Genomic DNA, 115343 nt, shown 5'->3' with positions numbered 1-115343 from the left:
ATAAGGAAAAAAGGCAAAAGCTGTCCGAGTTAAGCTTGCCGACGGCGTTGACCCTCCGAAACAGCGTTGGACACCTGTCCAAAAAGCGATTCCGCGAGGTTGCTGACGAGTGAGGCGCCTTTCGGACCCCGCGGCTTACGCAACAAGGCCAAGGCCGTAAGGCTCGGCAGTCGCAAGTGCAACAGTGAAACGAAGATGCACGTGATGCGCTTCTCGAGCGGCTGGACAGCTCCCGCTCATTGATTGGCGAGCCGGATCCTCTGGGACGCTGCTTGGCTGGAAAACGCCTGAAATGCGATAGATGCGCGTCGTGCAGCGCTTGTGGCTGTACTGCGTCGACGGCTGCGGAGGTCTTTATCGGTACTATAGTGCCTGTTATTGTTCGGTTTCGGCTTCTTTAGGTATTTTAATGCTGACTAATCGGCTTGTCTGCGGTAGATTCGGAACTACAGTACCGATTAGGTCATTAGGCTGGCTATGGTTGGAGAACTCACGATACAGACCCATGTCGAGGGACGCTGGCGAGATGCACAGGTGCTCTCGATTACAGACATCCAACACGTGGGGGAGGCGAGATGCACAACGTCCTACTTGCAGCCGTATCTAGTCGACTTCATCGGAGAACTGGACTCGCTTCTCGAGCCGGCCATCAGCGTGAACCTGCCGGTTAATTGGAATCTGGTCGAGACCAAGGGTTATCCTGCCTTCGTCTACGACCTGATGCCAGCCGGGGCCGCTCGAAAATCGCTGGAAAAGCGCTTCGGCGGTGAGAAGCCCGACGGAGTCGATCTCGATTTCTTTCTGCTAAGCCGCTGTACCCCTTCGTCGATCGGTCATCTGCGGGTCAAAGAGTCCTTCGAACACGTTGACCAGACGCGCCGGGAAGCATTCCCTCGCCGCGAAGTCGTCGATAGGACCAACGATTTCCTCGAGTACGCCTACGAATCAGGGGCTGCGCTGGGTGGTGCTACCGGTGCACAGGGCGAAGCGCCGAAGCTGCTGATGGTCGAAGGCCAAGATGGCGCGCTGTATGCAGACGCGATGCTAGCCGACGACCAGGCCAGGCGTCATTGGCTGGTCAAGTTCGCCCGCAACCAGGTGACCGAGCGGGACAAGAATATCTTGCGCGCCGAGTACCATTACTACAGGGCCGTTGCTGCCCTTGGCTTGAACACGGTGTCGACCGACGGCCTGGTGCTTGAAGAAGCCGAGAAGCCAAGCCTGTGGATGCCACGCTTTGATCGGCGAGTCGATCGAGGCGGCGTCACAAGGATTCCGGTCGAGTCGATCTACTCAATCTGCGGGAACACCGTTCCGGGGTCGAGGATGAACCATGAGGACGTGCTGGGCCGGTTGATCGGACTGTGGACCACCAACAACCAGGTTGGCGAACTCGAGGAACTCGTGTTCGAGTATTTGCGGCGCGACCTATTGAATCGGATCCTCGGCAACTCCGACAACCACGGCCGCAACATGGCGATCTTCCGATATGGCGGCAAGTTTGAACTGGCGCCGATCTATGACCTTGCGCCGATGGTCCTGGACCCCGAAGGCGTCACGCGAGTGACGAAGTGGCGGCCAGAACACAGGGGGAGCCCGGACTGGCGAGCGATCTGCGACTATTTCCCCGCCATTACCGATCCAGCGACACTGTTCGAGCGCCTCCGTGGGGCCGCGCAGACGTTCAGGGCATTACCCGATCTGTTGGCCGATTTGCCCGCGGAGGTGCGCGAGGCCCAGGCCATCCCCTTGAACAACTTGGACACGCGTCTGGCGGAATGGGGGTTGAAATGAGCACGCCCAGCAATGCGCAACGCAAGCAGATCATCGACGACATCATGCATGCTCATGCGTCGGGAAGGGAGACGCTGGGGACCTCGATCCGCCGGTTGCGCCTCGAGGTGACCGGTTTCGACCAGGCCACCTTCGCCTCGATGTGCAATCTGTCTACCAAAGCCCTGTACCAGATAGAGACCGATAAAGGTAACCCGACCCTCGGCACCATCGAGACGATCCTGAGGAAATTCGGGCTTCGCCTGGGGCTCGTAGCGGGTATACCTGTCTCTTCAGTTGCTCTGCGTGAACCGCAGCGCGATGCGACCCGCCCGGCCCGCGGAGCCAACCCGCGGCGCCAATATGTCGAACGGCGAGGAGGGGCAACGCCCACTCCGCCGGATAAGAACGACGAGCGAAAGTAAGCAGAACTAGAGCAGGGCTGGTTTGTTGGGTGCGTGAAGTCTTCATTGGCTCGCCTTTCATTTCAGCTCGCCCTTTTCGACCTGATCGACCAGCGCCAATTTAAAAAGTCGGCGAATAATCACGCTGCGTTCGCTTAACACCTTGCTCCTTCGAGTCCTCCAAAGGCTCGCGGGAAAGGTGTAAACCTTATTCAGGACGGGACAGCTCTCCCATGAAGGCCCCGTAACAGGGGCTTTTTTGTGCCCGGCGATTCGCCGTTCAGGCACGTTCGTACCGATCCAGCGACGGCCTATCGCATCGCCCAATCACTCATCGCAGGCTCGAGGCACGCTTCAGTGTGTTTAGCGGGCCTGATCGATCGCCGGGATTGCAAACGTTGCGATCTGTCCGATTCGGCGACGCAGCCAAGCGCGCTGCCGCAATAGGTGGTCAGCGTCTGATCGCTGCATCGCTCCGCCAGCGGCAAACCTCGCAGGACATCTGATCGATCACAGACCTAGCTGCTAAACGGATGTCGCTAATGCGACATGTGTGGACGCCTGACAGGGTTAAGGTTGCACGACCGGCCAAAGGCAGCGTCGCGGCGAACGGGTACGGCTGTGACGCGCGTGCTGCTGACTCGGGTCGTGGTCCGTCTCGACGTGGGCGGTTGGCCGTGACGTTTAGATAGCCGATTTAAGCGTGTCGCTTGAGAGTTGTCAGATGAGATCTTCGTTCGAAAGCGTGCTGAAAAACAAAAACCTTGCCCACCTCGACAGGGTGTCTCGCGACGGGGGCGTGATGCCGCGGCGTCGAGTGGCCTTTGTCCTGCGCGAGAATTTCTCGATGATGGCGTTCACGGGCGCCGTGGATGCGCTGATCACGGCCAATCTGATGAGCGCAGAGCCGCTGTATGACGTGCTGGTGGTCGGTGGCGCCGAGGAGATGGTCGTCAGCGACCTGGGCATTGCAATCTCGGCGGACTGCCGCCTCGCCGAGCTGAAAGAGAAGGAGCAGCAGCTGATCGTCGTCTGCGGCGGTTTTCGCGTACGCCTGCAGGCCGATCCGCTGCTCAGGGCCAAGCTGCGTTCGGCCGATGCGGCCGGGGCCAATCTCGGTGGTCTCTGGAACGGCGCCTATTTCCTCGCCGAGGCGGGCTTGCTGAACGGTTACGATTGCGCGTTCCACCCGGACGGCCGGGCGATGATGGCCGAGCTATTCCCCAAGGTGCGGCTGTCCAATCGTGCGTTCGTGCTGGACCGTGAGCGTATCGGCTGCGCTGGCGCCAACAGTTCGCTGGGGATGATGCTGGAGGTGCTCAAGCGTGACGGTGGCGAGAGCCTGGTCAATGCGGTGGACGAGGTGCTCAGTTGCGACAAGATGAAAGACGTCATGGACGTGTCGGTGGTCGCGGTCGACTACAACCCGACTTTACCGCAGCATCTCAAGCTGGCATTGGAGCTGATGCACAACAATATCGAAGAGCCTCTGACCGTGAGCGAAATCGCCGACTGCGTAAAGCTCTCTCGCCGCCAGCTAGAGCGCCTGTTCTACCGCCACGTTAACGCCACACCCTCTCGCTATTACCTGGAACTGCGCCTGACCCGAGCGCGACAGCTGTTGCAGCAGACGAACAAGTCGCTCACAGATATCGCCGTCGCCAGCGGTTTCGTCAGCAGCTCGCATTTCCGTCGTTGCTTTCGCGAGTTCTTCGATGTGGCGCCAGGGCGCTTCCGCGCCGGCACGCAGGTAGCCCGGTGATCAGGCAAACCGCGGGTTTCGATTGAAGAGCCGTTAGACGCGGCGTTGCCGTGCGGGAACCGACTCGTGCTGTGCGGTCCCGGTACCTTCCCTTGCGCCACGCCTGGGCGGTAGCCAATGGCGAAGTCCGGGCGACTGGAGTCGCCCATCATCATGGAGACCGATGAGCTCATCGGGATGGCCTTAGCCGTTACCGGTATTGGGCCGGCTTGGTCTGGACAGGGGCGTACAACGTTCCGCTTCTTTTCTACTGGCTAGAACATCTCGTTCGATATTTGTCGTCTATTTAGTTAAGTGCTCTGAGGGCATGATTTCCTCACTGCGGCTCACCAAGGTGGTGACCCCTTAAGAGGAAACAATCATGACTCAGTCGGCAGCTCTCTCCGCTACCACCAACAACGTCACATTCGCAGCGTCCTCCTCAGCCTCGCTGGCCGGACGCGTACTGCTCAGCGCGATCTTCATCCTCTCGGGAATTTCGAAGGTCAGCGCCCCGGCCGGCATGATTGGCTACATCGAGTCGGTCGGTCTGCCATTCCCAACCCTGGCCCTCGCAATAGCCGTGCTCGTGGAATTGGGGGGCGGCATTGCGCTGATTCTCGGCTACCGCACTCGCCTCGTTGCGGCTGCACTGGCCGCGTTCAGCGTCGCCACGGCATTGGCCTTCCATAACCAGCTGGGCGACCAGAACCAGTTCATTCACTTCTTCAAGAACATCGCCATGGCAGGTGGGCTGCTGCAGGTCGTGGCGTTCGGCGCCGGCCGGTTCAGCCTGGATGCGCGTCGCGCCTGATTTCGGAATACAGGAGGAATAACCGATGAAAGCGATTCGCGTAGCGCAATACGGCCAACCCGAAGGGCTTAGCCTGCAAGAACGTCCGACTCTCGCCCCGGGGCCAGGCGAAGTACTGATCGAGGTGGCCGGAAGTGGGGTAAACCCGATCGACTGGAAAATCCTGTCCGGAGCCATGCAAGCCTTCATTCCGTTGGAGCTGCCTTACACGCCAGGCGTCGAAGTGGCGGGGCGGGTCACTGAGGTTGGCGAGGGCGTTGAAAACTTTGCCGTGGGTGATGAGGTGTTCGGCTTTATCGGGATCGTTGGCGGCTATGCCACGCAGGTTGCGGCGGCTGCCAGTCGACTGGCGCACCGCCCGGGACGGTTGTCCGCGCTGGAAGCCAGCGGCGTCCCGGCCGCCGCGCTCACCGCCTGGCAGGCATTGCATGAGCATGCACAGGTCAGGGACGGACAGACGGTGCTGATTCACGGTGCTGCTGGTGGCGTTGGCAGCATGGCGGTGCAGATGGCTCGGGTTGCCGGTGCGACTGTGATCGCCACGGCATCGGCGCGCAACCACGACTATCTGAAGTCGCTGGGTGCCGATCAGGTCATCGACTACACCCAAACCCGGTTCGAAACCGTGACGACAAGGTCGATGTGGTACTGGATCTGGTCGGTGGTGATACGCAGGACCGTTCCTGGGCCGTGCTGAAAGTCGGCGGTGTTCTGGTATCGCCAGTGAGCCCCCCCGATGCAGGTCGAGCGGCGGAGGTCGGTGCGACGGGCAAGCATTTCGCGACGCGCTCCGACGGCGTTCAGTTGGCCGAGATCGCGGCGTTGTTCGACGCTGGCGATCTGACGATCGACGTGGAGGTATTGCCCCTGTCCCGGGCTGAAGGCGCCCTGCGTAAGAGCTGGGGCCGGCACACACGCGGCAAGCTGGTGCTCGATGCCAGTCGATGATCTACAGCGATGAAAGAGCCGGGCCTAGCCCGGCTTTTCTTTGTGCGCGTCAACCCGGTGCCTGAGCAGCGCTCCGTCAGACCCGGCGCACCTAGGCTCTTCTCGATGTGAGATCTGCTGCTGCTAGAAACGCTAGGTAAACGTCTTCAAGCCGACGCCGCGACGTGACCGAGACAAGGCGGTGTCGAGTTGCCGATCGGGGCCTGATATCCGAGTCCTCTAATCGTGTCCCGGGTTGCGGTAGGCACTGGGCGTCACGCCTACTTCACGACGAAATACCTGGGAAAAATGACTGGGGCTCGAGTAACCCACCTCCATGCCAATGTCGATCACGCTGTGGTCGGTTTCGAGCAACAGCTGGCGGGCCCGCGCCATGCGCAGGCGGATGAAGTACTGCGACGGGGACAGGCCGGTGGCGCGCTTGAACAGGCGACTGAAGTGGTACTCGCTCAGTTGCGCCGCTTCAGCCAGGTCGGCGAGGGAAAAGTCCTCGGCCAAGTGCTGATTCATGTGGTCGATGACGCGGCGTAGTTTGTAGGCCTGCAACGCATTGCTGCGCCGAGTATTAGCTTGCGGGTCGCGGTAGGTCCGGATCAGGTGGACCGTCAGCGCCTGGGCCAGGCTCCGGACAAACAGGGGGCTGGGCTCGCGCCGTTCCATCAGTTCCAGGCGCAGTTGCTCGGCCAGTATCCGTACCAGTTCGTCGCGCTCACCGGAAACGTCCAGGAAGCTGACCGGTGCCGGCTGGCCTCCCAGCACGTCTTGGCATGCCAGTTCGACCAGCGAGTGGGCCAGATACAGGTGCATCACCTCGAAGCTGTTGCCACCGCAGGTTTGCCAGCGCATTTCATAGGGCAGGGCAGTGCTGGTGAGGTAGAAGTCGCCCGCTTGCACTTCGGTGGATACCCATTCCCCGCCCGGCGAACGTTCATCAACGATAGCCGAACCTGCCATCACGATAACCAGCAGCGGTTCGGCAACGGCGGGAATCAGAACGGGCTCGGTGATGCTGTGGTGCTTGAAGAATTGCACGACCACGTCGTGCAAACCTGGCCACAGGGGCAGGGCGAGATGCTCGCTCGGCAGGTAGTGCAGCATGGACTCGGCTGAAATGCGCTCAGCAGTCAGATGCGTGGCCTGCGCAGGGGAAGGGGTGGTTTCGGGCGGATTCAGAGGGCTTATCCAACGACAATGCCCTCGGTTGAGGGCGGCGTTCGATAGCGTAGCGCGCGGGCGCAGGTGCATCCAGAAGGTTCAGCCTGCCAGCGCCGGGATGGGGGCGTTCAGCGCGATGGCTGCGCGTACCGGGTCGAAGTACTCGCGGATGAAAGTGAGTTTGTCATTTTCGACACGCACGAACAGCACGTAGTCCTGTTGATAGCGTCGGCCGGTCGGCTTGATCAGCCCCTCGGCCTTCACCTCTGCGCTAGCCTCGGATGGGGTGGCGCCGGGATGGATTTTCAGATCGTAGAAACGGAAGTCCTCGACTGCCCCAACGAACCAGCCTACGTGCGCTAATACCGCATCGCGTCCTATCAGGCAGGCCGGGTGTCCTAGCGTTGGCGCGAAAGGCAATTCCCAGCGCAGATCGTCAGCGATCAGCGTCTGCCAACGCTCTGGCTCATCGACAAAGGTATCGAAATGCAGTTGCAGCAGTTCTGCGGCCGTTGCCATGGTGTGTGCTCCTATGGGGGGAGGGCCCGCGGTGTGCGAGCCTCTTGCAGATCAGCCGAATAGCTTGGTGGCGGTACGGGCGATCAGTTCGCCCTGGTGCTGTGCACCGGCCAGTTCCGTTTCGCTGGGCTGGCGTGAACCGTCGCCGTCGGTAATGGTGGTAGCGCCATAGGGTGCGCCGCCCACCACTTCGGCTACGCCCATCTGGCCCTGGTGGCTATAGGGCAAGCCGACGATGGTCATGCCGAAGTGCAGCAGGTTGGTGATGATGGAGAACAGGGTGGTCTCCTGGCCGCCGTGCTGGGTAGCGGACGCGGTGAAGGCGCCACCGACCTTGCCATTCAATGCGCCACGGGCCCACAGACCGCCGGCCTGATCGAGGAATGCGGCCAACTGGCTGCTGATCCGCCCGAAGCGAGTACCGGTGCCGACGATGATCGCGTCGTAGTGTTCGAGCTCGGCGACGGTTGCCACCGGAGCGGACTGATCGAGCTTGAAGTGGGCGTTACGGGCGATTTCTTCGGGCACCGTTTCAGGCACGCGCTTGACGTCGACCTGTGCGCCAGCGGCACGCGCGCCTTCGGCCACGGCGTGGGCCATCGTTTCCAGGTGACCGTAGGACGAGTAGTACAGAACCAGAACCTTTGCCATGTGATGTCTTCTCAACGTAGTGGCTGACGATGTGTCGCCGTGATGGAGAGCACTTTCTCATGGAGGATCGTTCGGAAATAGCCGCCTAATATCGACCGTTACGTTCGATTTTATAGAACGCTAATGAGTGTGTGCCTGCTCGCGGAATCGCTCGATCAGCCACTTCGCTGCCGGCCCAGGCGGCGTATCGGTGCGGTAGATGACGTCGAACTGATAATCGCCGCCAGCGCAGTCGGGTAAGTCCAGTGGTACCAGCCGGTTCGCAGCCACGTCATCGCGCACCATGGGCTCTGGCATGTTGCCCCAGCCGATGCCCTCGCGAAGCAGCATGTGCTTGGCACCCAGATCCGCCAGGCGCCAGGTTCGTGTGCCGACCACCGCGAACTCCTGGTCCGCGGTCAGCGTCGAGCGGTCGCTCAATACCAATTGCACATGGTCGCGGCCGGCACCGGGCAGGTGAGGGCCATCGGCGGCCAATGGATGGTTCGGTGCAGCCACTGGGATCAAGGCAACCTTGCCGATGCCGATGCGCTCGATACCATCGATGCTCGTCGTCAGCGGGCCGCTGACACCCAAGGTGGCACTGCGGTCGAGTACGCGCTGTGTCACGGCGCCCAGGGCCTCCATATGCAGATGCAGAGACACGGTGGGGAACTGCTCTCGGAATGTCTTGAGTGCATCGACGATCCGCTCGCTCGGCAACATGACATCGAGCACCAGATGGACCTCGGCCTCCAGGCCATGCAGCAGGCCGCGGACCTTGGCGCGCAGGCCGTCGATACCGTTGTAGATCGTCCTGGCCTCGGCCAGCACGGTGCGGCCGGCGTCGGTCAGTTGTGGTTTGCGTGTGGTCTTGCGGTCGAACAGGCTGACGCCCAGTTGCATCTCCAGATTGGCGATCGAGTAGCTCACCACGGACGTAGCGCGGTGCAGTTTGCGGGCGGCTCCGGCGAAACTGCCGACTTCCACGACGGCTAGAAACACACGCAGCTGGTCGAGCGTAGGGGTACCGGGATCGGAGACCATTTCTAATTCCTCGAACGTTTCGATGCATATTACCTGGCTATTGCTGAAAAGCACGGCGGCCTAGAGTGAGCTCATCCAATCAGCCGCTCAGCGAGACCCACCATGACCCTCCAGACCGCAAACGCTCCGATCGAACAGATCATCCTGCCCAACGTGCGTGACATCGGCGGATTCGACGTGCGCCGTGCGCTGCCGTCGGCGCAACGGCGCATGGTTGGCCCCTTCGTGTTTCTCGACAGCTTCGGCCCTGTCGTATTTGGTGCAGGTGAGGGCATCGATACCCGCCCGCATCCACACATTGGCTTGGCCACCATCAGCTACCTGCTCGAGGGTGAGATGCTGCACCGCGACAGCGCCGGTCATACCCAACAGCTGCAAGCGGGCGAGCTCAACCTGATGATTGCCGGTCGCGGTATCGTCCATTCCGAGCGCTCCAGCGATCCGGTGCGGGCCAGCGGTGGCACGCTCATGGGGTTGCAGGCGTGGGTGGCGTTGCCCCAGGCACATGAAGAAACCGAGCCAGGCTTTCAGCACCTGAGCGCACCTGCGCTCCCGACCGTCGAGGGCGAGGGCGTGACGCTTAAGCTGCTGGCGGGTTCTCTCGAAGGCCAGCGTGCATCGACTCGGACTTTCTCCGACCTGTTCTATGCCGATCTGCAACTGGACGCCGGTTCCCGCTATCACATCTCGGCCGAGCACATCGAGCGCGCGCTGTATGTGGTTAGCGGGGAGGTCGAGGTGGTGGGGCAAGCCGGGCGTTTCGGCGCGGATCAATTGGTTGTCCTGCGGCCCGGGAGCCATGTTGTTATCCGCGCACTGGGCGGCGCTCGCCTGATGCTGCTTGGCGGGGAGCCGCTGGACGGGCCCCGTCATATCTATTGGAACTTCGTTTCCAGTCGGCAGGACCGCATTCTGCAAGCGGCTGACGATTGGCGTGCGCGCCGGTTTGCGGAAGTGCCGGGCGATGACGACTACATACCGTTGCCCGATTCCGGAGCGCGCTGGCGCTTCAAGTGATCAGGGTTCGACAGCAGATGCAGCGTTTGCATGTTTAGCTTCTAGAGCTCCCATCATGAACAATTCGTATCGCTTCTACGCTATCGCCGTTGCGGCATTGCTCACCAATGGTATGTCGCTGCTGGGTTTCGCTGACGAGTCGGCGGGGGCCATCGCTCGGGCGCTGGAGTGCAAAAGCTGCCTCAGCCGAAGCTCGGAAATCGTCGCGGCGACGGGGCTTGTCAGCGAGCCGCGTTCGTCGGGCCTCCCGCCGGCAGCAGTTGCTGTTGCGCTGCAATCCGATCAGCTTGGCGCAAAACCCCGACAGCCTAGGCAAACGTCCGAAAGCCGCGCTCGGCCGGCTGCGAGACAGTAGCGCCGTCACCAACGACGGCACCCCGAAGGGTGCAGGCCGGCGACTGTTCGCCTGGCCCCGACTCTGGAGGAAATACCATGGCTGATATCAAGAACACCGTCCCGCAGGAAGTCGAAGGCAAGGTTGCCCTGGTCACCGGCGCTGCCAGTGGGATCGGTAAAGCCATTGCGCTGATGCTGCATGCACGTGGCGCAAAGGTCATTGCCGAGGATCTCAACCCCGCGGTGGAAGAGCTGGCGCGGCCAGATCTGGTACCGCTGGTGGCCGACATCAGCGAAGACGGCGCCGCTGAGCGTGCCGTTGGCCTGGCCGTCGAGCGGTTTGGTCAGCTGGACATCCTGGTCAACAACGCTGGGATCATCATCAATAAGCGCGTCGTGGACATGACTCGGCAGGATTGGGAGCGTATCCAGGCGGTCAATGCCACCGCAGCCTTCCTGCACTGTCGCGAAGCCGTAAAGGCCATGATGCCCAACAGGTCCGGCGCCATCGTCAACATCGCGTCTTACGCCTCTTACTTCGCCTTCCCAACCATCGCGGCGTACACGGCATCGAAAGGTGCACTGGCTCAGCTGACCCGCACACTGGCGCTCGAAGCCATCGAGCATGGGATCCGCGTGAATGCCATTGGCGCAGGCGATGTGGTCACCAACATCCTCAATGACGTGGTCGATGACGGCCCCGGCTTTCTGGCGCAGCACGGGGAGGGTGCGCCGATTGGCCGTGCAGCACAGCCTGAGGAAATCGCCGAGATTGTTGCCTTCCTGGCCTCCGATCGTGCGAGCTTCATGGTTGGGTCGGTGGTCATGGCCGACGGCGGCATGACGGTCGCGGTGGGCTGACCTGGCGCGATGCGCTTGCGCCAACCCGCACCGGCGCAAGCGCATCGGTTGCGAAATCGCGACCGCACCTGCTCGGTTCTACCGCCAGGCGTCAGCCCTCGACGGGTTCAGTGCAAAAATTTTGCGCTCAACAACCAGCGGATTTCATTTTCGATAACCGTTGGGACGCCCTAGGATGCCGGCACGCCATATCGCGCCCGTGGCGTGCATGGCCCGACGAGCAAGGTGTTTCGATCAAGGGAGGCTGGAGATGGCTGAGATGGCTGAGGGCAGCGTGGCAAGAGAACGTCAGGCGCTGATCGAAGCGCTTGGCGAGTTGCTGAGCGCAGAGCGGGCAGGGGTCCAGGTCGCTACGGCCAGTCTCGCCGAAGCGCAAACCGATCTGCAGCGCAGCGTGCTGGAGAGGGTCCGCCAGGGCGAGGCGGATAGCTGCAAGCGGTTGCGTGAATGCCTGGCTCTGCTGGGTGTCGAGCCGGGGCACGAACGAGGCGCGTTCTACGAAAAATGCATGGCGATTTCGGACCTTGGCGACCGTCTCGAATTGGTCGACCGCGGCCAGCGCTGGGTCATCCGAAAGCTCGAGGCGCTACTCACATCGGTCGACCATCCCGAGATTCGCCAGCAGTTGGAGGCCGTGTTGCGAACGCACGAGATCAACAGCGACGACTACTGCGCTCACGCCGACTCGCTGCGTCAATCCGTGTGAACGAGTCGAAGCTTGAACGGCGCGCTGACTGAAAGCCTCTTTGGAACCACAAACCTTGATTGAATCCGTGGCAGCCCCCCAATGCCTGCGCTGTGTGAGAGCCAACCAGTGCTTGCCGGCCGTACTGAGTCGCGTCGACCTGGTCGCTCTGGATCGACTGATCACGCAGGAGCCCGTGTTGAACAAAGGCGATGTGCTGTTCCAGGCGGGTCAGCCGGCCCGTTCTCTTTACATGATCCGCACCGGCGCGGTGCGTAATTCGCAAGTGGACGACGAGGGTGAAGAGCGCATCTTCGGCTTCGTGCTGGCGGGCGAGTTCGTCGGCGTCAGTGCGCTGTACGACGGTACGTACAGCGGCACACTGACGGCGCTGCAAACCACGGCAATCTGCGCGATATCCGTCGATGCGCTGAAACAGATGAGCGTTAGCAGTCCGGGGCTGAACCGCTTACTGCTGCGGCACCTCAGCCGGGAGTTGCGGCATAACCGGCAGGCGCGACTGCGGCTGGCAGCCCCGCGATCGAGGACGCGCGTGGCTCGGTTCATCGTGCAGCTCATGACGCAGCTGGCTGTCCGGAATCTATCGGCGACGCGCATACGCTTGCCCATGGCCCGCTGGGAGCTGGCCAATCACCTGGGCCTGGCCATCGAGTCCGTCTCGCGCGTGTTTTCAGGCTTGCGTGCTGACGGGATTCTCGAGGTTCGCGGACGGGAAATGGTCATTCACGCGCCCGAACAGCTTTACCGTATCGCGCAGGAGACCCTTTTCAAGCGGGCCGTCGACGGCGATGAGTGCCCGGCGGGGCCAGCCTTGTCCGACATGCTTCATCCAAGCGACTGCGAAATCCCCAGCGCCCGGATGGTGGCCAACGGCTGACCACCGGGCCCGTTACCCGCTCTGCATGCGAGTCTTCACGCCATTGCCGTCCGGCTACACGGGCGTTGATCAGTTGGGCTCGTTACGCTCATGCCGATAGGCACTGATGGCCTCGTAGACGGCCCGGCGCAGGCGGTTTATTCCGCCGATCGGGCGATGTTCTGGCAGGGCGTGCCATGGGTTGAACGACAGGTTGTCGCACGCCAGATTCTGCTCGGGGCTATCGAAATCCTGGGCTGGGACCCGGATATCCGCAACCGCTTCGAAGGGCGAAATGGCTTCGTCCCACTCGATGCTCGTATCTTCGATAGGCATGTAATGGTCCGTGTTCTGCCTCTGGACCTGAAGTTGAAAGCAGGCCGGAGCGCGATCCAGCGAAAGCTGCCGATAGAGCGCGCTGCGCAGGAAATTGGGCAGGTCGCGGTTCTGCTCGGGCAGCTGGTAGTCCGGACATTGACTGGGCGCTGGTACGACCCGGTACTTCACGTTGTGCGGCCCGAACTTGTACGGCGCCACGGAGCTGTACGTCGTTGCCACGGGGCTTTCAGGGGCAGGGGCGAGTGTCTGCAGCGCTATGAACAGGTGACGAACCTCCCAGCTACGCGGATCGAGGTGCGGAAAGAAGGCCAGTATCCGCTTGCCTTCGGCTTGGGCAGCGAAGTTGGTGCGGTACTCGGCCACGTCGCGAACGAAGAACACCGGATGGTTGAACATCACGAAGTCCTGCTCACTGGCATGACGGGGGTCGTGGGTGAGCTTGTCGCCGGGTACGTCGAGCAGCTTGATGGCCATGCCGCGCGCATCCCTGATGCGGTCGAACTGCGGATAGGCATTGCCGTTCGAAAGCCGCATCCAGGCCTGCCAGGTGCGACCGGGCTCGGCGAACACACCTTGGCGCAGCGCCACATCGAGATCGTCTCGGACCCGGACCTGCGCCCTCACGCAGCCATGCGCCTTGGCATGGGCGTCGCGAAGCACGCGCGTGTTTTCGCTATGCTGGGCGACGACCGCAATCGCGTTGTCGATGATTGCCTGGGTATCGGCCGCCTCGCTCGGGGCGATCTGTTCTTCGGCCGACACGGGCCCGCTGTGCTTGAAGTGGTACACCAGCATGCTGATCGCCCAGCCGGCCAGGCCAACGACGGCCACGACGAGGAGCAGGCGGCCAAGCAGGCGTCCGAACGCCAGCCAGAGTTTGGTGAGCATACGCATATCCTTTGCAGAGTCAGTTGCAGGTTGGCGGTGTGGTGCGAGGACGGGCCGCCGTGTCCGTCAAGCGGGGCTCGAACCGGGCGTCGCCGAGCACTTTCAGGTATTCCACCAGCGCCCAGCGCTCGTCAGGTGACAGGGCTCTGCCAATGACGCCGCCGCCCCGGCAGCCCGCGCGGAACTCATGGCCGCGGTTGGCATTGCCGGTGATCGCTGTGTCGAGCAGGAACCCGCCATCGAAACGCTCGGTGCGGATGCCGACCTGGCGCGGGTCGTATTCGCGATTGCCTACCCAGAAGCGCTTCTGGCGTTCGGCCAGCGGCGACAGCAGCTGGAACAGGGTCGGTACCGAGCCGTTATGCAAGAAGGGGGGCGTCGCCCAGATGCCGTCGAGCGGTCGCGCCTTGTATCCGCGCAGCTCCTGCACCCCGATCGGCAGGGCAAAACCGTCGAACTCAGCGCGCTCCTGGGCGGTGATGCCCGCATCCTGGTAGGCACGGTTTTCGACGTAGGCGGTGATATACGCCAGGCCCTTCGCGCTGGAGACGCTACCGAGATCCAACGTGCCAGCGGGCTCGCCGTAGAGGCGTACGTCCAGCCGCGCCAGTTCCTCTGGCGTCCAGCCGAGCCGTGAAAGGTCGAAACGGTGATCGGCAATGTTGTCGGCCGCGGTTGGATCCGTTCCGACAAACGCCGTTGGAATCACTCGCATGCGCCATTCCGGGTCCCGATCGGGCGCGAAGCGCTTGTCGACCGGCTTGGGCTTGGGGTCATGGCACCCCGCGCAATTCTCCCGGTAGAGCGTGCGCCCCAGGCTTGCCTGCTGCAGATCGATCTTGCCCAGGATGTCCTCCGGCCAGCGCGGCGGGGTGAGGCGGGCGAGGGTGGTCTCCAGGGTGTGCAGATCACGGACGCGAACGCCGGAGGCATAGCGCTCGGCTTCCGGAATCGGTTGGCCATTCTCACGTAACAGCTGCAGCCGCGCCCCGACGCCCAGTGCCTCGCCGATGTTGCGGGCCATTGGTTGCATTGCCGAGCCGTTCCACTGCACCCAGTCGAACTTCCAGATGTCCCACAGCTGTGGATAGCTCACGGGCGCGTTGGCGATACGGTAGTTGGACGGGTCGATCGCATCGCCGAAGGCGGTATTGGCAATACGCCCAAAGGCATCGGTTCGACCAAAGCCTTCCTCGGTGGGATAGAGGCCGCGGTGCCAGTCGTTGAGTGCGGTGCCGAGCAGCCGGTCGAGCACTTGCTTGAAGTCTCGGCGCAGTTGCTGATGGTCGTGTTCGCCATCGCCCAGCACCTCGTTCGCGAAGCGTCGGAACTTGATGGGGTTGTAGTAGGTGAACGCCATGCTCATGCCGAGCGCCTGCCCGAAAGCACCGCCGCGCAACGTGGGCACAGTGGAGGCCAGCGAATGCATCGCCGCGCCGCCGTCGATGCGGATGGCCTGCCCGTTGTAGCGCAGCTCTCCGGTGTGGCAGGCAGCGCACGTCACATCGAGGTAGGCGCGCCCGGTTTCATCATCCTCATGGCGGGCAAAGCCGACCGGCAGATTCGCCGGGTTGGCGGGGGTGGGTTGCTGCTTCGGGTCGACCAGAAATCCGAAGCGGGCCAGGTAGCCCGGCGCCGCGAACTTGTCCCGGCTGAACGGCAGTTCCAGCGCCTTGAACCAGTCGTACTCGAGGCCCTTGACCTGTGTGCCCTGCGGGGTGAAGTAGAACGTTTGGCGGTCGGCCTCGCTCCACTGATCGAGATAGACAAGCGCCGAGGGCGGCTCGTAATCCGGCAGGTTCGGATTGGCCACGAAGTACAGCCCCACGCCGGCAACAAGCACGGCGATCGACAACAATCCGAACAGCGCACGTCGCAGCAATCGCATCGGTACGTCCTTGTAATGATGAAAAGTGCTGCTTTATGGCAGGCTGCGTGGCTAATAGCAATATGATGTTGTGCCAATCGGTCACCGACCTGCGCCAGCGGTGCCTTGCCGTACGTGTGCTCCAGCTACGACGCCTGCCGAGCGCGAGTCGCCTGGTTACCGCCAGCCTGTACAGCGCAGAAAACTTTTCACGTAAGCGGCCGCCGATTGCGTAGCATGATGGACGGCATATGAACGGTGGAGGCGCCCATGCGTTATTCGGAAGATCACAAGGCCAAGACTCGCCAACGCATCGTCGAAGAGGCCGCGCGGCGTTTTCGCCGTGACGGGGTGAGCGCGACCGGGCTGCAGGCCCTCATGAAGGCGTTGGACCTGACCCATGGTGGCTTCTACGCGCACTTCAAATCCAAGGACGAACTGGTCGAGGAGGCGCTGCGTCATAGCCTGAGCGAGCTCGACGAGGTCACTGTCGGCAGCCTGTCTGGTGACCAGCCCTTGGCGTCGTTCATCGCCTTGTACCTGTCCAAGGGGCACCGTGCCGAGCCGGCGAAGGGCTGCCCGTTGCCGACGGTGTCTGCAGAGTTGGGCCAGCGTGGGCAAGCCAGCGCGGTCACTGACGAGGGGGTGCGCAGGCGGCTGGACCAGCTGGGCGCGCATCTTGATGAGCGTCAGGATGCCGCCATGGTGCTCAGCGCAATGGTCGGCGCCTTGATGCTGTCGCGTAGCGTCACGGACCCGCAACTGGCCGATCAGCTGCTCGACGAAACCCGCGCTAGTTTGCTGAAGCACACCGGCGCGAATCTGCCCGAATCCTAGCCACGCCAGGCACCATCGCTTTGCCTCGCGCATCCAGCGGCAACGGCTGCACCAATGGCAATGCGCACATATCGCCTAAGGCCTGCCGCCGGACAGGGCGGCTCGCGTATCGGGCAGACCAAGCTCCGGTCAGTGATTGCACTGGATGTGGATCAACCCGCTTGAACTCCACTACCAAGCCTGCGCTTGGCCAGCCTTGCCAACCGCTGAGCAGTTCGCTACCGCGCGCAGCTTGCAGAACGGTGAATAGCGGACTCGGCAGCACGAGTGGCAGCGTCACCCAGGTGGCACGCGCCTTATAGCGAATGCGATCAGTACTCGGACCTTTCAGACACTCGTTGCGCTCTTTACATGATGACCATCATATGCTTTATATGTCGCGTGTCATTCAATGCGTGTGCAAGCGCGAGATCGCCGAGGAAGGCCCATGAACTATGCAGAACGAGAACAGCGTTTGGCCGAATGGCTGAACGCGGAAGAAACCATGCGAGCCCGGCTGGGGCCGATCGGTAGCGTTCCGCTCGCCACCGTGACAGCGATGTCTGCCCAGGAATTCTTCGACGCGATCGGCCGGGGCGAACTGCCAAGCCCTCCCATGGGCGAGCTGATGGGCTTCGTGCCGGTGGAATGGGCGCCTGGTTATTTCGTCTTCCAGGGCACACCGAGCGAGCGCCACTACAACCCGCTGGGAAGCGTGCACGGTGGTTACGCAGCCACGTTGCTGGATTCCTGCATGGGCTGCGCGGTGCACACCCGGCTGGCAACGGGGCAGGGATACACGACTACTGACCTGCGTATCAGCTACGTGCGCGCGTTACGCGCCGGCGTCGGGCCGGTACGTGCCGAGGGACGGGTGATCCATGTCGGTCGATCGACCGCTGTGGCCGAAGGGCGTCTTTACGATGTGGAAGACCGTCTCTATGCCATCGGCTCGACCAGTTGCCTGATTCTTACGCCGGACGCCTGACACGAGTTCAGTGCGGTCGGCTGATCCAGCCGTTCGTGGTGTAAGGCTGGCCTTTGACCCTAAGGAATAAAATGATCAATCAACATGCTGTTCGTATCGTCGTGACGGGCGTCGGGATCGTGGGTCCGCTGGGCTGCGGCGCGGAGATCGTCTGGTCGCGCCTGCTTGCTGGTGAGTCGGGTATCCGAGTGCTGCCTGACAAGGTGACAGCCGGTACCGGTTGCGCCATCGCGGGACGCGTACCGAGCGTAGCCGAGGACAGCGAGGCGGGCTACGACCCGGACCGGCATGTCCCCGCCAAGGATCGCAAGAAGATGGACCGCTTCATCGAGTTTGCGCTCGTCGCGGCCAAGGAAGCCCTGGCCCAAGCCAAGTGGCAGCCGGCCAACGAAGCCGCCCGGCAACGCACCGCCACGCTCATTGCCTCGGGCGTCGGAGGGTTCGACGCGATCACCGAGGCCGTGCGCACCACCGACCAACGCGGTCCGCGTCGGCTCTCGCCATTCACCGTGCCGTCGTTCCTCGCCAACATGGCGGCTGGGCACGTTTCCATCCAGCACGGCTTCAGGGGGCCACTCGGCGCACCAGTCACCGCTTGCGCTGCTGGGGTACAAGCCATCGGGGACGCGGCACGTCTGATTCGCAGCGGCGAGGCGGATATCGCTGTCTGTGGCGGGACCGAGGCCGCCATCCATCGCGTCACCCTGGGCAGTTTCGCGGCAGCGCGCGCCTTGGCGACCGGACTCAACGATCGCCCGCAGGAGGCGTCCCGCCCGTTCGATCGCAACCGCGAAGGCTTTGTCATGGCCGAAGGCGCCGGCCTGCTGGTAATCGAATCGCTGGACCACGCCCTGGCGCGCGGCGCCCAGCCCCTGGCCGAACTGGTCGGCTACGGCACCAGCGCCGATGCGTACCACCTGACCGCTGGCCCGGCCGATGGCAGCGGTGCGCGTCGAGCCATGGAGCTGGCGCTGCAACAGGCAGGGGTGGCGCCGAGCGACGTTGATCACATCAACGCGCATGCGACGTCCACCCAGGTCGGTGACCGGGGTGAACTGGCTGCCATTCGATCCCTGTTCGGCACGGGGTCGGGGGCGGCAATCACCTCGACGAAGTCCAGCACAGGGCATCTGTTGGGCGCCGCGGGCGGCATCGAAGCCATCTTCACGGTGCTTGCGCTTCGTGATCAGATCGTCCCGCCCACGCTGAACCTGACCGAGCCCGACGAGGATGCTGCGGGACTCGATCTGGTTGGCTTGACGGCCAGGAAAATGCCCATCGAATACGCGCTGTCGAACGGCTTCGGATTTGGCGGCGTCAATGCCAGCGTACTGTTCCGTCGCTGGCAGCCGTCCCCGCCGACGTCGTGATCGTTTGATTCGACTGCCCGTCATGCAGCCGAAAGGCTGAACGCTGTGGCTGGACCTGCCAGGCAGGCCCAGCTCCCAGCGCACCTGGCCCGCGCTGGCTAGCGATACCCCTGCAGCCGCGCGGCTCGTTGCACTCATCGAGTCCAACCGCGTCGCGTCGACGGCCTAGTTGCCGGTAGCTGCAAACGCTTGGGCAATGGTTGGCGGAGCCGCGGGACGGTCGTACATGGCCTTCAAGTAGCCGCTCAACCTCGGTGTGTTCTCGAGCAGCTTTTCTTCGTCGGCCCAGTCCAGCGTATACGCCGCGTTGAAGTCGGCCACGCTGATCCGATCGCCCACCAGGAACTCGCGTTCCTCCATATGTCGCTCCAGCACGGCCAGCATGTCCATGCATTCCTGCCGCGCCAGTTCCACATCCTGTGGTATTCGCTGGTTTTCCGGATAGATGAACGTATGCCGCGCGATACGCCAGAGCGGTTGCTCGATCTCGGTCACCAGAAAGAAAATCCAGCGATACATCTGGGCTCGATCCTCGACCGTCTCTGGTATGTACCCCGCTTGAGGATTCTTCTCGGCGAGATAGAGCTGAATCGCTGCCGATTCGGTTATGACCCGATCGCCGTCGACCAGCACCGGGACCTTGGCCGCGGGGTTGAGGGCGAGAAAGTCGCGTTCCCGCTGCTCACCGCGTAACAGGTCTACCGGGACCATCTCATATTCCAGACCCAGTTCGTTGAGCAGCCAGATGACGCGCAGGGCTCGGGTTGGCGGCGTTCCATATAGTTTCAACATGTTCGGCTCCAGTGATTTCAGGCGATTGTCGTGGGTTGCCTGATTAATCGAACGGCAGCGCGCCGAATCGACATCCCAAGCACAAAACACCATGAGCAGAATGGCTGCACGACACGCAGGGTTTGCCTGGCAACAAAAAAGGCCCCGAGGGGCCTTTTCTGCTGATCCGTGCCGATATCAGCGCACCTTGAAGCGGCTCACGACGGCGGACAGGCGCCCGTTGCTGGTGAGCAGCGACTCGGTGCTGCGGTCCACACTCACCCCGCTTTCAACCAGCTCGTCGACGACATGTCGCACCGCGACCATGTTCCGGTTGATCTCCTCGGCGACGGCGCTCTGTTCTTCTGCCGCGGTGGCGATCTGGGTGCTCAGGTCGTTGATATGAACCACCGAGTCGGCCATTTCATCCAGGCCGACAGTGACCTGGGCGGTCTTGTCCGCCGTGGTTTGGCAACTGATCTTGGTCTGTTCCATGGCCTGGACCGCCGAGCCGACGGCCTGCTGCAAGCGTTGCAGCGTCTCGTTGATCTCCGAGGTGCTCTGTTGGGTACGTGCGGCGAGCGCCCTGACCTCATCGGCGACCACCGCGAAGCCGCGCCCTTGCTCGCCGGCACGTGCCGCCTCGATGGCCGCGTTCAAGGCCAGCAGATTGGTCTGTCCGGCAATGTCGCCAATGACGCCGAGTACGTCGTTGATCCGTTGAGCATCAACCTCCATCGCCTGCACTTTGGCCGTCGCGCCTTCCACCTCGCTGACCAGGGCGCGCACGCTGCTGGAGGCATCGTCAACGACCCGCTTCGAGGCGTTGGCGTTGTGGTTGGCGGTTTGCGTGAACGTGGCGGTATCGCTGGCACTTTGCGCAACGGACTCAGCGGTCGAGCTCATCTCGTTGATCGCGGTGACAGCCTGATCGGTTTCCGATGCGTGTCTGGCCAAGGCCTCGTTGGTCGTGCGCGAGAGCTGCTTGAGCTGCCCGATTTCGGCCTGGATCTGGGTAGTGGCGTCGCTTACGTCAATCATCATGGTCTGCAGGTAACCAATGAATCCGTTCACCGAGCGGCCCACCCGATCGACTTCGTCTTCGCCCTTGATGTCGATTCGCTTGGTCAAATCGGCGTCGCCCGCCGACAACGCGTCGATGTTCGATCGCAGCACGTCCAGGCGCTTCATCAGCTGGTTCAGCGCGACGATCATCAAAGCCAGAAGAATCAGGACCATGGGGATCTGCAGCGAAGCGAGCGTCTTGAGCATGGCATCGCTGCGGGCCTCGAGCTGGGCAGTAGGCAGCGCCGCGGCGAGCCACCATGGGGTTCCTTCGATAGGGGTCAGGAAGAAGCTGAAGTCTTCGCCGTTCCTGCTGTAGGACCCGCGATGCAGTTGCTGCGGCTTCTCGGCCAGCGCCTTCTGCACCGTAGCGATGAAGGGCGATTGGCTGGACAGCTCCGATACGTTACGCAACACCATGTCAGCGCTGAGTTGCGGCTGGTTGCTGAGGATCTTGCCGTCCGCTTCGACGATCATCACCTCGCCGTTGATCTGTTTCTGCTTTTCCGCAACCAGGCGGTTGAAGAAACCAAGGGTCAGGTCGATCGTCGAGACACCCCAGGCCGAACCATCCTTGTAGATGGTCATGGCGCAGTTGGTGCGCGGCTCGGCGCTGGCGTCGTCCTTGTATGCCGCAGCCCAGACGCATTTGCCACGAGGCGCCTGCATGCCGCCGCGATGCCAGGGCTCGTCGAAGTAATTCTTCGACTCAGCCGAGTTCCAATGCGTATTGACGATCAGCTTTCCTGTCGCGTCGCGATGGTAGAAGGTGCTGTGCTTCGCACGTCCCGGCGTGCGCAGATTGGGCAGCGGCCAGATTCCGCCGCCGAATACCTTCGCATCGCCGTACTGATCGACCAGACCGGGCAACACCCGATCGATCTCATCGCTTTCCAGCATGGGTACGGTCTGGGTGATGCTGCGTGCCTGGGCTTCGACCCGCGCCAGCTCGACGCCGATGTGCTCGCCGATTTCAGCGACCTGCGACAGCACGATGGTTTCACCGGCTGCGATGAGCTGCGGGGTGACGAACCGCTTGATGCCCAGCATCGTGAGAAGCATCACCAGCAGAACGAAGCCGACGAAGGTGAGGGTGTAACGGGCCTTAATGGTGCTCAGAACTGACATCTTTTCGGAACCTGTGGACAGCCTGCCCATCAGCGGGCTTGGCGATCGCGCTGTATCGGCGATCGTCTGGCGCGCTTGAGGCTCCCCTGATCAACGGTTCGTCCACTGCACGACAGTCGTTCGATGCGTCGAGCGGCTTGGGGTGACGGTGCTGCCTGGGAGCGGCCAGGGACGATCACGAGGAAACGAAAACGCCCTCCAGGCCACGGGGGCGAGGAGGGCGTCTGGACGGCGCTGGGGAGCGGTCAGAGGCGGTGGTTGTACTTGCCCAGGTCCATGTGACGGTTCACATCCTTGTACAGCAGGTAGCGGAACTTGCCGGGGCCGCCTGAATAGCAGGCCTGCGGGCAGAACGCGCGCAGCCACATGTAGTCGCCGGCCTCCACTTCGACCCAGTCCTGGTTCAGGCGGTAAACGGCCTTGCCTTCGAGCACATACAGGCCGTGCTCCATCACGTGGGTTTCCGCGAAGGGAATGACGGCACCGGGTTCGAAGGTCACGATATTCACGTGCATGTCGTGGCGCATGTCACTCATGTCGACGAAACGGGTCGTGACCCACTTGCCGTCGGTACCCGGCATCGGGATCGGTTCGATGTCCTGCTCATTGGCGACGAAAGCTTCCGGACGCGCCAGGCCGTCGACTGCCTGGTAGTACTTGCGCACCCAATGGAAGCGCGCCGGAGCGGCATTGGTGTTGCGCAGCGACCAGTTGGACGCTGGCGGAATGAACGCATAGCTGCCCGGACGCATCGCGTGCGTGGTGCCTTCGAGCGTCAGTGTGAATTCGCCGTCGACCACGAACAGCACGCCTTCGGCATTCGGATCCTGCTCAGGACGGTCGCTGCCACCGCCTTCAGCCAATTCGACGATGTATTGGGAGAAGGTTTCGGCAAAGCCGGACAGCGGACGGGACAGTACCCACATGCGCATGTTGTCCCAGAACGGCAGATGGCTCGTGACGATGTCACGCATCACGCCCTTCGGGATGATGGCGTAGGCCTCGGTGAACATCGCGCGATCGGTCAGCAGCTCGGTCTGGGCTGGATGCCCGCCAGTGGGGGCATAATATTTGGTGTTTGCCATAAAACTCCCGTCATGGTTGTTGGTACCTGCTGGCGAGGCCGCAGGCTGGGGAAGGAGCAGGTTTTGTATACACATTGAACATCTTTCTGAAGACAATGTATACAATAATTCCTGTCCCGGGCCAAACCTGTTCTTTCGCGCCGTCGCGCCGTCGCGCCCTCGAGTGCCGGCGTGCGTCAGAATCTGTTTACCTACTTATAGGCCGTGTACGTCTAGGTTCACACACGCAGCGAGCCGCGAAAGCCTCTGGCGGCGTAATACGACTGTGCCCCGTTGTGATAGGTGAACACCTTGCCGTAGCGACGGTCGCAAAAGAGTGCCCCACCCAGCGCCCGAACGTCCGACGGTGTGCTGACCCAGCTGGACGTTTTGCTATCGAACTCGCCGAGTGTCTGCAGCGTCCGGTACTGCTGTTCGGTCAGCAGTTCGATACCCATCTCATGAGCCATTGCAACCGCACTGGCCAGTGGCTTGTTCTCCTTTCGGTCGTTCAGCGCCTGATCGTCGTAACACAGGCTTCGGCGGCCTGATGGGCTCTCCCTGGAGCAATCGCAGAAGGTGAATTGTCCCGTCTCTGGATCGTGCGCTATCACGTCGGGTTCTCCTCCGCTGCGCTCCATCGCGTGCAGGGCGTTTAGTGCGCTGGCGTTGCGTTCCAGCCTCGCCAGCACATCGCTCCATTCAAGGCCTTCATGCCGATGAGCATGCTGCTCGAAGCGATCTTTCAACAGGTGGAGCAAGGCTTCTCGTTCGGTTTTATTCATGGTTGACGGTCGTCGGCGATGGGTTGCTGGGCGGTATGGTGCTGGCGCTATACCTCGTCTGCGGGCGCCTTCGCTTGTTCCTACGGAGGTGGCTGCGCATGCCGTTGCGCGCGTCGCTGAACTGAACAGCGTTGCGGCAAGCGACCATTAGCGTAGCCGGTGAACAGGGCGGATGCAGGGCAGTGCCGATGCGCCGCGACGAGGCAAAAGGGGAGGGGCAGCACATGGCGTTACGCGGCAGGCAGAGGGCTTAATCCTTCTGGTGCCAATTGCGCTCGGTCCTGTTCTGCGGCAGCCATCCGGCGCGACCTCGTATCGCGTTAGCTGGCCCGTTGGCTAGGAGGCCTCGTTCGTCTCGCGCTGGTTTTCCGCGCGGGCGCAGTCTTATACACATCGAGATAAAGGCTTAATCCACAGAAACTGTGGATAACCACGTGGATATCGTCGTACAAGCGTCGCTCGAGGTCGCTGTTATCGGGCCTGCGCTCAGACTGGTCGAAAATCGTTCAGACCGACGAGGCTATTCGTGTCATTTGGAAGGCTTATGCACAACGGCCGCCTACGTTCGTCCGCTCCGGTGTGTCGCCTCCGGCCAAGGCCCTGGCATGCCAGGGCTGTGACCTTGAATCGGCGTGTGGGAAATGCCGGCCCTTCGGTGAAGGTCGAGGCTTGCCGAGCACGCGGATGCCACGTTCACGCAGGAAGACTACCGCGGCATCCCTGTCATCGACATCGGCATGCTGGCTTGGTCGGGCGCGGAATACTGGAACACGTTCGGGATTGGCCCCTAGGTCTGGTTAGCGGCAGCAGCATTATCAGAAGCTGACCACCGTCTTCAGCCCCACAACCACCACATCTTGCGCACTGTCGAAGCCGCCGGGGCGGTGGAAGTACTGGACGTTCGGCGTCAGCGAGACGGCCGGCGTCAGGGCGACGCGGTAGTAGAGCTCAGCGGGGTATTCCACATCCGGCACGGGCTCGCCTTGTTTGTGCAGGTGCTTGCGGGCATCGTCATTGATTTCCAGGCGGCCGAGACCCAGCCCGATCTCGTCATTGGGGCGCGAGGCGAATGGCGCGGAGAGGATGCCACCAACTTGCCAGATCCGCTCGATGTAGGTCACGTCCGGGTCGGACTGGATCAGATTGGCGAACAGCTTCAGCCGTCGCGCCGGCAACGCAGCGCTCTGCCAAAGCTGTTGTTCGGCCATCAGGTAGCCGCCAGTAGCCTTGTCGTGTTCGGCGGCTGGCGCGCCGGATAGCGCCATCGGCCGACCGGCCGCGTCATGGTAGACATCCTCGAAGTCGCCGGTGTTGCGCCAGAGGCCCAGGCGATAGGCTCCAGGTTGGCCGGAGAAGGTCGGCGTCCAGCCCAGTTCCGCCACCGCGTGGTAGCCGGTGGTGCCCGACGGGCTGCCGAAGTTCAGACCCTGCTCGCGCTCGGTGAAACGCGGGTTGACCTGATAAAGCGCAGTCTGCAGCGACCACTCTTCGTCCAGCTGGTAACGCGCGGTGGCGCCCCATTGGCTGATTGGCCAGGTGTACCAGTTCGGCGTGATGTAGCCGGGCACCGTGCCGCAGAAGCCGAGGTTCTGGAATGGACAGGCGAAGGGATAGATCTCGCCGCTCATGGGCAGGCGACCAAGCTTGAGCAGCAGGCGGTCATCGAGAAGCGCCTGTTGGTAATAGAACTGCACCAGCCGGGTGGTGCTGCCATAGCCGTAGATTTCCTGCGGCTGCAGCAGCACGCCGAGGTCCGCCTCGCCGTTGAGGTTCTCGCCGTTGCGGTTGACTACCGTGAAATGAAAGCCGGCGCCGGCCCAGCCCAGCAGTTTGTCCAGGTCCAGCACGGCGTCGAACATCAGTTGGTCGGCGTAGGCGCCGGTGCGGTCATTGCCGCCCTGGGTATTCCAGGCCAGCTCGTTGACGTAGGTGATCTGCAGGTCGACGCCGGCCTCATGCAGGCGGGTGCGGCTGCCGTTCCAGTCGCCGAACAGAAACTGGTCGGGCGAATACTCGGCCGCGTGGGCAGAAGTGATCAGGCAGGCGGCGAGAATGCCGCTGCCGAAGCTCAGGCTTGTTGTCATTGTTCTGATCCTTCGGATGTGACGATGCGGAGCGCCGCGAATATCGTTAGGTGGAAGGCCTATGGCATGAAGGGTATTCGCAAGCGCTTGTGCTCATGGTTCATTACCTGTGGCTCGGTAACGGTGGCTGCGTTGTCGGTGTGTTGAAAGCCCGAACCGGTCGCGAATGAGCGCTGTGGCACGCTCGTTCCTTCACTTGGATTCGGGCTTGTCTAGCGTTGAAGGACTAATGCCCTCCGCCCGACTTCACGCCGTCGTGCGCTTGCCGGCGAACGAAGTGACGAATGCTTTCCAGCTCGGCATCCGTCAAATCCGGGAACTTGGGCATGCCGTTGGCTAACAGCGCGCCCCCGCGCACCACATGCTCAAAGGCTTTTTCGTTGCCAGAGAGCAGGATTGGCGACTCCCGCAGATCGGGCGCTTTCATCCCCGCGACCGCTCCGGCGCCATGGCAGCCAACACAGAGGTTTTCCGCAAAAGCACCGGCACCGGCTTCCGCTTTCTTGGCGTCGACCTTGAACTTCTCGTCGATGATTGGCTTGGCCAGCTGCGGTGCAGGCTGTTTGGGAACGACCGCTTTTCCGTCGAGTGAGAAGGTCATGATGCGGCGCTCGTGCACACCGTATTTCCAGCCATGGCTTTCGAAACCCAGCTCGCCGTTGCCGCCGAAGTTGGAGGCCAGGGCCCCACCCGGGCCGACCAGCAGGGAAACCATCTGCTTGCCATCCAGTTTGTAGGTAATCGGTGGCGCGGAAATGCCAAGGCCTACGTCATAGGACCAGAGCTCGTCGCCGGTACGCGCATCGTAGGCCTTGAACAGGCCGTCAGGCTGGCCTTGGAAAACCAGGTTGCCGGCGGTGGTCAGGGTTCCGCCACCCCATGGGCTCTTCTGGTTGACTTGCCATACACGTTTGTTCTTGACCGGATCCCAGGCCTGCAAGGAGCCGCGCGATTCATGCGGATCTTTGGTCAACTCCCATCCGGTCAGGCCCAGATAGAGTTTGTGGCTCGCCATCTTGTGCCCGGGCTTCGTGTTCTTGCCATCGTCCTTGAAGGTATTGCCCAGATGGTTGGTGGGGATAAACGCAAGATTCAACTCGGGGTTATAGGACATCGCGTGCCACGAGTGAGCGCCGAATGCCGAAGGGTAGATATTCTTCTCGCCATCGGGATATCTGGCGTCTTCCGCAACAATATGGCGCTGTTCTTTCAGGTCGTACTTGGGTGACCAGTTGGCATCAGCAAATTTTTCAGCCGACAGTACCTTGCCGTTCGAGCGGTCGATCGTATAGAAGAATCCGTTTTTTGGTGCGTGCAAGAGCGCATCGACATCCTTGCCATCGATATTCAGGTCGGCCAGCACGATGTCCATGTTCGAGTTGTAGTCCCAGGTGTCACCGGGGGCCGTTTGGACGTGCCATTTGTACTCGCCTGTATCCGCATCTACTGCTACGAGAGAGCACAGGAACAGGTTATCGCCGCCCTCCGGGCTACGTACCTTGATGTTCCATGGGCCACCGTTACCTGTGCCAAAGATGAGCTGGTTGTATTTCGCATCGTACGTCCAGCCATGCCAGGCATTACCGCCGCCGCCGTTTTCCCACCACCGGCCACTCCAGGTTTTGGCCGCCATTTCCTGAGCGGCGTCCTCGAACCCATCGGCAGGGTTGCCAGGCACGATATAGAAACGCCAGATCTGTTTGCCGGTTTCGGCATCATAGGCGGTCACATAACCGCGCATCGGGCCAAGCTCTGTTCCGCCGTTACCAACAAATACTTTGCCGTCGAAGGCCTTGGGATGGCCGGTAATATTCAATGGCTGGTCGTGGTCAAATGTTCGGGTCTGCCAGACTTCCTTGCCGTCTTTTCTGTTGATCGCTATCAGGCGGCCATCCCAGGTGGCGATGAATAGTTTGTCGCCATAGGTCGAAAGTCCGCGGTTATGCTTCCAGAAGACCTTCTTCATGTTGTTGTCGAGAATTTCTTTGGAAACTTGCGGATCGTATTCCCAAAGCATCTTGCCCGTGCGTGCATCGAACGCACGCGTCTTGTTCATTTCACCGACGTAATACATGACACCATCGACAACCAACGGTGTTCCGACGATATCGGATCGATCCGGCAATGGTGCATACCATTCAGGCTTCAACCCGCCGACGTTGTCTACATTTATATCTTCAAGAGGGCTGAATCGCTGTTCGGAGTGTGTTCGTCCGTAAGCCAGCCAATCAGCAGTATTGGATTCATCAGACAATTCCTTATCCGTGATGATTCTGTCTGATGCATGCAGTGGCGTAATCGCAAAAAGCGAGGCCGCCATGACCATTTGAACCCTTAGGTTTGACTGTTTTAAGTTCATTTTTATTATTTCCTTGTTTAGGGTTTGTTCTCGCTTCAGGCATGCCTCAAGCGAGCATTGCCGGTAAGGCTCTTTTAATATTTGTTTTCTTTGAAAAAACGACTTCCGGTGTTGCGCCCTCTAATAGCGAGCAACATGACGCGCGTGTATCACTGCTTTTCAGGGTTGTTATTTAAATATTTATAACTACAGGTCCAGCTTCGTTGCGCTTTCGTTACCAGCATTGGCGGTGTTGCGACCCTGCTGCGTGACACTCCATGCCAACGCCTGTGCGTACAGTGCTGTACAAGCTCGGTTCAGCGTGCGGGAAAGCGCGGGTCCCAGAGCAAGCGGGTCACGCCGGATTCGTACTCCATGCCCTCGGGGAAGCTGACCAACTCCAATTGCAGCCCCCACGGCGCGAGGAAGTAGACCCAGGTCAGGCCCTTGCCCGGCCCTTCGATGAAGGTCGAGGGTTCGCCAAGCACGCGGATGCCGCGTTCACGCAGGAAGGCCACCGCGGCATCCATGTCATCGACATAGAAGGCCAGGTGATGGCCGCCGATGTCGCTGTTCTTTGGTGGCGTGCCGGCCTGGTCGGGCGCTGAATACTCGAAGACCTCCAGGTTGGTGCCGTTGCCGCAGCGCAGCATCTGAAAGTTCCTGATCACCGCGCGCGGATGGACGTTGAGGTGCTCGTTCATCCAGTCATCGTCGAAGGCGAAGGTGCCGAGCTCGAAGAACGGCTCGCAGCCCAGCACCTCGCAGAAGAAGCTCACGGCTTGCTCGAGGTTCGGCACGGTCAGGCCGAAATGCTGGATGCCGCGCTGGCCGGGCAGGCTGCCTTTGGGCGGGGTGGGGGTAGGGTGGTTCATGGTGTTTCCTCCGTTGCATGGCTGACGGGCGGACCCGTGGTGTTTTTGTTTTTTCAGAGCAAGGGGGAGCGCTGCCCGGCGATCTGGTTTTGCGATGGGCAGAGGCCGGTTGCGGCGCCGATGTTCAGGCCTTGCCAACCCAGCACTTTTCGATAGCGTTCGGGTAGGGCGTTGGCAGCCGTCCAGGCATCGGCCAGCCGCTCGCCGAGCGCCAGGTGGCTTTCGGCCTGGCAGCGCTGGTCGTTGGCGCAGGCGTGGTAGAAGCGGTTCACCACGTCGACCATGGCGTCGCGCCAGTCGTCGATCAGCACCGCGGCGTGAGCCAATACCACGGGGCGTCCATCGCGGCTGCGCCGCCAGCGCTGTGCGGTTCCGGCGACCTTGCGGCCCTCCAGGGTGAGGTTGAAGCGGCCGTCGCAGAAGGCGCCTGGCACCGCGCCCACACCCGCCGCAAGATCGTGTTCCGCCAGCCACAGCGCGAGGGGTTCGAGCAGCCGCTCATAGGCGATGTCGATGCGGTTACCGGGCTCGTCGTTGGCCGGCAGGGCACAGGCCAAGGCGATGTTCAGCACCGCCGAGGACTGCGGCACCGGCTCGCCGCCGGTATCGCGCAGCAGGATCGGCCAACCCTGCGCCGCGCAGCGTTGGCTCGCCAAGGCGAAACCGGGCCGGCGTTCGAAACTGCTGGGCATCACCAGCGCTTGGCCGGTCGGCCGCCAGAGCAGCAGCTGGCAGTCGAACAGCCCGTCGCAGACGCGCTGCAGCAAGGCCCGCTCGGCGTTCAGGCCGGCGCCCACACTGAACCGGGCGATGCCGTTCATGCCGCGTGCTCCTCGATGCGCCGACACAGGTCGTCGAGAAACTCCGCCGCGGGTGAGCCGTTGACAGCGCGATGGTCGAAGGTCAAGGACAGGCCCATCCACTCGACCTCCGCCAGCTCGCCGCTGGGCCCGAGTTCCAGCCGCCGCTGAATGCCGCCAACGCCGAGGATCGCCACCTGCGGTGGGTTGAGGATCGGCGTGAAGTGGTGCACCCGCGACAGCCCCAGGTTGGAGACGGTGAAGGTGGCGCCGGTCAGCTCCTTGACCGACAGCTTGCCAGCCTGGGCCTTGTCCACCAGCGCTTTGCGCGCCCGGGACAGGTCTTCGCCATCCAGCCGGTCGGCGTCGAACAGCGCCGGGGCCACCAGCAGATCGCCCGGCAGCGGGATGGCGAGGCCCAGGTGCACGGCCGTGTGCTGGTGGATCACCTCGTCCTCCAGCGTGGCATTGAGGCCGGGATGGGCCTTGAGCGTCTCGATCACCTTGAGCAGCAACAGGTCCTGCACGGACACCGCACTGCCCGCGGCCTTCAGCTCGGCGCGACGGGTCTTCAGCGCATCCAGTCGGCATTCGCTGTGGTGAGTGAGCTGCGCGGTGGTCTGCAGGCTTTCGTGCATCTTCGCCGCGATCATCTTGCGCATGCCTTTGAGCGGTACCCGTTCGGGCGCGCGCTCGGGCAGATTCTCCAGTTGAGTCATGGCTATTGCACCTGGCCGATGACCGCGCCCTTGGCGATCACCGCGTCTTCTTCTTCGAGGATCTTCAGGACACCGGCGGTTGGTGCCTCGATCTCGAACTGGGCCTTTTCCGACATGACCTCGGCGACCAGGTCACCGGCGGCCACTTCGGCACCGTCACTGACCAGCCAGGAGGTGATCACCGCTTCGGCGTCGCCTTCCCAGAGGTCGTCTGCAATTACGATGGGGGTACTCATAGCTGTCATTCCTTATGCATGGCGTGATAGGCGGCCACGATCTTGTCGGCGTTGGGCAGGGCCCATTGCTCCATGACCGGGGTGAAGGGGATGGGGATGTCTGGGAAGGCCACCCGCTGCGGACGGGCCTTGAGCATGCCGATGTCGTGCTCGACCACACTGGCGATGATTTCGCCGCTGACGCCGAAGCTGTGGTAGTCCTCGTCGATCACGATCAGCCGGCCGGTTTTTTTCACCGAGGCGATGACGTGCTCGCGGTCCAGTGGCACCAGGCTGCGCAGGTCGATGACCTCGGCGCTGACACCGTCCTTCTCCAGCTGCGCGGCGGCGCGCAAGGCGTGATGCACACCGGCGCCGAGGCTGACCAGGCTGACGTCGCGGCCTTCGCGCACGGTGTTGGCCTTGCCGATCTCGATGACGTAGGGCTCTTCCGGCACCGGCACCGTGGCGCCTTTCTCGGTGCCCAGCCAGCCCATGCCCTGTAATGCCTTGTGGAAGAGGTAGACCACCGGGTTGTCGTCGCGAATCGCCGCGGTCATCAGGCCCTTGGCGTCATAGGCGTTGCTCGGCACCACCACCTTCATGCCCGGCAGGTGGGCGAAGGTGCCGTACAGGCACTGCGAATGTTGGCCGGCGTCCGAGTAGCCGGCGCCGGTGGAGGCCATCAGCACCATGGGCACCGGCACCTTGCCGCCGGAGAAGTAGGTGTTCTTGGCCATCAGGTTGTAGATGGCGTCCATGCAGACGCCGAAGAAGTCGACGAACATCAGCTCGACGATCGGCCGCATACCGTCCGAGGCGGCGCCCACCGCGGCGCCGATGAAGGCGGTTTCGGAAATCGGCGTGTCGCGGATGCGCTCCTTGCCGAATTCCTCGTAGAGCCCGCGGGTGTTGCCGAATACGCCGCCGAGCTGGCCGATGTCCTCGCCCATCACGAACACGGACGGGTCCAGGCGCATCTCCTGTGCCACGGCGGCGGCCATGGCGCGGGCGACGGTGAGTTTTTTCTCGCTTGTGGCAGTAGTCATGGGGTTCTCCTGTTCAGCCGGCCAGCGCGCTGGGACTGACGATGATCTTGACGTTGCGGTCCTTGTGGTTGGCCAGCTCCTCGAAGCCCTGTTCGAGGATGTTGTCCAGGCCGATGCGGCCGGTGATCAGCGGGGTGACGTCCATGCGGCCGTCCGTGATCAGGGCGATGACATCGGCGAATTCACCGGCGTAGGCGAGCGAGCCGATCACCTGTTTCTCGGTGGCGACGATCTCGAAGAAGTTGAATTCCGAGGGTTCCTCGAAGATGCCCACCATCACGCAGCGGCCGGCCTTGCGGATCACGTCGATGGCGAGCTTGGCGGTGGACTTGTGGCCGATGCATTCGAAGGAGACGCCGGCACCGTAGCCGCCGGTGAGCGCCTTGATCTCGGCGATGGCGTCGCACTCGCTGGGGTCGATGACCCGGTTGGCGCCGACTTCCAGTGCCTTGGCCTTGCGCGCGGCGGACATCTCCAGCGCGATGACCTGACCGGCGCCCGCGGCTTTGGCGCACATGATGGTGCACAGGCCGATGGTGCCGGCGCCGACCACCACCACGGTTTCGCCAAGCAGGCTGCCGGCCTTCTTCACCGCGTGCATGCCGACGGCCAGCGGTTCGATCAGCGCGCCGGCCTCCAGCGGAAAGCCGTCAGGCAGGCGATAAAGCAACTCGGCCGGCACATTGACGAACTCGGCGAAGGCGCCGTTGTTCATCAGCCCGGTGAACGCCAGCTGTTCGCAGAGGTTGTACTGGCCGGTCTTGCAGAAGCGGCACTGGCCGCAGTGCTGGCAGGCATCGGCGGCAACCTTGTCGCCTGGGGCGTAGCCCTCGACACCGTCACCGGTGGCGACGATCTCGCCGCAGAACTCGTGGCCGAGGATGCACTGGCCCTTGATGCCGGTGAGCGGGTGCGGCGCATCCACCGGGATGAACACGGGGCCGGCAAGGTATTCGTGCAGGTCGGACCCGCAGATCCCGCACCAATGCACGCGGATCTGCACCCAGCCCGGTTGCGGCGCCGTGGGCAACGGCACCTGTTCCAGGCGGATATCCTTGCGGCCGTGCCAGACGGCGGCGGTCATGGTGGCTTGGCTATTCATGGGTGTTCCTCTTGTTGTTCTGGCTTGGGCTTCGTTCGCGAGCAAGCTCATCCCTACGGTCTCGGTTTTCCGCGCACGGCCTTCGTGGGAGCTGGCGAGCTCGCTCACTCCCAGGGTTGATGGGCCTTACACGAACACCTTTTCCAGCGCTTCTTCCGGGCGCGGGTAGGGGCTTTCCCGAGCGAAGGCGATGGCTTCGTCAACGCGGCCGCGTGCGCGGGCCTCGATGTCCTCGGCCTGCGCCGCGCTCATCACACCCTCGTCGATCAGGCGCTGGCGGTATCCGGGAATCGGGTCCTTTTTCATCAGGCCGTCCTTCTCGCCTTCGGGGCGGTAGGTTTCGCCATCGCCCATGAAGTGGCCGGCCAGGCGGTAGGTCTCGATCTCGATCAGGGTCGGGCCGCCTCCGGCGCGGGCGCGCTCGATGGCTTCGCCGGCGGCGCGAAACACACCGTCCGGGTCGTTGTTCTCGACGAATACACCGGGCATGCCGTAGGCCGCGGCGCGTACGTGATGCTGCTTGATGCAGGTGGCGCTGGCCTTGGCCACCGAGATGCCCCAGGCGTTGTCCTCGATGACGAACACCACCGGCAGCTTCCACAGCGCGGCCAGGTTCAGCGTTTCATGGAAGGCGCCCTGGTTGGCTGCACCTTCGCCGATGAAGGACACGGCCACGCCGGGCTTGCCCTGCATCTGCCGCGACAGCGCCGCGCCGACTGCCGGTCCCATGCCCTCGGCGATGATTCCCGAGCAGGAGAAATTCACCCGGCCGTCGAACAGGTGCATGTGGCCGCCGCGGCCGCCGGACAGGCCGGTGGCCTTGCCGAAGATCTCGGCCATCATCTCGTTGAGGTCCACACCCTTGGCCACGGCGATGTGGTGTGGGCGGTGGGTGGCAGTGACGATGTCCGTCGCCTCGAGGTGCGCACAGACGCCCACCGCGCAAGGCTCCTGGCCGTTGGAAAGGTGCATCTCGCCGGGGATCGGGCCCTTGGCCATGTTGAACACCGGGGTCTTGCCTTCCATGTAGATGCGCTCGATGGATTCCTCCATGTAGCGGCTGGTCAGCATCTGTTCGTACATCCACAGGCGCTGCGTGTCGTTGGGCTGTGTCATGGGTGGGCTCCCTTGATTGATAGTCAGATCGCACGCTGGTTGAGCAGACGGCCGATCTGGTCGGCCTGGCGCAGGGCCAGCGCGACGATGGTGAGGGTGGGGTTCTGGCCGCCACTGGTGGTGAACTGGCTGCCGTCGGAGACGAACAGGTTGGGGATGTCGTGGCTCTGGCCCCACTTGTTCACCACGCCGTCACGGGCCTTGGCGCTCATGCGGTTGGTGCCCATGTTGTGGCTGGCCGGGTAGGGCGGCAGCTCGATCACATCGGTGGCACCGACGGCCTCGTAGCACTTGGCGGTGGCGGCGACGCCGTGCTTGCGCATCGCGGCGTCCATCGGGTGGTCGCTCTTGGTCACCACCGGTACGGGCAGGCCGTACTGGTCCTTTTCGGTGGCATGCAGGGTGATGCGGTTGCTCTCCAGCGGCAGGTCTTCACCGCATAGCCAGACGCCGGACATGTGGTCGTACTTTTCCATGCGCGAGCTGAACTGACGGCCCCAACCCTTGGGTGTCGGGTCGAGGAAAGCGGAGAGGAAGGGCAGGCCGAGGGCGAGAATTTCCAGCCGATAGCCACCAACGAAGCCGCGAGAAGGGTCGTTGTAGGACTCGTCGGAAATGACCCCGGCACAGGTGGTGCCGCGGTACATGTGCACCGGCTTGGGCATCACCGCGAAGATGCCGGCGGTGGTGTGGGTCATGTAGTTGCGCCCGACCTGCCCGGAGGAATTGGCCAGCCCGTCGGGGAACATCGAGGAAGCGGAGTTGAGCAGCAGACGCGGCGACTCGATGGAGTTGCCCGCCACGCAGACCACCCGAGCCTTCTGCCGCTGGATGTTGCCCTGGGCATCGGCATAGACCACCGCACTGGCGCGGCCCTTGGCGTCGTGTTCGATGCGCAGCACCATCGATTGCGGGCGCACTTCGCAGTAGCCGCTCGCTTCGGCGCGCGGAATGTCGGTGTAGAGCGTCGACCACTTCGCGCCCATCTTGCAGCCCTGCATGCAGAAGCCGATCTGCTGGCAGGCGGCGCGGTCGTCGTAGGGCTCGGTGTTGATCGCCATTGGCCCGGAGAGAATCTCCTTGTAGCCGACCCGCTTGGCGCCGGTGGCCAGCACCTTGAAAGAGTTGTGCCACGGGTGGTACGCCATGCCGGTGCTCGGGCCGGTCACGCCCATGTGCTTCTCGGCTTTCTCGTACCAAGGCGCCATCTCTTCCAGCGTCACCGGCCAGTCGAGCAGGTTGGCGCCTGCGATATCGCCGTTGATGCTTCGCATCTTGAATTCGAAATCACGAAAGCGCAGGGCGATGCCGGCCCAATGCACCGTGCTGCCGCCGACCGCCTTGACGATCCACGCCGGCAGGCTGGGGTTGTTCTCGGCCAGGTGCCAGCCGCCTGCGGCGATGCGTTTATCGAGCCAGGAGATCTTCTTGAACATCGCCCACTCGTCGTTCTCGATGTCATCGAGGGTGAAGCGCTTGCCGGCTTCGAGCACCACGCTGCGAATCTTCTGTTTGGCCAGCGCGTTGGCCATCGTCCCGCCGCCGGCACCGGAGCCGATAATCACCACGACGCCATCGTCGTCCTGAGCGAAAGTTGCCATGGAGTAATCCTCATCTTGTTTTTGTTGTGTTCCCGCTCGCGCGGGCAGGGTGTGTGTTCAGAGCCAGTCGATATCGTCGAAGCCGCGATGGGCGTAGCCGCCTTTCTCCCAGGAGGAGCCTTCGTAACCGAACAGGGGGAACAGCGTCTTGTTGTCGTAGAGGCCGAACATCAGGCTGCCGCGCACCGCCTTGAAGAAGGGCGTGGCTTCGATCTCGGTCAGCAGGGCGACCCGGTCGGCTTCGCCAAGCTGCTCGAAGCGCGCGTCGTACGCCTGACCGGCACGCGTCTGCAGGTGCGCCAGCCCGCTGGCCACCAGCTCAGGCTGTTCGTCCACCAGGCCCAGCAGCGGCTCGATGTAATGGCGATCACTGATGAAATCGTGCGGGAAGATGTCACGGCCCATGCGCAGCAGACCGTCGGGGAGGTCCGGCAGCTTGTCATCGGCGAGCAGGTTGACCGGAATGAGCTGAGCGAGGCCCATGACGGCGAGGGATTGACCGGAAAGCGAGAGGAAGCGCCGCCGGTTGAGCGTGTCGCTCCTACCTAAGGAATTGTGCATGACATGACTCCTGATTATTACCAGCAGTTCTGATGTCAATCAGGCTGCGGTGATCTTGTTATGCGAGAGTTGTTCCGCAAAACAGATCGAGCAGTTGTCATGCCAACTTTTAAATGTATTGTGTTATTACGTTAAACCATTGATTAAAAACGATAAAATATTCCAGTGATAGGCCGTTGTAATGAACCTGTAAAACGCTTCCGGCGTTACACCTGTAAAGAGCTGTAAAGCGTTTTACACCGCCAACGAGCTATCGGTAGTACCAGGCCGTACATCCAAAGTTTAGGCTGGTCAGGTCATCGCAATGGTTTATCCTGACAATCATTGAACAACAATAAAGCGTTATGCCGGAAGCACTCGCATTGACGATGCCGGTGCTTCGAGGAGAGTGCATGAATATGCTGTCCGGCCCTGTAAGCCATATCGACGCGGTGCTTTCGTTGGCCAATGCGCCGCATTTACCCGGCGACCGGGACCCGATCATCGCCCGCTCGTGGCGGCGCTGTGTGCACGATTACGGGCTGGACCCGGCGCGCCCGGCCGAAGCGCGCTTCGTTCCGCGGCAAGTGTTGCGCGAGCACCAGGATCAGGCCGACGAGTTGATCAATGTCGCCCGTGCCGGCGTGGAGCAGCTCTACCGGCAGATCGCCGAACTGGGCTATGTGATCCTGCTGACCGATAACCGCGGCATCGCGGTGCAGTTTCTTGGCGATCCGGCCGACGAGAAGGCCCACCGCAAGACTGGTCTTTACCTGGGCTCGGATTGGGGCGAAGACCATGCGGGCACCTGCGCGGTCGGCACCTGCATCAAGGAGCAGCAGGCGCTGACCTGCCATCAGCATGATCATTTCAGTGCCTGGCACACCAACCTCACCTGCACGGCAGTCCCGATGTTCAACCCGCAGGGGCAGTTGCTGGCCGTGCTCGACATCTCCGCGCTGCATTCGCCGCCGAGCAAGGATTCGCAAACCTTCGCCCTGCAATTGGTCAAGCAATACGCGCGGATGATCGAGGATGCCTACTTCATGCGGCTCTACCGGGATCGGCCGATTCTCGGCTTCGACGGTTCGCGGGAATTCGTGCTGATCAACCGGCGCTACCTGCTGGCGTTGGGCGACGACGGCGAGCTGCTGGCCGGCAATACCGCCGCGCGCGGCCTGCTGGCCGAGCATGGCCTGATGCAGCCTGGTCCGTTCGGGACCCTTGGCCAGGCACGTATCGACCAGCTGTTCGACTGCGAACTGGCCGATGTGCTGAGTATTCCCTACGCCAGCCATGACCAGGTGCGCGCCTTCCGCACCCAGCGTCAGCACCAGCTGTTCTTCGCTGCCTTGCTGGAGCCGCGGCGGCGCGGCGCGGCGCCGGCCGAACGCAGCGTTCCGGGCGGTCACTCGGCCCTCGACGCGCTGGCCGACGACGATCCGGTCATGCGCAAGATGCTCGCCCGCGCCAAGCGCCTGTGCAGCGAACCGCTCAACGTGCTGCTCAATGGCGAGACCGGCACCGGCAAGGAGCGGCTGGCCAAGGCGCTGCATGACAGCGGCTGCCGACGGAGCAAGCCCTTCGTGGCGATCAACTGCGGTGCCGTGCCCGAATCGCTGATCGAAAGCGAGCTGTTCGGCTATGCCCCGGGCACCTTTACCGGGGCGCGCAGCAAGGGCATGCGCGGGCTGATCCAGCAGGCCGACGGCGGCACGTTGTTCCTCGACGAGATCGGCGACATGCCGCTGCACTTGCAGACCCGGTTGTTGCGAGTGCTGGCCGAGCAGGAGGTGATGCCGCTGGGCGCTGAGCAGCCGATAAAGGTGGATATCCGCGTGGTTGCCGCCAGCCACCGCGACCTCCGGCAGATGGTCGAAAGCGGGGCGTTTCGCGAAGACCTGTTCTATCGATTGAACGGCGCCTCGCTGAAGCTGCCACCGTTGCGCGAGCGTGCCGACAAGGGCTTTCTCATCGAGCGCGTCTTTGCCGAACTCGCCGAGGGGCGACCGGGGAGCCCGCATCTGCGCGGCGATGCGATGAGCGCTCTGCTGGCTTATCCGTGGCCGGGCAACATCCGCGAACTGCGAAATGTCCTGCAGTATGCGCTGGCGACCTGCGAGGAAGACGAGATCACCGTTCAGGACCTGCCGGACGAGTGTCTGCCGCGCGTCCTCGCGCGCTGCCGCGACGAGGCTGTCGGTGCGGCCTCGGAGGACGAGCCGGCTCGGGCGCTACGTGAGCTGCTGCGTCGGGAGAACTGGAACGTCAGCGCCGTCGCGCGGGAACTCGGCGTGTCCCGCCCCACGGTGTACCGGCGCATGCGCGTACTCGGTGTCGAGCCGCCTCGGTAATCCAATTCGCTATCGGCCTCTTTGGGGGAGTGGGGCGTGGTTCGCCAGAGGGAGTGTCCGGAGCGTCAGGCGCCAGCCGTATAGGCGGCTCGTGTGTGATGGCGCTTCGTGCATACCAGAACGGGTGCTTATAGCGTTTCGGGCTATGGAGGCCAGGTAATCCGTCGGAAACAGCGTGCTTAGAGAGGCTGTTGGTACGTTATGATAGTGGCACAACGCTATTAACTCGGTGCAGTCATGCCGCTGTCTACGAACCCTTCGTTCGGAAAGATCATTTCCCACCCCGCGACGATCCCCGGGATCGCGTTAGTGTTGGTGGTTTTGATCTGGTCCGTCCTGCTGATCGAGCAGCAGCGCAACCGAGATTTCATCGCACAGAAGGCAGTGGATGAAGCCGCCAATCTTGCGCTGGCCTTCGAGGAGAACGTCGCCAGCACCTTTCAGGACGCCGACACGGCACTGAAACTGCTGCGTCCGGAATGGCAGCGCGGGCCGCAGCACTTCGACGAGCGCGTGCGCGCGCTGCAAAACGCGTTCTACAACGATCTGCTCGTACAGATTGCCGTTATCGGCGCGGACGGCTTTCTGCGCTATTCGAGCCTCGGGCCGCCCAAGGAGGCGATCGATCTGTCCGATCGCGAACACTTCAAGGTTCATCGCGCCTCGACGCTCGATACCTTGCATATCAGCAAACCGGTGCTGGGTCGCGTGTCCGGGCGACACACCATCCAGGTCACGCGGGCGATCAGGGATGGTAAGACATTGATGGGTGTATTGGTCATCTCGCTGGACCCGGATTACTTCACGCGGTTTTTTGGCGGTGTGCAGTTGGGCGAGCGCGGCGCCATCATGCTGGTCGGCACGGACGGTGTCCTGCGTGCGCGGGGCAGTGGCCAAGCCGCAGCGACGAACCTGATCGGTGTCGCGCTTCCGTCCAGCTTGCCCTTCGTCCAGGATGGCTCGCCCCCCAGCGGTAGCGTCCAGGCGCTGAGCCCGATCGACGGCCGCCCGAAAATCTACGTCTATCGGCGTCTGGCCGAGCTATCGCAATCGGTGGTCGTCGCCCTCGATGTGGAGGATGTGTTCGCCGAGCATCACCAGCGTTGGGAGCGGTACAAGGTATGGTCCGCCGGCGTATCGCTCCTGATGATGTTCGGCGCGGCGCTACTGGCCCGCTCGATATCGCTGCAGTTCACCTTTCGCAATCGCTTGTTGGCACTCATCCAAGGGCTGCGCACGTTGAACGATATCGCGGTGAAGCCGGCGACCTTGAACGAGCGAATCGACGCGGCCTTGCAATTGAGTCGGGACTACCTGACTGCCGACTACGCGCTGTACGCCAGCCTGGAGCCGGATGGGTGGACGGTGACCCATTACTGCGCGTCGCCGGCCCTAGACGACGGACTGGACCGGGGCCAGTTGACCGAACTGTTCGCGGCAGCGCTGCGTGAAGTGCATCACAAGGAGGCACCCAGGGCGCTGCGTTCGTTCGAGGCGATCTCGCACCTGTACATACACGGCGCGGACCACGCGGTATCAGCGGTTCCGGTGGTGATCGGCGGCTCGCGCCATGGTGCGGTCGGCTTCGTCTTCACGCCGGCACGGGACGAACCCCGCGGCCGGGATGGCGAGCTTATCCGCCTGGTGGCACGGCTGGTCGGCAGCATGATCAGCGAAGACCTGGCCCGCCGCGAGCTCGAGCGGCTGGCGACGTCCGACTTCCTCACCGGCGCGAAAAGCCGCGGGTTTTTCACCGAAGCGGTTGGCATCGAGATCAGCAACGCGGCGCGTCATGGCCAGCCGTTGTCGCTGGCGCTGATCGACCTGGATTACTTCAAGAGCGTCAACGATCGCTTCGGCCATCCGGTGGGCGATGAGACGCTCCGGATGGTGGCGCGAACCTGTCAACGCGCACTCCGTGCCGGCGACGTCCTGGCCCGCCTGGGTGGTGAGGAATTCGCGGTGTTGATGCCGCGTGCGACGGAAGCGGACGCGATGGAGATCGCCGAGCGGCTTAAATGCTCCATTGCGCAAGGTACTGTTTCGTCGGGCGAGCTGAACGTCTCCATCACCGCCAGCCTCGGCGTTGCACAGCTTGCCGCCGGCGAGGACTTCGCGGCCTTCTACAACAAGGCCGACAAGGCGCTGTACGCGGCCAAGCAGCGCGGAAGGGACTGCGTGGTCGCGGCGAGCGACGTCCTGGCTGGATGAACCGAGCGCCTTGTCCGGCTAGCCGTTGCGGCCGGCGCGGCGCATGCGCGCGCGGCCTGCTGGCCGAGCATAGCCTGATGCAGCCTGGGCCGTTCGGGACCCTTGACCAAGCACGTATCGACCAGCTGTTCGACTGCGCGAGCTGGCCGATGTGCTGAGTATTCCTATGCCAGTCATGACCAGGTGCGCCTTCCGCCCCCCGATGAGCGCTCTGCTGGCCTATCCGTGGCCGGGCAATATCCGCGAACTGCGAAATGTCCTGCAGTATGCGCTGGCGACTTGCGAGGAAGACGAGATCACCGTTCAGGACCTGCCGGACGAGTGCCTGCCCCGCGTCCTCGCGCGCTGCCGCGACGAGGCTGTCGGTCCGGCCTCGGAGTACGAGCCGGCTCGGGCGCTACGTGAGCTGCTGCGTCGGGAAAACTGGAACGTCAGCGCCATCGCATTCATGGTGAAAAGTTCGGCCTGCCCAAAAAATGCCAGAACGCCTTGGCGCCAACGCCCCCAAGCTTCAGAATCGCTCTCCCTCGGTCTTTTTTCTGCCCGCATAATCACGGGCAAACTGCCACGCTACACGCCCAGAGCGTGTCCCGCGCTGTGTGGCCCACTGCAATGATTCGGTTCTGATGTCTTCGTCGGAATGCAAGTCCAGGCCGAAGTGGTCCAGCCAATGCGCCACCGCGTGCAAATATTCGTCCTGGCTGAACGAGTAAAAATGAAGGTGGAGCCCAAAGCGATCGGACAACGATATTTTTTCCTCGATCGAATCGCCAGGATGAATTTCCCCTTGGTCGTCGCTTCTTCGTTCCAGGTTGTCGCTCATGCGTTCGCTGACCATGTGCCTACGATTGGACGTGGCATAGATCAGCACGTTGGGCGATGGCCCCGCGACGGAGCCGTCGAGCACGGTCTTCAAGCCCTTGTAGCCATGCTCGCCTTCCTCGAACGACAGGTCATCACAGAAGATTAGATAGCTTCTGGTGTCATGCTGGATCAGGTTCACGATGTGCGGAAGGTCATCCAGCGACTGTTTTTCGACCTCGATGAGGCGTAAGCCTTCGGGATGGAATGCAGCCAGGCACGCGCGCACCAAAGAGGATTTTCCTGTCCCACGCGCACCCGTCATCAGGACATTGTTAGCCGGATGGCCTTGCACGAACTGCTTGGTGTTCTGGTACAGCCTCTCGCTTTGCCGGTCGATATTGCGCAAGTCTGAGAACGAGATCAATTGCGGCGAATCAACCGGAACCAACTGCCCCTGCATGAAGAAGCCGCGCCCGGGCTGCCAGCGATAGGCCAGCGCTTCCGGCAAGGGCCTGTCGTCTGGCGGCAAGCCTCCGGGAGTGAAACGCTCAAGTGCCGCAGACAGACGATTCAGGGCTTGCGTAAGGTCGGTGGCGTGCTCCGGCGTGAAAAGCGGGGAACTCATGCTACTTTCCTTTCGAACGTGCCAATCCGCAGCGTCTGAGCAATGAATACTCCTAACAGGGCAACACTTCCACCAATAAGATGATGCCACCCCAACTGCTCATTCAGCAGCACGATCGCCAATCCAGCCGTCATGATGGGCAGCACGTTCATGAACACGCTGCAACGATTCGGTCCCAGGTGTTCGACACCTTTAATCCAGAAGAAGGGCAAGACAACGGAAGCCAGGATGCCCGCATAAAGGATAAGCGGTATCGTCGATGCATCCAGTGAAGCCTGTCCGGCTGGAACCAGCAGCAGCATCGGAAGCATGAATACCAGCGCCGACGAGGCCTGTAAGTAAGTCGATTGCCACGCCGGCAAGGCAATACGCCATCTGCGCAGCAGGACGCTGTAGGACGCATAGCAAAGCGCTGCCCCAAGCATCAGCATGTCCCCGACGCGGTAATTGCCCTTGAGCAATTCAGCGGGCGCCCCCTCGCTGATGAGGTAGGCCGTTCCCCATAGGGCAATGGTGCCACCCAATATCATGCCCAGCGAAGGATGCTCTCTCAGTACAAGTGAACTGACCAGCATGGTCAACAATGGCGTCAAGGCCGTGATGATTGCCATGTTGGTCGCTGTCGAGGTGTCCGCCGCCCAGTACGACAGGCATTGGTAGAACGCCATGCTGAGAAAACCGAGGAGCATGAGTTTGGGCCAAGAGCGCCTGATGATGGCGCGATTGCGCCATGTGGGGCCGGCCACGAAAAGGCTCATGACGGCAACCGCCAGCGCCAGTCGATAAAAGGTGATCGCCAGCGGGGAAATACTCCCCGCTGCCATCTTGGAAACAATAACGTTGCCAGCCCAAAGTGCCATGGCAAATATAGGAAACAACATGAATCTCATGCTCGTCCTCTGCATACACGCAAAGAAATCTATCGTAGATCAGGTCGGGCCGAGCTGTATTAAGATAAAGTGGCAGTTATTATCTTAAAAGGGTCACTCTGATAGTGGCAGACTCTCGGCATCACCTGCCCTTCGAGGAAGCACAGCGCCCGGTGACAGGTCTGGCGGTGGAGTACCCTCACGGGCACGTCATTGCTCCACACAAGCACAAGCGCTCGCAATTTCTGTACGCCACGCAAGGCGTGATGGTGATCGCTACCAATCGCGGGCGCTGGGTCGTCCCGCCCACGCGTGGCGTCTGGCTTCAGGCGAATGTCGAGCATACTGTTCGCATGCGCGGGCCGGTCAGCATGCGAACCATGTTCGTGGATCAGGATGCCGCGCCACACCTTCCGACGGAGAACTGCGTCCTCAGCGTATCGCCCTTGTTGCGCGAGCTGGTGTTGGAAGCGTCACGGATACCGCTGGACTACGACCTCGACGGCCGCAACGGACGTCTGATGCGCCTACTGCTCGACGAGATCCAGACGCTCCCCGTCTTGCCTTTTCATCTGCCGTGGCCGCAGGACAGGCGCCTGAGCCAGGTTTGCACGCGCCTGGCTCAGCAGCCGGATGACCCCGCAACGGTCATCGAATGGGCCGAACGCCTCGCCATGAGTAAGAAGACGTTCCACCGCCAGTTCAAGAACCACACCGGCATCACATTCGGGCAATGGCGCCAATTAGCGCGCCTGCTGTTGTCGCTCGAAAGCCTGGCCGAAGGTACACCGATCGTGCAGGTTGCGCTGGAGCATGGTTACAGCAGCCAGAGCGCTTATACCGTCATGTTCAAGCGCTACTTCGGCATGCCGCCATCGGCTTTTTATCGGGGGTGACAGCGAAGCGACCGCATGTCCCGCAGCGCGAACGATCCGCTCGTGCAGAAGCACTCATCCAAGGGCTGCGCACGTTGAACGATATCGCGGTGAAAGCGGCGACGTTGAACGAGCGAATCGACGCGGCGATCGTTTCGGCCATCCGGTGGGTGATAAGACGCTCCGGATGGTGGTGCGAACCTGTCAACGCGCACTCCGTGCCGGCGACGTCCTGCCCCGCCTGGGTGGTGAGGAACTCGCGGTCTTGATGCCGCGTGCGCCCGAAGCGGATGCGATGGAGATCGCCGAGCGGCTTAAATGCTCCATTGCGCAAGGCACTGTTTCGTCGGGCGAGCTGAACGTCTCCATCACCGCCAGCCTCGGCGTTGCACAGCTTGCCGCCGGCGAGGACTTCGCGGCCTTCTACAACAAGGCCGACAAGGCGCTGTACGCGGCCAAGCAGCGCGGAAGGGACCGCGTGGTCGCGGCGAGCGACGTCCTGGCTGGATGAACCGGGCGCCTTGTCCGGCTACCCGTTGCGGCCAGCGCGGCGCATGTGCGCGCGATGAGTTAACCGGCAAGTGCCTCGACGCTGGCGACTTCGTCGAGGATCGCGGCATCGAGCCGAAGCAGCCGCACGGTGCGGTCGTCGCGGAGACTGGCCGGGGCGTGATCGGGCGGCAAGCGCATCAACGAACCGGCCAGATTCAGCACCAGTGCTTCGCGACAGACTACATCGGCAGCTAACCCATAGAAGGTGCTGCTCACCTGGCGCAGCTGAAGAGGTAGTGCCCACCGCGAACGCAAGGCCGAGCCGAAACCGGCCGCGTAGCCTGCGAGCACCGACTCGATCTGCTCTTCTTCGAGCCCTTCGCCGCTGTCGAGCCAGTCTTGCAACGTTCGTAGTAGCGCGAGTTCGCCGATGTTGTGCAACAGCCCGGCGGTATAGCAGAGCTCGACGTCGAGCTTCGCCTTGCGCGCCAGCCATTCAGCCAACTGCGCGGCGCGTTGGGCCTCCGCGCAGATGGTCGCGGCGCGGCGCGAAAGACGCTCATCAGCCAGGATGGCGCTGTGCTGCAAGGCCATGGCCAGGACCAGGTTGAGCGCGCGCTTGAGCCCGAGCCTCGGCAATGCCTGGGACAACGACTGGCATACGCTGGCCTGGTGCTGCGCGGCGCTGTTGGCGAGCTGAATCAGCCGCGCGGTGACTTGCGGGTCTTTGACGAGCTGTTGCTCGATGAGGCTCAGGTCCTTGTCCTCGGCGCTCAGGCATTCCTGAATTGCAATCTGGACCGCTTCGAGCATCGGCGCGCCGCGGTTGTTGTTGCGCATTCGCTCGAGGAACGCCTCCAGGCCGGGTCCTTGATGATCGGCGGGCACCGGCAGGCCGCGTGGCGGTCGCGGCAGTAGGGTCAGTAGGCGCCGCTGCAGCTCGTCGAGATTGCAGGGCTTACCGAGGTAGGCGTGGGGCCGTAGCGGGCGGGCAGCCTTGACGCTTTCGGCATCCAGCCGTTGGCTGATCAAGATGCAGGGCAGCAGCCGTGCCGAGGCGCCCTGGCGCAGTTGAGCCAGCAGCGAGAAGCCATCCAGCTCGTCCAGTTCGCCGTCCACAATCAATAGATCAGGTGCCTGTCGGTGGCAGGCGGCGAGCGCCGAGTGGCCGTCGTGCACCTGCATGACGCGAGTCCTCGGCGCTAGGCTTTCAACCAGCTGGGCCAGCTGATCCGCTCGCCAGGGCTCGCTGTAGGCGATCAGCACATAGGAAATGGCGCTCGGCCGCAGGTCACCGCCGGTGATCGGATGAGGCTGTTGTGGCGAAACCGAGCGCTTGACCATTAGATTGATTCCCAAAATTACGGCCGTAATTTTGCTATGCAATCCTTAAAGACTTTTATGCCAGATTGTCGCACCTGCAAGGCGCCCGTCCGGAGAGCCGATAAGTGGCCGTTCGGTCACAGGCTCGTTGACGGGTGCTCACCCTAAGCCTGGGCCCGCCACGGCGCCGCCGGGACAGCGGAGCGAACTACCCTTATGGGCGCTCGGCGCCCATCCGAGCGCTGATTTCCCGTGCGACCTGCAACAAACGCTGTGCCTCGACGCCGCCTGGTTCGACCACGAAACCGGGCTCGGCGCCGACCACGGTGATGACGCCTGCCAATCGCTGGCCGTGACTGAACAGCGGCGCGGACAGCGCATTGACCCCCGCCATCAGCAGGCCGTGCACGTGCTGGACGTGTGTGCGCTGGAGTTCGCTCATGGTCGCGAGCAGTGCCTCGGAGGAAGGGGCGGACGGCAGCTTCATCTCCGCTTCGCGCAGCGCGGCGGTCTCGGCGTTCGGCATGAAGGCGTTGAATACCAGACCGGTGGACGAGCCCAGCAATGGCAGCACGGAGCCCACCTGGGTGATGAGCGTCACCGCGCGCACCGCTTGCTCGACATGCACCACCGCTGGACCCCGGTTACCCCAAACAGCGAGAAAGCAGGTCTCGTTGAGCTCGTCGCGCAGCTGTACCAGATGAGGTGTCGCCAACTTGACCACATCCAACCTACCCAACGCTGCCAGCCCAACGAACAGCGCGGCGCGGCCCAGCCCGTAATGGTTGGTCAATGGATCCTGTTCGGCGAAACCGCTTGCCATCAAAGCTTGCAGATAGCGATGCACTTTGCTGGCCGGCATGCCGACGTGCTCGGCCAGGCGTGACAGCGAGGTCGCCGGCGCCAGTTCGGCCAGCGCCGTGAGGATGTCCGTACCCACTTCCGCCGCCTGCACTTTCTGCCGCCGGGGTGCTGCTTGCGCGTTGCTGTCTGCCATGAGCTCGACTGTCTGCCTGGTAAAGGCGCTGTTTATAGCTTGACGCTGAGAGGACTTCAAATTACTTTTTGCGTAAACCGATTACGCAAATCGAGAGATCGCCATGCCTACCCAAGAACAAGACCTACAGGCTCATCGATACCAGTCCGGCTTCGGTAACGAGTTCAGCAGCGAAGCGCTAGCCGGCGCGTTGCCGCTCGGTCAGAACTCACCGCAGAAGGTACCGTACGGGCTTTACACCGAGCTGCTGTCCGGCACCGCGTTCACCGTCCCGCGTAGCGAGGCGCGGCGGATCTGGCTGTATCGCATCCGGCCGTCTGCCAACCATGGCAAATACCTGCGGTTGGACAAGCAGCTGGAAGCGGCGCTGGGCGCCGTCACGCCGAACCGCCTGCGTTGGAACCCGGCGCCGATGCCTGAGGCTGCGACCGACTTCATCGATGGCCTGACGTGCGTCGCCGCCAATGGCGAGCCGAACCAGCCGGCGGGCGCAAGCATTTACCGTTACGCGGCCAACCAGTCGATGGAGCGGGTGTTCTTCGACGCTGATGGCGAGCTGTTGATCGTCCCCCAGCAGGGCACGCTGAAACTGGTTACCGAGTTGGGTGTGCTGGACGTGGCGCCGCTGGAGGTCGCGGTGATTCCGCGCGGCATGAAGTTTCGCGTCGAGTTGCTGGACACCAGCGCCAGTGGCTACGTCTGCGAGAACCACGGTTGCGCCTTGCGGCTGCCGGACCTGGGACCGATCGGCAGCAACGGTCTGGCCAATCCGCGCGATTTCCTGGCCCCCGTTGCGCACTTCGAAGAGCGTGACGAACCGGTCCAGCTGGTGCAGAAATTCCTCGGTGAGCTCTGGGCGACCGAGCTCGATCACTCGCCACTGGACGTCGTCGCCTGGCATGGCAATAACGTGCCTTACAAATACGACCTGCGCCGTTTCAACACCATCGGCACGGTCAGCTTCGACCATCCGGACCCGTCCATCTTCACGGTGCTGACGTCGCCAAGTGCCATCCACGGCATGGCCAATATCGATTTCGTCATCTTCCCGCCGCGCTGGATGGTGGCGGAAAACACCTTCCGGCCGCCGTGGTTCCACCGCAACCTGATGAACGAGTTCATGGGGCTGATCGCCGGCGCCTACGACGCCAAGGCCGATGGCTTCTCGCCGGGTGGCGCCTCGCTGCATAACTGCATGAGTGCCCACGGCCCGGATCATGTGTCCACTGAACAGGCCATCAACGCCGAACTCAAACCGCACAAGATCGAGAACACCATGGCCTTCATGTTCGAAACCGGCCAGGTGCTCCGGCCAACCCGCCAGGCACTGGAGAGCCCGCAGTTGCAGGATGACTACGACAGCTGCTGGGCCGGCCTGACCAAGACTTTCGACAAAAATGGGAACTGAGATGAGCGCACAGACCATGCCCGTACAAAACGCGTTACGCAGCTGGGTCGAATCGGCCAACGGCCACTCGGATTTTCCCCTCGCCAACCTGCCGCTGGGCGTCTTCAGCCGGGACGGCGGGCAGGCACGCGGTGGCGTTGCGATCGGTGACTACATTCTGGACCTGGCCGCAGCCTGCGAAGCCGGTCTGTTCGAAGGGCGCGCCGCCGAAGCGGCCAAGGCCGCCAGCGCCAGCAGCCTCAACGCCTTCTTTGCGCTGGGCGCACCGGCCCGCAAGGCGCTGCGCGAGGCGCTGCAAGGCTTGCTTGCCGACACCTGCGAGCAGCGCGAGCGCCTGCAAGGCATGGGCGAGACACTGTTGCAGCCGATGAGCCAGTGCCGGATGCACCTGCCGGCCAAGGTGGGCGACTACACCGACTTCTACGTCGGCATTCACCACGCTAACAACGTCGGCAAGCTGTTCCGTCCGGACAATCCCTTGCTGCCGAATTACAAGTACGTACCCATCGGCTATCACGGTCGCGCATCGACCATCGATGTCTCCGGCGCTACGGTCAAACGGCCCAATGGACAGACCATGCCGCCCGGTGCCACGGAGCCGAGCTTCGGTCCGAGCAAACGCCTGGATCACGAACTGGAGTTGGGCATCTGGATTGGTGAAGGCAACGCCCGTGGTGAAGCCATCGCAATTGGCGAGGCGGGCAGCCATGTCGCCGGTTTCTGTCTGCTCAACGATTGGTCGGCCCGTGATCTGCAAGCCTGGGAATACCAGCCGCTGGGGCCGTTTCTGTCCAAGAGTTTCGCCACCAGCGTCTCGCCCTGGGTGGTGACGCCCGAGGCCCTGGAACCCTTCCGCTGTGCACAACCGGCGCGTCCTGAAGGCGATCCGCAACCGTTGGCGTACCTGTACGACGAACAGGACCAGCGCCAGGGGGCGCTGGATATCGAGCTGGAGGTGCTGCTGCAGACCCAGGCCATGCGCGACAAGGGCCTGCCGGCGCAGCGCATCACCCTGAGCAGCACGCGCAACATGTATTGGACCGTGGCCCAGATGGTCGCTCACCACAGCGTCAATGGCTGCAGTCTGCAACCGGGCGACCTGTTCGGTTCGGGCACGTTGTCTGGTGAGACCACCGACAGCTGCGGCAGCCTGCTGGAGATCACCGTGGGCGGTAAGCAAGCGCTGGAACTGGCGAGCGGCGAAACCCGGACCTTCCTCGAGGACGGCGACGAGATCATCTTCAGGGCGCGTTGCCAGCGTGAGGGCTACGCTTCGATCGGTTTTGGCGAGTGCCGCGGCAGGGTGCTGCCCGCTTCACGCTGAGGTTGACGTCGACACGGCCCGGCTGTCGCGGTGGCAGCCGGGCTTTTTTGCATTTGCGATCAAGGCACTCCGGCGGTTTCCAGCGATTCCGCCGGACCGGTTGCCGCGCTCATCATCTGTTCGGCGAGCGCGGCGGTGAATGCCTGCGCCGCCGTCCAGCGCATGTGCACCGCATCGACGAACGAGGTCACCGGCGTGCTCCAGTCCTTGTCGGCGTTCCAGTAGGTGGCGCCGCTGGGGCTCAGCGCGTCGAGGATGCGCTGGTCGAAGTCGGCCATGAAGGTGCCGTCCGGGTCGTATTTTTCTTTCCAGCGCGGATGCAGAGGCGTAGAGACGACCATCAGTTGTCGCCCCTCTTGCTGCAGCCGTGTACCCATGTCCTGTAGCGCCTGGAAACAGCTGCGATCCAGTGGCTCCGGGCGGCCATAGAGGAGCTCGCGGGTGTTGGCGGTGTCCAGCGGTCCGTCGCCGAACCGGTTGAAGACCAACGGGTCCCATTCGATCTCCCCAGCGCGCTGCGCCTTGATCGTCAGCGCGTTGCGCACCAGAGACTTCGGCGAGAAATAGCGCAGGTAGTGGCCCCAGGGAGAGGCGTGCTCGTAGACGTAAGGATCCACATGCTCACGGTTGAACACGGCGGTGGGCACTCGCCAGCAGCCGGCGAAATCCTGTGGATCGGCAATCATCACGACGCTGCGGATGCTGGGCTCGCGGTCGAGCAGCCAGTGCCCGACGTAGGTCGACTGATTGGCGAACAGGCCGCAGAACGCACCGTTCATGGGGCGCACCTCGGGCATGGCCTGCGTCAGCACATTGCCGTCGACGTGGCGCCAGGCGACGGACGAACCGATGATCAGCAGGTTCGGCGCCTGGATCGGGTTGTCACGCATGAAGCTGAGTTTCTCGTCGGCGCAGGAGATGTTGGAGAACGCAGGTGGCGGCAGGTTGCCGGTCCGGTTCAGCAGCAACAACGTCAGGCAGAACACCACGAGCGCCCCGATCAGGCCGACGAACAAGGACAACAAATACCGCGAACCCACCTGGTTCGGCGCGCTGGCTGCGCGCGCCTGTTCATCGTGAAGGGTGCTGCCGTCCTTGGGAAATTCAGCGGTATGGACCATGGCTATTGTCCTTCGAGTTTGGCGCTGATGACCTGGGCGAAATGGCCCACGTTGCGCAGCGACTCCAGCTCGGCCGTTCGAAACTTGATGCCGAAGCGCTGCTCGGCGGCCACGGTCAGCATCACGTGGGCCTGGCTGTCCCAACCGTCGATGTCATTGGCCGTCATGTCCGGGGTCAGCACGATGCTGTCGTCATCGAACACATCGTGAAAAACCGGGGTGAGTGCCTTGAGTACGTCTGCTTCGGTCATGCTGATACCTCGATGAAATGACGGGGAGTGCCGATGGTGTCGAGCGCGTAGCGCCAGAAGGTCGCGTCGCTCGCTCCGTCGGCCGGTGTCGGGTGCTGAACGAAGCCAAGACGCGGATAGTGTTCGGCGACCATGGCGTTGCGCTCGGTGGGGCGGTATTCGCCGATCAACGCGCGGTAGCCGGCTGCGTTTGCGGCGCGGGCGAGCACCTCGAGCACGGCGTCTTCGACTTGCCGACCGAGCACCCGACAGCTCATCAGCCAGCTGTCGATCAACAGCTCATCCGAGCCGACGCGGGCGTCGGGGCGCGCCAGCACCACACTGATCAGTCCGTTGTCGCCGAATTTGTCGGCCAGCCGGATGGCCAGCGCCACCGCACGCGGATCGCTGGCGATGCGCTCGACTTCCGCCTCGCTGTAGCGCCTGGTGGTCAGGTTGAACTGGTTGGTCTTGTTGATCAGCTGAGTGCTGCGAGCGAGCTCGGCAGCGCCGATCCGGGTGGCGGTCAGCACCATCTCCAGGCCACGCAGATAGCCCTCCATGTCGGTCGCCTGACTCATCGCGGCCTTGCGCTCGGCATTCAACGCATAGTTGCGCCCGCGAGTGGCGTCATCCGAGGTAAAGGAAATGGCTTCGAAGTAGCCGGCCGCAGCCACCCGTGCGGGGTAATCGGCCACGTCGTCAGGCAGTTCGGGTACCGCGACCTCGGGCAGCTCGCGGCGCACGATGTCGCGTTCGGCCGGGTTGTCGTCGACGAACACCAGGCTGTCCAGGCCGATATCCAGCATCGAGGCGATGCGCCGCAGGTTTCCCGCCTTGTCCTCCCAGTTGGCGACGAAGGCGGCGATGTCGCTTCGCTTGAGCGCCATTTCCGGGAGGGCGAACGCGGCTTCGGCGACGCTCAGGTCGTTCTTGCTGCACACGGCCAGGATGATGCCGCGCCGGGCGAGCAGGGCGGCATAGCGCTGAAAGGACAGAAAGGCTTCGCCGCTGGGCGAGCCCTGGCCGAGATGAATGCCGCCGATGCCGTCGTCACCGATCACCCCGCCCCACAGCGTATTGTCCAGATCCAGCACCAGGCACTTGCGCGACAGGCCGACGCTCGCCGCGGCGATGCGAGCCAGCTGGTCCCCATACAGCGGCGCGAGGTGGGGGCTGACCAGCTGTTTGGCCTGGTGCCAGCGCACCGGCTCGGCCAGCCCATCGCCGTAGCTGCCACGCGCTGCTTCCCAGGCGAGGTCCATCAGCAGCACGCCGTCTTCGCGGGCCGCGGTGCGGATGGCGGTATTCAAACGCTCGATCACGGCACCGGGCGAGGCCGGCACCAGTGCTTCGAATGAGCCGAACAGCGGCGGGTCGGCCGGCACAATGGTTTGCTGCACCACCTGCGCGGCATAGCGCTCACGTGCGCGGCGCCAGAGCAGGCGCAACTCGTCGACACGGCCAGTTACCGCGGCATCCACTTCTTCCTGCGAGGCTTCCAGAGGCAACTGCAGCGGCGCATCGCGCGCGTCGAGTGCCAGCACGATCAGTTGCGGGGCGAAGCGGGTAAGGTCGACATCTTCCATGAGCAGCGCCTGGCGATACATCCCGTACGGCGCGACATGGGTCGAGATGGCCAGGCGGTGCTGCAAACCAGCGACCCGAATGGCCGGCACCAGATGGTCCACGGTATGCGACGACAACAGTGCGATGCGCAGCGAGCGCAGCCCCGCGGTCGGCGTTTCGCTGTTGCTCAGCGCTTGCAGGCCTTCGCTGGCCAGCCGGTCCAGGCGTGTGGTCTGGGTGAAGTCGCGACGGTAGCCAGCCAGCCGTGTGGCTTGGGCGAGCCGCGCAAGCGGATCGGTCTCGCGCTTGGCCTCGCCGATAGCAGCACTGAGGTCGGCATGTTGCGGTAGCCAGAGAAGCTGATCCATCAGGCATTCACTCCTTGAACATTAGAATTGGAAGTAGAGGAACTCGGTAGGGGCCATGGAAAACGCCACGGCCAAGGCAAAGAACCCCAGCACGCCAATGGCCAACCCAACGGCGGGCGTCGGGGACCACATGGCGATCGGGAACCAGCGCAGCAGCCAGTGCTCGCGAGGCTGGGCATCCAGCGCAGTGCGAAAGCGCGCCATCCATTGCTGCACGTTGGGCATCAGCCAGACGAAAGCGAGCAACACGATCACCGGGAAATAGTCGGACTTGTCGAACTTGACGCTCTGCTCGCTCAGGCCGGCCATGCCCGACAGCATGGTCATGGCCGTCGAAACACTGTCGGCGCGGAAGAACACCATTGCGACGACGACGCAAAGAAAGGTCAGCAGAACAGCGGCGGCGTGATAGACGAGCTTATCGCTGTCCATCGGCAGGCCCTGGCGCGCTTTGAACGCGCGGAAACCGTGGGCGACCACCAGATAGAAGCCGTGCAGCAGGCCGAACACCACGAACTGCCAGCCCGCACCGTGCCAGACGCCGGAAATGAACATGGTCAGCACCGTGGGGTAGGCGACCAGTACGACGAAGGTGCTCAGGTTCATCTTGCCCCGTCGTGGCAGCGGTTTGCCGGCGGCCATGCGAGCACGGGTGATGCGCATGACGATGGGGTTGTAGATGTAGGCGGTGAGAAAGCGCGTCAGGGTCATGTGCCAGCGCGACCAGTAGTCGATCAGGTTGTGCGCCTTGAAGGGGCTGTTGAAGTTGATCGGCAGCCGCAGGCCGAACAGCAAGCCGAGGCCGATGGCCATGTCGCTGTAGCCGGAAAAGTCGAAGTAGATCTGCAGGGTGTAGGTGAGCGCGCCAAACCAGGCGTCGTAGAACGCCGGTGTGGTCCCGTCGCTGGCTATCGTGAAGATCGGCGCGGTTTTCGCGCCCAGGGGGTCGGCAATGATGACTTTCTTGAACAGGCCGAGCAGGAAGACGGTGAGCCCCAGCGAGAGATTGTCGATGCGCGGACGGAAGGTGCTGGCGTCATTGAACTGCTTGAGCATCTCGCCATGGTGGGTGATCGGCCCGGCGATCAGCTGCGGGAAGAAGCTGATGAACAGGCAATAGTTGACGAAGTCATGCTCCTTTACCTCGCCATCGTGGGCGTCCACCAGGTAGGCGATCTGCTGGAAGGTGAAGAAGGAAATCGCCAGCGGCAGCACGATGTCGCCCAGGGTCCAGCCCAGGCCCAAGGCCGAGTCGAGGCTGTTGAACAGAAATCCGGTGTATTTGTAGTAGCCCAGCAGTGCCACGTTGGCGGCGACGCCAAGCACCAGGACCGCCCGCGACGGGCGTCGCATCAGGTAACCACCAATCAGGTAGTTGACCACCATGCTGCCGACCAGCAGTGGTACATAGGCGGGATTCCACCAGCCATAGAACACCAGTGACGCCAGCGTCAGCCAGATGGCTGCGTAACGTTGCCTGCCGGTGCCTGCCAGAAGAATGAAACCCAGAAGAACCACCGGAAGGAACCCGGCGATGAACACCACGGAGTTGAAGAGCATCGTCCTTTTCCTTATCCCTGAACATCCACGGTCGCTCTTCGGAACAGAGCGGCGATTGCACGGATGAATCACTCGTCCCGACAGCGGCTCGCTGTCGGTGCGCTTTGCTGAAACTCTCCCGGTTGCAGGCCGCTGAACGCGACGCTGCCGCAGACCTAAATCCCTTCACTGCTGGATGCTTGGCTCTGTCTGTGAATTAGGACACAAAGTTGTAAAAAAAAGTTGCGCCGCTCATCAGTCCGTGATCGCCCCGGACGGACGGCTAGAGGCGCTTAAATTGGGTGAATCGCAGGTGCTAGAGCGGTTCATGCACCACGAGCAATGGCGGCGCGGCGGCTTGCCGCAGTCTGGGTAGCAAACCCAACGGGGAAGGAACGGCCAGGGGGGAACCGACGGGCGCGGCGCGGATGGAGCGAGCCGCAGGAGAGAGGAGGAAACGCGGATGTTTGAGGGCTGGACCATTGCGGCACCAGCCCTGTCGGTTGTCAGCCGAAGAAGTACAAGCAACCGCCAATCACAACGCCCGAATAGATCAGCATCAGCAGGCAATAGCCCATGATGTCGCGCGCGCCGAGGCCGACGATGCCAAGAATGGGCAGCGCCCAAAACGGTTGAATCATGTTGGTCCAGGCATCGCCCCAGGCGATGGCCATGGCCGTAACGGCGGGCGTCACGCCCAGCGCCTGGCCGGCCGGTAGCATGATCGGACCCTGCACGGCCCACTGTCCGCCGCCAGACGGCACGAAGACGTTGACCAGCCCGGCGCTCAGGAAGGCCAGCACCGGGAAGGTATCGGCCGATGACCAGGCGATGAAGGTGTCGGTGATCTGCTTGCCCAGCGAAAGCCCGTCGGCGTTGGCACCGACCATCATGCCCATGATCCCGGCATAGAACGGGAACTGGATGACGATACCGCTGATGCCGCCAATGCCGTCCTGCACCGCGCGCATGTAGCGTTCGGGCGAGCCATGCAGCGCCAGACCGATGAACAGGAACAGGCCGATCACGATGTTCAGGGTCAAGGCAAAGCCGTTCTCGGCGAAGTAATAGCCGAAGTAGACCACGCCCAACGCGACGATGATCAGGTTGAGCACGCGGCTGTCGTCCAGGCGTTGCGCCAGGGTGTTGCGTGGCAGCGGCTCATGCGCCGGGTCGGTCAGCAGTGACGGGTCGGCGACCTTGGGGTCTTTCGGATGCATCGCCCAATTGAGAATCGGCAGGCCGATGACCAACAGGGCGATGATGGTCAGGTTCATGGCGGTGAACAGCGTGTCGCCGACGCCAATGGCGCCGGTGATCACGCCGCCGCTCATGCGCTCCAGGTCCGCGCCGCCGGTGGCCAGCGACAGCGGGATCGAGCCGGACAGCCCGCCGTGCCAGATCAGAAAGCCCGAATAGGCCGCCGCGACCAGCAGGGGATAGTCGACACCTTTGACTTCACGGGCCAGGGCGCGGGCGAACACCGCACCGATCACCAGGCCGAACCCCCAGTTGATCCAGGAACCGGCGAGCGCGACGAGGGTGACCAGCACCACGGCACGCCCGGGCGTACGTGCGCCTCGTGCCAGGCCAGCCAGCAAGCGGTGAATCGCCGGTGCGCTGGCCAGCGCATGGCCGGTCACCAGAATCAGCGCCATCTGCATGGCGAAGGTGAGCAAGTTCCAGAAGCCCGTCCCCCAGTGCTTGGCCATGGCGGGCAAGCCCTGGCCTGTGACCAGCATGCTGGCGGCCAGCACGATGAGGCTGAGCAGGATGGCGAAGACAAAAGGCGAGGGGAGGTAGCGCTGTACGAGCTTCACACTCGCTGAGGTGATGGCATTGAGCATGGATTGATCCTTGTTTTTATTGCTGCTTGTAGTGGTTGTTTGAAAAGCTGCTGCGCCGTAGGAGCTGGCTTTGCCTGCGACCTTTGGTTCAGACGCCGTTGTGGCCGCGGTCGCCGGTAGAACCTGCTCCTACATAAAAGCTGCTGCGCCGTAGGAGCTGGCTTTGCCTGCGACCTGTGGTTCAGACGCCGCCGTGGCCGCGGTCGCAGGTAGAACCTGCTCCTACATAAAAGCTGCTTAGCCGTAGGAGCTGCTCTGCCTGCGACCTTTGGTTTCAGACGCCGTTGTGGTCCCGATCGCAGGTAGAACCTGCTCCTACATAAAAGCTGCTTAGCCGTAGGAGTTGGCTCTGCCTGCGACCTGTGGTTTCAACCACCGTCGTGGCCTCGGTCGCAGGTAGAACCTGCTCCTACATGGAGCCGCTGCGCCGTAGGAGCTGGCTCTGCCTGCGACCCGTGGCTTCAGACGCCGTCGTGGTCCCGGTCGCCGGTAGAACCTGCTCCTACATGGAGCCGCTGTGCTGTAGGAGCAGGCTCTGCCTGCGACTCGCGTTTCAGCCTCCGCCGTGGTCCCGGTCGCCGGTAGAACCTGCTCCTACAAGATGCCGCGCGGCGTCAGGCGCGTTCGATAGCCAGTGCAACGCCCTGACCGCCGCCGATGCACAGCGTGGCCAGGCCTTTCTTGGCGTCGCGACGGATCATTTCGTGCAGCAAGGTGACCAGTACACGGCAACCAGACGCTCCGATCGGGTGGCCCAGGGCGATCGCGCCGCCGTTGACGTTGACCTTGCTCGCATCCCAGCCAAGCTCCTGGCCAACCGACAGGGCCTGGGCGGCGAAGGCTTCGTTGGCCTCGATCAGGTCCAGTTGGTCCAGTGACCAACCGGCTTTGTCCAGGCAGCGGCGCGTGGCGGAGACCGGCGCGATGCCCATGATGGCTGGGTCGACACCGGCGTTGGCGTAGGCCTTGATGGTCGCCAACACCGGCAAGCCCAGGGCCTTGGCCTTGCCGGCGCTCATCAACAGCACGGCGGCGGCGCCGTCGTTGAGGCTGGAGGCGTTGCCCGCGGTGACCGAGCCATCCTTCTTGAACGCCGGCTTGAGTTTCGCCAGTGCCTCGGCCGTGGTGCCGGCGCGTGGCTGTTCGTCGGTATCGAAGCGCAGCGGCTCACCCTTGCGTTGCGGTATCTCGATGGGGGTGATCTCGTCCCTGAAGCGCCCAGCCTCGATGGCCGCCACGGCCTTCTGCTGCGACGACGCGGCGAAGGCGTCCTGGGCTTCGCGGCTGATCTGATACTTGTCGACCAGATTTTCGGCGGTGATGCCCATATGGAAGTCGTTGAACGCGTCCCAGAGGCCGTCGCTGATCATCGAATCGACCAGTTCGGCATGGCCCATACGCAGCCCGGTGCGCGCCTTGGGCAGCACGTAGGGCGCCAGGCTCATGTTCTCCTGGCCACCGGCGATGATCACCTCGGCATCGCCGCAACGGATGGCCTGGGTGGCGAGGTGCAGCGCCTTGAGACCCGAACCGCAGACTTTGTTCAGTGTGAATGACGGCACCGCGTGCGGCAGGCCGGCCTTGATCGAGGCCTGGCGCGCAGGGTTCTGCCCGGAGCCGGCGGTCAGCACCTGACCCAGGATGACTTCGTCCACGTCGGCAGGATTCAGCCCGGTCTGCTCGAGCAGGCGTTTGATCACTGCAGCGCCCAGGTCCGGCGCGGCAATGTTGGCCAGGCTGCCCTGAAAGGCGCCGATGGCGGTGCGGGTGGCGGCAACGATGACGACGTCTTGCATGAAAATTCTCCAATCCGAAACGGGAAAAAGCCCCGCATGCGCAACGCGCATCACGAGGCTCTCGAACAACGCGATCAGGCGAACTGCATTTCCGGTACGTGATCCGGGATTACCAGCTCACCGGCCGTCTTGGCGACGATTTCCTCGACGCTCACACCCGGCGCGCGCTCCTTGAGCACGAAGGCGCCATTCTCAATTTCCAGATAGGCCAGATCGGTCAGTACGCGCTTGATGCAGCCGGCCCCGGTCAGCGGCAGCGTGCACTTGGACAGCAATTTGGACTCGCCATCCTTCGAGGCGTGCGTCATCAGCACGATGATGTTTTCGGCGCCGGCGACCAGGTCCATCGCGCCGCCCATGCCCTTGACCAGCTTGCCGGGGATCATCCAGGAGGCGATGTTGCCCTGCACGTCGACCTCGAACGCCCCGAGTACGGTGAGATCGATATGGCCGCCGCGGATCATCGCGAAGGATTCGGCCGAATTGAAAATGGACGCGCCGACACGCGCGGTCACGGTCTGCTTGCCGGCATTGATCATGTCGGCGTCGAGCTCTTCTTCGGTGGGGAAGGGCCCCATGCCGAGCAGCCCGTTCTCCGACTGCAGCATCACTTCCATGCCCTCGGGCACGTAGTTGGCGACCAGCGTCGGGATGCCGATGCCGAGGTTCACGTAGTAGCCGTCCTGCAGCTCATGGGCGACGCGCTGGGCCATTTGTTCGCGGGAAAGTGCCATCGTCTGTTCCTCTTTGTTGTTCTTCTGATTAGCTGCGGACGGTGCGCTTCTCGATGCGCTTCTCGAAGGTCCCGCAGATGATGCGGTCGACGTAGATGCCGGGCGTGTGGATCTGGGTGGGGTCGATCTCGCCGGGCTCGACGATCTCCTCGACTTCGACCACGGTGATCTTCGCGGCCGCGGCGGCCAGCGGATTGAAGTTCTGCGCCGTGTGACGGTAGATCACGTTGCCATAGCGGTCGGCCTTCCAGCCCTTGACGATGGCGAAGTCGCCAGTAATGGCGTGCTCGAGGATATGCGGTCGGCCGTTGAATTCGCGTACGTCCTTGCCCTCGGCGATGGGCGTGCCGTAGCCGGTCGCCGTATAGAAGGCCGGAATGCCGGCACCGCCAGCGCGCATCTTCTCGGCCAGCGTGCCCTGAGGCGTCAGTTCGACTTCCAGTTCACCTTCGAGCAACTGCTTTTCGAACAGGGCGTTTTCACCCACGTAGGAGGCAATCATCTTGCGGATCTGACGATCTTCCAGTAGCACGCCGAGGCCAAAGCCGTCGACGCCGCAGTTGTTGGAAACCACGGTGAGGTCGCGGGTGCCCTTGCGCTTGATCTCGGCGATCAGGTTCTCGGGAATGCCGCACAGGCCGAAGCCGCCCGCCAGGACGGTCATGCCGTTTTCCAGCCCGTCGAGCGCTTCGGCGTAGGAGTTCACGCGCTTGTCGAAACCAGCCATAAGCCTTCCTTCTTGTTGTTTGAGACCAGTGACCCGAGTGTTCCTGTGCGGCGTGGATTTGTTAAGTTGATTTTTAAGCGCTATTGATTGATAAAACAAAACAAAGCACCACAACGTTTCTCGCCCGCGGACTACGCCAATGACTGTCAAACAACTTCGCGCCTTTCTTGCGGTGGCACAGACGCTGAGCTTTGCCCAGGCCTGCGAACGGCTGCACCTGTCGCAATCGGCGCTGAGCCTGACCATCAAGGCGTTGGAAGACGGCTTGGGTGGCCGCCTGTTCAGCCGTACGACTCGGGCTGTCAGCCTGACGCCTGAAGGCGAGGCATTGTTGCCGCTGGCGCGCCGGTTGCTGGCCGATTGGGACAACGCCGAGGACGAATTGCGCCAACGCTTCACCTTGCAACAGGGCCGGGTGGCGCTGGCCTCGATGCCGTCCTTCGCGGGCAATCTGCTACCGGGGGTGCTGCGCACCTTTCGCGACCGCTACCCCTCGATTAGCGTCACCGTGCACGACGTCATCAATGAGCAGGTCATGGAGATGGTTCGTGACCGGCAGGTGGAAATCGGCATCGCCTTCGAGCCGGAACCCAGCATGCCGTTGAGTTTCACACCGCTGTATCTCGATCGTTTCGTGGCCGTGGTGCCGGCCGGTTCGACCCTGGCCAGCCAGGCCGAAGTCAGCTGGAGCGCCTTGCTCGAGCATCCCTTCATTACCCTGCAGCGCCCCTCGACCGTGCGCGTCATGCTCGAGGACCATCTGCGCCCGCGCGGTCGTCAGCTGCCGGTGCAGTTCGAAAGCCATCAGCTGGCCACGGTGGGCCGCATGGTCGCCAGCGGCCTGGGCGTCAGCGCGGTTCCGGCGTTGTGCCGCGAGCAAATGCTCGAACTGGGCGCCCGCTGTGTGGCGCTGGGCGATCCGGTGATCGAAAAGCCGGTGGGCATCCTGACCAAACCCGGCCATGAACTCTCGGTGGCGGCCCAAGCCATCGCGGACACTTTGCGCGGGGCCACCGGTTATCCGGTCGGTAGAGCGTAGGGGCGGCAGGTCGAGGCCAGCGGCACGCATACACAGGTGGAATGATTGGCGGCGCCAGTGTGTGGTGGGTGCTCCGCCCAAGTCCGTCAGCGCCTGTCAGCCTCAGCGCCACCGTCCCGCATCGACGCCACGCCAATGGCGCAATGCCATGCGCTGCGACCGTCCGTCAGCGTTCGGCTGACGCCGCCTGCGTTTTCTTGATTTGGGTCAGTTTCTGTTGAGCGGCGGCTAAAGAATTGCAGAGGGCGCCGATACGCAGGCTGTATCCGGCATGCTGTCTTGTCGGCCGTAGTCAGCACTGCGGCCCCCAGCCTAGCGTGCGCAATCTGGCTTCATCTTAAGGACGATGACTCATGTCTCTACGCAATATCGGCATCGCTATTCGAGCGACCCTCGCCTTCGGCCTGGTCGCGATCCTACTGGTATGCATCGGCGCGTTTTCGCTGATTCAGATGGCCCGCATGGACAGCGCCGCCGATGAGCTCAGCGACAACTGGATGCCATCGCTTTCGGTCCTCAAGGACGTGAACCAGGCGATTTTACGTCAACGGATCTTCACGCTTCGTACACTGGTGCTCACCGATGAGGCCGCACTGGCCAAGAACATGGCCAGCATCAAAGAGTTGAAAAGCCAGGTCGAGACGATGACCGTGGAGTACGAGCGCTACCTCACCGGTGCCGAGGAACGGTCATTGTTTGACGCCTTCAAGCGTGCCTACTCGGTCTATCAGAACGATCAGCAAACCGTGCTTGGCTACGTGGACCAGGGCCGCCTTGAGGACGCGCGCAGCTACCTCAACGTGACCCTGTTGGCCAACGCCGATGTGTTGATGAAAACGCTGATCGCCTTGGGTGATTTCAACAATGCTGGCGCAAAAGGCGCCACGCAGAGCGCAAATGATACCTACGACAGTGCGCGCTTGGCAGTGATGGTGGCCATCGCCGTCGCCTTGCTCATCAGTGTTCTTCTGGCCTGGCTGCTGATTCGCAGTATCGTCATACCGCTGGCCGAAGCGGTGCGGGTCACCGAGGTTGTCGCGGCGGGCGATCTCACCAAAACCATCGACGTGCAGGGCAAAGATGAACCGGCGCGCCTGCTCGAGTCGATGAAGGCCATGCAGGCGAGCCTGCGTAACACCATTCAGAGCATTTCCGATTCGTCGAACCAGCTTGCCTCGGCAGCCGAAGAGCTCAACGTGGTGACCGAGGATTCGAGCCGAGGCCTGGCGCAGCAGAACGGCGAGATCGAACAGGCCGCGACCGCCGTCAACCAGATGACCGCGGCGGTCGACGAGGTGGCCCGCAATGCCGTCACGACGGCAGAAGCCTCCAAGCAGTCGGAACGCTCGGGACGTGAAGGCCAGCAGCAAGTGGCTCGCACGGTCCAGTCGATCAACGACCTGGCCGAGGGCGTGACCCTGACGGCAGGCCAGGTTGGGGAGCTCGCGGACAAGGTTCGTGACATCAGCAAGGTGCTCGACGTGATTCGGGCGATCGCCGAGCAGACCAACCTGCTGGCGCTCAACGCGGCAATCGAGGCCGCGCGTGCTGGCGATGCCGGGCGTGGCTTCGCCGTGGTGGCCGACGAGGTGCGTGCCCTGGCGCATCGTACTCAGCAATCGACCCAGGAAATCGAGGAAATGATCGGCGGCATCCAGCAAGGCACCGACCGCGCGGTGCAGGCCATGCAGCGCAGCAATGATCAGGCCCGCTCCACCCTGACCGTTGCCGAGGCGGCCGGTGAAGCGCTGAACCAGATCGCGGCGGCCATCGCGACCATCAGCGAGCGCAACCTGCTGGTCGCCAGTGCTTCCGAAGAACAGGCGCAGGTCGCGCGCGAAGTCGACCGCAACCTGGTCAACATCCGCGATCTGTCCATGCAGACGTCGGCAGGCGCGAATCAAACCAGCGCTGCCAGCCAGGAGCTTGCCCAGCTTGCCGTTGGACTGCGGACGCTGGTGACCCGCTTCGCGGTGTAACGCCCATCCACCTCGATATCCCATTGCTGCGGGAACCAGAACGGTGGCGACCGGGGCGGGCCCTGACGCCACCGTTCTGTCGCGATGCGGGGGGGGCGTCCGCCCGGCCTTGCTCGGACGAAACCGACCCAGGGAGGGCTGGCTGCGAGCCGCACGTTACGCTCGATCACTCGGTCTGTGACGCCCGACGCGCGTCGTGTTTTATTTTCTGCGCCTTGCTGGTCCATAATCCCGAGCAAATCACTCGGTTGGACATTTTCATGCAAGAGGCCGCATCCACGAATGCACCGATGCACGAGCAAGATCGTTACCGTCTGCTGATCGATTCAATCACCGATTACGCGATCTACATGCTTGACGCCGATGGCCGTATCGCCAGCTGGAATGCCGGAGCCAGGCGTTTCAAGGGCTATGCCGAAACCGAGATCCTGGGCCAGCACTTCTCCCGCTTCTATACCGAGGAAGACCGTGCAGCGGGCATGCCGCAGAAAACCCTGGACACCGCCGTCGCCGAAGGGCGCTTCGAAGGGGAAGGCTGGCGCGTACGCAAGGACGGCTCGCGGTTCTGGTGTCACGTGGTGGTCGATCCGATCTGGGCAGCGGACGGTAGTTTGCTCGGCTTCGCCAAGATCACCCGAGACCTGACCGAGCGCAAGCTGGCCGAGGAGTCGCTGCAAAAGAGCGAACAGCAGTTTCGTTTGCTGGTTCAGGGCGTCACCGATTACGCCATCTACATGCTCGACCCGAGCGGCTTGGTGACCAGTTGGAACATGGGCGCACAGCGCATCAAGGGTTATCTGCCTGACGAAATCACTGGGCGCCACTATTCGATTTTCTTCACCGACGAGGACCGGCGAGACGGCGTGCCCCAGCGTGGTCTCGACAGGGCGCTGCGCGAGGGGCGCTTCGAAAGCCAGGGGTGGCGTGTGCGCAAGGACGGCTCGCGTTTCTGGGCCAACGTGGTGGTGGACCCTATCCGCAGCGAGACGGGAACGCTGATCGGCTTCGCCAAGGTAACGCGCGATATCACCGAAAGCGTCGAGGCACAGCGTGAATTGGAAAAAACACGAGAGGCGCTGTTCCAGTCGCAGAAGATGGAGTCGCTCGGCCGGCTGACCGGTGGTATAGCCCACGACTTCAACAACCTGCTCATGGCGGTAACGGGCGCGCTGGAAGTCGCCCGTCGACGGGTAGCGGGCGACCCGTCCCTCGTCCCGTTGCTGGACAACGCTATCCACGGCGCGCGGCGCGGTATCTCCCTGTCCCAGCGCATGCTGGCATTCGCGCGGCGCCAGGAGCTTCATCTCGAAGTGGTCGATGTGCCAGCTCTTGTGCATGGGATGGGCGATTTGCTGCGCCAGTCGCTCGGGCCTCGTATCCAGATCGAAACCCGCTTCCCGCTTGCGCTCAAGCCGGTACTGGCGGACGCCAACCAGATCGAGATGGCGCTGCTCAACCTGGCGGTCAATGCCCGGGATGCGATGCCGGACGGCGGTACCGTGATCGTTTCTGCCCGGGAACACCGGCTCGACGTGAAGGAGGGGCCGCTGGAGCCTGGCGATTACCTGCGCCTGGCCCTGATAGACGAGGGCGAAGGCATGGACGAACCGACGCTCAAGCAGGCGATGGAGCCGTTTTTCACCACCAAGGATGTCGGCAAGGGCACCGGGCTGGGGCTCTCGATGATTCATGGCCTTGCTGCGCAGTGCGGCGGCCGATTGGTGCTCAGGAGCACGAAGGGGCAGGGCACCACCGCCGAGCTATGGCTGCCGATTGCGGATCAGCCTACCGTTCCGGTTGAACCGGTACAGCTCTGCGCATCTGACGCGCAGACGCCGGTCGCTCTCAAGGTTCTGGTGGTCGATGACGATCCGCTGGTGCTGATGACCATCGCCGCGATGCTCGAGGACCTGGGTTGCGAGGTGATCGAGGCGAGCTCAGCGGCGCAGGCGCTGGACGTTCTGGCGGAGCACCGGGTCCAACTGGTGCTGACCGATCAGGCCATGCCCCACATGACTGGCGCCCAGCTGGCGGAGATTATCCAGCAGCGCTATCCGACCTTGCCGGTACTGCTCGCCACCGGCTATGCCGACAAGCTGAGCGGGCCGGCCGGCGAGCTCCCTCGGCTTGGCAAACCATTCAACCAGGCAACGCTGGCCCAGAGCATCGCCAGCGTGATGAACCGCGCCTGACGATCGGCCCAGCGACTGGCGCCCGGCAGCTCGCCGTACGCCTTATGGTCAAGAATGCGCGCCTTACCATTTCTAGCGCTGTTCAGCGCCCGTACGCCGGCCCGCCAGCCCGTGCCTTACCGAGACGGACAGCTGCTGCCAGCCGCGCCGTTGCGGCCAATCGCCAACGTAGAGCGGCTTTTGCGATTATCGGCCAGCGGGACGATAATCGAACACCGCTCACCGATCAGGCTGCCAGCCCATGAACGACGAATCCCGCCCCCGTAGTGCCCCTTTGGCGCCGGCCATCATCGCGTCGCCGGCCAAGCGAATCGAAGCGCTGACCGGCGACCCGAACTTCATGACCTCGTTGGCACGCGGGTTGGCGGTGATCCATGCATTTCAGGAGCGCAAGCGCCACCTGACCATCGCCCAGATCAGCCACCGGACGGAAATCCCCCGGGCCGCGGTGCGCCGTTGCCTGCACACGCTGATCAAGCTCGGCTATGCCACCACGGACGGTCGCACCTACTCGCTGCTGCCCAAGGTGCTGACGCTCGGCCACGCCTACCTGTCGTCGACGCCGCTGGCGGTGACCGCGCAGCCGATCCTCGATCGCCTCAGCGATCAGCTCCACGAAGCCTGTTCCATGGCGACACTCGAGGGTGAAGAGGTGCTCTACGTGGCGCGTTCGGCCACGCCGCAGCGCTTGATTTCCGTCGACCTCAGCGTCGGCAGCCGGTTGCCGGCGTATTGCACGTCCATGGGCCGGATCCTGCTGGCGGCATTGGACGACGCGGCGTTGGGCGATTACCTGGAAAACGCGAATCTGCAGATCAAGACCAGCCGCACGCTGCACACGCCGGAGGCCATCCGAGCATCCATCGAGGAAATCCGTCAGCAGGGGTGGGTCATCATCGATCAGGAGCTCGAAGTCGGCCTGCGTTCGCTGGCCGTGCCGCTGAAGGATTCGGCCGGGCAAGTGCTGGCGGCGTTGAATGTCGGTACCCACGCCAGCCGGGTGTCCAAACACGAATTGGAGACGCGTTTCCTGCCGGTCTTGCTGGAGGCGAGCAAGGAGCTGAGCACCCGCTTGTTCCATTGATCCGCTCCGGTTCAACGCGTGCTGGACCAAGGGCGCGTTTGGCTGATTGATAATGTTGTGTTCGATAATCGAACGGTGATCCGATTATCGGATTGTTCTGTCCCGGTTCGATGTTTAGTGTTTGTCCACCCGCGGATTCGTTCGTGATCAGGACATCAACACGAGACATGACCCATGGCCGAGCTCCTACCCCTGAATGAGGCAATCGATCGCTTCGTCAGCAACGGCGACACCGTCGCCCTTGAAGGTTTCACCCATCTGATTCCCACCGCCGCCGCCCACGAACTCATCCGCCAGGACAAGAAAGACCTGACGCTGGTGCGGATGACCCCGGACCTGGTCTACGACCTGATGATCGGTGCCGGTTGCGCGAAGAAGCTGGTGTTCTCCTGGGGCGGTAATCCGGGTGTCGGCTCGCTGCATCGCCTGCGCGACGCGGTGGAGAAACAATGGCCGCATCCATTGGAAGTCCAGGAACACAGCCACGCCGACCTGGCCAATGCTTACGTGGCCGGGGCCTCCGGTTTGCCGTTCGCGGTGTTGCGGGCCTACCTCGGTTCCGACCTGCCGAAGGTCAACCCGATGATCAAGTTCATCCAATGCCCCTTCACTGGCGAGACCCTGGCCGCAGTCCCCAGTGTGCGGCCCGATGTGACGGTGATTCATGCGCAGAAGGCCGACCGCAAGGGCAATGTACTGATCGCCGGCATCCTCGGGGTGCAGAAGGAAGCGGCGTTGGCCGCCAAGCGTTGCATCGTCACCGTCGAAGAAGTCGTCGACGACCTGCAAGCGCCGATGAACGCCTGCGTGTTGCCGACCTGGGCGCTGAGCGCCGTGTGTCTGGTACCGGGAGGGGCACATCCCTCGTACGCCCACGGCTACTACGAGCGCGACAACCGGTTCTACCAGCAATGGGACCCGATTGCCCGCGATCGCGACCGCTTTACTGCCTGGGTCGACGACTTCATCCGCGGGACCGCAAATTTCTCAGCATTCCAGGCCAAGTGGGCCGCGCAGCAGGAGGCCAAGTGATGAGCGCTCATGCCCAGGACTACAGCACCAGTGAAATGATGACCGTCGCCGCTTCCCGCCGTCTGGGCGATGGCTGCGTCTGCTTCGTCGGCATCGGCCTGCCATCCAAGGCCGCTAACCTGGCGCGCCTGACCCATGTCCCGGATGTGGTGCTGATCTACGAGTCAGGGCCCATCGGCGCGAAGCCTTCGGTACTGCCGCTGTCCATCGGTGACGGCGAGCTGGCTGAAACCGCTGACACGGTGGTGCCGACGGCTGAGATTTTCCGCTACTGGCTGCAGGGCGGGCGTATCGACGTCGGCTTTCTCGGTGCGGCGCAGGTGGACAAGTACGGCAACATCAACACCACGGTGATCGGCGACTATCACCAACCGAAAGTTCGCTTGCCTGGGGCGGGCGGGGCGCCGGAAATTGCCGGGTCGGCGAACAAGGTGCTGATCATCCTCAAGCAGTCGCACCGCACCTTCGTCGACAAGCTGGCGTTCATCACCTCGGTTGGTTTCGGCGAAGGTCATGACCACCGCAAACGGCTTGGGTTGCCGGGCGCCGGGCCGGTGGGAATCATCACCGACCTGTGCATCATGGAGCCCGAAGCCGGGTCCAACGAGTTCGTGGTGACGTCGCTGCACCCGGGCGTGACCCGCGAGCAGGTGATCGAGAATACCGGTTGGGCCATCCGTTTCGCCGATGATCTGGGCGAAACCGAGCCGCCCACCGAGACAGAACTGGAGGCCCTGCGCGCCCTCGAGGCCCGCACCGCCGCCGCCCACGGACAAGCTGGAGGTGACGAGTGACACGCGACGTCTTTATCTGCGATGCGATACGCACGCCCATCGGCCGCTTCGGCGGCGCGCTGGCGGCCGTGCGGGCCGACGATCTGGCCGCGATTCCGATCAAGGCCCTGCTCGAGCGCAATCCCGGGCTCGACCCGGCGGCCGTCGACGAAGTCTTCATGGGTAGTGCCAACCAGGCCGGCGAGGACAACCGCAACGTCGCGCGCATGGCCGCGCTGCTGGCCGGGTTGCCCGAGACGGTTCCGGGCGTGACCTTGAATCGCCTCTGCGCCTCGGGCATGGACGCGGTGGGCAGTGCCTTCCGTGCCATTGCCTGTGGCGAGATGGAGCTGGCCATCGCTGGCGGCGTCGAGTCCATGACCCGCGCGCCTTACGTAATGAGCAAGGCTGATACCGCGTTCGGTCGCACCCAGAAGATCGAAGACACCACCATCGGCTGGCGCTTCATCAACCCGAAGATGAAGGAACGGTACGGCGTCGATGCCATGCCACAGACCGCCGACAATGTCGCTGAGGAGCACCGGATCAGCCGTGAGGACCAGGACGCCTTCGCCCTGCGCAGTCAGCAACGCACCGGCAAGGCGCAGGCTGCCGGGTTCTTCGCCGAGGAAATCGTCCCGGTGGTGATCCAGGGGCGCAAGGGCGAGACCGTGGTGGACACCGACGAGCATCCGCGGCCGGATACCACCGCCGAGGCGCTGGCCAAGCTCAAGCCGGTCAACGGGCCGGACAAGACGGTCACCGCCGGCAACGCCTCGGGCGTCAACGACGGGGCGGCAGCGCTGATCCTCGCCAGCGCGGACGCTGTGCAGAAATACGGCCTCAAGCCCCGCGCCAAGGTGCTCGGCATGGCCAGCGCCGGTGTGGCCCCTCGCGTCATGGGCTACGGTCCGGTGCCAGCCGTGCGCAAGCTGTGCGAGCGGCTGAAGCTGTCCGTGAGCGATTTCGACGTGATCGAACTCAACGAAGCCTTCGCGGCCCAGGCGCTGGCGGTCACCCGCGATCTCGGTCTGGAAGATGACAGCGCGAAGGTCAACCCGCAGGGCGGTGCGATCGCCCTTGGCCATCCGTTGGGCATGAGCGGTGCGCGGCTGGTGCTGACCACCGTGCATGCGCTGGAGAAGAACGGCGGCAAGCTGGGCCTGGCGACCATGTGTGTCGGTGTGGGCCAAGGCCTGGCGCTGGCGGTCGAGCGCGTCTGACGTCTAGCCTTGGTGGGTTGAGGCAGAACGCTGCCATGGGCTGGTGGGCTAAAACCCACCCGCCGCCTTTCGCGGTCAAGACCGCTCCCACGGGTGGGTGAGTGCGCTTAAGGCTATGCGCGCTCGTGTGTGGGAGCGGTCTTGACCGCGAGCGTTTCAGAGAAGCCGGGCTGTCAGGCCACTCAGGAGATTGGGCCGGGCTGCGCTCCGCTTTAGCCCACCTGTTGATCAGTCCACCCGCACCCGTCATTCGATTTATACCCAGGAGGTTCCGATGCCCAGCGTAAAACTCGCCGATGGCGAACTGAATTACCGTCTCGATGGCCCGGTCGACGCGCCGGTTCTGGTGCTGTCCAACTCGCTTGGGACCACGCTCGAAATGTGGGATGCGCAGGTGCCGACCTTCAGCGAACGCTTTCGCGTATTGCGCTACGACACCCGTGGGCACGGCGGCTCAACCGTTACGCCGGGGCCATACAGCATCGAGCAGCTCGGCCGTGATGTGCTGGACCTGGTGGACGCCCTGGGGATCGACCGTTTCGCCTTCTGCGGCCTGTCCATGGGCGGGCTGATCGGCCAGTGGCTCGGCATCAACGCCGGCGAACGACTGACGCGGCTGGTGATCTGCAACACCGGCGCGAAGATCGGCACCGATGAAGTGTGGAACGAGCGTATCGACAGCGTGCTGCAAGGTGGTGAGCAGGCCATGCGTGACATGCGTGATGCTTCTGTCGCTCGCTGGTTCACGCCCGGATTCGCCGCGCAGCAACCTGTCGTGGTTGATCGGATCACCCAGATGGTCGCCAGCACGTCGCCTGCTGGATATGCCGCCAATTGCGCGGCGGTGCGCGATGCCGACTATCGGGAGCAGTTAGGCGAAATCAAGGTGCCGACATTGATCGTCTGTGGCAGCCAAGACCCGGTCACAACGGCTGAGCATGGCCGCTTCATCGAGGCGCGAGTCGCCGGGGCGCAACTGATCGAGCTCGACACCGCGCATCTGTCCAATGTCGAGGCGGGTGAAGCCTTTACCCGACCGGTACTAGGGTTCCTTCGCGGATAACGTGACCGTACCGATTCGATAAAAAACCGGGCCACAGGGCCCGGTAAAAAGATCAACGAGGAGAGCGTGGGTACGGCGCTCTGTTACCAGAGCGCCAAGGTGTAGCTGAGGATCAGGCGGGTTTCGTTGAGGTCGCTGCCGAAGCTGCTGCGCACCGTGGCGTTGCGCACCTTCATGCCGAAGTTCTTCAGCGGTCCGTTCTGGACCACGTAGGCGATGTCGGTGTCGCGCTCCCACTCTTTACCTTCGCCCCCGCCGGCCAGGTTGACGCTGTCACCAGACACGTAGCGGGTCATCAGGGTCAGCCCAGGGATGCCTGCCGCTGCGAAATCATAGTCGTAGCGAACCTGCCATGACTTCTCATCTTCGTTACCGAAGTCATTGATCTGCAACAGGTTTATCAGCATGTTGTCGCCACCGCTGACATACGCGAAGCCGGTGTCGCCGCTCATCTTCTGGTAGCCGCCGGTGAAGCCGTGGCCACCGATCTTGTAAGTGAACAGCGCGCCGAAGGCGTTGTTGTCGACGTTGCTGCCACCGTCGTCGGTGGAGCGCACATAGCGCAGGTCGGTCTTGAAGCTCTGGTTGTCACCCAGCGGCAGCACGTGCACCAGTTGCGTGTTGTGCTGCTTGTAGATGCCGTCCAGGCCACCGTAGTAGTAGCTGGCCGTCAGCTCGGGGCTGAACTGGTACTTGCCGCCAGCGAACAGGAATTCATCGCTGGTCTTGGTGCTGCCGAGCACGATGTTGCGCGCACCGCCAGTGAAGACGGTCATCTCTTCGCTGTCCGAGGAGTCCCGGTAGCTGATGTCGGTGAGCTTACCGGCATCGAGCGTCAGGCCTTCGACCTCCTTGCTCTGCAACCAGGCACCCCGGTAGGTGTTCGGCAGCAGGCGGCTGTCGTTGCGCATCACCACCGGCAGGATCGGTTGCAGGGTGCCGATATGCAGCGTGGTGTTGGATACCTTGGCCTTGGCTGTCAGGCCGGCCGAGCCGTAGTCGTCCTGGGCCCGCTTGGTTTCCAGGTCGCGCTGCAGGATGCCGGTGCCAGAACGGTCCGGGCTGGAGTCGAGTTTGACGCCCAGTAGGCCGACCGCATCGAGGCCGAAACCGACCGGGCCGTCGGTGTAGCCCGACTCGATCTTCATGATGAAGCCCTGGGCCCATTCATCGGCCTTGGACTGGCTCGCGCCGCTCTCGCGGAAGTCACGGTTCATATAGAAGTTGCGTAGCTCGACGCTGGCCTTGCTGTCGTCGAGAAACGCGGCGCTGGCCGGACCGGCGATGCTCAACGCGATACTGATGCCGAGCAGGCTGCGGACGAAGTTGCGGTGGTCTTTCATAATGCTTCCTTTTGTTGTTATTGGAGGGGTGTTGCCAGGTTCCCAACAGCATTTAGCGAATGCCGTGCCAGGCGGGACGGTGCATCGACTTTGGTTGGCGGGAGACTGCGAGCTAGAGCTTGCGCCGCAGCGAGCGTAGGACGCTTACGGCGTATGTGGAGGGGAGGGTTGTCTGCCTGGCCGGACATGTTCGGTCAGGCAGGCTGGAGACTGTCCAGCCTGCTGGACCCTAAGTTGCCGCTTCCGCCGCCGCGCCATCTGATGATGACCGTGAAGCGGCGACGAGGCGGTGCTAGTGCCGGCCTTTCTGGCTCTTCACGCAGACGAAACTGGCCGCCGCGTTCACATCGCCGCGGCCCTTGTATTTCGGCCAGGCCGGGTACTCGCAGAGCGGCCGGGTACGGCCGGGTACCGCGACGGTGTCGGTAACCGTTTGCCGCTTGGGCGCAATGCCGCGCTCGACCCAATTTTCCAGGGCCGTCAACGAATCCCAGGCGGCATTGAAGACGGTACTGGCGGCATGTGCGTAGCCGGGAATCTCGTAGTAGCGCATGAACTGCCGAGTCTGCCCTTTGCCCATGTCGTGCTGCACTCGCCGATAGTAATCGGCACTGGAACGGGTACTCACCAGCTGATCCGAGGTGCCGTGGGCGACCAGCAGTTTGCCGCCGTTGGCCACGAATGCCGAAAGATCCGTCTGATTGACGTCCTGGCGCAGCGACAGCGCATCGACCCGCGCCTGCCAGGGGCCCAGGTTGGTCGGGTCCAGTGTCAACGAGTTGAACGCAAGGTTGCGCGTCACGAAGTGACGCACCCACTCATCCCAGAAGCCTGAGTGGTAGGGGGCACCCTCGGCGAAACCGGTACCGTGTACGGGCATCGGATAGTCGGGCTGCAAGGTGTTGAGGCCCAGCCGGTTGACGATCAGCTGCAACCCCTCGCCGGGTCGGCCCAGATCGGTGCCCCAGGTGTTGAAGCCCGGATAACCGCGTTCTCCACTGGCCAGCGGCTGGCTGAACCGGATCGGCGTATCGAACACCTTCAAGGCGTGGATCTGTGCGTCCGACAGGCAGGAATCGCCGGTATCGGCACCTGCCGGGCAGCGCAGCGGACGGCCATCGAGCTTGGCTTTCGCCGGATCGAACCACGCATTGCAGGCTGCCTGGTTGCTGATCACCCGATCGCGGACACCATCGAGCCCATCGCAGGCCTGCATCGCGGCCTCCAGCAACGCCGCGCGTTTTTCGAGGCTGGGGAAGGCGCCGGGTGCGGCCAGCGCGCGGGTGATGCGGCCGAACTGCAGGTCCAGGGCTGCCGCGTTCCAGGCCGGATAGAGGGCGATCGCACCCTGGAAATCCGTCGGCCACTGTTGCACCACCGCGAGGGCTTCGCGCCCGCCGGTCGAGCCGCCGGCAAAGTAGCTGCGCGACGGCGCTTGGCCGTAGCGCTGTTGGATCAGGTAGATCGCCGTGTCACGGGTTTTCTTCAGCGCATCGTGCGCGTAGTTGGCGAGCGCCTCCTCGTTCCAGGCGAAATCACCGGGGCTGAGCGGATTGGCGACATGGCCCGAGTCGCTGGCGAATACCGCGTAGCCGCGGCCCAATGGCGTGGGCTGGTCGACCGGGCCTGCCGGAACGTTGCCGGCCACATTGGGCACGGTGCCGTTGTAGCCACCGCCGCCGTACATCATCGCTTTGCTGTTCCAGCGTTCGGGCAATACCAGGCGCATTTTGATCGTCGGTGCGCTCGGATCGACCGGGGTAATCTCCGCGGTCACGTCGCAATAGGGGCCGAAGGCCTGCGGTGGAGTGCCTCCGGCCGGCACCGGCGTGGCCGAGGTCACGCGCGCGCCGGTACTCGGCAAGGCAATAGCGGACGCTGGCACTTGGATGCTGGACAGTTCGTTGCAACCGGCGGCGAAAACGGGTTCGACCAGGCCAGCCGTAAGCAGGACCGGGGCGGCCAGCAGCAGCCGTGAGCCTTTGGCGCGGGCAATGCGAGGTGCATTCATGGAGGGCTTCCTTCTTGTTGTTGTTCTGCCTGCGGCCAACACCGCGAGGCGAGCGCACCCGGGCAGGGAACCCCAGCGCCGGGCTTGATGCCAGAAGGCCCACAGCCAAACCCATGCCAGCCACCCCGGCGGCAGCCGAACGCCGGATGAGCGGTCGCGCTACCCCGGTAACACCGCATGGCAGACACTCCGGGCCGTGTGGCGGAGCAACCTGACTGGGCAGGACGGTGTCCGGGCAACTTGACAGGAGAAGCCGAAATGCCTGCCCGCCTGGACAGACTGTCCGCACGGATGGACATCCGATAAACGGCGGCGATAAGCGACAGAAAACCAGCGCCAGCGCGTGACGGTAGCTGGACGCGCTACGTCTGACGCTACATGCAACGACAATCGGCCTCGTGGCGTTAGTTCCAACGGATCTGACGAACGAGCCGGCTATACCCAAACGCCTGACTATACTTTTGTCACACGCGTTTCGGTCCTATGCGCCGTCTTTACATCTAGCAAGAGCCCTCCGCCTCATGGAAACGCTTTACCTGATCTTCCTGCTGTTACTCGCAGTGGGAGCAAGCCGTGTTCTGGCCAACGTCGTACCTCTCCCGTTACCCATTTTGCAGATCATCATGGGCAGTGTGCTGGCGCTTCCGCCGTTCGGCATGGGCGTCGAGCTGCGACCTGAGATCTTCATGTTGCTGTTCATCCCGCCGTTGCTGTTCTACGACGGCTGGAAGATCCCCAAGCGCGAATTCACCGAGCACGGCGCCGAGATGAGCGCCATGTCGCTGCTGCTGGTGCTGGTGATCCTCGTTGTGGTCGGCTATTTCATCCACTGGTTGCTGCCCGCGATTCCGCTCGGGGCAAGCTTCGCCCTGGCCGCGATCCTGTCGCCTACCGACGCTCTGGCGGTGATCGCCATCGCCCAGGGCCGGTTGCCGCGGCACATGGCGCATCAGCTGGAAGGCGAGGCGATGATGAATGACGCCACCGGCCTGGTGTCCTTCAAGTTCGCGTTGGCGGCAGCGATTACCGGCACCTTCTCGATGGCCAGCGTGACCGGCGAATTCTTCGTCATCGCCCTCGGCGGACTGGCCATTGGCGCCGGCCTGAGCTGGGCGGTCGGCAAGGCCAAGCAATGGATGACGGCGCGCAACCTGTTCGATCCGTCGACCTACGTCGTGATGATTCTGCTGCTGCCTTTCGCGGCGTTTTTCCTGGCCGAGCATGCCGGGATGTCCGGCATCCTGTCGGCGGTGGCCGCGGGCATGATCCAGAGCCGGATCGACATGTTGCCGGTCAAGACCAGCACGCGCATCCTCAATCGCAGCATCTGGGAGATGCTCGATTTCAGCTTCAATGGTCTGGTGTTCCTGCTGCTCGGGCTGCAGTTCCCGCGCATCGTCGAGCGCGTCTGGGCGGCGGCAGGCCACGAAACCTACAGCATGCCGATGCTGGTGTTCAGTGCGCTGGCGATCATGGCGCTGCTGCTGGTGATTCGCTTCCTGTTCGTTTTCGCTTATCACTGGAGCGAGGCGCGGGTACTCCGTCTGCTCGGCAAGACGGTGCAACCCAAGCCGCTACCGCTGTTTTCCGCGCTGAGCGCGGTGGCGGGCGTGCGCGGGGCCATCACCCTGGCCGGTGTGCTGTCGATACCGCTGATGATTGGCGATACCCCATTCCCGGGCCGCGACCTGATGATCTTCCTCGCCGCCGCGGTGATCATCCTGTCGTTGCTGGTCGGCGCCCTGGGCATCCCCTATTTTCTGAAGAAGCTGCCCAACAACGACATAGAGCAGCATCGGGAAGAGTTGAAGAAAGCCCGTCGGACCGCCGCGCAGGCAGCTGTCAGCTGGCTGGAAAACTGGAAGCAGGCCAACCCGGTGGAAGATCCGGACCAGATGCTGCTGCGCAGCGAGGTGACCGCGCGGGTTACCGAGTCCTACCGCAAGGACATCGAGGCGCTGATGGACCACCACGAGCGCACCAACCAGGCCCGCCAGACGATGGCCCTGGAACGCGATATTCGGCTGCAGGCTATCGCGGTGCAGCGCAAGGAGCTGTACCGGATGCGCAAACGCTATGTGATCGACGAGCAGATGTTGCAGACGCTGCTGCAGGAACTGGACTACGAAGAAGCGGCCCTTGGCGCCGGCGAGCCGGCCTAACGGCCGGCGAGGTCCTGCTGCGGCTCCGGCTCGAGCACGGCGATGGTGTGCTCGCTGTGCTTGAACGACACCAGCTCGGTAAGCCAGGCCTGCAGCACTGCCGAGTTGGACCTGCGGTTGCGCAGGGCGATGGTGAGGATTTCTCGAGCGATGGTGACTACGGCGCTCTTGCTGCCGAGGAAGTGCCAGTTGAACCAGCCGTCGCCATAGGTGAGCGGCGTTTTCTGCCCGGCTGGCAATGGGATGTAGACCTTGACCGACAGGTCGAAGAGCACCTCCGGCTTGGAGATGATCAGCAGTTTCACGTCCGTCACCTTGCTCAACCAGTAGCGATGATCGAAACGCCCGCCGGTTAGCTCGGCGGATTGGCGCAGGGCGTCGTTGATCAGCGCTCGGTTATCGATCAGTTGCACGGTGCAGCTCCGTTCTGGGATGGGCGATACCGGTTTCGGCACCCGCTGCGACGTACGAGGCGGAGAAGAAGAACCGGCTGGCAGATTCCTTGCGCGACTCACCGAAAGGTGCGTCTCGCCTGGCATACCGGGTTATCGGTAGAGGGCGGCTTTTGTTTAGCCCGTTCCCATCGGTTTTCGCGTTGCCGACCGACAACGAGGTGCTCTAGACGGGAGCCTGCCAGGCAAGCGGGCTTGCCCGGCAGTGCGCGGCCCTGAGCGTCTACGAACGAGCGACATGCACCTTGAAGCCTGATTCACCGGGCGCGAATTGCTCACGCAGGGTGAGCGACGGGATGTCGTAGGCCCCCGCATTCTGCGGGCGGAAGGCGATCGGTGCAGTGTTGAATAGCGTGTCGAGACGCTCGCCCAGGCGATGGCACACCGTCGCGTAGCGATCCTCGTCCATCCGGCTGGTTCGATAGACCACGAATGGCGGTAGGACATCGAAGCCCGGGTAAAACAGGATGCCGTGCTGGATTGGGAACAGCAGGTCGTCGATCGGCCCGTTGACCCCGCGCGGGCCGTAATGCGATTCCCAGCCACCTGCGGTCACCACCAGCATGGCGCGCTTGCCGGCGAGGGTGCCTTCACCGTAGCGGTCGCCCCAGTGCGTATCGGAGTGCTCGCCGACACCATAGGCGAAGCCGTACGCGTACACCCGATCGATCCAGCCTTTCAGAATGGCGGGCATGGAAAACCACCACAGCGGAAATTGCAGAATCACCGCGTCGGCCCAGCGCAGTTTCTCCTGTTCACCGGCGATGTCGGCGGACTGCTTTGCGTTTTCGAATGCCTGCTTGGAGCTGAGCGAGGGTTCGAAGCGCGCGCCTGGCAGGTGGTCCAAGTTGTCTTCGGCATCGACCGAGGGCTTCCATTGCATGGCGTAGAGGTCCGACACCTGCACCTGGTGGCCCGCGGCTTCGAGTCGCTGGACCGAGAAGTTCTTCAGGGCACCGTTCAACGAGCGGGGTTCCGGATGGGCATAGACGATCAGAATCTTCATGAGCTGAGCTCCCTTGAGTTGGTAGGGAGAGCATGAAGCGCCCTGAGCTATGTTAAAAATGAATACTTGAAATGCCAGGTATTGCCATGAGTAATCTCCGTAAGCTCGATCTCAATTTGTTACTGACGCTCGATGTGCTGCTGGATGAGCAGAACGTGACCCGTGCGGCGCAGCGTCTGAATCTGGCCCAGCCATCGGTGAGCGTGCACCTGGCCAAGCTACGCGAGTTCTTTGCCGATCCGCTGCTGCTCCCAGGACCACGCGGCATGCGGCCTACAGCGAAAGCGCAGGAGCTGCGCGAGCCGTTGCGTCAGGTGCTCGAGGCGTTGCGCCAGGTGGTCTCGCCGTCGGCACCGTTCGACCCTTCCGGGGCTGCACCGACCTGGCGTGTCGCAGCGACGGATTACGCCGAATCGACCATCGTACTGCCGGCTCTCGTGGGGCTTCGCCAGCAGGCGCCGGGCGCCCGGCTGGCGGTCGTCGAGATGGCACCGACGCGGATTGCCAAACAGGCGGAGCAGGGCGACATCGACCTGGCCTTCCATACCAGCGATGACGCACCGCTGGGCCTGCATCGCCGCGTACTGTTCGCCGAACGTTACGTGCTGGCTGGACGCGCCGGGCATCCGGCTTTGACGCGGCGACCGAGCATCGCGCAGTTCTGCGAGCTTGCGCATGTCGTGGTATCGCCGCGTGGCGGTGGCTTCAGTGGCGTCACCGACAGCGTGCTGGCAGCCGCCGGCTTGTCACGTCGCGTGGCACTGTCCGTGCCCCATTTCCTGTTCGTAATCGCCGCCCTGATAGGCACTGACCTGGTCGCCATGCTGCCGTGGCGCCTGGTGCGGGACAATGCTGCGCTTCGGGTGGTCGAGCCGCCAGTGGAGGTGCCGGGCTACGAAATGGCGATGCTGTGGCATGAACGCTGTCACCGCGACCCGGCACATCAATGGCTACGCGAGCACATTCTGGGTTCGCTGTGAGACCGGTCGGGCCGTGGCGGCCATGTACCTTTGCCAGCCGGTAGACACGACAAGGCCGGTCGACAAGCCCAAGCTCGTCGACCGGCGCATGCGTTGCTTCGCGTTATTTGGCCGTAGCCTCGGCGGCTTCGGTGATCAGCGCGGCGACTTCGTCAGGGTGCGAGGTCATCACCACGTGCGAGGCGCCTGGGATGGTCAGCGTCTTGCGCGAACCCGCACGGTCGGCCATGAACTTCAGCGCCGCTTCCGGGATGTTCTTATCGGCGGTGCCGTAGACGAACCAGGACGGCACGTAGTCCCAGGCACTCTGCTGGCTGTTTTCGTTCAGCGCGGCCGCCGTGACCGGGCGTTGGGTTGCGGCCATGAGCGCCGCTTCGGCCGCTGGAACGTCGGCGGCGAACTGCTCGGCGAACTTGTCCTGCTGGATGTACAGGTCCTGGTTGCCGTCGCCGAGTTGCACGGGTTCGGCCAGGGTCGGGCCGAGCGTACTGCCGGGAAACTGACTGGCCAGCGTCGCGGCGCTCTCGCCGACCGCAGGTGCAAAGGCGGCCACGTAGACCAGCGCCTTGACCTTGCTGCTGCCCTTGACCGCATTGGTGATGACGCTACCGCCGTAGGAGTGGCCAACCAGCACGATGGGGCCGGCGGTGTGCTCGATGAGATTGGAGACGTAGGCGGCATCATTCGCTACGCCGCGCAGCGGGTTGGCAGCGGCGACCACCGGATAGCCCTGGTCGATCAGACGTGAGGCGACACCGTTCCAGCTCGCCGATTCGGCAAAGGCGCCGTGGACCAGGATGACGGTCGGCTTGTCGGCCGCGAAAGTCGCTGCGCTGCCCAGCGCGGATACGGCGAGCAGGGCGGCGGCGATGGCGTTGCGGGTTTTGGATGCGGTGGTCATGACGTTGTTCTACCTTTCGTGAGTGGGACTGAGGTGGGCGCTGACGGCACGGGCGGGGCGGTGTCGCGATCGGCTCAGGACATCGGTGCGTCGTGCGTCAGGTGCAGGGACATAATGCGCAGCCGCTGTATCGTTCAGGATCCAAATCGTCGAGAATATGCAACTGATCGTCTAACTGGGGTATGCCATGGATCGTCTATCCAGCCTGCTGTGCCACTTCGGCATGCATGCGGGCCTGTATCACAGCGGCGCGCTTTGCGGCGTCGCGGCGTTCGAAACCGCCGACCGGGTCGGCTATATCCACGTGCTGCAGCAGGGCAGCATGACCTTGCGCCTGGCGGACAACAGTGAGGTCCGGCTGACCGAGCCGACGGTGATGGTGTTTCCGCGGCCCTATCGGCATCGGATGCTTGCCGATGAAGCGGAGGGCGCACGGATGGTTTGCGCAACGCTGCGTTTCGACGGCGGCGTCGACAACCCGCTGGCCGCCGCGTTGCCCGATGTACTGTTGCTGCCGGTCGCTCAAGCGCCGATCCTCGATGGCGCGCTGACCTGGCTCTTCGATGAGGCATTCGCCAGCCATTGCGGCCGCGAGGCGGTCATGGGCCGCCTGTTCGAACTGCTGATGGTGCAGATGCTGCGCCACCTGATGGCCAGCCAGACGATGAGCTCCGGCATGATGGCCGGGCTGGCGGACCTGCGGCTGGCGCGCGCTATCACCCTCATGCATGCCGAACCCGAGCGCGCCTGGTCGGTGGCCGAGCTGGCAGCCGAGTCCAACATGTCGCGGGCCAGCTTTGCCGCCAGCTTCCGCGCGGTAGTGGGGCAGACGCCAGCCGACTACCTCACCAGCTGGCGAATCAGCCTGGCGCAGAAGCGCTTGCGCGAAGGTCGCCCGATCGCGCTTATCGCCGATGAGGTCGGCTACGAAAGCCCATCGGCGCTGGCACGTGCTTTCCGCCGCAAGACCGGGGCCAGCCCCCGCGAATGGCAGGCTGCACTGACGGCGTGATACACCACGGTCGATGGACTGCGTGCCTATTGCAGGCGGGGAATGCCCGCCACCGAGACGAGGTTGAAGATGGACAGATTGTTCGTTTATGGATCACTGGCGCCAGGACGGCCTAACGCACACATCCTCGCCGACGTGCCCGGCCACTGGGAGCCGGCCAGCGTGAGGGGAACGCTGCGCGCAGAGGGATGGGGCGCCGCGATGGGCTTTCCCGGGCTCGATCTGGACGCGCAGGGCGACAGGATCGAAGGCCTGGTCTTCAGCTCGGCGCAGCTCGCTGCACGTTGGCCCGCGCTTGATGCGTTCGAAGGCGATGCCTATCTGCGCACGCTGACCGCCGTGCGGCTTGCCAGCGGCGAAACGGTCGAGGCGTATGTCTATGCGCTCAGAAAATGATCGTGCAGTCGTCGTAGGCGGTTAGCGCCTCATGATCGAGATAAGCCAGCCGTGGCCACTGACCAGCACGATACCGCTCAGTGCCAGGATGGCGCCCAGGATGAAGCCCGGCTCCACGGGCTCGGCCAGCAACCAGGCCCCGAGCGCGACCGCCAGCAACGGCGTGAGAAAGGACAACACGCCCAGACGCGAGGCCAGGTAACGACGCAGCAGGGCGAACCAGAGCAGGAAGCTGGCGAACGAGACAACCACCGACTGGAAGCCCAGGCTCAGCCAGACCAACGGCGTCGGATTGAAGGTGGTGTGGCCGATCAGCAGGGCGATCGGCAGCAGCAGGACGAAGCCCATTGCCAGTTGGTACAACAGCGTCTGGGTGGCGGGCAGAGCGGACAACCGCGTGGCTCGGATCAGGACCGTGGTCGAGCCCCACGCAGCGCCGGCAAGCAGGGCGAGAAAATCGCCCCACAGCACGCTGGATAGACCGTCATCGGTATTGGCACCGCGTAGAAAGGCCACCGCGATGCCCGCGAATGCCAGCGCTATCCCGAACCACTGCAGCGGGGCCAGGCGTTCGTTCGGCAACTTCCAGTGCAGGCCGAGGGCGGCAAATACCGGCGCGGTGTAAACGAACACCACGACATGGCCAGCCGAGGTGTGCCGCACGGCTTCGCCAACCAGCAAGAACTCCAGCGCAAAACAGATGCCGGCCAGGCACCCCGGCTTCCACATCCCTTGGGCCACGGTGAGCCGCTCGCGGCGCCAGAGCATCAGCGCCGCGACCAGCAGGGCGCCGATACCGGAGCGCAGGGCGATCTGCAACACCGGCGACAAATCCGCCGCGGTCGCTTTCAAGACAATCTGCTGGCTACTCCAGATCAGGCAGAGCATGAGCATCAGGCCGACGGCCATGGCGTCGAGCGGTTTACGGGACTCCATCGGATCGTCTCGGTCAGGGCACAGGTCAGGTCAGCATAATCGGGCGAGCCCGAGCGCGGCACCCGGCTCGCGCAGGCAGGTGCACAGGTTCGCGTCGCCGCGTCAGGTCAATCGTCTTGCGAACGGCGTGGTCATTTGGCGAACAGCTGGCCCATGTCCTTGAACGCCTTGAACTCCAGCGCGTTGCCGCAGGGGTCGAAGAGGAACATGGTGGCCTGTTCGCCGACCTGACCCTTGAAGCGCACATAGGGCTCGATGACGAACTCGGTCCCCAGCGACCGCAGGCGTTCGGCCAAGGCCTCCCATTCCGGCCAGCTCAGGATGATACCGAAGTGAGGGACCGGGACATCGTGGCCATCCACCGCGTTGGTGTGCGCGGCGGCCTGCGACTGGGTCTTGGGGTGCTCATGAATCACCAGCTGGTGACCGTAGAAGTCGAAATCGACCCAATGTTCGGACGAGCGTCCTTCGGCAAGCCCGAATACCTGCCCATAGAAATGGCGGGCGGCCGGCAGGTCGTAAACGGGAATCGCAAGGTGGAAAGGGGAAAGGCTCATCGGGCTTCCTTCTTTTTTTGAGTGGCGCGGAAGCAGCCATTCTGGCCGAGTTGCCGCACCGTACGACAGCGGATATGTTTTGTTCCGAGCCTCAAAAAAATCGATCAGACGAGCACCAAGCATGATTCGAGAGATCAAAACCTTTCTGGCCATTGCCCGCTGCGGCAGCTTTGCCGGGGCCGGTAACCAGATCGGACTGACGCAATCGGCGGTAAGCGCCCAGATCAGGAATCTGGAGGAGGCCCTGGGCCTGCGCCTGTTCGATCGGACGGGGCGCTCGGCCCATCTGAATGCCGCAGGGTTACGCGCCGTGCCGCTCGCCGAGCAGATCCTCGAAACCTTCGCGCTGATGGGGCAGCCGGAGTCGCTAGCGGAGTTCAGTGGCGAACTGCGCATCGGTGCCATCGCTACCGTGCAAACCGGTTTGCTGCCGCCGGTGCTGCTGCGTTTGCGCCGTGAGGCTCCTGGCGTCACGCCAAAGCTGGTGCCGGGGGTTTCGTTGAACCTGCTGTCTCAGGTCGATGCGGGCGAGATCGATCTCGCCGTGATGATTCGCCCACCCTTCGCGCTGCCCAAGGAGCTGCATACCGAGCGGGTCCGGCTGGAGCCGTTCGTGTTGATCACGCCCCGCGAGGTCGACGGTGACGACCCGTTCCGGTTGCTCGCCGAACAGCCGCTGGTGCGTTATGACCGCGGTTCGTTCGGCGGCCGGCAGGTCAGCGATTTCCTGCGCAAGCACCGTCTGGAGACACGCCCCGGCCTGGAACTGGACGAGCTGGATGCCATCGTCAAGATGGTCGAAAGCGGCCTCGGCGTGGCGCTGGTGCCCCGAGCCGGGCTGTGGCTCGAGCGCGAACCGACGGTGCGGGTGCTGTCGCTCGGTGAGGCGACGTTCCATCGCGAGTTGATGCTCGTCAGCCGACACAGTGCGCAGCAACTGCCGCTGCAGCAGCTGTTCCGGCGCTGTCTGAGCGATGAGCTGGGCGAATAGCAGGGCGCGGATACCTGCACGAATGTTCCAGACAGCCCGCGGACGGCGTACTAGGATCACCGTCTCGCACCTTGATACCGCATGCCCGAGCGCTCGATGCACACCGATGATCGCAGCTGGATTTCCCTCCGCCAGGATGCCGATACCGGCATCGAGACCATCCGTGCCCACTTCGAGGGACACGCGTACGACCCACACTGGCACGACAGCTATCTGATCGGCTTCACCGAGCAGGGCGTCCAACAGTTCAGCTGCAGGGGTGTGCTGCACCAGAGCACGCCCGGGCGGATATTTCTTCTTGAGCCCGGCGAGATCCACGACGGTGATGCGCCTGCCCAGGGTGGTTTCACCTATTCGATGCTGTATCTGGAGCCCGCCTGGTTCGAGCGGGAGCTGCGCACGCTGGACGATACGCCGCTGGTGCGCGGTGAGCCGGGGTTCGCTAACACGCTTACGCAGCGCCCGCAGCTGCTGGCCGCGGTTGCCGGCGCGTTTCAAGCGCTGGAGCAGCGCGACCTGCGCATCGTGCGCGAGACCGCGCTGGATACGCTGCTGCTCAACCTGAGCGATCACCTCCGCTGGCGGCAGCAGCGCGAGGACGATCCGCGCCTGCCGCGCGTGGCCATACGGGCCCGCGACTATCTGCATGCGCACTTCGACCAGGATATTGGGCTGGATGAGCTCGCCACGCTGACCGGCGTCAGTCGCTTTCGCTTGTCCCGTGCATTCAAGGCGGCGTTCGGGCTCGCGCCGCATGCCTATCTCATCCAGCTGCGCCTGGCCAAGGCGCGCTACCTGCTGGCCCGCGGGCAAGCGCCCGCCGAGGTCGCCTCCATTCTCGGCTTTGCCGATCAAAGTCATCTGGGCCGTTGGTTTCGGCGTGCGTATGGGCTGACGCCGGCACACTACCGCACGCGCTGCTCGAATCTTCCAGACGCCTGATCAGGCGATCCGCACACTGGCTTCTCAAGCGACTCAGGAGCCCGATCCATGATGCCAATCTCGATACGCTGCGGCGCCCTTCAACGGCACGAGAGCGCCTGACATGATCGAACTGTTGCCCTTTGCCCTGTTCGCCTTCGTGGCCTCCATAACGCCCGGGCCAACCAACGTGCTGGTACTCAGCCACAGCGTGCGCTTCGGGTTGTTGGGTGCCTTGCCGATCGTGCTAGGCGGCTGCATCGGTGCTGCGCTGGTGGTCCTGACGGTGGGGCTAGGGGTGGGCGATGCCTTGACGACGCACAGCGGGCTGCAGGTGCTGATGAAGGCCGGCGGTATCCTCTGGCTCAGCTACCTGGCCTGGCAGATCTATTCGGCCGAGGAACCCGAGCACCGGTCGGCACAAGCGCCCGGTCCGCGTTTCGGCTTTCTGGCGTCGGCGGGGTTGCAGGTCATCAATCCCAAGGCCTGGATGATGGCCGTGGCGGTGATCAGCGTGTTCGCCCGTCCGGGTGCCGATCGCTGGCATGACGTGGCGCAGCTGTCGCTGGTGTTCTTTTGCGTTTCGTTGCCGTGTCTGGCGGCCTGGGCGGTGCTGGGGCGAGGTGCGGCGGCGTTCCTGGCGCCCCGTGCGCACCGGGTGGCGCTCAATCGAGGCCTGGCCGTGCTGCTGTTGTTGTCCGCGCTGGCCTCGCTGTTGCCGTGACGTGAACGAACTGGCCCGTCGCTTCGGCTACCGCTTGGCCGTAGGCGCCGGGTGCGGCATCACGGGCGCATGTTGCGCCATCAGTTCGACGATCCAGTCAATGAACACACGCAGCTTGGCACTGACATGCCGGTTCGGTGGGTACGCGATGTACATCGGCATGGGGTCGAGCTGCCAGGATTCGAACAGCGGCCGCAACTCGCCGCGCTCCAGGTGGGCGCGGGCCATGTAGTCCGGCAGCCAGAGAATGCCCATTCCGGCCAGTCCCGCTGCGAGGTAGGCATTACCGTCATCCACCGACAGCACATAGCGGCCCAGGACCTTGAGGGACTCTTCACCGCGATGCATGGCGTAGGGGACCGTCTTGCCGGTGCGCTCCCATAGAAAGCCGACGATCCGGTGATGGGTATCTTGCAGTTGTTGTGGATGAGCAGGGGTGCCCGCGCGGGCCAGGTAGCTCGGCGCCGCGTACACCCCTAGCCGCAGGTCGCCGACATGCCGGGCCATCAACGACAGGTCGGTCAGCTCGCCGCCGCGTACGACGCAATCCACGTTCTCGCCGATCAGGTCGACCGTGCGATCGCTCACGCCCATGTCGAGCTGGATATCGGGGTAGCGCGCATGGAAGGCGGGTAGCGCTGGCATCAGGATGAGCCGGGCGAACGGGCTCGGTACATCCACCCGCAAGCGCCCCCGGGGAAGCGCGGCGGCGCTGGATAGACTGGTCTCGGCGTCATCCAGATCCGCCAGCAGGCGGAGCACGCGCTCGTAATAGGCGGTGCCGTCGGCGGTGATCCCGACCTTGCGCGTCGTGCGGTTGAGCAACCTGACGCGCAACCGCGCCTCGAGTTGCTGCACCAGTTGCGTCACCGTGGTCTTGCTCATGTGCAACGTCTCGGCTGCCTTGGTGAAGCTGCCGGTCTCGACCACCCGGGCGAAGGCCCTCATCGCATCAAAACGATCCATCGCGGCTCTCCGATCTCGATTGTTTGGATTTTACAAACAGTGATGGGTGGACGCGCCAGTTTATCGCCAAGGTCGACGCGCCTAGATTCGGCTCATCGTCATTCGCCGGTTGGCGAGACTTGGAAGAAGAGGAGTGATTCGATGAGCCAACGCAACGTTGTTTTTCCACCTGGGCGCCAGGCGCTCTATGAGCGCAATCGCTATTCGCCGGCGATACGTTCCAACGGGTTCCTGTTCGTCTCCGGGCAGGTCGGCAGCCGCGAGGACGGTTCGCCTGAGCCCGACCTCGAGGCGCAGGTGCGGCGCGCCTTCGACAACCTGAATGCGATCCTGCGGGCCGCAGATTGCACCTTCGACGATGTGGTGGACGTCAGCGTGTTCATGGTCGATCCGCAGGCGACCTTCGAAACCGTCTGGAAGGTCGTCCCCGAGTATTGGGGACAGGCACCACATCCCACGCTGACTGCCGTTGGCGTTACCTGGCTGTACGGCTTCCAATTCGAGATCAAGGTGATCGCGAAGCTGCCAGAGGGTGCCATGGCCTGATTCGTCCCGCATCGGGCTTTGCCGATGCGGGGGAACGGAACGCCGCGCCGCGTCGATTCGGCCCAAGGTTCCGGGGGCTGACGTAGCGCGGCGCGGCCGCCTACCACCGCTCCCGTTTGTCCAAAACATTCACCCAGTTTGATGGCTTTTGCCATTGTTGCTGGCGACACACGACGCCACTATCCAGGGCACCCCATAACAATAAATCCAGGAGCCAGCCATGCGCGATTACGTCACTGCGGCCAGCGAGTTCGACTACGACCAGACGGTGTCTGAAATCCTGTCGGGCGACCTGTCCGCGATGAACGCCTGCATCGAATGCTGCGACCGACATGTTGCCTCGGACAAGGTCGCGCTGCACTGGGAAGGTCGCGACGGGCAGCGGGCCGACTGGACCTTCGCGCAGCTTCAGGCAGCCGCAGCGCGCTTTGCCAATCTGCTCGCCAGCCAGGGCATCAAGCCGGGCGACACCGTCGCCGGTCTGCTGCCCCGTACTCCCGAGCTGCTCATCACCATCCTCGGTACCTGGCGCGTGGGTGCGATATACCAGCCGCTGTTCACCGCCTTCGGGCCGAAAGCCGTCGAGCACCGGATCAAGGAATCCGGCGCGAAACTGGTCGTGACCGATATGGCGAACGACAGCAAGCTGGATGCCGTCGAGGCCGCGCCGCGGCGGCTCGTGGTGGGTGCGACGACCGATGATTTCTGGACGCAGGTCAATCGCCAGTCCGCCGATTTCGAGCCGGTCCTGCTCGACGGCGAGGCGCCTTTCCTGGCCATGTTCACCTCCGGCACCACCGGCCCGGCGAAGCAGCTGCATGTACCGCTCAAGGCCATCGTGGCCTTCGTCACCTACATGCGCGATGCGGTCGACCTTCGGCCGGACGATCACTTCTGGAACATCGCCGATCCGGGCTGGGCGTATGGCTTGTATTACGCGGTCACCGGGCCCTTGGCGATGGGCCATAGCACCCTGTTCTACGAAGGCGGCTTCACGGTCGACAGCACCTGTCGCGTGATCAGCGAGTACGGCATCACCAACATGGCGGGTTCGCCGACGGCTTTCCGCCTGCTGCTTGCCGCCCGAGACGAGGTCGAAGGCCAGCTCAAGGGGCGGCTGCGTGTCGTCAGCAGCGCGGGAGAGCCCCTCACGCCGGAGGTGATCCGCTGGTTCAAGAGCGGCCTGGGCTGCACCATCCACGACCACTATGGCCAGACCGAGCTGGGCATGGTGCTGTGCAACCACCATGCGCTGAACCACAGCGTGAGTATCGGCACGGCAGGCTATGCCATGCCGGGGCATCGAGTCGTGGTGCTGGACGATCAGCAGCGCGAGCTGGAACCCGGCATACCCGGCATGCTGGCGCTGGACCGCACGCGTTCGCCGCTGCTCTGGTTCAACGGCTACGTGGGCACCAAAACCAAGGCGTTCGTGGGTGGCTACTACCTGAGCGGTGACACCGTGGAGATGAATGCCGATGCGAGCATCAGTTTCGTCGGCCGCGCCGACGATGTGATCACCACCTCCGGCTACCGCGTCGGTCCCTTCGATGTCGAGAGCGCCTTGGTCGAACACCCTGCGGTGATCGAGGCGGCCGTCATCGGCAAGCCCGATCCGGAGCGCACCGAGCTGGTGAAGGCATTCGTGGTGCTGCATGCCAATCATCCGGCTGACACGGAGCTGGCCGAGCAGCTGCAGCAGCATGTTCGCCAACGCCTGTCCGCACATGCCTATCCGCGTGAAATCGAGTTCGTCACCGAGCTGCCCAAGACGCCGAGCGGCAAGATCCAGCGCTTCCTGTTGCGCGACCGGGAGAAGGCTGCTCAGCCATCGGCCGCAGTGCCCAGTTGATGGATCGTGGCAAAGGCCGGCTGATGTCGCCCGCGCATCGCCGATCACCGGCCGCCGTGGGCCATCGGCAGGCGCGTCCTGGGTGCCCCGCTGCGAGCGGTGTGAGCCATTGAATCAAGGAACCAACCGGTGACCATCGAAACCGAAGATCGCTATCTATCCACCCCATACGGTGAGGTGTTCACGCGCCGCTGGCGGGTGAACACCGGGCGGGTCCCGATCGTCCTGCTGCACGACTCGCTCGGCAGCGTCGAGCTGTGGCGCGATTTTCCCGAGCGGCTTGCGACAGCCAGCGCACGCGACGTCATCGCCTACGATCGCCTGGGCTTCGGCCGGTCTGCCGAACATCCGGGTGGTTGGTCGACGCGTTTTATCGAGGAAGAAGCCGCACGCTACTTCCCGCTGGTCGGGCAGGGCTTGGACGTCGAGCGCTTCATTGTCTTCGGCCACAGCGTGGGCGGCGCCATGGCAGCCTGCGTAGCCTCGCAGTTTCCAGACCGTTGCCAGGCGTTGATCACCGAGTCCACCCAGGCCTTCGTGGAAGACCGGACCCTGCAGGGCATTCGCCAAGCCCAGGCTGCGTTCGCCGAGCCGGGGCAGCTGGACCGGCTGCGCCGATACCATGGCGACAAGGCCGAATGGGTGCTCTCGGCCTGGATCGACACCTGGCTGTCGGAGGCCCATGCGGATTGGACGCTGGCTGACAGTGCCCCGGTTGTCGCTTGCCCATTGCTGGTCCTTCACGGCCAGGACGACGAGTACGGCACCGTCGCGCACCCGCAACGTATCGTCGAACAGGCTGCAGGCCCCGCGCAGATGGTCCTGTTCGAGGGCTGCCGTCACCTCCCGCACCGTGAGCAGCCCGACGCCGTCATCGACGCGGTTGTCACCTTCCTCCAGGCCGTGCGTTGCTGAGACCACCGCTGGCGCCATTCGGATTGCGCCAGCGGGCCTACGCAGCGGTGCGCGCGGCCATGAACCCGCCTGTCGGCCAGCGCGAGGCAGCAGTGCGTTCGGTGCGCGTGCCAAGCTGACGCTTTGCTGCGCCGGGGCGCGGCCTCTATGATGCGCCGCCGCTGTGCCCTGTTATTCGTCACGCACGGGAACCAAAGCCCAAGGGTGAGTGGTCATAGCGCCTAGACGCGCGGCGCTGACCATACCGCTTCGGCGTTTGCCGGCGATCACGGTTATGCCGGAACCCTCGTTTTCACCCTTTAAGGAACGACAGATGAGTCTCGATCCCCATGCAGGACGCCTCCCGGACGAACACACCCTGACCAACATCCCGCGGCTGATTTCGCGCTATTACAGCGAGCGGCCCGATCCATCCGATCCGGCGCAGCAAGTGGCGTTCGGTACATCCGGCCACCGCGGCTCGTCCCTGAAGACCAGCTTCAACGAATGGCACATCCTGGCCACCACCCAGGCGATCTGCGACTACCGCCGCGAGCAGGGCATCACCGGTCCGTTGTTCGTCGGCATGGATACCCATGCGCTGTCCGAGCCGGCCTTCGTCTCGGCCCTGGAAGTGCTGGCGGCCAACGGCATCGAGACGCGCATTGACGCGGGTTGCCCCGAAACCAATGGCGAGCCGGGCTACACGCCGACCCCGGCGATCTCCAACGCCATTCTCGAATACAACGCAGGTCGCAGCAGCGGTCTGGCCGATGGCATCGTCATCACGCCGTCGCACAACCCGCCCGCAGACGGCGGTTTCAAGTACAACCCCACCAACGGCGGCCCAGCCGATACCAATGTGACCAAGTGGATCCAGGAACGCGCCAATGCGCTACTGGCCGCCGGGCTCAAGGGCGTCGAGCGGATGGATTACGCCCGCGCACTCAAGGCACCGACCACCCAGCGCTTCGATTTCATCGACAGCTACGTGGGCGGGCTGGATCAGGTGATCGACCTCGAAGCGATTCGCAACTCCGGCCTGAAGTTCGGCGTCGACCCGCTGGGCGGCGCCGGTGTGCACTACTGGACGCGCATCGCCGAGCGCTACGGATTGCCGCTCGAGGTGCTCTCGACCCGAGTCGACCCGACCTTCCGCTTCATGCGTCTGGACTGGGACGGCAAGATCCGCATGGACTGCAGCTCGCCGCACGCCATGGCCGGGCTGATCGAGAACAAGGACCGCTTCGACGTGTCCTTTGCCTGCGACACCGACCATGACCGCCATGGCATCGTGGCGCGCTCGGTGGGGCTGCTCAACCCCAACCATTACCTGGCCGTGGCCATCGAATACCTGTTCACGCATCGCCCCGAGTGGAACCCTGGCGCGGGTATCGGCAAGACGTTGGTCTCGTCTTCGATGATCGATCGTGTGGCCAAGGGTATCGATCGCAAGGTGGTCGAGGTGCCCGTGGGCTTCAAGTGGTTCGTCGACGGTTTGATGGACGGCAGCCTGGGCTTCGGCGGCGAGGAATCTGCTGGCGCGTCGTTCCTGCGCAAGCAGGGCGGGGCCTGGTCCACTGACAAGGACGGCCTGATCCTCGGGCTGCTGGCGGCGGAAATCACTGCCGTGACGGGCAAGGACCCGGGCGAGCGTTACCAGACGCTGACCGAGCGCTTCGGCGCGCCGGTCTATCAGCGCATCGATGCACCGGCCAACCGGGAACAGAAGGCCAAGTTGGGCAAGCTATCGGCGTCTCAGGTTACGGCCGGGGAACTGGCCGGCCAGCCGATCACCCAGATCCTTACCGAGGCGCCGGGCAACGGTGCTGCCATCGGCGGGCTCAAAGTCGTGACCGATAACGGCTGGTTCGCCGCGCGGCCCTCCGGTACCGAGGATGTCTACAAGATCTACGCCGAAAGCTTCGAAGGCGAGGCGCACCTCAAGCGCATTCAGGAAGAAGCGAAGGCGCTGGTCGACGGCGTGCTGAACGGCTGACGAACGAACCATCGGCCCCCGGGAGCGAGCCCGCCCGCGATATCGCTGGGCGGCCCGGCAGGTGAAACTCCGCGAGCCTGGGTAAGGCGCTGCGCCAGTGGAGACGCAGCGCCGCCTCGCGAGCGAGCCCGCGCGTTATGCGGGTTCGGTCTGGCGCATGGAGTCGCGGGCCGAAAACCGCTCCTGGAAGGCGGTCAGCGCCGGGAATTCGTTGCGCCAGTAGAGTTCGGCAAAGCGAAAGTCCAGATAGCCCAGCGCACAGGCGACACCGATCTGCGCGATGTCCAGCGGGCCTTGCAACGGCGCGGCGCTGTCTTCCAGCGCACGCAGGGCGCGGCGCACCTTGCCGAGCTGGCCGTCGAGCCATTCGTCCCACTGGCGTTCGGCCGGGCGCATTGCCTTCTCGTAGCGCGCCAGCACGGCCGCATCCATTAGCCCGTCGGCCAGCGCCGCCAGGCGCAAGGTAGACCAGCGCCTGGGCGCGTCGGTGGGAAACAGCCGTACGCCGTCGTGCAGGCTGTCGAGGTATTCGCATATCACCCGGCTGTCATACAGCGCTTGGCCGTCGTCCAGCATCAGTACCGGGATCTTGCCGAGCGGGTTGGCGGCGTTGACTCGCTCGTTGAGGGCCACGGGCATGACTGAGGTCTCGACAGGCTCGAGCCGGTCCATCAGCCCGTTTTCGATGGCGAGTACCCGGACTTTGCGGGCGAAGGGCGAGGCGGGGGCATAGATCAGTTGCATGGGCGGGTCGTCTCCAGAGGACGGGGCTGCGTTGGCCGGCGAACCGGTTGGGTGGCATTGAGCATAGCCAACCGGTGATAGCGGGTGAACAAAGCCGCGCGGGATGGCCGCGCGACGGGATTTTCAGTCGTGACGCAATACCGCCGCTCGGCGGGCTGTCCAGCCAGCGGGACAGGCTGCGTAACGCCATGTTTACTTTGCTGAGCATGTCCAGCCTGGCGGACATGTAGGGCGGGTCTTGCGCGCGGCTCGACACGGCCGTTGACCAGGCATCGCGCGGTTGCGCCTGTTTTTTCCGGCGACTCTGCACTCTGGCACGGCTTTCGCTGGTATCCGGTGGTCTCGCTCGCCATCCCTTGCGCCGGGACGCGATGCCCGCGCCGGGCACGACCAGAACAACAAGGAATATCCCATGACCGCCTTACCCCTATCCCTTCGTGGGCGCTGCCCCAGCCGCTATCTACCGCTGGCCTTGGTTCCGCGCGGCGTCCGTTGCGACAGCCGCTATGCTGAAGGACAGCCAGGCGCGGATCGCTCCGCGCTGCTGGCCTCTCCACCAAGCCATTGGAGCTCGACATGATGTTGAAAGGCAGGACTGCGCTGGTCACCGGCTCGACCAGCGGTATCGGCCTTGGGATCGCGTGCAAGCTGGCCGAGGCGGGTGCCAACGTGATGCTCAACGGCTTCGGTGACGTCGACGCCGCGCTCAAGTGCGTCTCGGCGTATGGCTCGCGGGTAGCGCATCACCCGGCGGATGTGTCCGATGTGGACCAGATCGCTGACCTGGTCGCCCAGACCGAGCGCGAATTCGGCGCGGTGGACGTACTGGTCAACAACGCCGGGATCCAGCACGTCGCCCCGGTCGAATCCTTTCCCGTCGAGCGCTGGGACAGCATCATCGCGATCAATCTGTCCTCGGCTTTTCACACCATGCGTTTGGCCCTGCCTGGGATGCGTGAGCGCAACTGGGGGCGAATCATCAATGTCGCCTCGGTCCATGGTTTGGTGGCCTCGGCGCAAAAGGCCGCCTATGTGGCGGCCAAGCATGGCCTGGTGGGCCTGACCAAGACCGTCGCGCTGGAAACCGCGACCACGGGCGTCACCTGCAACGCACTCTGTCCCGGCTGGGTGCTGACGCCGCTGGTTCAACAGCAGATCGACAGCAAGGCGCAGGCCCACGGTGATCCGCTCCGCGCGACCCGTGAGTTGCTGATGGAAAAGCAGCCTTCGCTGGACTTCGTTACGCCCGAGCAGCTGGGTGAATTGACGGTGTTCCTGTGCAGCGATGCGGCGCGCCAGGTGCGTGGCGTTGCGTGGAATGTCGATGGTGGCTGGTTGGCGCAATAAGAGCCGTCGCCTGACGTCAGCGGCCTCGCCCTGAGTTGTAGGGTGCGGGTTGGTATGGCGGCGGTCTCGCGCCGGTTTGTAGGGTGGGCTTCAGCCCACCAGAGGTTCCGGTGGCAGCAACAGACTGGGTAGGTTGTGAGAAACCAGGTGCCACGCGGTGGGCTAAAGCCCACCCTACGGGTGCGGGTTGGTATGGCGGCGGTCTCGCACCGGTTTGTAGGGTGGGCTTCAGCCCACCAGTGGTTCCGGTGGCAGCAACAGGCTGGGTGGGTTGTGAGAAACCAGGTGCCACGTGGTGGGCTAAAGCCCACCCTACGGGTGCGGGTCGGTATGGGGGCGGTCTCGCTCCGGTTTGTAGGGTGGGCTTCAGCCCACCAGTGGTTCCGGTGGCAGCAACAGACTGGGTAGGTTGTGAGAAACCAGGTGCCACGCGGTGGGCTAAAGCCCACCCTACAGGTTGATGGTTACGTGCGGGTCGCTGGCGCTACCGCTCGCTCAGTCCGTGCAATTGCAGCTTCGAATACAAGCTGGCGCGCGAGATGCCCAGCTCGGTTGCCGCCCGACGACGGTTGCCTTTGCAGGCGAGCAGGGCGGTCTGCAGGGCGCGGCGCTCGGCCTGGGCCACGCTTTCGGCCAGGCGCTGCAAGGGTGCGTTGGCTTCTGCCATCGGCTCCACAAAGCTTGGCTCGGTCGGCGAAAGAGCGGCCTGTGGTGGGGCGACGCTCTGCGTGCCCAACAACGGCGTGAAATAGCGCGCCTCCAGCGGCGTTCCGTCAGCGCTTAGCTGGGCTCGTTCGAGCAGATTGCCCAGTTCGCGAACGTTGCCCCGCCACGGCTGGCTGCACAGTAAAGCAATCGCGCTTGGCGCCAGTTCCATCGGCGGCTGGCCGGAGCGGTTGGCGATGTCGTCGAGCAGGTGTTCGATCACGGCGGGTATATCGGCGGCGCGCTCGCGCAGTGGCGGGACCTTCAAGGCCAGCACGTTGAGGCGGTAGTAAAGGTCGTCGCGGAATTCGCCTGCGGCGACCTTGGCTTCCAGATCGATGTGCGTGGCCGCAATCACCCGCACGTTGAGTGGTTTGACCTGGTTGGAGCCCAGCGGCTCGATTTCTTGCTCCTGCAGCACGCGCAGGAGTTTGGCCTGCAGCGCCAACGGCAGGTCGCCGATCTCGTCGAGAAACAAGGTGCCGCCGTTGGCCACTTCGAACTTGCCGATGCGCGCCTTGCGGTCGGCGCCGGTGAAGGCACCGGGCGCGGTACCGAAGAGTTCGGCTTCGACCAGGGTTTCCGGGATCGCCGCTACGTTGACTGCCACGAAGGGGCCATTGGCACGCGGCGACAGGTTATGAATGCCCTGGGCCAACAACTCCTTGCCGGTGCCGGTTTCGCCGCGGATCAGCACCGTGGCGTCCAGCTGCGCGGCGCGTCGTGCCTGGCGCTTCACTTCGCTGGCGGCCGGGCTGCTGCCGATGAACCCGGCAATGGTGTAGCGCGCCCGGCGGGCCTTGGCCAGTTCGTTCTGGGTCGCGACCAGCTGGGTCTGCAGGATGTTGAACTTGGACATCAGCGGCTTGAGGTGCTGCGCGCGGTCGAACAGCACGAAACCCAGTGCGCCGACCAGGGTGCCGTCTTCGTCGCGCAGCGGAATGCGCGTCACCACGAAGTGTTCATCGCCGAAGGCCATCAGGTCGAGCATGCTCGGCAGACCGCTGTCGACGACCTCGCGCAGACGGCTGGCCGGCAATACCTCCTCGACTTCCTTGCCGAGCACGCCGCGCGGATCGCTGATGCCGATCTTCTCGGCGTACTTGTCGTTGATCCAGACGATGCGCGCTTGGCGGTTGACCGCGATGGTGCCTTCGCACTGCGCGTTGAGGTGGTCGAACAATAACGGCATCGCCACGGCGCGAAAGCGCTCGGGGGAGACGCCGATCACCAGGCCGTCATGGTCAAGGTCGTTGCGTGCAATTGCCATGGAAAAGCTCAATCCTGATGGGATCGCCCGATTATGGGAGGCGCCGGCTGCTCGGGGCAAGGCAGCCGGCATGCCAGCCGGGCTAAGACGCCTACGCGAGGCGCTTGTTACTGCGCGTACACCTCGTTGGGCAGCCAGGTGGCCAGTGGCGCGAAGAAGAACACCAGCGCCAGCCCCAGCAGTTGAATCAGGATGTACGGCAGCACGCCCAGGTAGACATCGCGCGTGCTCACCTCAGGCGGGCAGACACCCTTGATGTAGAACAGCGCGAAGCCCACGGGCGGCGTCAGGAACGAGGTCTGCAGGCAGAGCGCGAAGAGGATCGCGAACCACAGCGGATCGACGCCCATGGAGAACAGCACCGGCGCCACCAGCGGCAGGATGATCAGGGTGATCTCCACCCAATCCAGGAAGAACCCCAGCAGAAACGTGATGAACAGCACCGTCAGCAGGACGCCGGTCTGGCCGAAGGGCAGCCCGGTCAATGCCGCGCGTATCACGTCGTCGCCGCCCAGGCCGCGCAACACCGCGGCGAACACCGTGGCGCCGATGAAGATGCCGAAGATGAACGCCGAGGTGCGGCTGGTCTGGTAGAGCGCTTCCTTGAGCACCGCGAGGTTCAGCTTGCGGCTGCAGGCCGCCATGATCACCGCGCCGACGGCACCCACCGCCGACGCCTCGGTGGTGGTGGCGATACCGAAGAAGATCGAGCCCAGCACCGCGAGGATCAGGACGAACGGCGGCACCACAGCCCAGAACACATCGAGCAGCGCGCGCCCGTCGAGCTTCGAGCGGTTGGCTGGCGCGGGGGCGAAGTCCTTCTTCAGCCAGGACACGATGACGATGTAGAGGATGTACATCAGCGCCAGCATCATGCCGGGAATCAACGCACCCATGAACAGCTTGCCCACCGAGGCTTCGGACGTGCCCAGGCGGTCGGCCATCAGGACCAGCATGATGCTGGGTGGAATCAGGATGCCCAGGGTGCCTACCGAGCAGGCGGTACCGACGGCCAGGCTCTTGTTGTACTTGGCCTGCAGCATGGGGCCAACGGAGAGCATGCCGAGCAGCGCCACCGACGCGCCGACGATCCCGGTGGACGCGGCGAGCAGGATGCCGACCAGCACCACAGTCACCGCGTAGCCGCCGCGCAGCGGACCGAGCACGCGTACCAGGCTGTGCATCAGCCGCTCGGCGATGCCGGAGCGGTCGAGCATGATGCCCATGAAGATGAACAGGGGCAGGGCGACCATCAATTCGTTGGCGACAATGCCGTAGATGCGCGCATCGAGCACGCCGATGGTGCCGTCCCAGGTGAACCAGAGATCGGCGTCGAAATATTCGACCAGTACATGGCCGAATACGGCGAACAGCAGGCCGATGCCGGCCAGGGACCAGGCCACCGGGAAGCCAAGCAGCAACAGGCCCATGAAGGTGGCGAACATGCTGATGACGAGAATTTGTTCCAGACCCATGATTACGGCTACTCCATCAGGGCTGCGAATGGCCGCGGTCGCGGGCATGCGTCGGGGCCGTGAAGACCCGAGGGAAATTGAACAGCAGCGTGCTGCAACGGCTGGCCCGTGACAGCAGGGCGATCGCCAACAGCGTCAGGCCGAGCGGCAGTACGCTCTTGAAGATGAAGCGATGCGGCAGGCCGCTGGGCGCCTGGGAGCGCTCGTTGTAGAGGAAGGCCTGGTAGGCGAAGGGCACCAGCGCCTCGACCATCATCACCACGACCGGCAAGGCCAGGAATGCGATGGCCAGCAGTTCGATGATCGCCTGGCTGCGCAAGCTGAATTTCTCTCGCAGCACGTCGACGCGTACGTGATCGTCGCGCACGACCCCATAGGCCAGGGCAAGCATCAGGGCGGCGCCGAACAGGTGCCAGGACAGCTCCTCCAGCGCGATGGAACCGCGCGATAGCACGAAGCGGCTGAACACGTTGGTCAGCACCACGGCCAGTACCAGCAGCCAGATCCAGGCGCTGGCTTCGCCGATCGCAACCAGCGCCCGGTCCAGCCAGTAGGACAGTCGGTTGTGGGGCAGGGCATCCGCCTGGGCGGCGGGTACTGCGTCGTTAGGGGAAACGGGATGAGCGGACACGGCCACCTCGGAGATCCGAAATTGAGGAATACAGGTACGACCTGGTCGTGCGGTCCGAGGCCCGGCAGGCGGGTCGGGCTCGTTTGGGCGGAGGGGCGCGCAGCGAAACCGCTAGCGCTGCGCATCCTGTCCGCTCAGTCGAGCCTTGGAAGAGCCCCGCCTTGGGGCATCAGGCCTGACGCTTCGATCAGTCGTACTTGTAGAAGTCGCGCGGCAGGTAGCCTTTGCTGTGCCAGATGGAATGATGCTTCATGAAGTCGCGCTGGCTGGTCAGGACGCGGTTGAACATCTCGTCCTTCGCGGCGATCTCGTCCAGCACTTCGTTGGTCACACGCTCCAGTTCGCGCAATACCGGCTCCGGCAATACCTGGGCCTTCACGCCCTGCTTCTCGTAGTCGCGCAGGGCAGTCGGCTGGGCCCACTCGCTTTCGGCAAAACCTTTGAGCGTGGCCGATTCGCAACCCATCTCGATCAGCGCGCGGCTTTGCGGCTCCAGCTTGTCCCACACGCCCTTGTTGACCAGCAGGTGCGAGGTGGTCAGTGTCTGGTGCCAGCCCGGCATGATGTAGTTTTTGATGATCTGGTCCAGGCCCAGCATCTTGTCGATCGCCGGCTGCGAGAACTCGGTGGCATCGATGGTCTTGCGCTCGAGCGCCTGGTAGATCTCGCCGCCCGGAATCATGGTGACCGAGGCGCCGAGTTTTTCCAGGACCTTGCCGCCGATGCCGGCGAAGCGGATGCGCAGGCCGTCGAAGTCTTCCAGCTTCTCCACCGGTTTGGCGAACCAGCCGGCGCCTTCCGGGCCGATGATGCTGCACAGCATCGGATGAATGTTGCGCTCGGCGTAGATTTCCTCGAGCAACTTCTTGCCGTCGCCTTCGTAGTACCAGGCCAGGTATGCCGGCGGTTCCATGTTGAAAGGTGCGCCCGAATACAGCGGCAGGGCTGGAATGGTGCCCTGGTCATAGCCGATCCAGGTATAGCCGGCCGGGTACTTGCCGTTGCTCACCGCATCCATGATCTCGAACGGCGGTACCAGTTCGCCGGGCTCGTAGTAGCGCAGCTGGATGTCGCCACCGGAGATGGCCTTGAGCGACTCGGACAGGTGCTTGATCGGGGTGGTCAAACCGACCAGATGCGAGGGGAACGCCAGCGGGACCTGCCAGCGGACCTTCTCGGCGGCGGTGGCATTGGCGCTTACCAGCGTCGCGCTGAGCAGGGTGGTGGCGCCGATGGCGCAGGCGAGGCGGGTGAGCTTCTTGGTAATCGACATTACAGATTCCTTTTTTGTTGTTTTGGTATGCAGCCCGGTCATCTAGCCGGGACGCGGAATGAGCCTGCCGCAGCGTGCTCGTTCCGACAGGGTTCTGAGCGTTGCCGCTATTGCTTAGCAGGTTTTGTGCCGGGGTTTGGCAAGCTTATGAAAGCCCGATTCTAGAGCGGTTCAAACGAAAGCTGTAAGCGCCTTCATCCAGAAATCTGGACATAACAAAAGGGATCGGGGCTGCATGTCCAGGATTCTGGAGTCATGTCTTTTTATTGAGACACTGCGTCAGCTTGTCGCCGGGTCGCAGTCGATGCTGTCGAACGCCAAGCGAGCCGGCTCGCCCGTGGTGGCACGCTCCGTTACTGCTGCTGTCCCATCAAGGGAACACGACGCCGAACAGGAGGATGCATGTCGATCGAGGCAGATTTTTCATTGCTCGAATCACTGTTGCTCGCCCGTGCCCCGGGTGGTCAGGAAGAAGAGGTACGAGCGGTGTGTCGCGGCGAGCTGGAGGCAAGCTGCGATGAGGTGTGGCTGGACACCGCCAACAACCTGGTGGGGGTAATTCGCGCCACCGGTATCGCACGCGAAACCGCCCAATCGCGTGCCATTCGGGTCATGGCGCACCAGGATGAAATCGCCATGGTGGTAAAGCGTATCGGCGAGGACGGTCGCCTGCATGTCGTCGCATTGGGTGGCGCCTTTCCCGTCAACTTCGGCATGTGCCCGGTCGATGTGATGGGCGAGACGGATACCCTGCCCGGGGTGCTGTCGTTTGGAACGATGCATGGCACCTCTGAGTCGGCCCAGTCGAGGCATATTCTCAGTGGCGACGTGCAGTGGGCCGACGTTCACGTGATCACCCGCCGAACCCAGGCTGAACTGGCGCAGAAGGGGGTTCGGCCTGGCACGCGCGTGGTGCTGAGCCAACACTGGCGGCGGCCGTTCCGGGTGAACGATGCCATCGCTGCGCACTTTCTCGACGATCGGGCGCCGGTGGTTGCTGCGCTGCGGGCAGCCGAACAGCTCGCTCAGCACAAGCAGGATCTCGAGCAAGACGTCTATTTCGTCCTGACAACCAACGAAGAAGAAACCAACTCCGGCGCTCAGTATGCCGCGAGAACCCTGCCGGGCTCCGTCTGCATCGCCCTGGAAGTAGGTCCCATAGCCGAGGAATACGGGACCCGGCTGTGCGCCGATCCGATCATCCTCACCGGCGACGAGAAGGGGTTGTACACCAAGTCGATTTCCGACGATCTGCTGGCGGCCGCCGTTCGCTGTGGCTATACACCGCAACCGGCGCTGATGCCGGGATTCGCCTCCGATGCCAGCGCGGTGCTCGGCTCCGGCTCCTCGCCGCGGGCCGGATGCCTGGCCATGCCGACCGAAAACACCCATGGCTACGAACTGATCACCAACGATGCGATGCAGGCCTGCACCCGCACGCTGGTGGCGTATCTGCTGGAGAACAATGCGCGCTGATCGGGCGGTCCGCTTCGCAGTGGCGGCACTATACGGATTACAGACTGTAGGTGGGCTAAAGCCCGCCCATCGGCTGCGGGTCGGGCTTGGGCTCTGGCGGGTGGCGCAAGGCACGGCGGGTGGCGGCGTTGCGCATTCGCCCACCGCTAGGGTGGGCTGAAACCTGGGTTTGCCAGCCTCAGCTGGCTGCCTTGTTCACGGTCGCTTTCAATGCGGTCAGACAACGTTCCTCGGCGGTGTCCAGCTCCAGCTGCATCTGCTGGATATCGAGCAATTGCTGTTCGAGCTGCTGTCGGCGCTCGGCGATCATGCCGAGCATGATGTTCAGCTGCTTCTGGTTGCCGGCCTTGGGATCGTAGAGCTCGATCAAGGTTTTACATTCGGCGAGGGAAAAACCGATGCGCTTGCCACGCAGGATCAGCTTCAGGGCAACGCGGTCCTTGGGGCTGTAGATGCGCTCCTGGCCGCGGCGGGTCGGCGATAGCATGCCCTGTTCTTCGTAGAAGCGAATCGCGCGGGTGGTGATATCGAGCTCGTTGGCCAAATCGGAAATGCTGTAGGTCTGCTTTGCCATGAAAGTATCCAGTCTTGCCTGTCCACCCGCGGCTCGCGAGGCGTCGGTCGCACGTCGTCACGGTTGCGGTATTTGTTTAGCGTCAAGGCTACACGCTGCGCTGGCCCGATGCCCAGTGGCTTCTGGCCAGCGCCGGTGGCATCAGCGCCGAATCACGCAGCCTGTCGCTTCCTGGATCTGCTCGAAGCTGACCCCGTCCGCCAGCTCGACCAATGTCAAACCTTGATCGGTTACATCGAGCACGCCCAGGTCGGTAATGATGCGGTCCACCACGCCGACGCCGGTCAGTGGGAGATCGCACTGCTTGACGATCTTGTGCGCACCTTTCGCGGTGTGCTCCATCAGCACCACGACGCGCTTGACGCCCGCCACCAGGTCCATCGCGCCGCCCATGCCCTTGACCATCTTGCCGGGGATCATCCAGTTCGCCAGGTCGCCTTTCTCCGAGACCTGCATGGCGCCGAGAATCGCCAGGTTGATATGGCCGCCGCGGATCATGCCGAAGCTCATGGCGTTGTCGAAGAAGGCGCTGCCGGGCAGGGCCGTCACGGTTTGCTTGCCGGCGTTGATCAGGTCCGGGTCGATCTCGTCCTCGGTGGGGAAGGGGCCGATGCCCAGCAGGCCGTTCTCGCTCTGTAGCCAGACGTCCATGCCTTCGGGAATGTAGTTGGCGACGAGCGTCGGCAGGCCGATGCCCAGATTGACGTAGAAGCCGTCCTGCAGCTCCTTCGCGGCGCGCTGTGCCATCTGTTCACGTGTCCAGGCCATGATCAACTCCTCACCGTACGTTTTTCGATGCGCTTCTCGGCGTTCGGGTTGTGGATGATGCGCTGCACGTAGATACCCGGCAGGTGAATCTGGTCGGGGTCCAGTTCACCGGTCTCCACCAGATGATCGACCTCCACCACGCACACCTTGCCAGCCATGGCGGCGAGCGGGTTGAAGTTGCGCGCCGTCTTGTTGAAGACCAGGTTGCCGGCCTTGTCCGCCTTGAAGGCCTTGACCAGCGACACGTCGGCTTGCAGCGACTCTTCCATGACGTACCACTCGCCCTTGAACTGGCGGGTCTCCTTGCCCTCGGCAATCAAGGTGCCGTAGCCCGTGCGCGTGAAGAACGCGGGAATACCGCAACCGGCCGCACGCAGTTTTTCGGCCAGGGTGCCTTGTGGGGTGAATTCCAGTTCCAGCTCGCCCGCCAGGTACTGACGCTCGAACTCCTTGTTCTCGCCGACGTAGGAGGAAATCATCTTGCGCACCTGGCGCGATTCGAGCAGCAGGCCGAGGCCGAAACCATCGACGCCCGCATTGTTGCTGATCACCGTGAGGTCTTTCTTGCCGGTGTCGCGCAAGGCCGCGATCAGCGCTTCGGGGATGCCGCACAGGCCGAAGCCGCCGACCGCGAGGGTCATGCCGTCCTCGACCAGACCGTCGAGCGCCTGCTGCGCGTTGGGGTAGATCTTGTTCATAAGTGCCTCTCTGGTTGTTCTGACCTGTGGCGCTGAACGTTACAGGTGCCGCTTTACGTGGGAGGCCCGACCTCGGGCCGAAGCTTTGCGCTTCAGGCGGACCTGCGGTCCGCATCGCCGCGAGGGCGCGCCTCCTACAACAAAGCGCGGTTTCAGCCGGCGCTGCGGGCCCGTGCGACGCGTGAGCCGTTGGGGCGGCCCAGTACATCGCTGATGCGTTGCCCGGCGGCGATCAGCCGGTTCAGGTCAACGCCGGTCTCGATTCCCAGACCGCCGAGCATGTAGAGCACGTCTTCACTGGCGACGTTGCCACTGGCGCCCTTGGCATACGGGCAACCGCCGAGCCCGGCGACGGAGCTGTCGAAGGTGCAGAGGCCCTCTTGCAGGCTGGCGTAGATATTGGCCAGCGCCTGGCCGTAGGTGTCGTGGAAATGCCCGGCGAGCTTGTCACGCGGCACCTCGCGGCTGACCGCTTCGATCAATTGGCGGGTCTTGCCGGGTGTCCCGGTGCCGATGGTGTCGCCCAGCGATACTTCATAGCAGCCCATGGCGAACAGTTCGTGGGCGACATGCGCCACCCGTTTGGGGTCGACCTCGCCTTCATAGGGGCAACCCAGCACACAGGAGACGTAGCCGCGTACCTGGATGCCGTTCTCCCGGGCGCTGGCCATGAGCGGCGCGAAGCGTGCCAGGCTTTCCTCGATGGAGCAGTTGATGTTCTTCTGCGAGAAGGCCTCGGAGGCGGCGCCGAACACCGCGACCTCGCTGACACCGGCTTCGATCGCCGCTTCCAGACCTTTCAGATTCGGCGTCAGCGCGGCGTACGTGACGCCCGCTTTCTGGCGGATCTGCGCGAAGACGTCGGCCGATCCAGCCATCTGCGATACCCACTTAGGCGAGACGAAGCTGCCGACCTCGATGTAGCGCAGGCCGGCCGCGGTGAGGTCATCGACCAGGCGCACCTTGTCCGCCACGCTGATTGGCTGCTTTTCATTCTGCAGACCGTCGCGCGGGCCGACTTCGACCAGCCGGACCTGTTTGGGCAGACTCATATGTCCTCCAGGGGGTGACGCTTGGCGTGCTTCACCCGTGTCGTTGAATTGTGCCGCTGTCGGTGGGCTCACGCCCACCCTACGAAACCTGCATGTGTTCACCGTAGGGTGGGGTGCGCCCACCGATGTCGCTGTGTGTCAGCCGAGGCGTCCGGCTACCGGCGCAAAACCTGCGGCGTTTCCATCCTGCGGCCTTGCGTTCCTGCGTAGGGTGGACAACGGCGAAGCCTTGTCCGCCTTTGTGCATCCGCTACGCCTCTTCCATTTCCAGCAGTACCGCGCCTTCGTTGACCATTTCACCTTCGGCGCAGAACAGGCTTTTGACCACCCCGGCCTGCTGCGCACGAATGCTGTGCTCCATCTTCATCGCTTCCAGCACCACCAGTGTGGCACCGGCTTCGACCTGCTGCCCGGTCTCGACCAGCACACGAACGATGCTGCCGTTCATGGGCGCGGTCATGCCGCCGTGGTGCTGGTGGCTGGCCTCGACTTCAGCGATGGGGTCGAACGCCGTCACGGCCTGCAATTCGCCGTTCCACTCCAGATGCAGGGTGCCGCCCTGCCGGGTCGCCTTCGGCCTGCGCATCGCCTCGCCCGCGGCGGGTTGGGATGCGCCCGCCGTATCGATGCGTACGAGCCGGTTCTCACCGTTGCACTGCAGGTGAATGCCGATCCGCGCCGGCATCCCGAACCGCAGGCCATCGCGTCTCGCCCAGGGCGAGTGAATGTCGTCGTTGCGGACCTTGGCAGGCTCGGTCTGCACGTAGAGCTCGCCGGCCAGTTGCCAGAACGCATCGTCCAGCGCGCCTGGCTTACGCATCAGCTCGGCTTCGTGTCGAGGGATGAAACCGGTGTCGAGCTCGGCCGCGGCGAAGGCGGGATGACCGATGACGCGGCGCAGGAACGCCAGGTTGGTGCGCACGCCGCCGACGCCGGTTTCCTCCAGCATCGCCAGCAGCCGCAGGCGCGCTTCCTCGCGGTTCTCGCCCCAAGCGATCAGCTTGCCGAGCATCGGGTCGTAGAACGGTGAGATCTGGTCGCCTTCGGCCACGCCGCTGTCGACACGGCGGCCAGGCCCGGCGCTGGACTCACGGTAGAGATCCAGCGTGCCGGTGGCTGGGAGGAAGTCGTTGTCCGGATCCTCGGCATACAGCCGCACTTCGATGGCGTGACCGCTGAGCGGCACCTGATCCTGCGTGATCGGCAGCGGCTCGCCGCGGGCGACGCGAATCTGCCAGGCGACCAGATCCAGGCCGGTGATGGCTTCGGTAACCGGATGCTCGACCTGCAGCCGGGTATTCATTTCCATGAAGAAGAACTCGCCGCGTGCATCGAGCAGGAACTCGACCGTGCCGGCACCGACATAACCGATGGCCTGCGCCGCCTTCACTGCCGCTTCGCCCATGGCGCGGCGCAGCGCTGGTGTGAGGCCCGGCGCTGGCGCTTCCTCGACCACTTTCTGGTGCCGGCGCTGGATCGAACAGTCGCGCTCGTTGAGATACAGGCAGTTGCCGTGCTGGTCGGCGAACACCTGAATCTCCACATGACGCGGCTTGAGTACGTATTTCTCGACCAGCATGCGCGAGTCGCCGAACGACGACTGCGCTTCGCGCTGGGCCGATTGCAGCGCTTCGGCGAGGTCGGCCTCGCGCTCGACCACTTTCATGCCCTTGCCGCCACCACCGGCGGTGGCCTTGAGCAGCACTGGGTAGCCGATCTTTTCCGCGGCGAGGCGGAAGGTTTCCACGTCCTGCGCTTCGCCGTGATAGCCCGGCACCAGCGGCACGCCGGCTTTCTCCATCAGGGCCTTGGCGGCGGACTTGCTGCCCATGGCGTCGATGGCCGAGGCGGGCGGCCCGAGGAAGATCAGGCCGGCATCCTCGATCGCGCGAGCGAAGTCGGCGTTCTCGGAGAGGAAGCCATAGCCCGGATGAATCGCCTGCGCACCGCTGGCCTTGGCGGCGGCAATCAGCTTGTCGATCACCAGATAACTGTCGGCCGGCTTGGCGCCGCCGAGATCGATGCGAATGTCCGCCTCGCGGGCATGGCGCGCGTCACGGTCGATGGCGCTGTGTATGGCAACGGTGGTCAGGCCCATGGCCTTGGCGGTGCGCATCACGCGGCAGGCAATCTCACCGCGGTTGGCGACCAGGAGGGTGGTAATCATTGTTGTGGCTCCTGCGTGCCCTTGAGTGGGTTTCCCCTCACCCTAGCCCTCTCCCCAGAGGGGCGAGGGGATGGCGGAGTGAGGCGAAGGGATGGTGTGGTTTGGTAGCGGGCTGCGCGCCTGGCCAGATGAGATACCGCAACGGTGGTCAAGCCCATAGCCTTGGCGGTTCGCATCACGCGGCAGGCGATTTCGCCGCGGTTGGCGGCCATGCGATGTGTGATCATTGTTGTGGCTCCTGCGCAGTCCGGAGGCCGTTTCCCCTCACCCTAGCCCTCTCCCCAGAGGGGCGAGGGGACGACGGAGTGAGGCGAAGGAATGGTGTGGTTTGGTTGTCAGCGGCCTGCCGGGTTGACGCAGCAGGCCGAGCGTCGTGGACCTCGCTGCATGGTGCGCTTTGGCTTTTTCGCTGCAACTGAATGGCGCGCACATCGCCGCAAGCCGCCATCACGCTCCAGCTCCCGCACGGCCAAACCCCCTCGCCCCGCTGGGGTGAGGGGGCGGTGTTCCAGGCAAGCCCGGTCATCAAGCGCTTCCCAGCCACGCCGGCCTGCGCTTTCCTTGGAAGGGTTTCAGTCAGTAGACACACACGACGGCTTGTTCGATCTAACGGCATTGCCCAAGCATCGCTGCAAGCCGCCATCTCGCTCCAGCTCCCGCACGGCCAAACCCCCTCGCCCTGCTGGGGAGAGGGCTGGGGTGAGGGGGCGGTGTTCCAGGCGAACCCGGCCATCAAGCGTCCCCCAGCCAGGCCGGTTTGCGCTTTTCCAAAAAGGCATTGAGCCCTTCCTGGCCTTCCGGGCTGACGCGGATTCGGGCGATGGCGTTTTCCGTGTAGCGACGCAGTGCAGGGCTCACCGAGGCGCTGCTGGCTTCGCGCAGCAAATCCTTGCTGGCACGCATGGCCTGCGGGCTGTTGAGCATCAGGTTATCGAGCCAGCCGTGCAGGGCGTCGTCCAGTTCGGCGGCGGCATAGGTTTCCGAAAGCAGGCCCAGCTCGCGGGCGCGTTCGCCGCTGAAGCGTTCGCCAGTGATGGCGTAGCGCCGTGTGGCGCGCTCGCCGATGGCCTTGACCACGAAAGGACTGATCACCGCGGGCGCCAAGCCGATACGAACTTCCGAGAGCGAGAACACCGCATCCTGGGCACCGATGGCCATGTCGCAACAGGCGACCAGCCCGACTGCACCGCCGAAGGCTGCGCCTTGCACGACCGCCAGGGTGGGCAGCTTGAGGTGGTAGAGGCTGTACATGAGTTCGGCCAGTTCGCGCGCGTCCGCGAGGTTGGCGTTGAAATCCAGCTGCGCCGATTGCTGCATCCAGGCCAGGTCGGCACCGGCGCAGAAGTGCTTGCCCCGGCCGCGCAAGAGCAGGAAGCGCAGGTCCTTGTCGGCCTGTACCTGGTCGATGGCCAGCACCAGCTCGCGGATCATCTCGGCGTTGAAGGCGTTGTTTTTTTCCGGGCGATCGAGCCAGAGCGTGGCGAAGCCGCGCGGGTCTCGTTCGAGTTGTACGGTGGTGAAATCGGTCATGACGGCAATCCTCGGTCACGGGGGAGGCGAGCGTTGCTCACATCCGGAATACGCCAAAGCGGGTCGGTTCGATCGGTGCGTTGAGACTCGCCGACAGTGCCAGGCCGAGGACATCACGCGTCTGCGCCGGATCAATCACACCGTCATCCCACAGCCGTGCGCTGGAATAGTAGGGATGACCCTGGCGTTCGTACTGCTCGAGGATGGGTTGCTTGAGCTGTTGCTCGTCCTGATCGGAAAACTGCTGCCCGCTGCGCTCGGCCTGTTCGCGCTTGACCTGGACCAGCACGCCGGCTGCCTGCTCGCCACCCATCACGCCAATCCGCGCGTTGGGCCACATCCACAGGAAACGCGGGTCATAGGCGCGGCCGCACATGCCGTAGTTGCCTGCGCCGAAGCTACCGCCGATGACCACGGTGAACTTCGGCACCTGGGCGCAGGCGACGGCGGTGACGAGCTTGGCGCCATGCTTGGCGATGCCGCCGGTCTCGTATTTTTGCCCGACCATGAAGCCGGTGATGTTTTGCAGGAACAGCAGCGGAATGCCGCGCTGGCAGGCCAGCTCGATGAAGTGCGCGCCTTTCTGCGCGGCTTCGGCGAACAGAATGCCGTTGTTCGCCAGGATCGCGATCGGATAGCCGTGCAGGTGGGCGAAGCCGCAGACCAGGGTAGTGCCGAACAGCGCTTTGAATTCATCGAACTCGCTGCCATCGACCAGCCGCGCGATCACTTCACGCACGTCATAGGGCTGCTTGGATTGCGCCGGGATTACGCCGTAGAGCTCATCACCTGCATACAGCGGCGCGCGCGGCGGGTGAGCTTCCAGCTGGCCGAGTTTTTTCCAGTTGAGGTTGGCGACGCAGCGACGGGCAATGGCCAGTGCATGTTCATCGTTCTCGGCGTAGTGGTCGGCCACGCCGGAGATCTTGCAGTGCACATCGGCGCCGCCTAGATCCTCGGCTGTCACCACTTCGCCGGTCGCGGCTTTCACCAGCGGCGGGCCGGCGAGGAAGATGGTCGCCTGATTACGCACCATGATGGTTTCGTCCGCCATCGCCGGCACATAGGCGCCACCGGCGGTGCAGGAGCCCATGACCACAGCCAGCTGCGGAATACCCATGGCGCTCATGTTGGCCTGGTTGAAGAAGATGCGGCCGAAGTGTTCGCGGTCCGGGAAGACCTCGTCCTGGCGCGGCAGGTTGGCGCCACCGGAATCGACCAGGTAGATGCACGGCAAGCGGTTCTGCTGAGCAATGGCTTGGGCGCGCAGGTGTTTTTTGACCGTCAACGGGTAGTAGCTGCCGCCTTTTACCGTAGCGTCGTTGGCGATGATCATGCACTCGACGCCTTCGACCCGACCGATGCCGGCGACCACACCGGCAGCGGCGACGTCCTCGCCATAGACCTCGTGAGCGGCCAGCGGCGCGACCTCGAGGAAGGCCGAACCGGGGTCGAGGAGGGCGTTGATGCGGTCACGCACGAGCAGCTTGCCGCGCGCGACATGGCGCTGCTGGGCCTTTTCGCCGCCGCCTTCGCTGACCTTGCCGAGCAGCGTGCGCAGGTTTTCCACCTGCTCGAGCATCGCGTCGCGATTGGCGGCGAACTCGGGCGAGCGGGTGTTGATCTGGGTGTTCAGGATGGCCATGTGAAGCCCTCGAAAATGCGCTGGAGGCTGAACGAGGAACGAGGCGGCTTTCGTAGGGTGGGCTTCAGCCCACCACACTGCACTCCGCCGACGGTGGGCTGAAGCCCACCCTACCGATATCTCGTTCTACCTCAGCTGCTTTGTCTTATTTGCTTTCGTTGAACAGCTCGCGCCCGATCAGCATGCGGCGGATCTCGCTGGTGCCGGCGCCGATCTCGTAGAGCTTGGCGTCACGCAGCAGCCGGCCGGTGGGGAATTCGTTGATGTAGCCGTTGCCACCGAGAATCTGGATCGCCTGCAGCGCCATCTGCGTGGCCGCTTCGGCGGTGTAGAGAATCACCCCGGCGGCGTCCTTGCGGGTGGTTTCGCCGCGATCGCAGGCCTGCGCCACGGTATAGAGGTAGGCGCGACTGGCGTTGAGCTGGGTGTACATGTCGGCCACCTTGCCCTGGATGAACTGAAACTCGCCGATGCTCTGGCCGAACTGCTTGCGGTCGTGGATGTAGGGCACGACTACATCGAGGCAGGCTTGCATGATGCCGACCGGCCCGCCAGCCAGTACCACGCGTTCATAGTCCAGGCCGCTCATCAGCACCTTGACGCCGCCGTTCTCGACGCCCAGCACGTTCTCTTCCGGCACCTCGACGTCATCGAAGAACAGTTCGCAGGTGTTGGAGCCGCGCATGCCGAGCTTGTCGAACTTGTTACCGCGGGAGAAGCCCTTCCAGTCGCGCTCGACGATGAAGGCGGTGATGCCGTGCGGGCCCTTGTCCAGGTCGGTCTTGGCATAGATCACGTAGGTGTTGGCGTCCGGCCCGTTGGTGATCCAGGTCTTGCTGCCGTTGAGCACGTAGCGGTCGCCTCGCTTGTCGGCACGCAGCTTCATCGAGACGACGTCGGAGCCGGCATTGGGCTCGCTCATCGCCAGCGCGCCGACGTGCTCCCCGGACACCAGCTTGGGCAGGTATTTCGCCTTCTGCTCGGGCGTGCCGTTGCGGTTGATCTGGTTGACGCATAGGTTCGAATGCGCGCCGTAGGACAGACCCACCGAGGCCGAGCCGCGGCTGATTTCCTCGAGCGCGACGACGTGTGCCAGATAGCCCATCCCGGCGCCGCCGTATTCCTCGTCTATGGTGATACCGAGCAGGCCCATGTCGCCGAACTTGCGCCACATGTCGCTCGGGAAGAGGTTGTCACGGTCGATGGCTTCGGCGCGGGGCGCCAGTTCATCGGCCACGAAACCGCGCACCTGGTCGCGGAGCATGTCGACGGTTTCACCGAGGGCGAAGTTAAGGCCGGAATAGTTCATGTGCCACCTGTTCGATTTTGTCGTTGTTCTGGTTCGACTGACGGTCGCCGTGAAACGTTGAATCGGCGTGTCCTGCAGCCTGTTGGATACCGCGTCCCGACTGTGATTTCCGATGGCGGGTGCGGTGGGTTGTCACGCTGTAACCTTTACGTTAACGTAATCCCAGTCCGGAACGACTGTCAACTCATCGATACGCCCGGATGGCAAGGCCTCATAACAAACATAAGACTGAGGAATTTCAGCATGAGTCTTCCGAGTTATACCTGCGGCCCGCAGAGCAAACCCCTGTTGGCGATGACCATTGGCGCGGCGTTCGACCGGGCGGTCGAGCGGTTCGCCGAGCGTGAGGCCCTGGTCGTGCGGCATCAGAATCTGCGCTACACCTGGGCGCAGTTGGCCGATGAAGTCGAGCGCTGCGCGCGCGGGTTGCTTGCGCTGGGCCTGCAGCCAGGCGAGCGGGTGGGCATCTGGTCGCCGAACAATGCACAGTGGTGCATTACCCAGTTCGCGACCGCCAAGATCGGCGTGGTGCTGGTCAACATCAATCCGGCCTACCGCCTCAATGAACTCGAATACGCGCTCAAGCAATCCGGCTGCCGCTGGCTGATCTGCGCCGATACGTTCAAGACGTCCGATTACCACGCCATGCTCCATGAGCTGCTGCCAGAGCTGGAACGCTCGGCGGTCGGCGCGCTGCGCAGCCACATGCTGCCGGAGCTGCGCGGCGTCATCAGCTTGTGCGACAAGCCGGTCGACGGCATGTTGTTGTGGAAGGGGCTGATGGACATGGCCGAGCAGGTCGGTCCGGAACAGCTGCGCCAGTGCAGCGAGCAGCTGCAGTTCGACGACCCGATCAACATCCAGTACACCTCCGGCACCACCGGCTTCCCCAAGGGCGCCACCCTCAGTCACTACAACATTCTCAACAACGGTTACATGGTCGGTGAGAGCCTGAAACTCACCGAACACGACCGCCTGGTCATCCCGGTGCCGCTGTATCACTGCTTCGGCATGGTCATGGGCAACCTGGGCTGCGTCACCCACGGCACCACCATGATCTATCCGAGCGCCGCCTTCGAGCCGCTCGCCGCGCTGCAGGCCGCCGCCGAAGAAAAGGCCACCGGCATGTACGGCGTGCCGACCATGTTCATCGCCATGCTCGATCATCCGGAGCGCCAGTCGCTGGACCTGAGCCATCTGCGCACCGGCATCATGGCCGGCTCCACCTGCCCGATCGAGGTGATGAAGCGGGTCATCGATGACATGCACCTGGCCGAGATGCAGATCGCCTATGGCATGACCGAAACCAGCCCGGTCTCCACCCAGACCGGTCCGGACGATGACCTCGAACGGCGCGTCACCAGCGTCGGACGTACTCAGCCGCATCTGGAAAGCAAGGTGGTCGACGAGCACAACCGCATCGTGCCGCGCGGGCAGATTGGCGAGCTTTGCACCCGCGGCTACAGCGTGATGCTCGGCTACTGGAATAACCCGGAAGCGACCGCAAGCGCGATCGACGGGGCGCGCTGGATGCACACCGGCGACCTCGCGATCATGGATGACGAGGGCTACATCAAGATCGTCGGGCGCAACAAGGACATGATCATTCGCGGCGGCGAGAACGTTTATCCGCGCGAAATCGAGGAATTTCTTTTCACCCACCCGGCGGTGGCGGATGTGCAGGTGATCGGCGTGCCGGACAAGACCTACGGCGAGGAGATCGTCGCCTGGGTCAAGCTGCACCCCGGCCACGAGGCCAGCGAGGAAGAGCTGCGCGGGTTCTGCAAGGGGCGCATCGCGCACTTCAAGACGCCGCGCCACATCAAGTTCGTCGACGAATTCCCCATGACCATCAGCGGCAAGGTGCAGAAGTTCAAGATGCGCGAAGTCAGCGTCGCTGAACTGGGCCTGGCCGAGTAACCAAGCAGTGGCGTGCCGGCCACGAGCCGGCCGCTCCATTTGCCGATCAGCAACGATACGGAGCGCTACATGGCCCAACCGATCAGTCGTTTTCCGCTCGTCAAAGACCTTTCCTCACTGCCTGCGGATGTTCGCGAGCGCATCCTCGCGGTGCAGGAGAAAGCGGGTTTTGTCCCTAACGTTTTTTTGATGTTGGCCCATAGGCCTGATGAATTTCGCGCGTTTTTTGCCTACCACGATGCTTTGATGGAACGTGAGTCCGACAGCCTGAGCAAGGCCGAGAAAGAGATGATCGTGGTGGCGGTAAGTGCCGATCATGGCTGCCTGTACTGCGTCGTGGCGCATGGCGCGATCCTGCGCATCCTGGCCAAGGATCCGCTGATTGCCGATCAGATTGCCGTCAACTACCGCACCGCGCCGATCAGCGAGCGGCAGCAGGGCATGCTCGACTTTGCCCTGCACCTGGCCGCCCAGCGTGGTGTGCTCGACGACGCCTGGCAGGCGCGGCTGGAGAAGCTGGGCTTCACGCTCGGCGATATCTGGGACATCGGCGCGATTGCTGCGCTGTTCGGTTTGTCCAACCGCCTGGTGTCGATGGCGCGGACGCCGCCCAACGACGAGTTTTATTTGCTGGGTCGTGTGCCCAGATCTGCCGCGAGCTAAGCGGCAGCCACGAATTTATCGCGTGACGCGGTAGATATGAGCCCGGCAGGAGCAGGTCGGGTTCACAGCTGCATCAACCAAGACAATAACAAGAGAGATACCTATGCAACTGAAACCCCTGAGCCGTTACTTCATTCTCAGCAGCCTGGCGGCGTCCGCCCTGGGCACTTCCTCGATGGTTTCCGCCGCGTTCCTCGACGACAGCAAGGCCAGCGTCGAGCTACGCAACTTCTATATGAACCGTGACTTCCGCGAGAGCGGTGCGAGCCAGTCCAAGGCCGATGAATGGGCCCAGGGCTTCATCATGAAGATCGAGTCGGGCTACACCGACGGCCCGGTCGGTTTCGGCCTCGATGCGGTCGGTCTGCTGGGCGTCAAGCTCGACTCCAGCCCGGACCGTTCCGGCACCGGCATCCTGCAGCGCGACCTGGAAACCAAGCGGGCCCAGGACGACTACGGCTCGGCCGGCCTGACAGCCAAGGCCAAGGTATCCAACACCACGCTGCATATCGGCACCCTGCAACCGATCCTGCCGGTGGTGATGCGCAACGACAGCCGCCTGCTGCCGAACACCTACCGGGGTGCCTGGTTGCAGAGCAAGGAGGTCGAAGGCCTGACGCTCGACGCCGGTAAGCTCACCGACATCAGCTACCGGGACTCCTCGGACAGCGAAGAGATGACCGTATTCACTGGCGGTGCGCGCAACATCGTGCTTGGCAGCACCAAGACCAGCGATGAATTCCTGTTCGCCGGCGGCAAATACCAGTTCAGCCCCGAGCTGACGGCCAGCTACTACTACGGTGGCCTGGACGGCATCTACAAGCAGCACAACACGCAACTGGTGCACGTGCTGCCGCTGGGTGACAACCAGAGTTTCAAGACCGACCTGCGCTATGTGCGCTCCACCGACGACGGTGGCAGCAACGTCGACAACAACGCCTTCGGCGCGCTGTTCACCTACAAGATCGGTGGCCACGGCTTTACCGGCGGCTACCAGAAGATGAGCGGCGACACCGGCTTCGCGTATATCAGCGGTGGCGACAACATGCTGATCAACCTGTTGCAGATCAATGACTTCGGTAACGAAGATGAGAAGTCATGGCAGGTTCGCTACGACTACGATTTCGCAGCCGTAGGCATCCCCGGGCTGACCCTGATGACCCGCTACGTGTCCGGTGACAACGTCAACCTGGCCGGTGGTGGCGAAGGTAAAGAGTGGGAGCGCGACACCGACATCGCCTACGTGGTCCAGAACGGACCGCTGAAGAACTTCGGCATGAAGGTGCGCAACGCCACGGTGCGCAGCAGCTTCGGCAGCGACCTCAACGAAACCCGCCTGATCCTCAGCTACACCCTGGCGCTCTGGTAAGACAGACGCCGTACCCACGCTCTCCTCGTTGATCCTTTACCGGGCCCTGTGGCCCGGTTTTTTTCAATATGTTTCACGTGCGTTGAGAGGCCGTTCGAGCCCGCGCCGTGCCTGCTATCGAGCTCAATCGGACGTTTGAAAACGACGCTTGCCTCGCGTTGCAATCGATTGTTATCGTTTACGTAAAGGTCATCCAGCGACCAGCGCCGTACCTACAACAATAATCAAAGGCTAGAGGGCACCTCATGGAACCAGAGTTCGTGCTGGAAACGCGCGGTCTGACCAAGGAATTTCGCGGCTTCACCGCGGTGGATTCCGTTGATCTTCGCGTTCGAAAGGGTCACATCCATGCATTGATCGGCCCCAACGGGGCCGGCAAGACCACCGTCTTCAACCTCCTCACCAAGTTCCTTACACCGACCCGCGGCGACATCCTCTACCGCGGCAAGTCGATCACCGCGCTCAAGGCCAACGAGATTGCACGTCTCGGTCTGGTCCGCTCGTTTCAGATCTCTGCCGTGTTCGGCCATATGAGCGTGATGGAGAACGTGCGCGTCGCGCTGCAGCAGAAGCTCGGCAATTCCTATCACTTCTGGAAATCCGAACGCACCCTGCGCACGCTGGATGAGCGCGTCATGCAACTGCTGGCCGAGGTTGACCTGGAATCCTTCGCCCAGACATTGGCCATCGAGCTGCCCTACGGCCGCAAGCGCGCGCTGGAGCTGGCGACCACCCTGGCGCTGGATCCGGTGGTGCTGCTGCTCGACGAGCCGACCCAGGGCATGGGTGGCGAAGACGTCGACATGGTCGTGGCGCTGGTCCGTCGCGCGGCGGAAAACCGCACGGTGCTGATGGTCGAGCACAACCTCAGCGTGGTCAGCCGGCTTTGCGACCGCATCACCGTGCTGGCACGCGGCGCGATTCTGGCCGAAGGCGACTATGACAGCGTCTCGGCCAACCCCGAGGTGCGCGAGGCCTACATGGGCAGCGAAGCCAACGCAGAGGAGGCTCACGCATGACGCCCATGGCCGATCGCGACCAATTGCGGGTCGATGACCTGCATGCCTTCTATGGCGAATCGCACATTCTTCACGGCGTCGACATGGTCGTCGGGCGCGGCGAACTGGTGACGCTGCTCGGCCGCAACGGTTCGGGGCGCAGCACCACGTTGCGCGCGATTATGAACATGGTCGGCCGCCGCACCGGCTCCATCGTGGTCAACGGCAACGAGACCATGGGTATTCCGGCGCACCAGATCCCTCGGCTCGGGGTGGGTTACTGCCCCGAAGAGCGCGGCATCTTCTCCAGCCTAAATGTCGAGGAAAACCTGCTGCTGCCGCCCACCGTGCGCAGCGGCGGTATGGGTCTGGACGAGCTCTACGACATGTTCCCCAACCTCTACGAGCGCCGTTTCAGCCAGGGCACGCGACTCTCCGGTGGTGAGCAGCAGATGCTCGCCATGGCGCGGATCCTTCGCACCGGCGCCAACCTGCTGCTGCTCGATGAGATCACCGAGGGCCTGGCGCCAGTGATCGTGCAGAAGCTGGGCGAGGTGCTGATCAAGCTGAAGAAGCGCGGCCTGACCATCGTCCTCGTGGAGCAGAACTTTCGCTTCGCCGCGCCCCTGGCCGACCGTCATTACGTGATGGAACACGGGCAGATCATCGAGGAAATCAGCGCTGCCGAACTGGATTCGAAAAAGGAGTTTTTGAATAGCTGTCTCGGGGTCTGACCCCGTCAGAAGGACCTGCCGGTTCGCCGTACCAACCGGTGCGCACATCAATCAGAGCCACAACAAAAACAATCACAGTGGGTGACTATGAACATCATCAAGAAAACCGCAGCCGCCGCTCTCGTCTCCAGCATGATCGCCGGTGCCGCACAGGCCGAGATCAGCAACGATGAAATTCGCATCGGTTACCTCGCCGACATGTCCGGCACCTACCGCGACCTGTCCGGCCCCGGCGGCCTCGAAGCGTTGAAAATGGCCATCGAGGACTTCGGCGGCAGCGTCGACGGCAAGAAGATCGTGACCTTCAATGCCGACGACCTGAACAAGCCTGATGTGGGCGCCAACACCGTCCGCCAGTGGATCGACGAGCGCAACGTCGACATGGTGACCGGCCTGGTCGCCAGCTCCGTGGTGCTGGCCG

General features: G+C 63.4%; 97 protein-coding genes and 5 pseudogenes (1 of these 102 cut by a window edge). 46 read left to right on the top strand and 56 right to left on the bottom strand.

What is annotated here, in order from left to right:
* The first annotated feature begins 477 nt into the window (after positions 1-477).
* The 5 genes and pseudogenes from KVO92_RS03395 to KVO92_RS03375 all read left to right on the top strand — a co-directional run bounded on the left by KVO92_RS03395 (position 478) and on the right by KVO92_RS03375 (position 5680).
* Positions 478-1794, top strand: a complete 1317-nt coding sequence (locus KVO92_RS03395; protein WP_217474273.1) for a type II toxin-antitoxin system HipA family toxin — start codon at positions 478-480, stop codon at positions 1792-1794.
* Positions 1791-2198, top strand: coding sequence for a helix-turn-helix domain-containing protein (locus KVO92_RS03390; RefSeq protein ID WP_254621271.1), 408 nt, complete (start codon positions 1791-1793; stop codon positions 2196-2198). Before KVO92_RS03395 ends, KVO92_RS03390 begins: the two co-directional genes overlap by 4 nt.
* Before the next feature lie 703 nt (positions 2199-2901).
* On the top strand, positions 2902-3939 hold the full coding sequence (locus tag KVO92_RS03385) for a GlxA family transcriptional regulator (RefSeq protein WP_217474271.1): 1038 nt from the start codon (positions 2902-2904) through the stop codon (positions 3937-3939).
* A gap of 361 nt (positions 3940-4300) precedes the next feature.
* Positions 4301-4732 (top strand): DoxX family protein, encoded by a 432-nt coding sequence (locus KVO92_RS03380; protein ID WP_217474270.1) that lies wholly within the window; start codon positions 4301-4303, stop codon positions 4730-4732.
* A gap of 25 nt (positions 4733-4757) precedes the next feature.
* Positions 4758-5680, top strand: a pseudogene (locus tag KVO92_RS03375) (NADP-dependent oxidoreductase).
* 219 nt (positions 5681-5899) lie between these two features.
* On the opposite strand, the gene KVO92_RS03370 reads toward KVO92_RS03375, so the two are convergent.
* The 4 genes from KVO92_RS03370 to KVO92_RS03355 all read right to left on the bottom strand — a co-directional run bounded on the left by KVO92_RS03370 (position 5900) and on the right by KVO92_RS03355 (position 9031).
* Positions 5900-6778, bottom strand: coding sequence for a helix-turn-helix domain-containing protein (locus tag KVO92_RS03370; protein ID WP_217474269.1), 879 nt, complete (start codon positions 6776-6778; stop codon positions 5900-5902).
* Between the two features lie 156 nt (positions 6779-6934).
* Positions 6935-7354, bottom strand: coding sequence for a nuclear transport factor 2 family protein (locus tag KVO92_RS03365; protein ID WP_217474268.1), 420 nt, complete (start codon positions 7352-7354; stop codon positions 6935-6937).
* Between the two features lie 51 nt (positions 7355-7405).
* On the bottom strand, positions 7406-8005 hold the full coding sequence (gene wrbA / locus KVO92_RS03360; protein ID WP_217474267.1) for an NAD(P)H:quinone oxidoreductase: 600 nt from the start codon (positions 8003-8005) through the stop codon (positions 7406-7408).
* Positions 8006-8125: 120 nt separating this feature from the next.
* Positions 8126-9031: a LysR family transcriptional regulator gene (locus tag KVO92_RS03355; RefSeq protein WP_217474266.1), complete on the bottom strand. Its 906-nt coding sequence runs from the start codon at positions 9029-9031 to the stop codon at positions 8126-8128.
* A 102-nt stretch (positions 9032-9133) separates the two neighbouring features.
* On the opposite strand from KVO92_RS03355, the gene KVO92_RS03350 reads away from it, so the two are divergent.
* From KVO92_RS03350 to KVO92_RS03335, 4 genes are all read left to right on the top strand, one after another.
* On the top strand, positions 9134-10048 hold the full coding sequence (locus KVO92_RS03350; protein WP_217474265.1) for a pirin family protein: 915 nt from the start codon (positions 9134-9136) through the stop codon (positions 10046-10048).
* Between the two features lie 432 nt (positions 10049-10480).
* Entirely contained in the window at positions 10481-11245 is a 765-nt protein-coding gene (locus tag KVO92_RS03345) for an SDR family NAD(P)-dependent oxidoreductase (protein ID WP_217474264.1), read from the top strand.
* A 250-nt stretch (positions 11246-11495) separates the two neighbouring features.
* Entirely contained in the window at positions 11496-11951 is a 456-nt protein-coding gene (locus KVO92_RS03340) for a DUF6306 domain-containing protein (protein WP_254621270.1), read from the top strand.
* 178 nt (positions 11952-12129) lie between these two features.
* The gene (locus KVO92_RS03335) at positions 12130-12828 is read left to right on the top strand and encodes a Crp/Fnr family transcriptional regulator (protein ID WP_217474263.1); all 699 of its coding nucleotides are present in this window, start codon (positions 12130-12132) and stop codon (positions 12826-12828) included.
* Positions 12829-12897: 69 nt separating this feature from the next.
* On the opposite strand, the gene KVO92_RS03330 is transcribed toward KVO92_RS03335, so the two are convergent.
* Together KVO92_RS03330 and KVO92_RS03325 are read right to left on the bottom strand one after the other, a co-directional pair.
* Entirely contained in the window at positions 12898-14034 is a 1137-nt protein-coding gene (locus tag KVO92_RS03330) for a catalase family protein (RefSeq protein ID WP_217474262.1), read from the bottom strand.
* Between the two features lie 19 nt (positions 14035-14053).
* A complete protein-coding gene (locus KVO92_RS03325) occupies positions 14054-15922 on the bottom strand; it encodes a di-heme-cytochrome C peroxidase (RefSeq protein ID WP_217474261.1) in 1869 nt (622 codons plus the stop codon).
* Positions 15923-16171: 249 nt separating this feature from the next.
* On the opposite strand from KVO92_RS03325, the gene KVO92_RS03320 reads away from it, so the two are divergent.
* The 3 genes from KVO92_RS03320 to fabF all read left to right on the top strand — a co-directional run bounded on the left by KVO92_RS03320 (position 16172) and on the right by fabF (position 19075).
* Positions 16172-16738, top strand: a complete 567-nt coding sequence (locus KVO92_RS03320) for a TetR/AcrR family transcriptional regulator (RefSeq protein ID WP_217474260.1) — start codon at positions 16172-16174, stop codon at positions 16736-16738.
* Positions 16739-17165: 427 nt separating this feature from the next.
* Positions 17166-17705 (top strand): PaaI family thioesterase, encoded by a 540-nt coding sequence (locus tag KVO92_RS03315; protein ID WP_217474259.1) that lies wholly within the window; start codon positions 17166-17168, stop codon positions 17703-17705.
* Positions 17706-17776: 71 nt separating this feature from the next.
* Positions 17777-19075 carry a beta-ketoacyl-ACP synthase II gene (fabF, locus tag KVO92_RS03310; protein ID WP_217474258.1) on the top strand — a complete coding sequence of 433 codons (1299 nt, stop codon included), beginning with the start codon at positions 17777-17779 and terminating at the stop codon, positions 19073-19075.
* A gap of 165 nt (positions 19076-19240) precedes the next feature.
* Here the strand turns inward: fabF and KVO92_RS03305 are convergent, their stop codons facing one another.
* From KVO92_RS03305 to KVO92_RS03235, 15 genes are all read right to left on the bottom strand, one after another.
* Positions 19241-19867: a glutathione S-transferase family protein gene (locus KVO92_RS03305; protein ID WP_217474257.1), complete on the bottom strand. Its 627-nt coding sequence runs from the start codon at positions 19865-19867 to the stop codon at positions 19241-19243.
* A gap of 177 nt (positions 19868-20044) precedes the next feature.
* Complete coding sequence (locus tag KVO92_RS03300; RefSeq protein WP_217474256.1) at positions 20045-22039, bottom strand: methyl-accepting chemotaxis protein; 1995 nt, start codon at positions 22037-22039, stop codon at positions 20045-20047.
* Positions 22040-22284: 245 nt separating this feature from the next.
* Entirely contained in the window at positions 22285-23124 is an 840-nt protein-coding gene (locus KVO92_RS03295; RefSeq protein WP_217474255.1) for a bifunctional allantoicase/(S)-ureidoglycine aminohydrolase, read from the bottom strand.
* Positions 23125-23342: 218 nt separating this feature from the next.
* On the bottom strand, positions 23343-23888 hold the full coding sequence (locus KVO92_RS03290) for a DUF4256 domain-containing protein (RefSeq protein WP_217474254.1): 546 nt from the start codon (positions 23886-23888) through the stop codon (positions 23343-23345).
* An 815-nt stretch (positions 23889-24703) separates the two neighbouring features.
* On the bottom strand, positions 24704-25972 hold the full coding sequence (locus KVO92_RS03285; RefSeq protein WP_217474253.1) for a carbohydrate porin: 1269 nt from the start codon (positions 25970-25972) through the stop codon (positions 24704-24706).
* 226 nt (positions 25973-26198) lie between these two features.
* On the bottom strand, positions 26199-28331 hold the full coding sequence (locus tag KVO92_RS03280; protein ID WP_217474252.1) for a PQQ-dependent dehydrogenase, methanol/ethanol family: 2133 nt from the start codon (positions 28329-28331) through the stop codon (positions 26199-26201).
* A gap of 296 nt (positions 28332-28627) precedes the next feature.
* Positions 28628-29185, bottom strand: coding sequence for a VOC family protein (locus KVO92_RS03275; protein ID WP_217474251.1), 558 nt, complete (start codon positions 29183-29185; stop codon positions 28628-28630).
* A 53-nt stretch (positions 29186-29238) separates the two neighbouring features.
* Entirely contained in the window at positions 29239-30006 is a 768-nt protein-coding gene (locus KVO92_RS03270; protein ID WP_217474250.1) for a lipoate--protein ligase family protein, read from the bottom strand.
* The gene (locus tag KVO92_RS03265; RefSeq protein ID WP_217474249.1) at positions 30003-30704 is read right to left on the bottom strand and encodes a 2-oxo acid dehydrogenase subunit E2; all 702 of its coding nucleotides are present in this window, start codon (positions 30702-30704) and stop codon (positions 30003-30005) included. Before KVO92_RS03265 ends, KVO92_RS03270 begins: the two co-directional genes overlap by 4 nt.
* Positions 30705-30706: 2 nt before the next feature.
* Positions 30707-30940 (bottom strand): lipoyl domain-containing protein, encoded by a 234-nt coding sequence (locus tag KVO92_RS03260; RefSeq protein ID WP_217474248.1) that lies wholly within the window; start codon positions 30938-30940, stop codon positions 30707-30709.
* A 5-nt stretch (positions 30941-30945) separates the two neighbouring features.
* The gene (locus tag KVO92_RS03255; RefSeq protein ID WP_217474247.1) at positions 30946-31968 is read right to left on the bottom strand and encodes an alpha-ketoacid dehydrogenase subunit beta; all 1023 of its coding nucleotides are present in this window, start codon (positions 31966-31968) and stop codon (positions 30946-30948) included.
* 13 nt (positions 31969-31981) lie between these two features.
* Positions 31982-33052 (bottom strand): 2,3-butanediol dehydrogenase, encoded by a 1071-nt coding sequence (locus tag KVO92_RS03250; RefSeq protein WP_254621345.1) that lies wholly within the window; start codon positions 33050-33052, stop codon positions 31982-31984.
* A gap of 144 nt (positions 33053-33196) precedes the next feature.
* A complete protein-coding gene (locus KVO92_RS03245) occupies positions 33197-34186 on the bottom strand; it encodes a thiamine pyrophosphate-dependent dehydrogenase E1 component subunit alpha (protein WP_217474245.1) in 990 nt (329 codons plus the stop codon).
* A 23-nt stretch (positions 34187-34209) separates the two neighbouring features.
* On the bottom strand, positions 34210-35787 hold the full coding sequence (locus KVO92_RS03240) for a GMC family oxidoreductase (RefSeq protein WP_217474244.1): 1578 nt from the start codon (positions 35785-35787) through the stop codon (positions 34210-34212).
* Between the two features lie 57 nt (positions 35788-35844).
* Positions 35845-36348, bottom strand: coding sequence for a gluconate 2-dehydrogenase subunit 3 family protein (locus KVO92_RS03235; protein ID WP_217474243.1), 504 nt, complete (start codon positions 36346-36348; stop codon positions 35845-35847).
* A gap of 392 nt (positions 36349-36740) precedes the next feature.
* Here KVO92_RS03235 and KVO92_RS03230 point away from each other — a divergent pair, with 392 nt between their 5' ends.
* The 3 genes and pseudogenes from KVO92_RS03230 to KVO92_RS22580 all read left to right on the top strand — a co-directional run.
* Entirely contained in the window at positions 36741-38681 is a 1941-nt protein-coding gene (locus tag KVO92_RS03230) for a sigma-54-dependent Fis family transcriptional regulator (RefSeq protein ID WP_217474242.1), read from the top strand.
* Between the two features lie 237 nt (positions 38682-38918).
* Complete coding sequence (locus KVO92_RS03225) at positions 38919-40892, top strand: sensor domain-containing diguanylate cyclase (protein ID WP_217474241.1); 1974 nt, start codon at positions 38919-38921, stop codon at positions 40890-40892.
* A 202-nt stretch (positions 40893-41094) separates the two neighbouring features.
* Positions 41095-41337, top strand: a pseudogene (locus KVO92_RS22580) (sigma-54-dependent Fis family transcriptional regulator); the annotation flags it as partial.
* Positions 41338-41403: 66 nt separating this feature from the next.
* Here KVO92_RS22580 and KVO92_RS03220 read toward each other — a convergent pair.
* Both KVO92_RS03220 and KVO92_RS03215 read right to left on the bottom strand, forming a co-directional pair.
* On the bottom strand, positions 41404-42321 hold the full coding sequence (locus KVO92_RS03220) for an ATP-binding protein (RefSeq protein WP_217474240.1): 918 nt from the start codon (positions 42319-42321) through the stop codon (positions 41404-41406).
* On the bottom strand, positions 42318-43211 hold the full coding sequence (locus KVO92_RS03215) for a DMT family transporter (RefSeq protein ID WP_217474239.1): 894 nt from the start codon (positions 43209-43211) through the stop codon (positions 42318-42320). The genes KVO92_RS03220 and KVO92_RS03215 overlap by 4 nt, the downstream gene beginning before the upstream one ends.
* A gap of 104 nt (positions 43212-43315) precedes the next feature.
* Here KVO92_RS03215 and KVO92_RS03210 point away from each other — a divergent pair, with 104 nt between their 5' ends.
* Positions 43316-44086, top strand: coding sequence for an AraC family transcriptional regulator (locus tag KVO92_RS03210; RefSeq protein ID WP_217474238.1), 771 nt, complete (start codon positions 43316-43318; stop codon positions 44084-44086).
* Complete coding sequence (locus tag KVO92_RS22745; RefSeq protein WP_272876488.1) at positions 44004-44576, top strand: GGDEF domain-containing protein; 573 nt, start codon at positions 44004-44006, stop codon at positions 44574-44576. Before KVO92_RS03210 ends, KVO92_RS22745 begins: the two co-directional genes overlap by 83 nt.
* A gap of 59 nt (positions 44577-44635) precedes the next feature.
* On the opposite strand, the gene KVO92_RS03200 is transcribed toward KVO92_RS22745, so the two are convergent.
* Both KVO92_RS03200 and KVO92_RS03195 read right to left on the bottom strand, forming a co-directional pair.
* Entirely contained in the window at positions 44636-45901 is a 1266-nt protein-coding gene (locus tag KVO92_RS03200; protein ID WP_423836219.1) for an HDOD domain-containing protein, read from the bottom strand.
* Between the two features lie 193 nt (positions 45902-46094).
* Positions 46095-46877, bottom strand: coding sequence for an IclR family transcriptional regulator (locus KVO92_RS03195; protein ID WP_217474236.1), 783 nt, complete (start codon positions 46875-46877; stop codon positions 46095-46097).
* 103 nt (positions 46878-46980) lie between these two features.
* On the opposite strand from KVO92_RS03195, the gene hmgA reads away from it, so the two are divergent.
* Together hmgA and fahA are read left to right on the top strand one after the other, a co-directional pair.
* Positions 46981-48285, top strand: a complete 1305-nt coding sequence (hmgA, locus tag KVO92_RS03190) for a homogentisate 1,2-dioxygenase (protein ID WP_217474235.1) — start codon at positions 46981-46983, stop codon at positions 48283-48285.
* 16 nt (positions 48286-48301) lie between these two features.
* Entirely contained in the window at positions 48302-49609 is a 1308-nt protein-coding gene (gene fahA / locus KVO92_RS03185; RefSeq protein WP_217475413.1) for a fumarylacetoacetase, read from the top strand.
* 59 nt (positions 49610-49668) lie between these two features.
* Here fahA and KVO92_RS03180 read toward each other — a convergent pair whose 3' ends face one another.
* The 8 genes from KVO92_RS03180 to KVO92_RS03145 form a co-directional block, all read right to left on the bottom strand.
* Complete coding sequence (locus tag KVO92_RS03180; protein WP_217474234.1) at positions 49669-50730, bottom strand: hypothetical protein; 1062 nt, start codon at positions 50728-50730, stop codon at positions 49669-49671.
* 2 nt (positions 50731-50732) lie between these two features.
* Positions 50733-50981, bottom strand: a complete 249-nt coding sequence (locus KVO92_RS03175) for an acyl carrier protein (protein WP_217474233.1) — start codon at positions 50979-50981, stop codon at positions 50733-50735.
* Positions 50978-52897 (bottom strand): HAD-IIIC family phosphatase, encoded by a 1920-nt coding sequence (locus tag KVO92_RS03170; RefSeq protein WP_217474232.1) that lies wholly within the window; start codon positions 52895-52897, stop codon positions 50978-50980. Before KVO92_RS03170 ends, KVO92_RS03175 begins: the two co-directional genes overlap by 4 nt.
* Positions 52898-52918: 21 nt before the next feature.
* The gene (locus tag KVO92_RS03165; protein WP_217474231.1) at positions 52919-54457 is read right to left on the bottom strand and encodes an MBOAT family O-acyltransferase; all 1539 of its coding nucleotides are present in this window, start codon (positions 54455-54457) and stop codon (positions 52919-52921) included.
* A 485-nt stretch (positions 54458-54942) separates the two neighbouring features.
* On the bottom strand, positions 54943-56283 hold the full coding sequence (locus tag KVO92_RS03160; RefSeq protein ID WP_217474230.1) for a short-chain fatty acid transporter: 1341 nt from the start codon (positions 56281-56283) through the stop codon (positions 54943-54945).
* A gap of 614 nt (positions 56284-56897) precedes the next feature.
* Positions 56898-58079: an acetyl-CoA C-acetyltransferase gene (locus KVO92_RS03155; RefSeq protein ID WP_217474229.1), complete on the bottom strand. Its 1182-nt coding sequence runs from the start codon at positions 58077-58079 to the stop codon at positions 56898-56900.
* Between the two features lie 74 nt (positions 58080-58153).
* Positions 58154-58813 carry a CoA transferase subunit B gene (locus KVO92_RS03150; protein ID WP_217474228.1) on the bottom strand — a complete coding sequence of 220 codons (660 nt, stop codon included), beginning with the start codon at positions 58811-58813 and terminating at the stop codon, positions 58154-58156.
* Between the two features lie 28 nt (positions 58814-58841).
* Positions 58842-59540 (bottom strand): CoA transferase subunit A, encoded by a 699-nt coding sequence (locus KVO92_RS03145; RefSeq protein WP_217474227.1) that lies wholly within the window; start codon positions 59538-59540, stop codon positions 58842-58844.
* A 139-nt stretch (positions 59541-59679) separates the two neighbouring features.
* Between KVO92_RS03145 and KVO92_RS03140 the strand changes: the two genes are divergently transcribed.
* The 8 genes from KVO92_RS03140 to pcaD all read left to right on the top strand — a co-directional run bounded on the left by KVO92_RS03140 (position 59680) and on the right by pcaD (position 69925).
* Complete coding sequence (locus KVO92_RS03140; RefSeq protein WP_217474226.1) at positions 59680-60579, top strand: LysR family transcriptional regulator; 900 nt, start codon at positions 59680-59682, stop codon at positions 60577-60579.
* Positions 60580-60932: 353 nt separating this feature from the next.
* A complete protein-coding gene (locus KVO92_RS03135; RefSeq protein ID WP_217474225.1) occupies positions 60933-62558 on the top strand; it encodes a methyl-accepting chemotaxis protein in 1626 nt (541 codons plus the stop codon).
* Positions 62559-62848: 290 nt separating this feature from the next.
* Positions 62849-64750: a hybrid sensor histidine kinase/response regulator gene (locus KVO92_RS03130; RefSeq protein ID WP_254621267.1), complete on the top strand. Its 1902-nt coding sequence runs from the start codon at positions 62849-62851 to the stop codon at positions 64748-64750.
* A gap of 241 nt (positions 64751-64991) precedes the next feature.
* Positions 64992-65834 carry an IclR family transcriptional regulator domain-containing protein gene (locus KVO92_RS03125; protein ID WP_217474223.1) on the top strand — a complete coding sequence of 281 codons (843 nt, stop codon included), beginning with the start codon at positions 64992-64994 and terminating at the stop codon, positions 65832-65834.
* A 174-nt stretch (positions 65835-66008) separates the two neighbouring features.
* Positions 66009-66866: a CoA transferase subunit A gene (locus tag KVO92_RS03120; RefSeq protein WP_217474222.1), complete on the top strand. Its 858-nt coding sequence runs from the start codon at positions 66009-66011 to the stop codon at positions 66864-66866.
* Positions 66866-67660, top strand: coding sequence for a CoA-transferase subunit beta (locus KVO92_RS03115; RefSeq protein ID WP_217474221.1), 795 nt, complete (start codon positions 66866-66868; stop codon positions 67658-67660). Before KVO92_RS03120 ends, KVO92_RS03115 begins: the two co-directional genes overlap by 1 nt.
* Positions 67657-68862, top strand: a complete 1206-nt coding sequence (gene pcaF / locus KVO92_RS03110) for a 3-oxoadipyl-CoA thiolase (protein WP_217474220.1) — start codon at positions 67657-67659, stop codon at positions 68860-68862. Before KVO92_RS03115 ends, pcaF begins: the two co-directional genes overlap by 4 nt.
* A gap of 274 nt (positions 68863-69136) precedes the next feature.
* Positions 69137-69925: a 3-oxoadipate enol-lactonase gene (gene pcaD / locus KVO92_RS03105; protein ID WP_217474219.1), complete on the top strand. Its 789-nt coding sequence runs from the start codon at positions 69137-69139 to the stop codon at positions 69923-69925.
* Positions 69926-70008: 83 nt separating this feature from the next.
* Here pcaD and KVO92_RS03100 read toward each other — a convergent pair whose 3' ends face one another.
* A complete protein-coding gene (locus tag KVO92_RS03100) occupies positions 70009-71268 on the bottom strand; it encodes an OprD family porin (protein WP_217474218.1) in 1260 nt (419 codons plus the stop codon).
* Positions 71269-71560: 292 nt separating this feature from the next.
* Complete coding sequence (locus KVO92_RS03095; protein ID WP_217474217.1) at positions 71561-73279, bottom strand: tannase/feruloyl esterase family alpha/beta hydrolase; 1719 nt, start codon at positions 73277-73279, stop codon at positions 71561-71563.
* A 521-nt stretch (positions 73280-73800) separates the two neighbouring features.
* Between KVO92_RS03095 and KVO92_RS03090 the strand changes: the two genes are divergently transcribed.
* Positions 73801-75441 (top strand): Na+/H+ antiporter, encoded by a 1641-nt coding sequence (locus KVO92_RS03090; protein WP_217474216.1) that lies wholly within the window; start codon positions 73801-73803, stop codon positions 75439-75441.
* Here KVO92_RS03090 and KVO92_RS03085 read toward each other — a convergent pair.
* Together KVO92_RS03085 and KVO92_RS03080 are read right to left on the bottom strand one after the other, a co-directional pair.
* Positions 75438-75854, bottom strand: a complete 417-nt coding sequence (locus KVO92_RS03085) for a hypothetical protein (RefSeq protein ID WP_217474215.1) — start codon at positions 75852-75854, stop codon at positions 75438-75440. The genes KVO92_RS03090 and KVO92_RS03085 overlap by 4 nt on opposite strands.
* A 262-nt stretch (positions 75855-76116) precedes the next feature.
* Entirely contained in the window at positions 76117-76899 is a 783-nt protein-coding gene (locus KVO92_RS03080; RefSeq protein WP_217474214.1) for an NAD(P)H-dependent oxidoreductase, read from the bottom strand.
* A gap of 86 nt (positions 76900-76985) precedes the next feature.
* Here KVO92_RS03080 and KVO92_RS03075 point away from each other — a divergent pair, with 86 nt between their 5' ends.
* Positions 76986-77879, top strand: coding sequence for a LysR family transcriptional regulator (locus KVO92_RS03075; protein ID WP_217474213.1), 894 nt, complete (start codon positions 76986-76988; stop codon positions 77877-77879).
* A gap of 103 nt (positions 77880-77982) precedes the next feature.
* Here the strand turns inward: KVO92_RS03075 and KVO92_RS03070 are convergent, their stop codons facing one another.
* Positions 77983-78780 carry an alpha/beta fold hydrolase gene (locus tag KVO92_RS03070; RefSeq protein WP_217474212.1) on the bottom strand — a complete coding sequence of 266 codons (798 nt, stop codon included), beginning with the start codon at positions 78778-78780 and terminating at the stop codon, positions 77983-77985.
* Positions 78781-78967: 187 nt separating this feature from the next.
* Here KVO92_RS03070 and KVO92_RS03065 point away from each other — a divergent pair, with 187 nt between their 5' ends.
* The gene (locus tag KVO92_RS03065) at positions 78968-79792 is read left to right on the top strand and encodes an AraC family transcriptional regulator (RefSeq protein WP_217474211.1); all 825 of its coding nucleotides are present in this window, start codon (positions 78968-78970) and stop codon (positions 79790-79792) included.
* A gap of 69 nt (positions 79793-79861) precedes the next feature.
* On the top strand, positions 79862-80188 hold the full coding sequence (locus KVO92_RS03060; RefSeq protein WP_217474210.1) for a gamma-glutamylcyclotransferase family protein: 327 nt from the start codon (positions 79862-79864) through the stop codon (positions 80186-80188).
* A 21-nt stretch (positions 80189-80209) separates the two neighbouring features.
* Here the strand turns inward: KVO92_RS03060 and KVO92_RS03055 are convergent, their stop codons facing one another.
* Complete coding sequence (locus tag KVO92_RS03055; RefSeq protein WP_217474209.1) at positions 80210-81124, bottom strand: DMT family transporter; 915 nt, start codon at positions 81122-81124, stop codon at positions 80210-80212.
* Positions 81125-81255: 131 nt separating this feature from the next.
* The gene (locus tag KVO92_RS03050) at positions 81256-81681 is read right to left on the bottom strand and encodes a VOC family protein (RefSeq protein ID WP_217474208.1); all 426 of its coding nucleotides are present in this window, start codon (positions 81679-81681) and stop codon (positions 81256-81258) included.
* A gap of 121 nt (positions 81682-81802) precedes the next feature.
* On the opposite strand from KVO92_RS03050, the gene KVO92_RS03045 reads away from it, so the two are divergent.
* The 3 genes from KVO92_RS03045 to KVO92_RS03035 all read left to right on the top strand — a co-directional run bounded on the left by KVO92_RS03045 (position 81803) and on the right by KVO92_RS03035 (position 84317).
* Positions 81803-82672, top strand: a complete 870-nt coding sequence (locus tag KVO92_RS03045) for a LysR family transcriptional regulator (RefSeq protein ID WP_217474207.1) — start codon at positions 81803-81805, stop codon at positions 82670-82672.
* Positions 82673-82768: 96 nt separating this feature from the next.
* Positions 82769-83614, top strand: coding sequence for an AraC family transcriptional regulator (locus tag KVO92_RS03040; protein ID WP_217474206.1), 846 nt, complete (start codon positions 82769-82771; stop codon positions 83612-83614).
* Positions 83615-83717: 103 nt separating this feature from the next.
* Positions 83718-84317: a LysE family translocator gene (locus KVO92_RS03035; RefSeq protein WP_217474205.1), complete on the top strand. Its 600-nt coding sequence runs from the start codon at positions 83718-83720 to the stop codon at positions 84315-84317.
* A gap of 27 nt (positions 84318-84344) precedes the next feature.
* On the opposite strand, the gene KVO92_RS03030 is transcribed toward KVO92_RS03035, so the two are convergent.
* On the bottom strand, positions 84345-85283 hold the full coding sequence (locus KVO92_RS03030; RefSeq protein WP_217474204.1) for a LysR family transcriptional regulator: 939 nt from the start codon (positions 85281-85283) through the stop codon (positions 84345-84347).
* A gap of 141 nt (positions 85284-85424) precedes the next feature.
* On the opposite strand from KVO92_RS03030, the gene KVO92_RS03025 reads away from it, so the two are divergent.
* The 4 genes from KVO92_RS03025 to pgm all read left to right on the top strand — a co-directional run bounded on the left by KVO92_RS03025 (position 85425) and on the right by pgm (position 90574).
* Positions 85425-85829, top strand: coding sequence for a RidA family protein (locus KVO92_RS03025; RefSeq protein ID WP_217474203.1), 405 nt, complete (start codon positions 85425-85427; stop codon positions 85827-85829).
* Positions 85830-86049: 220 nt separating this feature from the next.
* Positions 86050-87681 (top strand): AMP-binding protein, encoded by a 1632-nt coding sequence (locus KVO92_RS03020; RefSeq protein ID WP_217474202.1) that lies wholly within the window; start codon positions 86050-86052, stop codon positions 87679-87681.
* A gap of 129 nt (positions 87682-87810) precedes the next feature.
* A complete protein-coding gene (locus KVO92_RS03015; protein ID WP_217474201.1) occupies positions 87811-88596 on the top strand; it encodes an alpha/beta fold hydrolase in 786 nt (261 codons plus the stop codon).
* A 313-nt stretch (positions 88597-88909) separates the two neighbouring features.
* A complete protein-coding gene (gene pgm / locus KVO92_RS03010) occupies positions 88910-90574 on the top strand; it encodes a phosphoglucomutase (alpha-D-glucose-1,6-bisphosphate-dependent) (RefSeq protein WP_217474200.1) in 1665 nt (554 codons plus the stop codon).
* Positions 90575-90709: 135 nt separating this feature from the next.
* Here the strand turns inward: pgm and KVO92_RS03005 are convergent, their stop codons facing one another.
* Positions 90710-91318, bottom strand: coding sequence for a glutathione S-transferase (locus tag KVO92_RS03005; RefSeq protein WP_217474199.1), 609 nt, complete (start codon positions 91316-91318; stop codon positions 90710-90712).
* Between the two features lie 576 nt (positions 91319-91894).
* Here KVO92_RS03005 and KVO92_RS03000 point away from each other — a divergent pair.
* The gene (locus KVO92_RS03000) at positions 91895-92665 is read left to right on the top strand and encodes a 3-hydroxybutyrate dehydrogenase (RefSeq protein WP_217474198.1); all 771 of its coding nucleotides are present in this window, start codon (positions 91895-91897) and stop codon (positions 92663-92665) included.
* Positions 92666-93149: 484 nt separating this feature from the next.
* Here the strand turns inward: KVO92_RS03000 and KVO92_RS02995 are convergent, their stop codons facing one another.
* The 4 genes from KVO92_RS02995 to KVO92_RS02980 form a co-directional block, all read right to left on the bottom strand.
* Positions 93150-94640 carry a sigma-54 interaction domain-containing protein gene (locus KVO92_RS02995; RefSeq protein ID WP_217474197.1) on the bottom strand — a complete coding sequence of 497 codons (1491 nt, stop codon included), beginning with the start codon at positions 94638-94640 and terminating at the stop codon, positions 93150-93152.
* Positions 94641-94747: 107 nt separating this feature from the next.
* Positions 94748-96115 carry a TRAP transporter large permease gene (locus KVO92_RS02990; RefSeq protein ID WP_217474196.1) on the bottom strand — a complete coding sequence of 456 codons (1368 nt, stop codon included), beginning with the start codon at positions 96113-96115 and terminating at the stop codon, positions 94748-94750.
* Between the two features lie 16 nt (positions 96116-96131).
* Positions 96132-96746, bottom strand: coding sequence for a TRAP transporter small permease subunit (locus KVO92_RS02985; protein ID WP_217474195.1), 615 nt, complete (start codon positions 96744-96746; stop codon positions 96132-96134).
* Positions 96747-96933: 187 nt separating this feature from the next.
* On the bottom strand, positions 96934-98019 hold the full coding sequence (locus KVO92_RS02980) for a TRAP transporter substrate-binding protein (RefSeq protein WP_217474194.1): 1086 nt from the start codon (positions 98017-98019) through the stop codon (positions 96934-96936).
* Between the two features lie 402 nt (positions 98020-98421).
* On the opposite strand from KVO92_RS02980, the gene KVO92_RS02975 reads away from it, so the two are divergent.
* Positions 98422-99495, top strand: a complete 1074-nt coding sequence (locus tag KVO92_RS02975; protein WP_217474193.1) for a M20/M25/M40 family metallo-hydrolase — start codon at positions 98422-98424, stop codon at positions 99493-99495.
* Between the two features lie 178 nt (positions 99496-99673).
* Here the strand turns inward: KVO92_RS02975 and KVO92_RS02970 are convergent, their stop codons facing one another.
* The 10 genes and pseudogenes from KVO92_RS02970 to KVO92_RS02930 form a co-directional block, all read right to left on the bottom strand.
* Entirely contained in the window at positions 99674-100069 is a 396-nt protein-coding gene (locus KVO92_RS02970; RefSeq protein WP_217474192.1) for a MerR family transcriptional regulator, read from the bottom strand.
* Between the two features lie 141 nt (positions 100070-100210).
* Positions 100211-100837, bottom strand: coding sequence for a CoA transferase subunit B (locus KVO92_RS02965; protein WP_217474191.1), 627 nt, complete (start codon positions 100835-100837; stop codon positions 100211-100213).
* Positions 100838-100839: 2 nt separating this feature from the next.
* Positions 100840-101535, bottom strand: a complete 696-nt coding sequence (locus KVO92_RS02960) for a CoA transferase subunit A (protein ID WP_217474190.1) — start codon at positions 101533-101535, stop codon at positions 100840-100842.
* Positions 101536-101687: 152 nt separating this feature from the next.
* Positions 101688-102587, bottom strand: coding sequence for a hydroxymethylglutaryl-CoA lyase (locus tag KVO92_RS02955; RefSeq protein WP_217474189.1), 900 nt, complete (start codon positions 102585-102587; stop codon positions 101688-101690).
* Between the two features lie 250 nt (positions 102588-102837).
* Positions 102838-103158, bottom strand: a pseudogene (locus tag KVO92_RS22895) (acetyl-CoA carboxylase biotin carboxyl carrier protein subunit); the annotation flags it as partial.
* A gap of 3 nt (positions 103159-103161) precedes the next feature.
* Positions 103162-104703 (bottom strand): annotated as a pseudogene (locus KVO92_RS02950) (acetyl-CoA carboxylase biotin carboxylase subunit); the annotation flags it as partial.
* Between the two features lie 185 nt (positions 104704-104888).
* Positions 104889-104981 (bottom strand): annotated as a pseudogene (locus tag KVO92_RS22890) (biotin carboxylase N-terminal domain-containing protein); the annotation flags it as partial.
* 505 nt (positions 104982-105486) lie between these two features.
* The gene (locus tag KVO92_RS02940; RefSeq protein WP_217474186.1) at positions 105487-106284 is read right to left on the bottom strand and encodes a gamma-carboxygeranoyl-CoA hydratase; all 798 of its coding nucleotides are present in this window, start codon (positions 106282-106284) and stop codon (positions 105487-105489) included.
* Positions 106285-106321: 37 nt separating this feature from the next.
* On the bottom strand, positions 106322-107929 hold the full coding sequence (locus KVO92_RS02935; RefSeq protein WP_217474185.1) for a carboxyl transferase domain-containing protein: 1608 nt from the start codon (positions 107927-107929) through the stop codon (positions 106322-106324).
* A 145-nt stretch (positions 107930-108074) separates the two neighbouring features.
* Positions 108075-109238 (bottom strand): isovaleryl-CoA dehydrogenase, encoded by a 1164-nt coding sequence (locus KVO92_RS02930; RefSeq protein WP_217474184.1) that lies wholly within the window; start codon positions 109236-109238, stop codon positions 108075-108077.
* Between the two features lie 243 nt (positions 109239-109481).
* Between KVO92_RS02930 and KVO92_RS02925 the strand changes: the two genes are divergently transcribed.
* From KVO92_RS02925 to KVO92_RS02900, 6 genes are all read left to right on the top strand, one after another.
* Positions 109482-111158, top strand: a complete 1677-nt coding sequence (locus tag KVO92_RS02925) for an AMP-binding protein (protein WP_217474183.1) — start codon at positions 109482-109484, stop codon at positions 111156-111158.
* A 69-nt stretch (positions 111159-111227) separates the two neighbouring features.
* A complete protein-coding gene (locus KVO92_RS02920; protein WP_217474182.1) occupies positions 111228-111821 on the top strand; it encodes a peroxidase-related enzyme in 594 nt (197 codons plus the stop codon).
* Positions 111822-111924: 103 nt separating this feature from the next.
* The gene (locus tag KVO92_RS02915; RefSeq protein ID WP_217474181.1) at positions 111925-113190 is read left to right on the top strand and encodes an OprD family porin; all 1266 of its coding nucleotides are present in this window, start codon (positions 111925-111927) and stop codon (positions 113188-113190) included.
* Between the two features lie 245 nt (positions 113191-113435).
* Positions 113436-114209, top strand: a complete 774-nt coding sequence (locus tag KVO92_RS02910; RefSeq protein ID WP_217474180.1) for an ABC transporter ATP-binding protein — start codon at positions 113436-113438, stop codon at positions 114207-114209.
* Positions 114206-114922 carry an ABC transporter ATP-binding protein gene (locus tag KVO92_RS02905; RefSeq protein WP_217474179.1) on the top strand — a complete coding sequence of 239 codons (717 nt, stop codon included), beginning with the start codon at positions 114206-114208 and terminating at the stop codon, positions 114920-114922. Before KVO92_RS02910 ends, KVO92_RS02905 begins: the two co-directional genes overlap by 4 nt.
* Positions 114923-115009: 87 nt before the next feature.
* A protein-coding gene (locus tag KVO92_RS02900; protein ID WP_217474178.1) for an ABC transporter substrate-binding protein crosses the window boundary here: on the top strand, positions 115010-115343 show its start. The gene runs 881 nt beyond the window's last position; 334 of the gene's 1215 nt are visible here — the first part of the coding sequence; it begins with the start codon at positions 115010-115012; the stop codon falls past the right edge of the window.

This window comes from Stutzerimonas stutzeri (assembly GCF_019090095.1).
Taxonomy (GTDB): Bacteria; Pseudomonadota; Gammaproteobacteria; order Pseudomonadales; family Pseudomonadaceae; genus Stutzerimonas; species Stutzerimonas stutzeri_AN.
The sequence above is the reverse complement of the archived record's forward strand: the minus strand, read 5'-3'. Positions and strand labels throughout refer to the sequence as shown.

Excerpts from the sequence above, each read along its gene's own strand:
- KVO92_RS03395 (WP_217474273.1), top strand. The coding sequence starts at position 478 with ATGGTTGGAGAACTCACGATACAGACCCATGTCGAGGGACGCTGGCGA.
- KVO92_RS03390 (WP_254621271.1), top strand. The coding sequence starts at position 1,791 with ATGAGCACGCCCAGCAATGCGCAACGCAAGCAGATCATCGACGACATC.
- KVO92_RS03385 (WP_217474271.1), top strand. The coding sequence starts at position 2,902 with ATGAGATCTTCGTTCGAAAGCGTGCTGAAAAACAAAAACCTTGCCCAC.
- KVO92_RS03380 (WP_217474270.1), top strand. The coding sequence starts at position 4,301 with ATGACTCAGTCGGCAGCTCTCTCCGCTACCACCAACAACGTCACATTC.
- KVO92_RS03370 (WP_217474269.1), bottom strand. The coding sequence starts at position 6,778 with ATGCTGCACTACCTGCCGAGCGAGCATCTCGCCCTGCCCCTGTGGCCA.
- KVO92_RS03365 (WP_217474268.1), bottom strand. The coding sequence starts at position 7,354 with ATGGCAACGGCCGCAGAACTGCTGCAACTGCATTTCGATACCTTTGTC.
- wrbA (WP_217474267.1), bottom strand. The coding sequence starts at position 8,005 with ATGGCAAAGGTTCTGGTTCTGTACTACTCGTCCTACGGTCACCTGGAA.
- KVO92_RS03355 (WP_217474266.1), bottom strand. The coding sequence starts at position 9,031 with ATGGTCTCCGATCCCGGTACCCCTACGCTCGACCAGCTGCGTGTGTTT.
- KVO92_RS03350 (WP_217474265.1), top strand. The coding sequence starts at position 9,134 with ATGACCCTCCAGACCGCAAACGCTCCGATCGAACAGATCATCCTGCCC.
- KVO92_RS03345 (WP_217474264.1), top strand. The coding sequence starts at position 10,481 with ATGGCTGATATCAAGAACACCGTCCCGCAGGAAGTCGAAGGCAAGGTT.
- KVO92_RS03340 (WP_254621270.1), top strand. The coding sequence starts at position 11,496 with ATGGCTGAGATGGCTGAGGGCAGCGTGGCAAGAGAACGTCAGGCGCTG.
- KVO92_RS03330 (WP_217474262.1), bottom strand. The coding sequence starts at position 14,034 with ATGCTCACCAAACTCTGGCTGGCGTTCGGACGCCTGCTTGGCCGCCTG.
- KVO92_RS03325 (WP_217474261.1), bottom strand. The coding sequence starts at position 15,922 with ATGCGATTGCTGCGACGTGCGCTGTTCGGATTGTTGTCGATCGCCGTG.
- KVO92_RS03320 (WP_217474260.1), top strand. The coding sequence starts at position 16,172 with ATGCGTTATTCGGAAGATCACAAGGCCAAGACTCGCCAACGCATCGTC.
- KVO92_RS03315 (WP_217474259.1), top strand. The coding sequence starts at position 17,166 with ATGAACTATGCAGAACGAGAACAGCGTTTGGCCGAATGGCTGAACGCG.
- fabF (WP_217474258.1), top strand. The coding sequence starts at position 17,777 with ATGATCAATCAACATGCTGTTCGTATCGTCGTGACGGGCGTCGGGATC.
- KVO92_RS03305 (WP_217474257.1), bottom strand. The coding sequence starts at position 19,867 with ATGTTGAAACTATATGGAACGCCGCCAACCCGAGCCCTGCGCGTCATC.
- KVO92_RS03300 (WP_217474256.1), bottom strand. The coding sequence starts at position 22,039 with ATGTCAGTTCTGAGCACCATTAAGGCCCGTTACACCCTCACCTTCGTC.
- KVO92_RS03295 (WP_217474255.1), bottom strand. The coding sequence starts at position 23,124 with ATGGCAAACACCAAATATTATGCCCCCACTGGCGGGCATCCAGCCCAG.
- KVO92_RS03290 (WP_217474254.1), bottom strand. The coding sequence starts at position 23,888 with ATGAATAAAACCGAACGAGAAGCCTTGCTCCACCTGTTGAAAGATCGC.
- KVO92_RS03285 (WP_217474253.1), bottom strand. The coding sequence starts at position 25,972 with ATGACAACAAGCCTGAGCTTCGGCAGCGGCATTCTCGCCGCCTGCCTG.
- KVO92_RS03280 (WP_217474252.1), bottom strand. The coding sequence starts at position 28,331 with ATGAACTTAAAACAGTCAAACCTAAGGGTTCAAATGGTCATGGCGGCC.
- KVO92_RS03275 (WP_217474251.1), bottom strand. The coding sequence starts at position 29,185 with ATGAACCACCCTACCCCCACCCCGCCCAAAGGCAGCCTGCCCGGCCAG.
- KVO92_RS03270 (WP_217474250.1), bottom strand. The coding sequence starts at position 30,006 with ATGAACGGCATCGCCCGGTTCAGTGTGGGCGCCGGCCTGAACGCCGAG.
- KVO92_RS03265 (WP_217474249.1), bottom strand. The coding sequence starts at position 30,704 with ATGACTCAACTGGAGAATCTGCCCGAGCGCGCGCCCGAACGGGTACCG.
- KVO92_RS03260 (WP_217474248.1), bottom strand. The coding sequence starts at position 30,940 with ATGAGTACCCCCATCGTAATTGCAGACGACCTCTGGGAAGGCGACGCC.
- KVO92_RS03255 (WP_217474247.1), bottom strand. The coding sequence starts at position 31,968 with ATGACTACTGCCACAAGCGAGAAAAAACTCACCGTCGCCCGCGCCATG.
- KVO92_RS03250 (WP_254621345.1), bottom strand. The coding sequence starts at position 33,052 with ATGACCGCCGCCGTCTGGCACGGCCGCAAGGATATCCGCCTGGAACAG.
- KVO92_RS03245 (WP_217474245.1), bottom strand. The coding sequence starts at position 34,186 with ATGACACAGCCCAACGACACGCAGCGCCTGTGGATGTACGAACAGATG.
- KVO92_RS03240 (WP_217474244.1), bottom strand. The coding sequence starts at position 35,787 with ATGGCAACTTTCGCTCAGGACGACGATGGCGTCGTGGTGATTATCGGC.
- KVO92_RS03235 (WP_217474243.1), bottom strand. The coding sequence starts at position 36,348 with ATGCACAATTCCTTAGGTAGGAGCGACACGCTCAACCGGCGGCGCTTC.
- KVO92_RS03230 (WP_217474242.1), top strand. The coding sequence starts at position 36,741 with ATGAATATGCTGTCCGGCCCTGTAAGCCATATCGACGCGGTGCTTTCG.
- KVO92_RS03225 (WP_217474241.1), top strand. The coding sequence starts at position 38,919 with ATGCCGCTGTCTACGAACCCTTCGTTCGGAAAGATCATTTCCCACCCC.
- KVO92_RS03220 (WP_217474240.1), bottom strand. The coding sequence starts at position 42,321 with ATGAGTTCCCCGCTTTTCACGCCGGAGCACGCCACCGACCTTACGCAA.
- KVO92_RS03215 (WP_217474239.1), bottom strand. The coding sequence starts at position 43,211 with ATGAGATTCATGTTGTTTCCTATATTTGCCATGGCACTTTGGGCTGGC.
- KVO92_RS22745 (WP_272876488.1), top strand. The coding sequence starts at position 44,004 with ATGGTTACAGCAGCCAGAGCGCTTATACCGTCATGTTCAAGCGCTACT.
- KVO92_RS03200 (WP_423836219.1), bottom strand. The coding sequence starts at position 45,901 with ATGGTCAAGCGCTCGGTTTCGCCACAACAGCCTCATCCGATCACCGGC.
- KVO92_RS03195 (WP_217474236.1), bottom strand. The coding sequence starts at position 46,877 with ATGGCAGACAGCAACGCGCAAGCAGCACCCCGGCGGCAGAAAGTGCAG.
- hmgA (WP_217474235.1), top strand. The coding sequence starts at position 46,981 with ATGCCTACCCAAGAACAAGACCTACAGGCTCATCGATACCAGTCCGGC.
- fahA (WP_217475413.1), top strand. The coding sequence starts at position 48,302 with ATGCCCGTACAAAACGCGTTACGCAGCTGGGTCGAATCGGCCAACGGC.
- KVO92_RS03180 (WP_217474234.1), bottom strand. The coding sequence starts at position 50,730 with ATGGTCCATACCGCTGAATTTCCCAAGGACGGCAGCACCCTTCACGAT.
- KVO92_RS03175 (WP_217474233.1), bottom strand. The coding sequence starts at position 50,981 with ATGACCGAAGCAGACGTACTCAAGGCACTCACCCCGGTTTTTCACGAT.
- KVO92_RS03170 (WP_217474232.1), bottom strand. The coding sequence starts at position 52,897 with ATGGATCAGCTTCTCTGGCTACCGCAACATGCCGACCTCAGTGCTGCT.
- KVO92_RS03165 (WP_217474231.1), bottom strand. The coding sequence starts at position 54,457 with ATGCTCTTCAACTCCGTGGTGTTCATCGCCGGGTTCCTTCCGGTGGTT.
- KVO92_RS03160 (WP_217474230.1), bottom strand. The coding sequence starts at position 56,283 with ATGCTCAATGCCATCACCTCAGCGAGTGTGAAGCTCGTACAGCGCTAC.
- KVO92_RS03155 (WP_217474229.1), bottom strand. The coding sequence starts at position 58,079 with ATGCAAGACGTCGTCATCGTTGCCGCCACCCGCACCGCCATCGGCGCC.
- KVO92_RS03150 (WP_217474228.1), bottom strand. The coding sequence starts at position 58,813 with ATGGCACTTTCCCGCGAACAAATGGCCCAGCGCGTCGCCCATGAGCTG.
- KVO92_RS03145 (WP_217474227.1), bottom strand. The coding sequence starts at position 59,540 with ATGGCTGGTTTCGACAAGCGCGTGAACTCCTACGCCGAAGCGCTCGAC.
- KVO92_RS03140 (WP_217474226.1), top strand. The coding sequence starts at position 59,680 with ATGACTGTCAAACAACTTCGCGCCTTTCTTGCGGTGGCACAGACGCTG.
- KVO92_RS03135 (WP_217474225.1), top strand. The coding sequence starts at position 60,933 with ATGTCTCTACGCAATATCGGCATCGCTATTCGAGCGACCCTCGCCTTC.
- KVO92_RS03130 (WP_254621267.1), top strand. The coding sequence starts at position 62,849 with ATGCACGAGCAAGATCGTTACCGTCTGCTGATCGATTCAATCACCGAT.
- KVO92_RS03125 (WP_217474223.1), top strand. The coding sequence starts at position 64,992 with ATGAACGACGAATCCCGCCCCCGTAGTGCCCCTTTGGCGCCGGCCATC.
- KVO92_RS03120 (WP_217474222.1), top strand. The coding sequence starts at position 66,009 with ATGGCCGAGCTCCTACCCCTGAATGAGGCAATCGATCGCTTCGTCAGC.
- KVO92_RS03115 (WP_217474221.1), top strand. The coding sequence starts at position 66,866 with ATGAGCGCTCATGCCCAGGACTACAGCACCAGTGAAATGATGACCGTC.
- pcaD (WP_217474219.1), top strand. The coding sequence starts at position 69,137 with ATGCCCAGCGTAAAACTCGCCGATGGCGAACTGAATTACCGTCTCGAT.
- KVO92_RS03100 (WP_217474218.1), bottom strand. The coding sequence starts at position 71,268 with ATGAAAGACCACCGCAACTTCGTCCGCAGCCTGCTCGGCATCAGTATC.
- KVO92_RS03095 (WP_217474217.1), bottom strand. The coding sequence starts at position 73,279 with ATGAATGCACCTCGCATTGCCCGCGCCAAAGGCTCACGGCTGCTGCTG.
- KVO92_RS03090 (WP_217474216.1), top strand. The coding sequence starts at position 73,801 with ATGGAAACGCTTTACCTGATCTTCCTGCTGTTACTCGCAGTGGGAGCA.
- KVO92_RS03080 (WP_217474214.1), bottom strand. The coding sequence starts at position 76,899 with ATGAAGATTCTGATCGTCTATGCCCATCCGGAACCCCGCTCGTTGAAC.
- KVO92_RS03075 (WP_217474213.1), top strand. The coding sequence starts at position 76,986 with ATGAGTAATCTCCGTAAGCTCGATCTCAATTTGTTACTGACGCTCGAT.
- KVO92_RS03070 (WP_217474212.1), bottom strand. The coding sequence starts at position 78,780 with ATGACCACCGCATCCAAAACCCGCAACGCCATCGCCGCCGCCCTGCTC.
- KVO92_RS03065 (WP_217474211.1), top strand. The coding sequence starts at position 78,968 with ATGGATCGTCTATCCAGCCTGCTGTGCCACTTCGGCATGCATGCGGGC.
- KVO92_RS03060 (WP_217474210.1), top strand. The coding sequence starts at position 79,862 with ATGGACAGATTGTTCGTTTATGGATCACTGGCGCCAGGACGGCCTAAC.
- KVO92_RS03055 (WP_217474209.1), bottom strand. The coding sequence starts at position 81,124 with ATGGAGTCCCGTAAACCGCTCGACGCCATGGCCGTCGGCCTGATGCTC.
- KVO92_RS03050 (WP_217474208.1), bottom strand. The coding sequence starts at position 81,681 with ATGAGCCTTTCCCCTTTCCACCTTGCGATTCCCGTTTACGACCTGCCG.
- KVO92_RS03045 (WP_217474207.1), top strand. The coding sequence starts at position 81,803 with ATGATTCGAGAGATCAAAACCTTTCTGGCCATTGCCCGCTGCGGCAGC.
- KVO92_RS03040 (WP_217474206.1), top strand. The coding sequence starts at position 82,769 with ATGCACACCGATGATCGCAGCTGGATTTCCCTCCGCCAGGATGCCGAT.
- KVO92_RS03035 (WP_217474205.1), top strand. The coding sequence starts at position 83,718 with ATGATCGAACTGTTGCCCTTTGCCCTGTTCGCCTTCGTGGCCTCCATA.
- KVO92_RS03030 (WP_217474204.1), bottom strand. The coding sequence starts at position 85,283 with ATGGATCGTTTTGATGCGATGAGGGCCTTCGCCCGGGTGGTCGAGACC.
- KVO92_RS03025 (WP_217474203.1), top strand. The coding sequence starts at position 85,425 with ATGAGCCAACGCAACGTTGTTTTTCCACCTGGGCGCCAGGCGCTCTAT.
- KVO92_RS03020 (WP_217474202.1), top strand. The coding sequence starts at position 86,050 with ATGCGCGATTACGTCACTGCGGCCAGCGAGTTCGACTACGACCAGACG.
- pgm (WP_217474200.1), top strand. The coding sequence starts at position 88,910 with ATGAGTCTCGATCCCCATGCAGGACGCCTCCCGGACGAACACACCCTG.
- KVO92_RS03005 (WP_217474199.1), bottom strand. The coding sequence starts at position 91,318 with ATGCAACTGATCTATGCCCCCGCCTCGCCCTTCGCCCGCAAAGTCCGG.
- KVO92_RS03000 (WP_217474198.1), top strand. The coding sequence starts at position 91,895 with ATGATGTTGAAAGGCAGGACTGCGCTGGTCACCGGCTCGACCAGCGGT.
- KVO92_RS02995 (WP_217474197.1), bottom strand. The coding sequence starts at position 94,640 with ATGGCAATTGCACGCAACGACCTTGACCATGACGGCCTGGTGATCGGC.
- KVO92_RS02990 (WP_217474196.1), bottom strand. The coding sequence starts at position 96,115 with ATGGGTCTGGAACAAATTCTCGTCATCAGCATGTTCGCCACCTTCATG.
- KVO92_RS02980 (WP_217474194.1), bottom strand. The coding sequence starts at position 98,019 with ATGTCGATTACCAAGAAGCTCACCCGCCTCGCCTGCGCCATCGGCGCC.
- KVO92_RS02975 (WP_217474193.1), top strand. The coding sequence starts at position 98,422 with ATGTCGATCGAGGCAGATTTTTCATTGCTCGAATCACTGTTGCTCGCC.
- KVO92_RS02970 (WP_217474192.1), bottom strand. The coding sequence starts at position 100,069 with ATGGCAAAGCAGACCTACAGCATTTCCGATTTGGCCAACGAGCTCGAT.
- KVO92_RS02965 (WP_217474191.1), bottom strand. The coding sequence starts at position 100,837 with ATGGCCTGGACACGTGAACAGATGGCACAGCGCGCCGCGAAGGAGCTG.
- KVO92_RS02960 (WP_217474190.1), bottom strand. The coding sequence starts at position 101,535 with ATGAACAAGATCTACCCCAACGCGCAGCAGGCGCTCGACGGTCTGGTC.
- KVO92_RS02955 (WP_217474189.1), bottom strand. The coding sequence starts at position 102,587 with ATGAGTCTGCCCAAACAGGTCCGGCTGGTCGAAGTCGGCCCGCGCGAC.
- KVO92_RS02940 (WP_217474186.1), bottom strand. The coding sequence starts at position 106,284 with ATGACCGATTTCACCACCGTACAACTCGAACGAGACCCGCGCGGCTTC.
- KVO92_RS02935 (WP_217474185.1), bottom strand. The coding sequence starts at position 107,929 with ATGGCCATCCTGAACACCCAGATCAACACCCGCTCGCCCGAGTTCGCC.
- KVO92_RS02930 (WP_217474184.1), bottom strand. The coding sequence starts at position 109,238 with ATGAACTATTCCGGCCTTAACTTCGCCCTCGGTGAAACCGTCGACATG.
- KVO92_RS02925 (WP_217474183.1), top strand. The coding sequence starts at position 109,482 with ATGAGTCTTCCGAGTTATACCTGCGGCCCGCAGAGCAAACCCCTGTTG.
- KVO92_RS02920 (WP_217474182.1), top strand. The coding sequence starts at position 111,228 with ATGGCCCAACCGATCAGTCGTTTTCCGCTCGTCAAAGACCTTTCCTCA.
- KVO92_RS02915 (WP_217474181.1), top strand. The coding sequence starts at position 111,925 with ATGCAACTGAAACCCCTGAGCCGTTACTTCATTCTCAGCAGCCTGGCG.
- KVO92_RS02910 (WP_217474180.1), top strand. The coding sequence starts at position 113,436 with ATGGAACCAGAGTTCGTGCTGGAAACGCGCGGTCTGACCAAGGAATTT.
- KVO92_RS02905 (WP_217474179.1), top strand. The coding sequence starts at position 114,206 with ATGACGCCCATGGCCGATCGCGACCAATTGCGGGTCGATGACCTGCAT.